Origin of the sequence: Streptosporangium lutulentum (genome assembly GCF_030811455.1) — a bacterium.
GTDB lineage: Bacteria > Actinomycetota > Actinomycetes > Streptosporangiales > Streptosporangiaceae > Streptosporangium > Streptosporangium lutulentum.
Map to the genome: position 1 here is coordinate 9,270,433 of NZ_JAUSQU010000001.1, position 115,343 is coordinate 9,385,775.

General features: G+C 67.8%; 93 protein-coding genes and 1 pseudogene (2 of these 94 only partly in view). 50 read left to right on the forward strand and 44 right to left on the reverse strand.

The features are described from left to right. The 3 genes from J2853_RS41830 to J2853_RS41840 all read left to right on the forward strand — a co-directional run. Positions 1-992, forward strand: the 3' portion of a protein-coding gene (locus J2853_RS41830; RefSeq protein ID WP_307567090.1) for a lipid-transfer protein. 181 nt of this gene lie to the left of the window's left edge; the window shows 992 of its 1,173 coding nt (coding positions 182-1,173); its start codon lies beyond the left edge, outside the window; it ends in the stop codon at positions 990-992. Between the two features lie 664 nt (positions 993-1,656). Then, positions 1,657-2,889 (forward strand): DUF6777 domain-containing protein, encoded by a 1,233-nt coding sequence (locus J2853_RS41835; RefSeq protein WP_307567091.1) that lies wholly within the window; start codon positions 1,657-1,659, stop codon positions 2,887-2,889. A 417-nt stretch (positions 2,890-3,306) separates the two neighbouring features. Continuing rightward, positions 3,307-4,212: a hypothetical protein gene (locus tag J2853_RS41840; RefSeq protein WP_307567092.1), complete on the forward strand. Its 906-nt coding sequence runs from the start codon at positions 3,307-3,309 to the stop codon at positions 4,210-4,212. 346 nt (positions 4,213-4,558) lie between these two features. Here J2853_RS41840 and J2853_RS41845 read toward each other — a convergent pair whose 3' ends face one another. The 3 genes from J2853_RS41845 to J2853_RS41855 form a co-directional block, all read right to left on the reverse strand. Continuing rightward, a complete protein-coding gene (locus tag J2853_RS41845; RefSeq protein WP_307569000.1) occupies positions 4,559-5,635 on the reverse strand; it encodes a glycoside hydrolase family 19 protein in 1,077 nt (358 codons plus the stop codon). A gap of 665 nt (positions 5,636-6,300) precedes the next feature. After that, positions 6,301-7,749, reverse strand: a complete 1,449-nt coding sequence (gene argG, locus J2853_RS41850) for an argininosuccinate synthase (RefSeq protein ID WP_307567093.1) — start codon at positions 7,747-7,749, stop codon at positions 6,301-6,303. A 288-nt stretch (positions 7,750-8,037) separates the two neighbouring features. Next, entirely contained in the window at positions 8,038-9,750 is a 1,713-nt protein-coding gene (locus J2853_RS41855; protein ID WP_307567094.1) for a sigma-70 RNA polymerase sigma factor region 4 domain-containing protein, read from the reverse strand. A 313-nt stretch (positions 9,751-10,063) separates the two neighbouring features. Between J2853_RS41855 and J2853_RS41860 the strand changes: the two genes are divergently transcribed. The 6 genes from J2853_RS41860 (at position 10,064) to J2853_RS41885 (ending at position 14,233) form a co-directional block, all read left to right on the forward strand. Continuing rightward, positions 10,064-11,167: an ABC transporter ATP-binding protein gene (locus tag J2853_RS41860; protein ID WP_307567095.1), complete on the forward strand. Its 1,104-nt coding sequence runs from the start codon at positions 10,064-10,066 to the stop codon at positions 11,165-11,167. After that, complete coding sequence (locus tag J2853_RS41865) at positions 11,160-11,822, forward strand: ABC transporter permease (RefSeq protein ID WP_307567096.1); 663 nt, start codon at positions 11,160-11,162, stop codon at positions 11,820-11,822. The genes J2853_RS41860 and J2853_RS41865 overlap by 8 nt, the downstream gene beginning before the upstream one ends. Next, positions 11,819-12,490 (forward strand): ABC transporter permease, encoded by a 672-nt coding sequence (locus J2853_RS41870; RefSeq protein WP_307567097.1) that lies wholly within the window; start codon positions 11,819-11,821, stop codon positions 12,488-12,490. The genes J2853_RS41865 and J2853_RS41870 overlap by 4 nt, the downstream gene beginning before the upstream one ends. Before the next feature lie 37 nt (positions 12,491-12,527). Further along, positions 12,528-13,445: an ABC transporter substrate-binding protein gene (locus tag J2853_RS41875; RefSeq protein ID WP_307567099.1), complete on the forward strand. Its 918-nt coding sequence runs from the start codon at positions 12,528-12,530 to the stop codon at positions 13,443-13,445. 88 nt (positions 13,446-13,533) lie between these two features. Then, a complete protein-coding gene (locus tag J2853_RS41880; RefSeq protein WP_307567101.1) occupies positions 13,534-13,761 on the forward strand; it encodes a hypothetical protein in 228 nt (75 codons plus the stop codon). Continuing rightward, a complete protein-coding gene (locus J2853_RS41885) occupies positions 13,754-14,233 on the forward strand; it encodes a flavin reductase family protein (protein WP_307567102.1) in 480 nt (159 codons plus the stop codon). Before J2853_RS41880 ends, J2853_RS41885 begins: the two co-directional genes overlap by 8 nt. Before the next feature lie 217 nt (positions 14,234-14,450). On the opposite strand, the gene sppA is transcribed toward J2853_RS41885, so the two are convergent. From sppA to J2853_RS41915, 6 genes are all read right to left on the reverse strand, one after another. Further along, a complete protein-coding gene (gene sppA / locus J2853_RS41890) occupies positions 14,451-16,151 on the reverse strand; it encodes a signal peptide peptidase SppA (protein ID WP_307567103.1) in 1,701 nt (566 codons plus the stop codon). Positions 16,152-16,181: 30 nt separating this feature from the next. After that, positions 16,182-18,167, reverse strand: a complete 1,986-nt coding sequence (locus J2853_RS41895; RefSeq protein WP_307567105.1) for a S8 family peptidase — start codon at positions 18,165-18,167, stop codon at positions 16,182-16,184. Positions 18,168-18,316: 149 nt separating this feature from the next. Beyond that, a complete protein-coding gene (locus J2853_RS41900; RefSeq protein ID WP_307567107.1) occupies positions 18,317-19,942 on the reverse strand; it encodes a glycosyl hydrolase family 18 protein in 1,626 nt (541 codons plus the stop codon). Positions 19,943-20,432: 490 nt separating this feature from the next. Further along, positions 20,433-22,745, reverse strand: a complete 2,313-nt coding sequence (gene glgB / locus J2853_RS41905; RefSeq protein ID WP_307567109.1) for a 1,4-alpha-glucan branching protein GlgB — start codon at positions 22,743-22,745, stop codon at positions 20,433-20,435. A gap of 443 nt (positions 22,746-23,188) precedes the next feature. Further along, positions 23,189-24,451 carry a copper amine oxidase gene (locus J2853_RS41910; RefSeq protein WP_307567111.1) on the reverse strand — a complete coding sequence of 421 codons (1,263 nt, stop codon included), beginning with the start codon at positions 24,449-24,451 and terminating at the stop codon, positions 23,189-23,191. Then, entirely contained in the window at positions 24,448-25,122 is a 675-nt protein-coding gene (locus J2853_RS41915) for a hypothetical protein (protein ID WP_307567112.1), read from the reverse strand. The genes J2853_RS41910 and J2853_RS41915 overlap by 4 nt, the downstream gene beginning before the upstream one ends. Before the next feature lie 298 nt (positions 25,123-25,420). Here J2853_RS41915 and J2853_RS41920 point away from each other — a divergent pair, with 298 nt between their 5' ends. Together J2853_RS41920 and J2853_RS41925 are read left to right on the forward strand one after the other, a co-directional pair. Then, positions 25,421-26,833 (forward strand): L-lactate MFS transporter, encoded by a 1,413-nt coding sequence (locus J2853_RS41920; protein ID WP_307567114.1) that lies wholly within the window; start codon positions 25,421-25,423, stop codon positions 26,831-26,833. Continuing rightward, on the forward strand, positions 26,833-26,964 hold the full coding sequence (locus tag J2853_RS41925; protein ID WP_307567115.1) for an MFS transporter small subunit: 132 nt from the start codon (positions 26,833-26,835) through the stop codon (positions 26,962-26,964). The genes J2853_RS41920 and J2853_RS41925 overlap by 1 nt, the downstream gene beginning before the upstream one ends. A gap of 48 nt (positions 26,965-27,012) precedes the next feature. On the opposite strand, the gene J2853_RS41930 is transcribed toward J2853_RS41925, so the two are convergent. The 3 genes from J2853_RS41930 to J2853_RS41940 all read right to left on the reverse strand — a co-directional run bounded on the left by J2853_RS41930 (position 27,013) and on the right by J2853_RS41940 (position 33,101). Beyond that, positions 27,013-27,396: a YbaB/EbfC family nucleoid-associated protein gene (locus tag J2853_RS41930; RefSeq protein WP_307567116.1), complete on the reverse strand. Its 384-nt coding sequence runs from the start codon at positions 27,394-27,396 to the stop codon at positions 27,013-27,015. A gap of 93 nt (positions 27,397-27,489) precedes the next feature. Then, entirely contained in the window at positions 27,490-32,787 is a 5,298-nt protein-coding gene (locus tag J2853_RS41935) for an FHA domain-containing protein (protein ID WP_307567117.1), read from the reverse strand. Beyond that, positions 32,787-33,101: a hypothetical protein gene (locus J2853_RS41940; RefSeq protein WP_307567118.1), complete on the reverse strand. Its 315-nt coding sequence runs from the start codon at positions 33,099-33,101 to the stop codon at positions 32,787-32,789. Before J2853_RS41940 ends, J2853_RS41935 begins: the two co-directional genes overlap by 1 nt. A gap of 303 nt (positions 33,102-33,404) precedes the next feature. On the opposite strand from J2853_RS41940, the gene J2853_RS41945 reads away from it, so the two are divergent. Beyond that, positions 33,405-36,707 (forward strand): hypothetical protein, encoded by a 3,303-nt coding sequence (locus J2853_RS41945; protein WP_307567119.1) that lies wholly within the window; start codon positions 33,405-33,407, stop codon positions 36,705-36,707. Positions 36,708-36,892: 185 nt separating this feature from the next. Continuing rightward, positions 36,893-37,195, forward strand: coding sequence for a DUF6247 family protein (locus J2853_RS41950; RefSeq protein WP_307567120.1), 303 nt, complete (start codon positions 36,893-36,895; stop codon positions 37,193-37,195). A 273-nt stretch (positions 37,196-37,468) separates the two neighbouring features. Here the strand turns inward: J2853_RS41950 and J2853_RS41955 are convergent, their stop codons facing one another. From J2853_RS41955 to J2853_RS41965, 3 genes are all read right to left on the reverse strand, one after another. Further along, a complete protein-coding gene (locus J2853_RS41955; RefSeq protein WP_307567121.1) occupies positions 37,469-38,419 on the reverse strand; it encodes an ADP-ribosylglycohydrolase family protein in 951 nt (316 codons plus the stop codon). A 67-nt stretch (positions 38,420-38,486) separates the two neighbouring features. Then, positions 38,487-39,878 carry an amino acid permease gene (locus J2853_RS41960; RefSeq protein ID WP_307567123.1) on the reverse strand — a complete coding sequence of 464 codons (1,392 nt, stop codon included), beginning with the start codon at positions 39,876-39,878 and terminating at the stop codon, positions 38,487-38,489. A gap of 24 nt (positions 39,879-39,902) precedes the next feature. After that, positions 39,903-41,036: an aminotransferase class V-fold PLP-dependent enzyme gene (locus J2853_RS41965; RefSeq protein ID WP_307567125.1), complete on the reverse strand. Its 1,134-nt coding sequence runs from the start codon at positions 41,034-41,036 to the stop codon at positions 39,903-39,905. A gap of 75 nt (positions 41,037-41,111) precedes the next feature. Here J2853_RS41965 and J2853_RS41970 point away from each other — a divergent pair, with 75 nt between their 5' ends. The 3 genes from J2853_RS41970 to J2853_RS41980 all read left to right on the forward strand — a co-directional run bounded on the left by J2853_RS41970 (position 41,112) and on the right by J2853_RS41980 (position 44,146). Continuing rightward, a complete protein-coding gene (locus tag J2853_RS41970) occupies positions 41,112-41,648 on the forward strand; it encodes a helix-turn-helix domain-containing protein (protein ID WP_307567127.1) in 537 nt (178 codons plus the stop codon). A gap of 614 nt (positions 41,649-42,262) precedes the next feature. Then, positions 42,263-43,624 carry a sensor histidine kinase gene (locus J2853_RS41975; protein ID WP_307567128.1) on the forward strand — a complete coding sequence of 454 codons (1,362 nt, stop codon included), beginning with the start codon at positions 42,263-42,265 and terminating at the stop codon, positions 43,622-43,624. A 63-nt stretch (positions 43,625-43,687) separates the two neighbouring features. After that, positions 43,688-44,146: an ester cyclase gene (locus J2853_RS41980; RefSeq protein WP_307567130.1), complete on the forward strand. Its 459-nt coding sequence runs from the start codon at positions 43,688-43,690 to the stop codon at positions 44,144-44,146. Positions 44,147-44,161: 15 nt separating this feature from the next. On the opposite strand, the gene J2853_RS41985 is transcribed toward J2853_RS41980, so the two are convergent. Both J2853_RS41985 and J2853_RS41990 read right to left on the reverse strand, forming a co-directional pair. Continuing rightward, complete coding sequence (locus J2853_RS41985; protein ID WP_307567131.1) at positions 44,162-45,016, reverse strand: TNT domain-containing protein; 855 nt, start codon at positions 45,014-45,016, stop codon at positions 44,162-44,164. A 17-nt stretch (positions 45,017-45,033) separates the two neighbouring features. Continuing rightward, positions 45,034-45,243: a hypothetical protein gene (locus J2853_RS41990; RefSeq protein WP_307567132.1), complete on the reverse strand. Its 210-nt coding sequence runs from the start codon at positions 45,241-45,243 to the stop codon at positions 45,034-45,036. Positions 45,244-45,695: 452 nt separating this feature from the next. Here J2853_RS41990 and J2853_RS41995 point away from each other — a divergent pair, with 452 nt between their 5' ends. Beyond that, positions 45,696-46,529, forward strand: a complete 834-nt coding sequence (locus tag J2853_RS41995) for an alpha/beta fold hydrolase (RefSeq protein WP_307567134.1) — start codon at positions 45,696-45,698, stop codon at positions 46,527-46,529. An 82-nt stretch (positions 46,530-46,611) separates the two neighbouring features. Here J2853_RS41995 and J2853_RS42000 read toward each other — a convergent pair whose 3' ends face one another. From J2853_RS42000 to J2853_RS42025, 6 genes are all read right to left on the reverse strand, one after another. Beyond that, positions 46,612-46,998: a YbaB/EbfC family nucleoid-associated protein gene (locus J2853_RS42000; RefSeq protein ID WP_307567135.1), complete on the reverse strand. Its 387-nt coding sequence runs from the start codon at positions 46,996-46,998 to the stop codon at positions 46,612-46,614. Positions 46,999-47,012: 14 nt separating this feature from the next. Then, the gene (locus tag J2853_RS42005) at positions 47,013-47,963 is read right to left on the reverse strand and encodes a hypothetical protein (protein WP_307567137.1); all 951 of its coding nucleotides are present in this window, start codon (positions 47,961-47,963) and stop codon (positions 47,013-47,015) included. Between the two features lie 5 nt (positions 47,964-47,968). After that, entirely contained in the window at positions 47,969-48,349 is a 381-nt protein-coding gene (locus J2853_RS42010) for a hypothetical protein (RefSeq protein ID WP_307567138.1), read from the reverse strand. Positions 48,350-48,514: 165 nt separating this feature from the next. Continuing rightward, entirely contained in the window at positions 48,515-49,624 is a 1,110-nt protein-coding gene (locus J2853_RS42015; protein ID WP_307567140.1) for a Gfo/Idh/MocA family protein, read from the reverse strand. Continuing rightward, positions 49,621-50,316: a ThuA domain-containing protein gene (locus J2853_RS42020; RefSeq protein WP_307567142.1), complete on the reverse strand. Its 696-nt coding sequence runs from the start codon at positions 50,314-50,316 to the stop codon at positions 49,621-49,623. The genes J2853_RS42015 and J2853_RS42020 overlap by 4 nt, the downstream gene beginning before the upstream one ends. Positions 50,317-50,411: 95 nt before the next feature. Further along, positions 50,412-51,251, reverse strand: coding sequence for a dienelactone hydrolase family protein (locus J2853_RS42025; RefSeq protein WP_307567143.1), 840 nt, complete (start codon positions 51,249-51,251; stop codon positions 50,412-50,414). Between the two features lie 98 nt (positions 51,252-51,349). Between J2853_RS42025 and J2853_RS42030 the strand changes: the two genes are divergently transcribed. The 5 genes from J2853_RS42030 (at position 51,350) to J2853_RS42050 (ending at position 55,842) form a co-directional block, all read left to right on the forward strand. Beyond that, complete coding sequence (locus J2853_RS42030) at positions 51,350-52,318, forward strand: GlxA family transcriptional regulator (RefSeq protein ID WP_307567145.1); 969 nt, start codon at positions 51,350-51,352, stop codon at positions 52,316-52,318. 445 nt (positions 52,319-52,763) lie between these two features. Continuing rightward, a complete protein-coding gene (locus tag J2853_RS42035) occupies positions 52,764-52,961 on the forward strand; it encodes a hypothetical protein (protein WP_307567146.1) in 198 nt (65 codons plus the stop codon). 430 nt (positions 52,962-53,391) lie between these two features. Continuing rightward, the gene (locus tag J2853_RS42040; RefSeq protein WP_307567147.1) at positions 53,392-54,696 is read left to right on the forward strand and encodes an AAA family ATPase; all 1,305 of its coding nucleotides are present in this window, start codon (positions 53,392-53,394) and stop codon (positions 54,694-54,696) included. Beyond that, the gene (locus J2853_RS42045; RefSeq protein ID WP_307567149.1) at positions 54,656-55,282 is read left to right on the forward strand and encodes an RloB family protein; all 627 of its coding nucleotides are present in this window, start codon (positions 54,656-54,658) and stop codon (positions 55,280-55,282) included. Before J2853_RS42040 ends, J2853_RS42045 begins: the two co-directional genes overlap by 41 nt. Positions 55,283-55,629: 347 nt before the next feature. Continuing rightward, positions 55,630-55,842 carry a DUF397 domain-containing protein gene (locus J2853_RS42050; RefSeq protein ID WP_307567150.1) on the forward strand — a complete coding sequence of 71 codons (213 nt, stop codon included), beginning with the start codon at positions 55,630-55,632 and terminating at the stop codon, positions 55,840-55,842. 287 nt (positions 55,843-56,129) lie between these two features. Here the strand turns inward: J2853_RS42050 and J2853_RS42055 are convergent, their stop codons facing one another. The 4 genes from J2853_RS42055 to J2853_RS42070 all read right to left on the reverse strand — a co-directional run bounded on the left by J2853_RS42055 (position 56,130) and on the right by J2853_RS42070 (position 63,443). After that, positions 56,130-57,962 carry a sugar transferase gene (locus J2853_RS42055; protein ID WP_307567152.1) on the reverse strand — a complete coding sequence of 611 codons (1,833 nt, stop codon included), beginning with the start codon at positions 57,960-57,962 and terminating at the stop codon, positions 56,130-56,132. 281 nt (positions 57,963-58,243) lie between these two features. Beyond that, positions 58,244-59,557 carry a maltokinase N-terminal cap-like domain-containing protein gene (locus J2853_RS42060; RefSeq protein ID WP_307567153.1) on the reverse strand — a complete coding sequence of 438 codons (1,314 nt, stop codon included), beginning with the start codon at positions 59,555-59,557 and terminating at the stop codon, positions 58,244-58,246. A 4-nt stretch (positions 59,558-59,561) separates the two neighbouring features. Then, positions 59,562-61,265 (reverse strand): maltose alpha-D-glucosyltransferase, encoded by a 1,704-nt coding sequence (treS, locus tag J2853_RS42065; protein WP_307567155.1) that lies wholly within the window; start codon positions 61,263-61,265, stop codon positions 59,562-59,564. A 45-nt stretch (positions 61,266-61,310) separates the two neighbouring features. Beyond that, on the reverse strand, positions 61,311-63,443 hold the full coding sequence (locus J2853_RS42070; protein WP_307567156.1) for an alpha-1,4-glucan--maltose-1-phosphate maltosyltransferase: 2,133 nt from the start codon (positions 63,441-63,443) through the stop codon (positions 61,311-61,313). 350 nt (positions 63,444-63,793) lie between these two features. On the opposite strand from J2853_RS42070, the gene glgP reads away from it, so the two are divergent. Continuing rightward, a complete protein-coding gene (glgP, locus tag J2853_RS42075) occupies positions 63,794-66,373 on the forward strand; it encodes an alpha-glucan family phosphorylase (protein WP_307567158.1) in 2,580 nt (859 codons plus the stop codon). Positions 66,374-66,537: 164 nt separating this feature from the next. On the opposite strand, the gene J2853_RS42080 is transcribed toward glgP, so the two are convergent. Next, entirely contained in the window at positions 66,538-68,526 is a 1,989-nt protein-coding gene (locus tag J2853_RS42080) for an N-acetylmuramoyl-L-alanine amidase (protein ID WP_307567160.1), read from the reverse strand. A 392-nt stretch (positions 68,527-68,918) separates the two neighbouring features. On the opposite strand from J2853_RS42080, the gene J2853_RS42085 reads away from it, so the two are divergent. The 13 genes from J2853_RS42085 (at position 68,919) to J2853_RS42140 (ending at position 85,002) form a co-directional block, all read left to right on the forward strand. Continuing rightward, positions 68,919-71,039, forward strand: coding sequence for an amylo-alpha-1,6-glucosidase (locus tag J2853_RS42085; RefSeq protein ID WP_307567162.1), 2,121 nt, complete (start codon positions 68,919-68,921; stop codon positions 71,037-71,039). Positions 71,040-71,110: 71 nt separating this feature from the next. Next, positions 71,111-72,223 carry a glycosyltransferase family 4 protein gene (locus tag J2853_RS42090; RefSeq protein ID WP_307567164.1) on the forward strand — a complete coding sequence of 371 codons (1,113 nt, stop codon included), beginning with the start codon at positions 71,111-71,113 and terminating at the stop codon, positions 72,221-72,223. 134 nt (positions 72,224-72,357) lie between these two features. Next, positions 72,358-73,128 (forward strand): enoyl-CoA hydratase/isomerase family protein, encoded by a 771-nt coding sequence (locus J2853_RS42095; RefSeq protein WP_307567165.1) that lies wholly within the window; start codon positions 72,358-72,360, stop codon positions 73,126-73,128. An 83-nt stretch (positions 73,129-73,211) separates the two neighbouring features. Next, positions 73,212-73,583: a hypothetical protein gene (locus J2853_RS42100; protein WP_307567166.1), complete on the forward strand. Its 372-nt coding sequence runs from the start codon at positions 73,212-73,214 to the stop codon at positions 73,581-73,583. An 18-nt stretch (positions 73,584-73,601) separates the two neighbouring features. Next, positions 73,602-73,697, forward strand: a complete 96-nt coding sequence (locus J2853_RS48060) for a DUF6395 domain-containing protein (RefSeq protein ID WP_370879492.1) — start codon at positions 73,602-73,604, stop codon at positions 73,695-73,697. Between the two features lie 2 nt (positions 73,698-73,699). Further along, positions 73,700-74,536, forward strand: a complete 837-nt coding sequence (locus J2853_RS42105; protein ID WP_307569002.1) for a M55 family metallopeptidase — start codon at positions 73,700-73,702, stop codon at positions 74,534-74,536. Between the two features lie 212 nt (positions 74,537-74,748). Next, positions 74,749-76,311 (forward strand): flavin monoamine oxidase family protein, encoded by a 1,563-nt coding sequence (locus J2853_RS42110; protein ID WP_307567168.1) that lies wholly within the window; start codon positions 74,749-74,751, stop codon positions 76,309-76,311. A gap of 61 nt (positions 76,312-76,372) precedes the next feature. Beyond that, on the forward strand, positions 76,373-76,894 hold the full coding sequence (locus J2853_RS42115) for a YbaK/EbsC family protein (protein WP_307567169.1): 522 nt from the start codon (positions 76,373-76,375) through the stop codon (positions 76,892-76,894). Positions 76,895-77,025: 131 nt separating this feature from the next. Continuing rightward, positions 77,026-79,173, forward strand: coding sequence for a serine/threonine-protein kinase (locus J2853_RS42120; RefSeq protein ID WP_307567171.1), 2,148 nt, complete (start codon positions 77,026-77,028; stop codon positions 79,171-79,173). Next, positions 79,173-81,185: a protein kinase domain-containing protein gene (locus J2853_RS42125; RefSeq protein ID WP_307567173.1), complete on the forward strand. Its 2,013-nt coding sequence runs from the start codon at positions 79,173-79,175 to the stop codon at positions 81,183-81,185. The genes J2853_RS42120 and J2853_RS42125 overlap by 1 nt, the downstream gene beginning before the upstream one ends. A 316-nt stretch (positions 81,186-81,501) precedes the next feature. Next, the gene (locus J2853_RS42130; protein ID WP_307567175.1) at positions 81,502-82,905 is read left to right on the forward strand and encodes a serine/threonine-protein kinase; all 1,404 of its coding nucleotides are present in this window, start codon (positions 81,502-81,504) and stop codon (positions 82,903-82,905) included. A gap of 345 nt (positions 82,906-83,250) precedes the next feature. Further along, entirely contained in the window at positions 83,251-84,030 is a 780-nt protein-coding gene (locus J2853_RS42135; protein WP_307567177.1) for an electron transfer flavoprotein subunit beta/FixA family protein, read from the forward strand. 18 nt (positions 84,031-84,048) lie between these two features. Then, on the forward strand, positions 84,049-85,002 hold the full coding sequence (locus J2853_RS42140; protein WP_307567179.1) for an electron transfer flavoprotein subunit alpha/FixB family protein: 954 nt from the start codon (positions 84,049-84,051) through the stop codon (positions 85,000-85,002). Between the two features lie 100 nt (positions 85,003-85,102). Here J2853_RS42140 and J2853_RS42145 read toward each other — a convergent pair whose 3' ends face one another. Both J2853_RS42145 and J2853_RS42150 read right to left on the reverse strand, forming a co-directional pair. Beyond that, positions 85,103-86,290: an MFS transporter gene (locus J2853_RS42145; RefSeq protein ID WP_307567180.1), complete on the reverse strand. Its 1,188-nt coding sequence runs from the start codon at positions 86,288-86,290 to the stop codon at positions 85,103-85,105. A 152-nt stretch (positions 86,291-86,442) separates the two neighbouring features. Beyond that, entirely contained in the window at positions 86,443-86,949 is a 507-nt protein-coding gene (locus J2853_RS42150) for a TetR/AcrR family transcriptional regulator (RefSeq protein ID WP_307567182.1), read from the reverse strand. A gap of 111 nt (positions 86,950-87,060) precedes the next feature. Here J2853_RS42150 and J2853_RS42155 point away from each other — a divergent pair, with 111 nt between their 5' ends. Further along, entirely contained in the window at positions 87,061-88,221 is a 1,161-nt protein-coding gene (locus J2853_RS42155; RefSeq protein WP_307567184.1) for a cysteine desulfurase family protein, read from the forward strand. A gap of 71 nt (positions 88,222-88,292) precedes the next feature. On the opposite strand, the gene J2853_RS42160 is transcribed toward J2853_RS42155, so the two are convergent. Next, positions 88,293-89,339: a DUF695 domain-containing protein gene (locus tag J2853_RS42160; RefSeq protein ID WP_307567186.1), complete on the reverse strand. Its 1,047-nt coding sequence runs from the start codon at positions 89,337-89,339 to the stop codon at positions 88,293-88,295. Between the two features lie 288 nt (positions 89,340-89,627). Between J2853_RS42160 and mnmA the strand changes: the two genes are divergently transcribed. Then, entirely contained in the window at positions 89,628-90,698 is a 1,071-nt protein-coding gene (mnmA, locus tag J2853_RS42165) for a tRNA 2-thiouridine(34) synthase MnmA (protein ID WP_307567188.1), read from the forward strand. Between the two features lie 78 nt (positions 90,699-90,776). Here the strand turns inward: mnmA and J2853_RS42170 are convergent, their stop codons facing one another. The 5 genes and pseudogenes from J2853_RS42170 to J2853_RS42190 form a co-directional block, all read right to left on the reverse strand. Next, positions 90,777-91,877 (reverse strand): bifunctional WXG100 family type VII secretion target/C40 family peptidase, encoded by a 1,101-nt coding sequence (locus J2853_RS42170; protein WP_307567189.1) that lies wholly within the window; start codon positions 91,875-91,877, stop codon positions 90,777-90,779. 321 nt (positions 91,878-92,198) lie between these two features. Further along, a pseudogene (locus J2853_RS42175) lies at positions 92,199-93,418 on the reverse strand (IS701 family transposase). Positions 93,419-93,477: 59 nt separating this feature from the next. Then, positions 93,478-94,119 (reverse strand): MBL fold metallo-hydrolase, encoded by a 642-nt coding sequence (locus J2853_RS42180; protein ID WP_307567191.1) that lies wholly within the window; start codon positions 94,117-94,119, stop codon positions 93,478-93,480. 198 nt (positions 94,120-94,317) lie between these two features. Beyond that, positions 94,318-95,424: a WXG100 family type VII secretion target gene (locus J2853_RS42185; protein ID WP_307567193.1), complete on the reverse strand. Its 1,107-nt coding sequence runs from the start codon at positions 95,422-95,424 to the stop codon at positions 94,318-94,320. Continuing rightward, the gene (locus J2853_RS42190) at positions 95,421-95,759 is read right to left on the reverse strand and encodes a hypothetical protein (RefSeq protein WP_307567194.1); all 339 of its coding nucleotides are present in this window, start codon (positions 95,757-95,759) and stop codon (positions 95,421-95,423) included. The genes J2853_RS42185 and J2853_RS42190 overlap by 4 nt, the downstream gene beginning before the upstream one ends. A 157-nt stretch (positions 95,760-95,916) precedes the next feature. Here J2853_RS42190 and J2853_RS42195 point away from each other — a divergent pair, with 157 nt between their 5' ends. Further along, positions 95,917-96,093 (forward strand): hypothetical protein, encoded by a 177-nt coding sequence (locus J2853_RS42195; protein WP_307567196.1) that lies wholly within the window; start codon positions 95,917-95,919, stop codon positions 96,091-96,093. Positions 96,094-96,173: 80 nt separating this feature from the next. On the opposite strand, the gene eccCa is transcribed toward J2853_RS42195, so the two are convergent. Then, complete coding sequence (gene eccCa, locus J2853_RS42200; RefSeq protein ID WP_307567198.1) at positions 96,174-100,166, reverse strand: type VII secretion protein EccCa; 3,993 nt, start codon at positions 100,164-100,166, stop codon at positions 96,174-96,176. A 150-nt stretch (positions 100,167-100,316) separates the two neighbouring features. Between eccCa and eccD the strand changes: the two genes are divergently transcribed. Beyond that, complete coding sequence (eccD, locus tag J2853_RS42205) at positions 100,317-101,765, forward strand: type VII secretion integral membrane protein EccD (RefSeq protein ID WP_307567200.1); 1,449 nt, start codon at positions 100,317-100,319, stop codon at positions 101,763-101,765. A gap of 85 nt (positions 101,766-101,850) precedes the next feature. Here eccD and J2853_RS42210 read toward each other — a convergent pair whose 3' ends face one another. Continuing rightward, the gene (locus J2853_RS42210; RefSeq protein ID WP_307567202.1) at positions 101,851-102,285 is read right to left on the reverse strand and encodes a YbaB/EbfC family nucleoid-associated protein; all 435 of its coding nucleotides are present in this window, start codon (positions 102,283-102,285) and stop codon (positions 101,851-101,853) included. A 124-nt stretch (positions 102,286-102,409) separates the two neighbouring features. Here J2853_RS42210 and J2853_RS42215 point away from each other — a divergent pair, with 124 nt between their 5' ends. Together J2853_RS42215 and J2853_RS42220 are read left to right on the forward strand one after the other, a co-directional pair. Further along, a complete protein-coding gene (locus J2853_RS42215; RefSeq protein WP_307567204.1) occupies positions 102,410-102,778 on the forward strand; it encodes a hypothetical protein in 369 nt (122 codons plus the stop codon). Positions 102,779-103,030: 252 nt separating this feature from the next. Then, a complete protein-coding gene (locus J2853_RS42220; RefSeq protein ID WP_307567206.1) occupies positions 103,031-103,942 on the forward strand; it encodes a hypothetical protein in 912 nt (303 codons plus the stop codon). 158 nt (positions 103,943-104,100) lie between these two features. Here the strand turns inward: J2853_RS42220 and J2853_RS42225 are convergent, their stop codons facing one another. The 4 genes from J2853_RS42225 to J2853_RS42240 are packed head-to-tail and all read right to left on the reverse strand — an operon-like array spanning position 104,101 to position 106,075. Then, entirely contained in the window at positions 104,101-104,472 is a 372-nt protein-coding gene (locus J2853_RS42225; RefSeq protein WP_307567208.1) for a YbaB/EbfC family nucleoid-associated protein, read from the reverse strand. Between the two features lie 2 nt (positions 104,473-104,474). Next, on the reverse strand, positions 104,475-104,885 hold the full coding sequence (locus tag J2853_RS42230; protein WP_307567210.1) for a YbaB/EbfC family nucleoid-associated protein: 411 nt from the start codon (positions 104,883-104,885) through the stop codon (positions 104,475-104,477). Between the two features lies 1 nt (position 104,886). Beyond that, positions 104,887-105,759 carry a hypothetical protein gene (locus J2853_RS42235; protein WP_307567212.1) on the reverse strand — a complete coding sequence of 291 codons (873 nt, stop codon included), beginning with the start codon at positions 105,757-105,759 and terminating at the stop codon, positions 104,887-104,889. A 49-nt stretch (positions 105,760-105,808) separates the two neighbouring features. Next, the gene (locus tag J2853_RS42240) at positions 105,809-106,075 is read right to left on the reverse strand and encodes a hypothetical protein (RefSeq protein ID WP_307567215.1); all 267 of its coding nucleotides are present in this window, start codon (positions 106,073-106,075) and stop codon (positions 105,809-105,811) included. A 626-nt stretch (positions 106,076-106,701) separates the two neighbouring features. On the opposite strand from J2853_RS42240, the gene J2853_RS42245 reads away from it, so the two are divergent. Beyond that, positions 106,702-107,145, forward strand: coding sequence for a YbaB/EbfC family nucleoid-associated protein (locus tag J2853_RS42245; RefSeq protein WP_307567216.1), 444 nt, complete (start codon positions 106,702-106,704; stop codon positions 107,143-107,145). Here the strand turns inward: J2853_RS42245 and J2853_RS42250 are convergent. Both J2853_RS42250 and J2853_RS42255 read right to left on the reverse strand, forming a co-directional pair. After that, positions 107,142-107,900: a hypothetical protein gene (locus J2853_RS42250; protein WP_307567218.1), complete on the reverse strand. Its 759-nt coding sequence runs from the start codon at positions 107,898-107,900 to the stop codon at positions 107,142-107,144. The two genes, J2853_RS42245 and J2853_RS42250, sit on opposite strands and share 4 nt — an antisense overlap. Before the next feature lie 3 nt (positions 107,901-107,903). Next, positions 107,904-109,385, reverse strand: a complete 1,482-nt coding sequence (locus J2853_RS42255; protein ID WP_307567220.1) for a prolipoprotein diacylglyceryl transferase — start codon at positions 109,383-109,385, stop codon at positions 107,904-107,906. A 349-nt stretch (positions 109,386-109,734) separates the two neighbouring features. Here J2853_RS42255 and J2853_RS42260 point away from each other — a divergent pair, with 349 nt between their 5' ends. The 7 genes from J2853_RS42260 to J2853_RS42290 all read left to right on the forward strand — a co-directional run. Continuing rightward, positions 109,735-110,094 (forward strand): WXG100 family type VII secretion target, encoded by a 360-nt coding sequence (locus tag J2853_RS42260; RefSeq protein ID WP_307567221.1) that lies wholly within the window; start codon positions 109,735-109,737, stop codon positions 110,092-110,094. Between the two features lie 54 nt (positions 110,095-110,148). Further along, the gene (locus J2853_RS42265; RefSeq protein WP_307567223.1) at positions 110,149-110,436 is read left to right on the forward strand and encodes a WXG100 family type VII secretion target; all 288 of its coding nucleotides are present in this window, start codon (positions 110,149-110,151) and stop codon (positions 110,434-110,436) included. Between the two features lie 109 nt (positions 110,437-110,545). Beyond that, a complete protein-coding gene (locus J2853_RS42270; protein WP_307567225.1) occupies positions 110,546-111,004 on the forward strand; it encodes a hypothetical protein in 459 nt (152 codons plus the stop codon). A 38-nt stretch (positions 111,005-111,042) separates the two neighbouring features. Then, entirely contained in the window at positions 111,043-112,527 is a 1,485-nt protein-coding gene (locus J2853_RS42275; RefSeq protein ID WP_307567226.1) for a hypothetical protein, read from the forward strand. 99 nt (positions 112,528-112,626) lie between these two features. Then, positions 112,627-113,019, forward strand: coding sequence for a hypothetical protein (locus tag J2853_RS42280; RefSeq protein WP_307567229.1), 393 nt, complete (start codon positions 112,627-112,629; stop codon positions 113,017-113,019). A 16-nt stretch (positions 113,020-113,035) separates the two neighbouring features. Then, positions 113,036-114,505, forward strand: a complete 1,470-nt coding sequence (locus tag J2853_RS42285) for a hypothetical protein (protein WP_307567231.1) — start codon at positions 113,036-113,038, stop codon at positions 114,503-114,505. A 271-nt stretch (positions 114,506-114,776) separates the two neighbouring features. Further along, a protein-coding gene (locus tag J2853_RS42290) for a type VII secretion target (RefSeq protein ID WP_307567232.1) crosses the window boundary here: on the forward strand, positions 114,777-115,343 show its 5' end (the start). It continues 573 nt past the right edge of the window; the window shows 567 of its 1,140 coding nt (coding positions 1-567); its start codon is at positions 114,777-114,779; the stop codon falls past the right edge of the window.

The following is a 115,343-nucleotide window of genomic DNA, read 5'->3' on the forward strand; positions in this document are numbered from 1 at the left end:
AGATCGCCGTGGCCCGTGAGGTGGGCATCGGCGACCTGTCGTTCTTCTCCCGCGTCCACTACGGCGGCGGCGCGGCCTGCGGCACGGTGCTGCACGCGGCGATGGCGGTCGCCACCGGAGTCGCCGAGACCGTGGTCTGCTACCGCGCGTTCAACGAGCGCTCGGGGCGCAGGTTCGGCCAGCCCGACGCCCGGATCGGAGGCGAGCCCTCGTCCCAGGGACTTGAGATGAGCTGGCACGTGCCGTACGGGCTGATGACCCCGGCGGCCTGGGTCGCCATGTTCGCCCAGCGGTACATGCACGCGTACGGCGCGAAATCCGAGGACTTCGGCAGGGTCGCGGTGGCCATGCGCCGGCATGCCGCCACCAATCCCGCCGCGTGGTTCCACCGGCGGCCGATCACCCTGGAGGAGCACCAGGCCTCCCGGTGGATCGTGGAGCCGCTGCACCTGCTCGACTGCTGCCAAGAAAGCGACGGCGCCGTCGCGCTGGTGGTCACCTCCGCCGAGCGGGCCAGGGACCTGCGCAGGTCACCCGCCCTGATCGCCGGGGCGGCCCAGGGCGCGGGCTCCGGTCAGATGATGATGACCAGCTACTACCGCGACGACATGACCGGCCTGTCCGAGATGGGGGTGGTCGGCCGCCGGCTCTGGGACCAGACCGGGCTCGGGCCTTCGGACGTCCAGACCGCGATCCTGTACGACCACTTCACGCCGTTCGTGCTCACCCAGCTGGAGGAGCTCGGCTTCTGCGGGAGAGGAGAGGCCCGTGACTTCTTGGCCGGGGGCGGCATCGAGATCGACGGCCACCTGCCGGTCAACCCGCACGGCGGGCAGCTCGGCGAGGCCTACATCCACGGGATGAACGGCATCGCCGAGGCGGTCAGGCAGATCAGGGGAACCTCGGTGAACCAGGTCGCCGACGTGCGCAACGTCCTGGTCACCGCGGGCACGGGCGTGCCGACCAGCGGACTGATCCTGTCGGCCGAATGACCTGGGAGCCGTCTGCGGAAACCGGGTGACCCGAGGATCGCCCACAGAATCGGGGCGGCCTGTTCCGGGGGACGAAAAGCGCATCGAGGTCAGTGGGGGCCGAGGCCGAGCGGATATGCAGCACCGGCCCTTCGTAGCGAGTCGGCCCTCGTTGAGGTGCGCAAACCAAGGCAAACCAGACAAAAGATAATTCGCGGGAATGACGATCGCGGGGCACTTTCGTCTCAGGCCTTAGCCGCCTTCTACGGCTCTCAAGGGAATGTCGCGACTCACCGGTCGGGTCTCGGGGAGGCCGCAGTCGCACGGGCACAGTGCCACTCCTGCACGAGCACCAAGAAGTCGGCGACCACGCCGAGATCCACGCGCGCCTGCGTGGCGAATGAGCCGGGCGACCGATCCAAGACGCCGAGTCAGGGATATCGGCTCAGCGGTCGCTGCTTTAAGCCTTCGGCGGCTGTCAAGACCTGATTCCTCATTGGAACGAGAGCGCGTCACGCTCCGCCGATGCGCGTAGAACAAAGCCACCGGTATGTCACTCCAGACCAGCCCGCGTGCAGGCCCGCTATGTTCGCAAGCTCCGGTCCCCGTACCCGAATCACTAAGGAGACATCGTGCCGAGACGACGAGCCTTAAATTTCGGGCTGTTATCTTCCGTCCTGAACATATGAAGCGTTTACTGGCGGCTGTCACCGCGGTGGTTGTAATGCTCGGGGTCGGCGCGGTGCGGTGTACCGCCTGGTTCGTCGCGACCGAAATAATTTCGGTCGCGGTCGATTTCCTGGGACCCGACCCCTTTTTCCCCGACTCGTGGGGCGTCGACGAAAATATTCCCGAACCGGGCCCCAACGGCGGCGTCCGCCCCGGAGACCTCGCCGGTCTGTACGGCGGCACCCTGAAGGAACGAAGCTGCGACAAGCCCAAGCTGGTCGATTTTCTCACCGATCCCAAGAACCGCGCGAAGGCCGCAGCCTGGGCCAAGGTCCGCGGCATCAAGGTCAAAAATATTGCGCAGTACGTGAAGAAGCTGACCCCGGTCCTGCTTCGCAACGACACCCTGGTCAAGAATCACGGCTTCCGGAAAGGCGCGGGGACCGTATTCGAAGCCCTTCTGGAGGCGGGCGTCGCGGTCCTGATCGACGAACGTGGCCAGCCCGTGGTCAAGTGCACCTGCGGAAACCCGCTCGCCGCGTCGACGATGAGCCCCCGGGACATCGATCCCGACATTATCAAGGACGCGGACTGGCGTGCCAGATTCACCCCGGAGAAGGTGACCGTGGTGAAGAAGAGTAAATCCCAGCGCATCAGCCGGTTTCACCTGTTCGACGTGCGGACTGGCAAGGGCATCGGACGGCCGGCGGGCACCGACGCAAAACAGGATGTGAAGCTCCCAGCCCCAGGATCGCCGCCGAAGCCGAAGCCGAAGCCGAAGCCGAAGCCGGAGCCGAAGCCGGAGCCGAAGCCGGAGCCGGAGCCCTCGCGGATAACTGGGTCCCCGCGGGTGACCCCGCCGCCGACTCCAGTCTCTCCGACTCCAGATCCTTCCCCGACTCCGTCGCCAGCGGACAAGACGATCGTCGGAACGTGGCGCTCCAACGGTCCGATCGCTTCTTCGGTGCGTGTGCTTGGGGATGTTTCCAGCGGTTTAACCGGTGTCCTGGCCGAGGATTGGGTGACCCCCGAACAATGTGTGGTGCCTACTGAGACGATCATATGGCGTATACGAGGGGGGACTAATCTCAGACACTCGGGCACCACTATTAATCCCTTCGACGTCGCGGCATGTGGTGATATCGGCAATACGAGGGCCAACTGGACACTCAAGGATGAGAACACCATGACCATGTGTCTATACACGCAGTCCACCCAATGCTCTGACTGGCTCAGAGTCGAGGACTGACCATCGAGGTCCGGGACTGGCGGGACGCGGTGCGAAAAAGTGCTGGGGGCATGCGGAAACCCGAAGAGAAGGCGGCTAGTGCTGGTTCCGTGAATGGGTTCTGGTACCAGGGGTGAACTAGGGTCCGGCCCACATAAGCAGAAAATCCATATTCGCCCGGTGTTCCTGCTGGTCAAAGGAATGCCGGTACTGCGGAGAGCGGGCAGAGCGATGTGCGGGATAAGGGGCTGTCATCCCGTACATGACAGCGACTGGAATGGCGCCGGCCTGCGGTTTCACCGAGAGAGCCGCCGTGTGACCCGGGCGCGTTATCCGGTATACCGACAGCCCACAAAGACCCAATGTGGGTTTTTGGTTTATGCGGGTCGAACCCCTACCTGATTATCCAGCAGCCGCTTCCAACGAAAGGTAAGTACCATGATGAAAAGGATCCGCAGAACCTTGGCTGTGGGCGCGACCATGAGTGCACTCACGCTGACCGCCGCCATCGCGCCGACGGCACCCGCACAGGCGGCACCCGCAGGGGCCACCCAGGCACGGAATGCGCGTGCGCAGACGGCACCGCTGATAGTCGCCTACCACGGACTCACCTCCGCCCAGCAGACCAAGCGGTTCAATACCCTGTCCGCTCAGGGCTACCAGCCCATCACGGTCAGCATCTCGATCGACAGCTCGGGCCACTCCCGCTACGCCGCGGTGTGGTCGACCTCCGGTGGCGCCATGGGCAAACTTCCCTTCGCCATGTACCAGGACATGTCCTCAGCGGGCTACCAGAAGCGCTTCGAGCAGTACACCGCCCAGGGTTACCTGCCCGCCGCGGTCAGTGCCACCGGCGTCGGCGCAAGCGCCCGCTTCGCCGCCATCTTTGTAAAAAAGCCAGGCGTTCGGTTCGTCGCCAAGCACAACATCACCGACGACGAGTTGCGCAGCACCACCGCCACCGCCCGCAAGAACGGCATGTGGCTGAGCGCGCTCGATGTGTACGGTGATGCCAGTGTGTACGGTTCAGCGCGCTATATTGCGGTCTGGTCGACGAACGGTTCGTCCTGGCTCAGCGGCCCCGAGAGTCGGGACCAATACGCTGAGGAGTTCAAAAACGCGACAGCGCTGGGCGCCTCCTACCCCACCATCGTCGCCGTGAACAACTACGGCCGCTACATCGGCGTTTGGCGCAAGGACGAGAAGCACGGCTCCTGGGCCTCCTACGTCGGCATGACCGCCGCCGGCTACCAGAGCCGGTTCGACGAACTCAAGGCCAAGGGCTTCTACCCCATTCACATCAGCGCAGAAAACGGCATCTACGCCGCTATCTGGACAAAGTGATACGCGGTTCAGCACCACCCGCCCGCGTCGGCCACGCTGGTGCGGGCATAACCATGCTCCGCGAACAGGCGGAGAACCTCCCGGATAATGCGCTCTCGCGTCGCCACCGTAGGCGAGAGAGCGCTCACTCACCGCGTTGACCGCCAGGGGCCCGGAAACCGCAGGGCTGAGATCCTCAAGCGGCCTTCTCGCGGGACTTCCGGCCATGATCCGTACGAGGACAGGAGAAAGGGCGCGGCCCCTGGGCAGCCGCGCCCTTCTTCGTCATACGGGTGTTCCCCTTCGCGGGGGTGAGCTCAGCAGGTCAGGTCTTCGTCATGCGGGTACGCCGCTTCGTGGGGATTGTTCAGCAGCTCAGGTTGCCACCGGGGGTGGTGCCCAGGATCTGCGTGAAGCTCTGGTAGGAGTTGATCCGGCTCTGCACCTGCGCCGGGTTCCTGCCGTTGCACTCCAGGCTGCCGTTGATGCTGCGGATCGTCTCGCCGAAGCCGCGCCCGTTGACCATCGCGTTGTGCGGCGTCATCGTGCCCGGGCCGTTCTGGGTGTTCCAGTACCAGAGCGCGGTCTTCCACGCCACGGCCGCGTCGTTCTGCACCAGGTTCGGGTTGCCGAGCAGGTTGATGCCGAGGGCGTCGCCCGCCGCCTTGTAGTTGAAGTTCCAGCTCAGCTGGATCGGGCCGCGACCGTAGTAGGCCGCCTGGCCGGCGGGACAGCCGTACGACTGGCTGGTGTCGCAGTAGTGGGGGTAGTTCGCGGTGTTCTGCTCCACCACGTGAACCAGGCCGCCGGTCTCATGGTTGACGTTGGCCAGGAACGCGGCCGCCTCCTGCCGCTTGACGGTGTCGCTGCCCGTGTTCGCGAAGCCGGGGTAGGCGCTCAGCGCCGCGGTCAGGCCGCTGTAGGTGTAGAAGGGGTTGCGGTTCGGGAACATCTGGTTGAACTGCGCCTGGCTCACGACGAAGCCCGTCGAGGGCGGGTTCGTGGGGGGATTCGTGGGCGGGGTCGTGCCGCAGGTGTACGGCTCCCAGTACCACGTGCTGATCACGGGGTCGTAGCCCGGGTTGTCGTGCTCGGCACGGTAGAACCTGCCGTCGGTGTACTTGACGATGCTGCCGGTGGCGTACCACGTACCGGCCGCCCAGTTCGGGTGGTTGCAGCCCGACGTGGGAGGAGGCGTCGTCGTGCCGCCGCACACGCCCTGGTCCGCCCAGACGGCGGCGGTGCCGGGGGTCTCGTTCTGGGTCCACCACTTCGCGGACCAGTTGCGCCCGGCGTAGGAGGCGTTCGTGCCGCCGACGTACACCGTCGAGGAGTTCCACGCCGCCGCGCAGGCCGCGGCGGAGGCGGAGGACATCGGCAGGACGACCGCGAGCACGCTCGCGACCGCCAGGGCGGAGAGGGAGGCCAGGATGCGCTGTCTCAACACGTGATCACTCCTTCGTGCGGTGGGGGCCGCACAGGTTCGGTGACAGGGCCGGTCCTTGCATGAGCCGGCGGCGACCTCCCCGGTTGTCTCATCCGGGGAGGTCGCCGCCGGATCGGGAGCGCGAAAGGCTTGCACGTCCAGTCAGGACGGGAGGGGAAGGAATGCGTCGCATGATCGCTCCCATGGGGAAACCGGGGGGTGTGGGGCGTCCGGACGGTCGGACTTCCATGCGATGACGGCTCGCGTCATCGAGTTCGCGCAGCTCATGGTCGGAGCGGACGGTGGCGGGCGAATTGCCTGAGCTCCCGCTCACCTTTTCTCTTAAGAAAGTTTCCTAAGAGTTGTCGTGATACTAGCCTTGACAGACTCTTGTCACAACCCCTGGGGGCGCGGGTTTCCTTCGTGCCGCCGGAGTGTGTTCCCGTCCGAGCGGGGCCTCACGTGCGGGACGCGCCGATCGCGCTCTTCGAGGGGTATGGGGACCGGGCGGCGCCGCCGCAGGTCGCCGAGGACGCGCGGAACCGCCCGCCGAACTCCGGCGACCCTTTATCCGGTCGCGGGAGCGGCGGACATGTCGATCGTCCCCCGGCGGGGATCGGCCGGCGGGCCGTGTGACGGCGCCGGGGAACGCCGGCTCTGACTCGGTGTCCTCCCTGAGATGGTCAGTCGGTGCCGAGCTCCATCGCGGCGCGGTCGAGCATCTCGTCGTCGTCGGAGACCTCGCCGCGTGAGGCGATGGCCTCGGCGCCGCCCTGCGGCATCGCGCCGATCAGTCCGGTCGAGGCCGCCTGGGCGGCACCGATGAGCTCGGGGTGGGTGGTGCCGACCATGCCGAGGCGGGCGTACTGTTCGAGCTTGGCGCGCGAGTCGGCGATGTCGAGGTTGCGCATGGTGAGCTGGCCGATCCGGTCCACCGGACCGAACGCCGAGTCCTCGGTGCGCTCCATCGACAGCTTGTCCGGGTGGTAGCTGAAGGCCGGGCCGGAGGTGTCCAGGATCGAGTAGTCCTCACCGCGCCGCAGCCGCAGCGTCACCTCGCCGATGACCGCCGTGCCGACCCAGCGCTGCAGCGACTCTCGCAGCATCAGCGCCTGCGGGTCGAGCCAACGGCCCTCGTACATCAGCCGGCCGAGCCGCCGTCCCTCGTTGTGGTAGCTCGCGAGGGTGTCCTCGTTGTGGATCGCGTTGACCAGTCGTTCGTACGCCGCGTGCAGCAGCGCCATCCCGGGAGCCTCGTAGATGCCGCGGCTCTTGGCCTCGATCACCCGGTTCTCGATCTGGTCCGACATGCCCATGCCGTGCCGTCCGCCGATCGTGTTCGCCTCCATCACCAGGTCGACCGGGGTGGCGAACTCCTTGCCGTTGATCGTCACCGGACGGCCCCGGTCGAAGCCGATGGTCACGTCCTCGGTGGCGATCTCGACCGCGGGATCCCAGAATCGCACGCCCATGATCGGGTTCACGGTCTCGATGCCGGTGTCGAGGTGCTCCAGGGTCTTGGCCTCGTGGGTGGCGCCCCAGATGTTGGCGTCGGTCGAGTACGCCTTCTCGGCGCTGTCGCGATAGGGCAGGCCGTGGGCGAGCAGCCACTCCGACATCTCCTTGCGGCCGCCGAGCTCGGACACGAAGTCCGCGTCGAGCCAGGGCTTGTAGATCCGCAGGTGGGGGTTGGCGAGCAGGCCGTACCGGTAGAACCGCTCGATGTCGTTGCCCTTGAACGTCGAGCCGTCGCCCCAGATCTGCACGCCGTCCTCGACCATCGCCCGGACCAGCAGGGTTCCCGTGACGGCACGACCGAGCGGCGTGGTGTTGAAGTAGGGGCGCCCGGCCGAGCGGATGTGGAACGCACCGCAGGTGAGCGCGGCCAAGCCCTCCTCGACCAGCGCCGCGCGGCAGTCGACCAGACGCGCGATCTCGGCACCGTACGTCGACGCGCGGCCGGGCACCGAGGCGATGTCGGGCTCGTCGTACTGGCCGATGTCGGCGGTGTAGGTGCACGGAACGGCACCCTTGTCGCGCATCCACGCGACGGCCACCGACGTGTCGAGGCCGCCCGAGAAGGCGATACCGACGCGCTCGCCGGTGGGCAGAGAGGTGAGAACCTTGGACATGAAACAAGAGTATGCACTGCGGCGCATGTTCATGCAAAGCTTTGCGGCCATCGCGGCGGGCCCGTCGGCTGCCGCTTCGGTGCTGGAGCGGCGTCCGGCCCGGCACCGTCGCCGTCCTGGCCGAAGGCGCGGTCCTCGCCCGCCCCGCCGCCTGATTCCCCCGCCACCGGTGACCAGGGGAGATCGGTCCTCGTCCGCGCCCCACGCAAAAAGCCCCATGCAAAAGGCCTCATGCAAAAGCCCCCGCCCGTCTGGTGAAGAGACGAACGGGGGCTTCGTGGGATCCGGCTAGGGGGTGCCGATCATCGGGACCGCGAAGAAGACGAGCATCGCGATCGCCAGGGCGATGACGAAGCCGATCAGCTCCCAGGCCCAGTCGTGGTGATGGCGCTCGCTGTATTTGATCATCTTGTGCCGGTGCCGGGTGCGCTTGCCCGCCGGTTCCGGAACGGAGGCCGCTGTCTCGGAAGCCGGGATCGCGGTCATCTCGCCGGTTTCGGCGAGCGCCGCCGCCCTTGCCTCCCGATCGAGGTCCGGGCCGTCCGCCCGCTCGTACGGTGCCGGGGCGTCCGGCCGGTGGTGCTGGGTGGACCAGGCGGGGAACGCCGGTTTCGCGTACGGCATCAGGTCGTGATCCGGTGCGCCCTGGTGACCCGGGTCCGTGAACCAGTCGGGGAGCGGCGGCTGCCGGCGTTCGAGGTCCGCCGGGGTGTCCAGGTGGCCCGTTCGGGTGAGCCAGGCGGGCGGTAAGGGCCGCGCGTGCTCGTGGCGTGCCAGGGCGTCCAGCTGGTCGGCTCGCATGGGCCAGTCGGGGAGCCGGCGCGGCGGGCTGGAGATCTCCTCCGCGGGCGCCTCGCCCGGATCCGCCCCATCGTGGAGCGTCTCGTCGCGGAGTGTCGAGGCGACCAGCTTGTCGGCGTGGGCCGGCGTCGCCCTCCCCCCGGGGGTGAACGGCCGGAACAGGTCGTCCGCCGGGACGTCGGCGGTGAGCGGAGGCGACGGGTTCTCCGCCCGGGCGTCGTCGAGCACGTCCGCCGGGATCGGCGCCGACAGCGGCATCGCCCGGCGGGGTTTCGGCCGCTGGAGTCTCAGGCGGGAGACCCGGGTCGCCGCGTCGCCGTCGAGCGAGGTCAGGACCGAGTCCCTGAGCTTGGGCATCGGCGCGGTGGCGGCCTCGTGGGCGGAGACCACGGCGGGGTCCGGAGGGGTGAACGGGTCCGGAGAGCGGTTCGTCGGGGAGAACGGGTCCGGGAAGCTGTCCGGCGGGGAGGCCTGGTCCGGGAGGCGGTCCAGCGAGGAGCGGGCGGAGCCGGTCGACGGGTCGGTCTCGGAGAGCGGCAACGGCCACGCGGGGGTCGTCGGCCAGAGCTGTTTGACCAGCGGGGACGAGGCGCGCCGGGCGGCCGCCGCGCTGACGGCACGCGGGCCCAGCAGGGCGGCCCGCAGGCCGGCGGGCGGGACGGCCCAGGGTGCGCGGGTGAGCACGTCGCGGATCGGGGCGACGCTCATGGCGCCGAACACGTCGGACAGGTGGTCCGGGATCCGGGTCGAGGCCAGGGCCAGGGTCAGCGACTGGGCGAAGCGACGGCAGGCGCTCAAGGTCAGCTCGTCGGCGGTGTCGGCGGCCACGTCGAGCACCCAGGAGAGCTCGTCGGTGCCCATCTCGCACATGCCGGACAGATACAGCACCTCACGCTGGTGCGGGCGCAGTTCGCGCAGGACCCGCTCGACGAGAGCGGCCGCCGGGTCGGCGCCGGCGGACAGCGGGGCGTAGACGACGTCGCGCTGATGGATCTCACGACGGGCCAGCGCGTACAGGGCGGCGCGCGGCGGGTTCTCGGCCGTGACGACGGCGAGGACGGACGCCAGCGCGTCGGCGGCGGAGCCGGCGTCGCCGAGCTGGTCGTGGCAGTACGCGAACAGCCCGGTGGCATGACGGTCGTAGAGTTCGGCGATCAGGTCGCCGCGCGAGCGCTGGGCAGCGAGGAGCGGTTGGGTCACGGGACCGGTTCCTCCGCAGGATGGTTCGGCGAGCATGGCGCGAAACAGGGGCTGTGAAATCTGTGAAACTTGTGATACGCGATGCCAGAGGGATCAACTTCGGCAATGGGGGTAATCATGTCAACTCATGGGCACCTCTCGCACTACTGAATGCCCATTTGGTGAGAAATACACAGATCCAGCGCGTCCTGGTCGGGGCAGGGCGACAGATCGGAAAGCACAACCGTAGGCTGGTCCGCGGGGAATCCCGGGGGATCATGAGGGCGTTCGGGGGCAGGGCGGCCGTGGCCCTGTCGAAAACAAGAGGTTGCGCATGATCACATTTAACGGTGTCACCAAGCGCTACGCCGATGGAACCGTCGCCGTGGACGATCTGAGTCTCGAGGTGCCCACAGGAGAGATAACCGTGTTCGTCGGCCCTTCGGGCTGCGGCAAGACCACCTCTCTCCGCATGATCAACAGAATGATCGACGCGACCGGGGGCCAGATCCTCCTCGACGGCGTGGACGTGAAGACGATCGACCCGCCGACCCTGCGCCGGGGCATCGGGTACGTCATCCAGCAGGCGGGGCTCTTCCCGCACCGCAAGATCGTCGACAATGTGGCGACGGTCCCCTACCTGCTCGGCTGGGACAAGGGCAAAGCCCGCGCCCGGGCGATGGAACTGCTCGAACGGGTCGGACTCGACTCCAAGATGGCGGACCGTTACCCCTTCCAGCTCTCCGGCGGTCAGCAGCAGCGCGTCGGTGTGGCCCGCGCCCTGGCGGCCGACCCGCCGGTGCTGCTGATGGACGAGCCGTTCAGCGCGGTGGACCCGATCGTGCGCGCGAGCCTGCAGGAGGAGCTCCTCCGATTGCAGGCCGAGCTCAACAAGACCATCGTGTTCGTCACCCATGACATCGACGAGGCCGTCAAGCTCGGCGACCGGGTGGCCGTGCTCCAGGTCGGGGGCAAGCTGGCGCAGCTCGCCGATCCCGCGACGCTGCTGGCCCGGCCCGCCGACGATTTCGTCCGCGAGTTCCTCGGACGCGACCGGGGCATCCGGCGGCTGTCGTTCGTCTCCGGCGACGAACTGCGACTGCGCACCGACCTGACCGTGCCCGCCTCCGCGGAGCTCTCCCCGCCGCGAGGCGCGAACGAGCCCTGGCTGGTCGTGGTGGACGAGGAGAACCGGCCGCTGGGCTGGATCGCCTCCAAGGACCTGCCGGAGTCCGGCACGCCGGCGGACGCCAGGCTCGCGCCGTACGGGACGTTCGTCAGGGGCCGCGACTCGCTGCGTGCCGCGCTGGACGCGACGTTGCTGTCCCCGTCCGGAAACGCGATCGCGGTGGACGAGTCGGGGCGCGTCGTGGGCGTCGCGACCCGCGAGGCGCTGGACGAGGCGCTGGCGCTGATCGCCGGGGGCGTCGGTGACTGAGGAACCGCTGGTCCGCTGGGACTGGATCGGGCGCAACTGGCCCACCATCCAGGGGCTGCTGGAGGACCACGTCGTCATGGCGCTGGTGCCGATCGTCCTCGGGCTGCTCATCGCGCTCCCGCTCGGGCTGGCCGGCGTCCGCTGGCGCTGGCTCTACCAGCCGACCGTCGGCGTCATGAACGTGATCTACTCGCTGCCCTCGCTGGCCGTCTTCATCGTGCTCATCCCGATCACCGGCCTCGCCACCCGGACGACCGTGATGGTCCCGCTCACGTTCTACGCCATGGCGGTCCTGATCCCGGCCGTCGTGGACGGGCTCACCTCGGTCCCCGACCACGTGCGCCAGTCCGCGGTGGCCATGGGCTTCACCCCGCTGCGCAGGCTGCTCCAGGTCGAGCTGCCGATCGCGGTGCCGGTCGTGCTGGCCGGGCTCCGGGTGGCCGCGGTCTCCAGCATCAGCCTGGTCAGCGTGGGCGCGCTGGTCGGCAGGGGAGGGCTGGGCTACCTGTTCATCGACGGCTGGCAGCGGCAGTTCTACACCCCGATCGTCGTCGGCATCGTGCTCATCGTGGTGCTGGCGGCGGTCGCCGACCTGCTGCTGGTCCTGGCGCAGCGACTGCTCACCCCGTGGTCGCGGGCAAGGAGGGCCGCGTGAACTGGCTGATCGAATTCTTCGGGAACCCGGACAACTGGTCCGGCCCGGACGGCATTCCCACCCGGTTGCTGGAGCATCTGGAGTTCTCGGGCCTCTCCCTCCTGCTCGCCATGCTGATCGCGTTGCCGCTGGGGCTGTGGATCGGGCACACGGGCAAGGGCGCGCTGTTCGCGATCCTGAGCGCCAACGCGGCCCGAGCCCTTCCCACCCTGGGCCTGCTCGTGCTCATCGTGCTGCTGATGGGCGTGGGCACCATCGTCCCGGTGCTGATCCCGTTGGTGGCACTCGCGGTGCCGCCTATCCTGGTCAACACCTACGAGGGCATCCGCGGGGTGGATCCCGACCTGCGGGACGCCGCCTACGGCATGGGTCTGCGCGGCGGTCAGGTCCTCGGCAAGGTGCTCGTGCCGACCGCGATGCCGCTCATCCTGCTCGGCCTGCGGGTCGCCGCGATCCAGGTCGTGTCGACCGCGACCGTGGCGGCCTACGTCGGGCTGGGGGGACTCGGCAGGTTCATCGTCGACGGTCTGGCGACCAAGGACTTCCCCAGCACGATCGGCGGGGCCGTCCTCGTGGCTCTGCTGGCTCTGGTCGTTCAACTGGGTTTCGGCCTGGTGCAGCGTGTCCTGGTCTCTCCGGGGGTGAGCCAGCGCCTGTCCATACGCTAATCTCCTAATTACCCCCCGTTTTGGAAGGGAAAGTGCGATGAAGCGCCTGTTCGGCACCGCGGCAGTCATCCTGACCGCGGCGCTCACTCTTACCGCGTGCGGTGGCGGCGACCCGCTCACCAGTGCCTCCGCGAGCCCCGCGGCCTCCGGATCCGCGCCCGCGGCCGGAGGGAAGGTCGTCGTCGGCTCGGCCAACTTCCCGGAGAACGTCCTTCTCGCCGAGATCTACGCCCAGGCCCTGGAGGCCAAGGGCGTGCAGGTCGAGAAGAAGCTCAACATCGGCAGCCGGGAGATCCTCTTCGACCAGGTCGAGAGCGGCGGTCTGACGATCCTGCCGGAATACATCGGCTCCCTGCTCGCCTTCGTCGACAAGACGACGACGGTGAAGAGCAAGGACGACATCGTCGCCGGGCTCAAGGAGAAGCTCCCGCCCGCGCTGGAGGTCCTGGAGCCCGCCGCGGCCGAGGACAACAACTCGCTGACCGTCACCAAGGAGACCGCCACCAAGGACGGTCTCACCACGATCGAGGACCTCGTCAAGGTCGCCAAGAACTACTCGGTCGGCGGCCCGCCGGAGTTCCAGTCCCGGCAGGAGAAGAACTTCAAGGACACCTACGGCCTTGAGTTCAAGGAGTGGAAGAAGACCGGCGACGCCACCGCCGACGCCATCAAGGACGGCACCGTCCAGGTCGGCAACGTCTTCACCACCGATCCGAAGATCGTGCTCAACGACCTGGTCTCGCTGCAGGACAACAAGAGCGCCTTCGCCGCCGACAACGTCGCGCCCCTGGTCAACAAGGCCGCGGTGAACGACACCGTGACGAGCACCCTGAACGCCGTCTCCGCCAAGCTCGACACCCCCGGTCTCCTCGCGCTGATGAAGCGGGTGGCGATCGACAAGGACGACGCCGCCGCGGTCGCCAAGGACTGGCTGACCCAGAACGGCCTGCTCTAGCCGTTCCTGATCGCCTCTTTCCTGTTTCGATCTGATCCACCCGTACGGCCCGCACCGCTCCGCCGGTGCGGGCCGTACGGTTTCCGCCGTGGACGCCGTGGACGCCGTGGACGCCGTGGACGCCGTGGACGCCGTGGACGCCGTGGACGCCGTGGACGCCGTGGACGCCGTGGACGCCGTGTGCCGCCGCGTACGTCGTGTACCGCGTTCGCGGTGCCCGTCCGGGCTCACGGGGTTCACCGGGCCTGCCGGAGTCCCGTTCACGGGCGATGCCAGGGGTGACACCGGTTTCCGGGATGATTGCCGGTATGAGTGAGTTCATCGAGGCAATGGCCCAGGTGCCGACCGCCGTGACGGTCATCACCGTCAAGGATGAGCGTGACGACGTGGGGACCACGGTCGCGACCTTCACCTCGGTCTCACTGGACCCGCGGCTCGTGATGGTGAGCATGGAGAACACCCGCTATCTCAACGAGCTTCTGCTCCGCCACGATCGCTGGGCCGCCAGTGTGCTGTCGACCGGGCAGAAGACGATCGCCAGCCGCTTCGCGACCGCCGGTCGCCCCGGCGCGCGGCTCCTGCTCGCGGGGACGCCGCACCACCGAGGTGAGCTGAGCGGGGCGCTCGTCGTGGACGGCGGCGTGACCGCCCTGGAGGCCGAGACGGTCCAGGTCGTCCCGGCGGGGGATCACACGCTTTTTGTCGCCCGCGTCCTCGCGGTCGACTACGTGGACTCGGCACTTCTCCCGCTCGTGCGCTTCCGCGGCCGCTACCGGCCTACCGCCTGATCGCCGGCACGACCCCGCCGGCACGACCCCGCCGGCACGATCTCGCCGCGCCGTCACTCTGAGCGCGTTCGCGGTGGTCTCTCACAGCGATCGGCATGGCCCGCCGACCCGCGAGGAACCCGGGCCGCTCGCGCTCCCAGGGGGTGTGACCGTTCGCCGAACACGGTTCCCCGTCCGCCGAACGCGGGACGGGGAACGCCGGTTCCGGCGGCACGCGTCAGCGGATCGTCCACCAGCCCGGGAGCATGAGCGGGCCGTACGAGGGCAGGCCGAGCTCGGTGGCGAGGTGGGCGATCGGGCCCCACGCCTCCAGGCGGACCTGGGCCAGGGCGGCGGACTTGTCCTCGCTGGACTCCGCCGGGCGCAGGCGCTCCAGCGGGCTCAGCCGGGGATAGGAGCGCACGGGGGCGTCCTCGGGGAGACCGGCCTTGACGCGGGCCAGCGCGAGGGCGTCCTCAAGGCCGCCGAGTTCGTCGACGAGCCCGCGCTCGCGCGCGTCGGCGCCGGTCCAGACCCGGCCCTTGGCCAGCTCGTGGGCGCGCTCGCGGGACAGGCCGCGGCCCTCGGCCACCTTGTTCACGAAGTCGTCGTAGACCCGGTCGAGCCAGGCGTTGACCCGGGCCCACTGCGTCTCGGAGAAGGCGTTCGTGGGGGAGAACATCCCGGCGTTGGCGCCTTCGCCGACGGTCTCCGAGGACACCCCGAGCTTCTCCAGCAGCCCGCCGATGACGGCCTTGCCGCCGAAGACGCCGATGGAGCCGGTGAGCGTGCCGGGCTGCGCCACGATCGCGTCGGCGGCCATCGAGACCATGTAGCCGCCGGAGGCCGCCAGGTCGCCCATCGAGACCACGATGGGCTTGCCCGCCTTGCGGGTGAGCACGACCTCGCGCCAGATGGCGTCGGAGGCCACGTAGGAACCGCCGGGGCTGTCCACCCGGAAGACGACGGCCTTCACGTTGTCGTCGCGGCGGGCCGCGCGAAGGGCGGCACAGACGGTGTCGGAGCCCATGGCGCCACCGCCGCCCAGCGGGCTGCGGCCACTGCGGCCGAGCCGGATCGCGCCGGTGCCGTGGACCAGGGCGACGGTCCGCTCCCCGGGGTGCGGGAGCTTCTTCGCGAGCGGGCCCTTGGCGTACCGGCCGACGTAGAGCAGGAGCGAGTCGGCGCCCACGGCCTGCTTGACCTCGTCGTAGACCTCGTCGCGGTAGGCCATCCGGTCCACCAGGCCGGCCTTGACGGCCTCGGCCCCGATGAAGGGTCCCTGGTCGATGAGCTCGCGGACCTTCGCGGGGTCGAGCCCGCGTCCCTCGGCGACGCCCGCGATGACCTGCTCGGTGACCGACTCGGTGATACGGCCCATCGACTCGCGGTGGGCGTCGGTCATGTGGTCCTGGGTGAAGGTGTTGGCGGCGGTCTTGTACTCGTGCCGCTGGCCGATCTGGTACTCGACGCCGAGCTTGCCCAGCGCGCCCCGCAGGAAGCGCTGCTCCATCGCGACGCCGGTCAGCCCGACGTCGCCCGACGGCTGCAGGTAGACCCGCTCGAAGGCGCTGGCCAGGTAGTACGGGACGGTACCGGCCCCGAACTCGCCGAAGGTCTCGGCGAACGCGACCGTCAGCTTGCCCCTCGCCCGGAAGTGGGTCACGGCCTGGCGCAGCTCCTGCACCACCGCGAGTCCCAGCGGCTGGGTGCCGATCTTGACGATCAGCGCCTTGACCTGGGGATCCTTCCTGGCGCGCTTCAACCCGGACAGCACGTCGGCCAGGCTCGTCCTGCGCATCGACAGGATGGCGCTCAGCGGATCCGCCGGAGGCCCCTGGGTCAGGCCCTCGGTGAGGTCGAGCTCTAGGACCAGTGGAGCGGTGCGCCGCTGCCGGTACCGGTCGACGGTGTCGATGATCACCTTCGTCGCATCCATGTTCTTCACCATAAGCGACACATCGCCGACTTATAGCGCACGACGGGCGTTCACCTGCTTTCTCAGGAGCGAGGTTGATGTGGGGGGAGGAGTGCCTTTAAGGCGTTTCTGCTCCGCCGCGGTGAGCGCGGCCTTGAGCGTGGTCGTCTTGTCGATCTTCGCGGTGAAGTTGACCCCGCCGTGGGCCCAGTTCAGCCAGGCGGCGAGCAGTTCGCTCTCGAACACGGCCTTGCCGGTCTTCTTGACGGGCTTGAGCACCCGGTAGGCCGTGCCCAGGGTGGAGACGCGCGTGAGTTCGGAGAAGACCTTGCTGGCCTTGGCCGTCATGCCGAGATAGCAGGCGAGCGTCGCGTCGGGCAGCGTTCCCTTGCCCCGGGTGATCTCCACCGCCCACTGCGCGGCGGTCAGCGTCTTCTTGGACGTGCCGCGCGTGCACATGACGGGCGCCGGGGCGGGGGTGGCGGTCACGGTGACGGTCACGGTCACCTGCGGCAGGGGGATCGGCTCGGGGGCGGGGGCCGCCGGCGGTTCACTGATCGGGGAGGGACCCGAGCTCGGCTCGGGGCGCGGGTCGCCCGCCAGGTCGTCGTCGGGGTCGCCCGGGGCGGCCCAGTCTTCCGGATCGGGGTTCTGGGTCACGGCGGGAGCGGGGGTGCCTCCGGAGATCGCGACGCCCAGGTCCAGGCGCGGGGTGCTCACCCCGGCGTAGACGATCGGGCGCCCGGCCGCCTTGAGCCGGTCGAGCCTCGCGTCAGGGGTGTCGCCGGGGAGTTTCTGCGCCATCAGCGCCATGGCCGCGGTGACGTGCGGGGTGGACATGGAGGTGCCGCTGTAGACCTGGCGGCCGCCGCCCGGCACCGCGGAGTCGATGTCGACGCCGGGGGCGAAGAGGTCGAGCACGGAACCGTAGTTGGACCAGTAGGGGACGCGGTCTCCGTCGTTCGTCGCGCCGACGGTCACCGCGCCGGACAGGCAGCCGGGAGCCCCGGCACCGGAGAAGCCCTCGTTCCCGGCGGCGGCGACGACGGCCACGCCCTTGGCGCGCAGGGCCTCCACCTGAGTCCGCATCGCCCCCAGTTCGGGCTCGTTGTCGCACGCCCCCTCGTAGAGGCCGCCGCCGAGACTGAGGTTCACCGCGACGAGGCCCGGGGTGGTGTTCTTGAGCTCCGCGACGCGTTCGAGGGCTAGGAGGAGCGAGGACTCGTAGGCGGTCAGGCAGGCTCCGCCCAGGCCGTCGCAGTCGTCGACCCGGCTGAAGACCTGGAACGCCATGATCTTGGCGGCGGGCGCGACGGCGTGGGCGATGCCCGCCACATGGGTGCCGTGGTCGCACAGGTTGACCTGGCCGTCGAGGCAGGCGGGGGTGTTGGCGTCGGCGGAGCCGGGATCGGATTCCCCTCCGTTGGGACACAGCGATTGTGCTTCGTCGTCCTTCACGGAGAAGCATTCCTGCTTTACGACGCTGCCCCCGAGATCGGGATGACCGGCGTCGATCCCGGTGTCGATGATCGCGATCGTCTGGCCCTCGCCCCTGTACCCGGAGTTGTGCGCCCTGTCCGCGCCGATCACCTGCAGGCCGGAGGCCAGCGAGGTGGGGACGTAAGTGCGGTCCCGGCGGATGGAGCGGACGCGAGGGTCCTCGGACAGGCGGGCCAGGGACTCACCGGTGCCCTCGACGACGATGAAGGAGGTGTCCGGCGGCTCCAGGACCACCTGCGCGTCGGGCAGCAGCCGTGCCTCCCCGGCCACGGGGGCGGCCTCGGCGGGGGCGGCCACCTCGACGATGACCCGCGCCCCGTCGGTGTCCTCGCCGAGGCCGGCCTCCAGCTTCGGCGGAGGGGGCGGATCCGCGGTCGCCGGGGGTGCCGGCGGATCCTCGGTCACCGCCGGGGCGGGTGTCGCGGGCGCCTCGGTCGTCGCGGCGGGGACGGGCGCCGGGGAGGTCCCGGCGAGGACAGGTACGGCGGGGGCGACGCTGAACACGATCACCAGGGCCACGAGGGCTCGAAATCGCACATGTCCTCCGGGGAGATCAAACAGGCGATTCGGAGTCTAAGCAGCGATTTGTCCTAGGTGAATACTTTGCCCCGGATTCAAAGGGTCTTCTGAGAAACGGCTCGGCCCTCCGCGGCGTGACGCACACGGAGGGCCGAGTGTTCGGAATATTACTTGAGGCCGTTGGAGATGGCGGTGATGAGCTCACCGTTGGCGGTGTCTCCGCTGGTCTCCCAGAAGAACGCGCCGCCCAGACCCTGGTTCTTGGCGTAGGTCATCTTGCCGGCGATGGTGCTCGGGGTGTCGTAGCTCCACCACTGGCCGTTGCAGAAGCCGTAGGCGGTGCCGCCGACGGTGCCGGTGGCCGGGCACTTGGTCTTGAGGACCTTGTAGTCCTCGTTGCCCGCCTCGTAGGTGCCGGGGGCGGCGCCGGTCGCGGTGCCGCCCGGAGCCGCCTGCGTCACGCCGGTCCAGCCTCGGCCGTAGAAGCCGATGCCGAGCAGGAGCTTGCTCGCGGGGATTCCCTTGGCCTTGAACTTCTGGATCGCGGCGTCGGAGTTGAAACCGGCCGTCGGGATGCCGGTGTAGGAGGTGAGGGGCGAGTGCGGAGCCGTCGGGCCCTGAGCGTTGAACGCGCCGAAGTAGTCGTAGGTCATCGGCATGAGCCAGTCCAGGTTGTTGATGGCACCGGCGTAGTCGGCGACGTCGATCTTGCCGCCGGTGGAGCCGTCGGCGGTGGTCGCCGCCGTGACCAGGGCGTTGGCGCCGAACCTGCTCCGCAGGGCGGAGATCACGTTCTTGAACGCGTTCGGGCCGCTGGCGTCACAGGTCAGACCGCAGGCGTTGGGGTACTCCCAGTCGACGTCGATGCCGTCGAACACGTCGGCCCAGCGCGGGTCCTCGACCAGGTTGTAGCAGGACTCGGCGAACGCGGCGGGGTTGGCCGCGGCCTGGGTGAAACCGCCGGACCAGGTCCAGCCGCCGAAGGACCAGATGACCTTGATGTGCGGGTAGGCCTTCTTCAGCTTGCGGAGCTGGTTGAAGTTGCCGCGCAGCGGCTGGTCCCACGTGTCGGCCACGCCGTCGACGCTCTGGTCGGCGGTGTAGGCCTTGTCGTAGTCCGCGTAGGAGTCACCGATGCTGCACCGGCCGCCCGCGGTGTTGCCGAAGGCGTACAGGATGTGCGTCAGCTTCGCCGCCGAACCGCTCGTGACCAGGTTCTTCACGTGGTAGTTGCGGGCGTAGACGCCCCACTCGGTGAAGTATCCGACGAGCTTCTTGCCCGAGGCCGGGGGAACGGTCGGGGGAACCGTGGGGGGAACGGTCGGAGGAACCGTGGGCGGGACGGTCGGGGGGACCGTGGGGGGAACGGTCGGGGGGACCGTGGGCGGAGTCGTGGGGCCGGTGCCGTTGCAGGCCGCGCCGTTGAGCTTGCAGTTCAGCACGCCGGTAAGTCCGCCGGGCGCGCCGTTGAACCCGAAGCTCACGGTGGCCCCGGCCGCCAGAGCCCCGTTCCACGGCTTGTTGACGAAGGTGTAGTGGTCGCCGCTCTTGGTGAGGTCGGCATCCCACGCCGAGGGGATCGACTTGCCGGCGGGAAGGTCGAACTCGACCTTCCAGCTCGTCAGGGCACTCGTCCCCGCTTTCACGGTGACCTTGCCCTCGAAGCCTGAGCCCCAGTCGGACACGGTGGAGTAGGTGGCCGTGGCCGGAGTGGCGGCCGTCGCGGCGTTCATCCCCAGGGGGGCGAGCAGCGCCGCTGCTGCGATGAAGGAGCCGATGGTAATTCGTCGCAAGGGTCGCTCCAGGTCAGATAGTGCCTAGTCCCCGTATTCATAGGAAAGTTTCCTATTAGTTCTCAGAGCGTAAGTTCTCGTTCGTGGCCGGTCAATGCCTTGCTCGCCGATATAAGGCCGATTTAAGGTTTTCTGTCCATGCGGTGTGCACACACCGGACGAGCGCGGTGAATGACGGGATGAACAGGAGAGACGCGGGCCGGATCGCGGACGGGAGCCGAATTCGGGCGGGCGGGTGAGCCGAGTTCCGGACGGCGTGCGAATGCGAAAAGGCCGGCCACGTATCGCGTGACCGGCCTCAAGGAGACCTGGAACGGGCCGGTCACCCGTCGTGTGACCGGCCCGGACGCGGGTCGGATCACCCGACCCGGTCGACGTGCCCGCTCAGGTGACCCTGATCCGGGCGGTGGCCGCCCCGCGGTTCGGGCGGCGTCCTTCCGCGACGGCGATCGCGCCCTTCCGCGTGGTGGTGCCGTGCACCTTTCTCCCTTTACGGGCGGACGAGGTCACCGCCCGTGACGCGCCTCTCGGCGGCCGGTTCCTCGACGCTCCGCTCGTCCGGACCGTTCTGCTCGCCCTGGACGCTCTGGGCGCTCTGGATGTCCCGGACCTCACGCTCCTCCTCGTCGACGGCCTGGGCCACGGAGGCCGGAGACGGAACCTGCCGGAGCCAGAGGGTGCCCAGGGGCGGCACGCGCAGGCGGGCGGAGTACGGCAGGCCGTGACGGGGCTCCTCGATCGTCTCCACCATGCCGAGGTTGCCCACCCCGCTGCCCGCGTAGTCGTAGGCGTCGGTGTTGAGCACCTCCTCCCACGGCCCGGGGAAGGGCAGGCCGAGGTGGTAGTCCTCGTGCGGCGAGCCGGAGAAGTTGGCCACGCAGGCCAGGGCGGAACCGTCCTTGGCATACCGGAGGAACGAGAACACATTGCCCGTCGCGTCGTCGGCGTCGATCCAGCGGAAGCCCTCCGGGGAGGTGTCCATGCTCCAGAGGGCGGGGGTCTCCTTGTAGATCCGGTTGAGGTCGCGGACCACCCGCTGCACGCCCTTGTGCCCGTCGAAGTCGAGCACCCACCAGTCGAGCCCGCGCTCCTCCGACCACTCCGAGCCCTGGCCGAACTCCCCGCCCATGAACAGCAGCTGCTTGCCGGGGTGGGCCCACATGAAGGCGAACAGCGCGCGCAGGTTCGCGAACCGCTGCCACTCGTCACCGGGCATCTTGCCGAGCAGCGATCCCTTGCCGTGCACCATCTCGTCATGCGAGAGCGGCAGCACGAAGTTCTCCGAGTAGGCGTACATCAGCGAGAACGTCATCTGGTGGTGGTGGTACCGCCGGAAGACCGGCTCGTGCTTGAGATAGGCGAGCGTGTCGTGCATCCAGCCCATGTTCCACTTGAACCCGAAGCCCAGCCCGCCCAGGTGCACCGGCCTGGAAACCCCCGGCCACGCCGTCGACTCCTCGGCGACGGTGGTGATGCCCGGCCCCTCGCGATAGGAGACCGCGTTCATCTCCTTGAGGAACGCCACCGCGTCGAGGTTCTCCCGCCCGCCGTACTCGTTGGGCGTCCATTCGCCCTCGCGCCGCGAGTAGTCGAGATAGAGCATCGAGGCGACCGCGTCGACCCGCAGCCCGTCGATGTGGAACTCACGCAGCCAGTAGACGGCGTTGGCGACCAGGAAGTTGCGGACCTCCCTGCGGCCGAAGTCGAAGATGTAGGTGCCCCATTCGGGGTGCTCGCCCCGCGCCGGGTCGGCGTGCTCGTACAGCGGCGTCCCGTCGAACCTGGCCAGCGCCCAGTCGTCCATCGGGAAGTGCGCGGGCACCCAGTCGACCAGCACCCCGATTCCCGCCTGGTGCAGGCGGTCCACCAGGTGGCGGAAGTCGTCGGGGGAGCCGAACCGGGCCGTCGGCGCGTAGTAGGACGTCACCTGGTAGCCCCAGGAGCCGCCGAACGGATGCTCGGCCACCGGCATGAACTCCACGTGGGTGAAGCCCATGTCCACCACGTAGTCGACCAGCTCGGTGGCCAGCTCCCGGTAGGACAGCCCCGGCCGCCACGAACCGAGGTGCACCTCGTAGGTGCTCATGGGTTCTTCCGCGGCCCTGCTGCCGGAGCGCCGCAGCATCCACTCCTCGTCCTGCCAGCCGTACTCCGACGTGTCGATCACCGACGCGGTCGCGGGCGGGCACTCGGTGCGCCTGGCCATCGGGTCGGCCTTGGCCCGCCAGACCCCGTCCGCGCCGAGGACGCCGAACTTGTAGCGGTCACCCGGGCCCAGCCCCGGGATGAAGAGCTCCCACACCCCCGAGCTGCCGAGCGAGCGCATGGGGCACGCGGTGCCGTCCCAGTGGTTGAAGTCTCCGAGAACCCGCACCCCGCGCGCGTTCGGCGCCCACACGGCGAAGGCCGTGCCCTGCACGTCCTCGTGCCGCATGACCCGCGCGCCGAGCACCTCCCAGAGCCGCTCGTGACGCCCCTCGCCGATCAGGTGGAGGTCCACCTCGCCCAGCGTGGGCCAGTGCCGGTAGGGGTCGGTGGTCTCGTACGGCTCGGCGCCGGCGTAGGTGATCCGGAACCGGTAGTCAGGGATCTTGTCGAGGCCGGGGAGCGTCACCGCGAACACGCCGTGGGCCACGTGTTTCATGTCGTGAGCCTTGCCGTCCACGATCGCGTGGACCTTCTGCGCCAGCGGCCGCAGGGTCCTGACGGTCACACCCTCGGGCCCCAGATGCGCGCCCAGGATCGAGTGCGGATCGTGGTGTGCCCCGCCCGCCAGCCGGTCCAGGTCCAAGTCCGCGTTCATGGCTCACTCCTGATAGATCGATAGCCCTAACCCTGCCCTACTCGGGTCCTACAACCCATGCCCTTGTCCGCTATCACCATGCGTGTCGTGAAAAGGTGCAGATTTTTGGGTGGAAAGATCCTGATTGTCGCACTTGAAGCTTGGGGAAACGCTGTCCGCGCACTGAGTTGATCACACGTGGACGCCGGCGCATCCGTGTGATCCCCTCCTGTCCGCGCACCCCCGGCTTCGCCGCGGCCCGAGCAGTCGCGTCGCCACAGCCTCCCGCACTTCACGGGAGTCGTGCGAGCCGTACGGGAGGATCATCGACGTTCGCGTCCCGGTTCCCTCACCGGCCCCGCCGACCGGGGTGGTCGGGCTGGCCGGGGCGCTCGGGGCGATCTCGCCGAGAGGGTGACCGGGGCGATCCCGGGAGGATCGCCGCGGCGGGGAACGCGGTCGGATCAGCGAGGGTTCTTGGCCGTGACGTCGCGGGCGGTGACGCGGAACCCCTGCCAGTGGGTCGGCATGAGGTCGCCGTCCTCGTCGCGGGGGACGTGGTGGTAGCCGACGTTGACCCACACGACGGGATCCTTGACCTTCTCGCCGTCGGTGTAGCGGTCGACGGACCTGGCGCATCCGGGAGAGGGGTTGACGGTCGCCAGGCGCTCGCACGAGCGGTAGGTGCTGACGTAGACGTCGGCGCGGGTGAAGGCCTCGTCGGCGGGGCCCCGGTATTCGGCGCTGTCCGAATTGTTGATCTCCCAGGAGACGCGGTGCCCGTCGGCGTTGCGCACCTTCCGGTCGACCACGCGCCACCAGCGCATCGGCCTGTTGACGGCCTTGGCCTCCTCGCCGAACGCGGTGCGCCCGAGCTTCCGCTTGGCCGTACCGGATCCCGTGAAGTCGTACTGCTCGACGAGGTCGTCGGCCTTGCCCGCGACGTCGAAGTCGAGGCGCCAGAAGATGTTGTGGTTGTGGCTCGTCTCGAAGGTTCGCGCGCCCACCCCGATCGGCCAGCCGTGCTCGGGTGTGGTGGTGAACCCGGCCAGCGAGCCCGTCGCGCCCACGCGCGGGGTGATCGAGCCGTCGTCGGAGAAGGCCCATTCGGCCAGGTAGGTGTACCAGCCGACCTGGAAGGCGGAGAACACCACCAGGTCGCGCCCCTGCGCCGAGACGCTCGGCCGGTCGTATTCGGACTTCAGGTAGGCGTGGCCACGGGCCCGCGTCGTCACGCAGACGAACTGCTCGCGGCGCTCACCCTCCGGGCAGTCGGCGGACTGCAGCGCGATGGCGGTGGACCCCAGTGCCCCGATGTCGTGGTAGCGAGGCTGACCGCTGTCGTAGGGGACGTGGATCTGGGCCAGCGCGGTGCTGCGCAGCACCGTGACCGGCCCGCTGCCCCTCGGCGTGTAGACGACCTTGGTGAGGGTCAGCCCCTCGATGTTGCGCATCTCCCAGCAGAGCTGCCAGCGCGCGCCGTTCGGCAGGGTCTTGTCGATCCGGTACGGAGCACTGCACGGAGGCGCGGGTGCCCGTACGGCATGCGCCGCCCACGCGGGAGCCCGTACGGCATGCGCGGCGGGTACGGAGGCGGGCCTGGCGTGCGGCGCGGCCTGGGCGGCGGGTGTGGCGGATGTGGTGGGTGCGGCGTGCGCGGCCCGTGCCGGGCCGAGGCCCCCGGCGAGCATGGCGCAGGAGAGGGCGAGGCGGAGGAACACGGTCACCACTCCAAGGTGTGGATCTTCTTGGCGGACAGGTCGACGACGATCCGGCTGGTGTCCAGCCAGGTGTTGTCGGGCAGCCGGACGAACAGTCGCAGGCACCGGTGGATCCCGCAGTGCCGGGCGGACCCGCGCTCGTGGGCCGGGGTGAAGATCAGCCCACGCAGGCCCAGGTCGGACGCGGACCTCAGCGGCCTGCCTCCCGTCTTGGCGTAGGACTCGCGAACGCTCCCGCCGTACGCCGGGTCGGCCAGAAGCAGTTCGGCCGCCGCCGTCTCCTCCGCCTTGGACGGCGGCGGCTGCACTCCGCGCGCCACGCTCTCCTCGACGACCGTGCCCCGGCCGAGGTCCACGGTCCGCATGATGAGCTGGTCGGCGCCGTAGTCGTACAGGTAGGCGTTGGCCAGCCGCCGCTCACCGGCGTCCTTGTCGTCGTCGCGCTCGACGTAGAGCAGCTTGGTCTGCCCGGCCGCCAGGTGCTCCCGGGAACCCGCCGACGCGATCGCGCTCGCCCGCGCGATCTCCTGACCGGTCAGCGGGTCGTCCTGCGCGGTCGCCCGGGGCGCCGATCTCGCCGCCTGCGACCCCTGCTCGCCCGGCAGGAACAACACCGCCCCGGCGACGGCCATCATCCCTACTCCCGCGACCGCCGTCACAATCAATCTTCGCCCCACGGACGCCCTCTTTACTCATTGTTGACAGTTGACTGCGAAGGGTAGTCGCAATGGGCTGTCTGGGCCGTTCAAACGGCGTATTGCACCATTGGTGGGCGGTGGGGTGGGTTCGTGAGATAAGCGAGGCGGCCGAGTCGCGCAGAACCATTCAAGGCGCGCCGCAGGGCGACCGTCGGGCACATGCCGCGGGGCGCCGACGTGCGAGGACTCCACTCCGGATCATTGCCTTGACTGATCCGACTTGACCGATTCCATGGTTACTGTCGACAGATAAGTGGAAGCGGCATACTGTATTCCAATGCACGGCAAAAATGGACAAAAGCAGACATTTCTTAACCCCTCTGGATTCTTTAGTCGTTCACGCACGGTCGCGCCTCCGACCTGGAGCCGCTGGCTGGTTCCTCCAGCGGCGCTTTCGGTACACCTGGCCATAGGCCAGGCCTACTCGTGGAGCGTGTTCAAACAGCCCCTCGAAGGGGCCTTCCAGCTTTCGGGCACGGCCAGTGCCCTGCCGTTCCAGCTGGGCATCGTCATGCTCGGCCTCTCGGCCGCCTTCGGGGGGACACTGGTCGAGCGCAACGGCCCGCGCTGGGCGATGTTCATCTCGATGGTCTGCTTCGCCTCGGGCTTCCTGATCTCCTCGCTCGGGGTGGCCGTCGGGCAGTACTGGCTGGTCGTCCTCGGATACGGGTTCGTGGGCGGGATCGGCCTCGGCATCGGCTACATCTCGCCGGTCTCCACCCTGATGAAGTGGTTCCCCGACCGGCCGGGCATGGCCACGGGCATTGCGATCATGGGATTCGGCGGAGGCGCGCTCATCGCCTCGCCGTGGTCCACCGAGATGCTGAGCGCCTTCGGCGCCGACGCGAGCGGGATATCGCGCGCGTTCCTGGTGCACGGCCTGGTCTACGCGGTCTTCATGTCGATGGGCGTGTTCCTGGTCCGGGTCCCGGCGGAAGGCTGGCGCCCTCCCGGCTGGGACCCGGCCAAGACCGCCGTGCGATCACTGGTCACCACCGCCAACGTCTCGGCGCGCAACGCGATCCGCACCCCGCAGTTCTGGTGCCTGTGGGTCGTCCTGTGCTTCAACGTCACCGCGGGCATCGGCATCCTGGAGAAGGCCGCCCCCATGATCGGTGACTTCTTCGAGAACACGTCCACGCCGATCGCGGCCGGCGCCGCGGCCGGGTTCGTGGCCCTGCTGTCGCTGGCGAACATGGCGGGGCGCATCGTGTGGTCCTCGACCTCGGACGTGATCGGCCGGAAGAACATGTACCGCGTCTACCTCGGCGTGGGCGCCCTGTTCTACCTGGTGATCGCGCTGGCCGGAGACTCCTCCACGCCCCTGTTCATCGTCTGCGCGATGGGCATCCTGTCCTTCTACGGCGGAGGGTTCGCCACCGTCCCGGCGTACCTGAAGGACCTGTTCGGCACCTACCAGGTGGGCGCCATCCACGGCCGGCTGCTGACCGCCTGGTCGACCGCGGGCGTCCTCGGCCCGTTGATCGTCAACGCGGTCGCCGACTCGCAGGAGGCCGCCGGCAGGTCCGGGCCCTCGCTGTACACGCTGTCCCTGTACATCATGATCGGATTGCTGGCGGTGGGCTTCCTGGCCAACGAGCTGATCCGTCCGGTGAAGTCCATCTATCACGAACCACCGGCCGAAGAGGTCGGTCAGCAGGGGCCGCTGGCCATGAGAGGAGAGGCGTGATGGCAGACGGCCAGAAGACGACCACCGGGTTCAACCCTTTGATGGTGCTGGTCTGGGCGTGGGTCGGGTTGCCCTTCGCCTACGGGGTCTACGAGCTCGTCCAGAAGGTCACCCAGCTGTTCGGCGGCTGACCACGGCAGGCGGCGACGGTGCGTCCGCCCGGCCGGCGAGCTGCGGCTTCACATCGTGTCCCTGTCGAGGGTGGGCAGGGACGACCCGAAGTCGGTCTCGGGGTTGAGCAACTGCTCGATGTCGACGCCTTCGGGTACGAATGGGGCCATCAGCTTGTGCGTCTGCGCGGTCACATCCGCCGTCGCCGCCTGGATCTGCTCCATGATCGACGCGGAGATCTCCGACGCGGACAGCTTCTTCGTGATGCGCACGTCCAGGTCTATGCGCGTGATGCGGCCCTGCGGTCCCGCTTTCACGGTCACCAGGCCGTCCTTCGAGGTCGCCGTGGCCTCCACCTCGCGGAGCACGGCGTAGGCCTCGCGCATCCGGACGGCCTGCTTGTTGTACTCCTCGATCATCGCATCGAGCTGTGAGTGCAGTTCCTCGTGCACGGCGTCTTCTCCTCGGCCAGCGGTTGATCTTAATGTCGACGCGCAGGACTTTTTCATCCCGGCCCGCGCGCCTGCTCACGGGTTCCTCTCCGGCTACGGGAGGCGCCGCAGCCCCTGCTCAAGCGCGGTTCGCGTCGGCCGCTCCGGGATGAGCGCCTCTTCGTTGCCGCGAGCGATCGCACCGAGCACCTGGTGAAAAAGGTCTGGACGATCTTGCAAGCCTCGTATTTCAGCGAGTCCCGCCATATGCCCTCGCAAATCGTCCATGCTCTGAATGCCGCCCCCGAACGCCTTCTGCACCCAGGCCAGTGCGCGCGCCTGACCCTGGTCGAGGCCGCTCAGGTTGAGTCCATCCGCGAGGGCCAGACCGAACCACGGATCCGGATCCTGTTTCAGCATGTCCTTCAAGACATCTCGAATGACTGCGTTCGCCGACCTACCCGACACCAGCCCCTGATCGTGGGCCTCCCGGAACAGCGCGTCCACCAAGTGGGGAGCCAGTGACAGCTCGGGAACGAGCCACCCCCTCGTGCGGTAATCCAACCGCACCCGGTTTTCCGCCGGCACTGCCCTGTTGATGATGTCCAGCGGATTGGCCTCGCCGCGCACTCCGTCATCGGCGGCCGGCCGATCCCGGTGTTCCGCGGCGGTGTTGAGCCGGTCGAGGAGTTCCTGTTCGCCGCGAGCCTCGTGTGGCGCGTGGCCGGCGTCCTCCGCCGCCTCATAGGCCTTCAGCACTTCGGCGACGGGGCTGCGGCCTTCCAGTCCCAGATCCGAGGCGATCGCGACGAGGTGGTGCCGCCATTCTGGCCCTACGAGGATCCGCTCCACGATGTGGTTCAGGTCTGCCACCTGCCTGTCCGTGGGGTTGCGGATCCCCTCCCGCTCGGCATATGACCTGCTTACTTCCAGGTCCGCCATGTGCAGGCCGCGGACGAGGCCGGCGGCGTCGCTCGCTTGGAGAACCGGCTCGTAGCCTTGCTCCACCAAACGCAGGTACTTGTTGATCAGATGCGTGGGATGGCCGCCCATACTGGCGCGCAGTTCGCCGATGGCTCCCGGCGCGGCGGGCTCCAGTCGCCCACCCGCCAGCTCCGGCCCGGCGAGTTCCGCCAACCGGCCTATGGCGGCGAAGTGCTCGGGCGGGTACAAGCCGATGCTCGTTCCTATCTTCTCGCCTATCCATAGTCGGCGATCCGGCGCGTCCATGTAGCTTCTGAGCCATTCTGCCGGATTCAACCTGACACGATCGATTGAGGCGTAGGCGCCTCCCTTGCGCTCCAGGTCCAGGAACGCCTCGATCGTGTCCTTGAAGCCTCGCTCCCGCACCAGTTGATGCATCTCCGAGGGAAGCGCCGTGCCTGTCAGCTCCTCGAATCCGACCATCATGCTCAGCCGGCCGACCGCCCGCACCTCGAGATTGGTCAGGTCACGCATCCCGGCTTCGGCCACGATCCGCCGGCCCTCGCTCAGGTGAAGGTTGGTCGACGCGGCGAAGTCCACCAGCGCGTCGCTCAGCCCGTGAGCGTCTCCGCGGGCCAGTGCCTCGGCCGACCAGTTATCGCCCCGATTCATCGCGCGCACCGCGGTGTCGAACACTCCTCGCCAACCGCCCAGCTCGAACTCGGCGTGGCTCCCAGCCAGGTCGGCGTGGTGCGAGCCTTGGTAGAAGACCTTCGAAACCTCGTGCACGTGCCTTGCCTGATCGCGCGACAGGTTGGACAGCCCGAGAGGATCGGCGATCCGTCTGCCAGACCAGTACCCCTGGTCCCGCGCCAGGTAGCTTTCCATCCCCTCGGCCAGGGCGGTGGGGTCCGTGGCGGTTGTGACGGGCTCGAACTCGTCAACGGTCGCACGTAGATATGCCTCGACACGGACATTGTGGGGCCAGTTGCGGACGAGCCGGCTCAGAGGCTCTTCGGCGAACCGGAAGTCGAACGGGGGGCCGGCCAGGGCGGAGAACCGCCCGACCAGCCGCGCCTGAGCGGCCGTCAGATCGGACACGCCGAACCGAGCGCCCAGCTCGGAGCCTTGCTGTTCCATCCTCAAGCTCAGGTAACGATCCAGTCCCGCGGTCAGATCCGCCGGGGTCCGTGCGGAGGAAACCGGCTCGAATCCCTCCCCCATCGCGTCCAGATAACCCCGCACGATCCTGTGGTCGTCCCACTGAGCGCGCAGCTCGGTCCTCACCTGCCCGCCTCGGGGGATCGACTCTGCCACGCTCCGCAGCTGACGGTCCGACAGCAACACCTCATTGGGAAACTCCGGAGAGGCGAGGGCCCGCGTCACGCTCGCCTTGCCGAGCCACCGCGGATCGGCATCCATGTACAAGGTCAGGTCGGTGATCAAACTCGAGTGGTCCCTGGCATAGGCGATCGGGTGTCCTTCGTTGGTCGCCCGCAGATACGCCTCTCCCACCGTCGTGCGGTTGTAACGCGCGATGAGCCTGTCCACCGGGGAATGCTGCGGATTCGGCCCCCTTACTACCCCTGGCGCCAGCTCGTCGAGCCGTTTGAGCGCCCGCGCCTCGGTATCCGTCAGATCATGCAGACCGAGCCACGCGCCCGCCTCCCGGCCCTTCGCGATCGGATCCTCCCCGCCGCGCGCGTCCGGGACCCGCGGGTCCCGGCTGAGTGCGTTACGGGGGTCGGACGGGCCTGCGGGTTCGTGATGGGACGCCACCACGCTGTCCGGCCGTCCCGCGGACCCGGCCCGCTCGGAGGGTGGAAGTCCGCCGGCCGCCGCCTCGTCTGATGACCGGACACCGTCGGGGTGGCGGAGCGGCTCTGGGGCGACCTTCGGGTGGCCGGTCTCAGCGGCTGGGCGCTCGCGGGCTGCCGTACCCGTAAGTGAGTCACCCGGAGCGTTTTCCGGGGTCCGCTGAGAAGGAATGCCTACAGCACTCTCCGTCTTGCTCTGTATGAATTCAAACGAAGGTTTCTTGAATATGTCATGCACCGCACTGGTGAAATCGCGCAGGTTCCCTGAACCGTCCCACGCGTCCCGGACTGATTCAGTGACATATCTGATGAAATGGTCGCCTTCGACCAAAGATGGAGGAGCGTCTTTGCGCCGCTCATATGAGAACCGACGCAATGCCTCTGCCTGTTCAAACGAAACATCGCGGCCGACGGTGTCCAGGATGCCGCGAATATCGGCAAGCGTGCGGGGGTTTCCCGTCAACTCGGGGTGCGTGTTGATGAGGTTGACAACTTGCTGGCGGCGGTAGACGTTCCGCAGCTCGGGAGCCACTTCTCGAAGCATTATCCCGGTAGACGAAATATCTACCCATCTCGTGAATTCGCGGCCCAACCGAAGGGTGTCACCGCTTTTCAGTGGCACTAGTTCACCCGGATTGATCCGCTCACCGTTGAGCCACGTACCGTTGCTCGAGGCATCACGTATCCACGGTTTTCCATCCGGGCCAAATTCGATCGTGGCGTGATTCCGGGAAATGTCGTTGAACGGATTCAGATGATCGCTCATCGGGGAGTCGAACCGGCGGCCGATCGGCACCGTCTCGCCCGGACCAACCCGGTAATTCGCGGTAGACGCGGTAGATCCAGCGAAGTCGAACGTGGTGCCGGTGAACGGCGGTGTAGTGCCTCGTCCCCCGTCGGGGGCAACGGGCCCGGGGCCGTACCCGTCAGGAGGCGGGAAGCGATATACCGTCGCCGCGGCCTCGGCGGGTCTCTGCTGCAGGACCGCCACCGGCGAACGCTCTCCGGACTGCGCTCGCGCCACAGGGTCACCAGGGGCGGCCGGTCCATCGGCGGCCTTCGGCGAGGTCCCGTCGGCGTGCACCGGGACTCGTTGATCTGGTACTGGGTGAGTGGTTTCGGTGGTGCGTGTTGTTGTTCCGCTGCCTTGGTCGGTGGTGCGGGCCGTTGGTTGGCCGTTGTGTTCGGTGGCGGCGGTGGTGCGTGCCGCCGCTTGGCTGGAGTCGGTGGTGCGGGCCGTTGGTTGGCCGTTGTGTTCGGTGGCGGCGGTGGTGCGTGCCGCCGCTTGGCTGGAGTCGGTGGTGCGTGTTGTTGTCCCGCCGCCCTGGTCGGTGGTGTGGGCCGCTGGCTGGCGGTTGTGCTCGGTGGCGGCGGCGAGTGATGCTGATTGGCCGTTGGAGTCGGCGGTGTGCGTTGTTGCCGGTTGGCCGTTGTGTTCGGTGGTGGTGGTGCGATGTATCGGTTGGCTGCCCTGGTCGGCGGCGGCGAGTGTCACTGTCTGGCTGCCCTGGTCGGCGGCTCTGCCCTCTGGCGTTATGCGACCGGGCAGGCCACCGTCGCCTGGTGACGTCGTGCGATCGATGGGCGTTCCGTCCACCGTGGCGTCGCCGGAGGCGGTCCTTCCCCCATCCGCGATGAAGGAAGGCCCGTCCGGCGATGGCGCTGAGCCGGGACCGTCGGGTGCGCCCTCGGGCCGGGTGGGATGGCCGAAACCGGCGTCAGGGATCCCGGTGATCGCATTCGGATGGACGGCGGTGGGTCCGAGGCCGCCGAGGACGCCGGAGACCACGGAGAGCATCAGGTGATCGCCGTCCAGCTGGCCGTTCATCGCCAGCATCGGCACGCCGGCGACGGTGGCCGCAACGCCGCCCATCGCGGCCTGGCCGATCACGGTGTTGGGGGCTCCGGCCAGGAGGGCGCGCAGACTCTTGGCCCCGTCCTTGGCGATCATGCCGACCATGTCGTGGGACACCAGTTTCACCGCGCCGACCGTCATCCCGCCGAACACCAGGCCGGTCAGCGCTCCGGTGGCGCCGGACGAGAACAGCGACGTGACGTTGAACTCCTCGCGGTGACCGGTGACTTTCTGTCCTAGCTGGACGCCGCCGTCCAGCGCTGCCATGATCCCGCCGAAGAGCAGTGTGTTCTTGATCAGAAGGGCTTTGATCGCCAGGTTTTCCATCTGGGCGAACGCCAGCCTGCTCCAGATCAGCGGGGTGACTCCGGGGTTCGCCATGGCGAACAGCCACAATTTCGCGATCATGGCGGCGGTGAGGATGGCCCCGACGATCATCATCCACTGGGTGTGCTCGATGTCGGTCGCGTGCTGCTGGGTGCTTGCCGCCTGCCGGCGGACCAGATTCTTCACGTATTCCATCGCCGTGACCGGATCTGCGGGAACCTTGCCGGGGTCACTGCCCATCGACTTCACGAGATTGCCGAACAGTCTCGCGAACTCCTCCTTGGCGGCCCCGTCCCATACTCCGCTCCGCAGTAGCTGGTCCACGGCGGCCCCTGACTCCAGCTGAAACCGGTTCAGCGCGTCCGCCAGCCTCACCAGCTCCTCCGCCTTGCCGGAGATCTGGGAATACTCCCCCTCGGGGAACGCCCCACCCGCGATATAGGGCCAGAACGGCTTGATCAGATCCGGAACGAAGGCGTTCGGGTCCATTAGATGTCTCCGCGGATCGTGGAGGCCTCGTCGGCGCTCCTGTAGACGGCCCTGGCCTGGCCGAGATTCTCTCCCTCGGAGTGGAATTTCCCGGACAGGAAGCGCAGGAGATCCCCGACCGCCGCGAACGTCCCACCCTGGGACGCCCAGAACGCCCGACCGTAGTCGTCGTCGGTCACCGCGGCGCGCGTCCCGTATGCGACCGTCTGATGTCCCGCGGCCACTCCTGCGACTCCACCCCCGAGCTCGCTCACCTCGTCGCTCAGAGCCAGCAACTGGCGCTCGGCGTACGCCATACCGTCGAAGGAGCCCATGAAGTAACCTTCCTCGCTTGCCCGCCGCAGCTTGGGCACGACTTGGAGGACGGCTAAGGGGCTGGCGGTTCGCTGTCTGAGGGAATCCGAAAACGTCAAATGATCATTTGATACCCGCCCAGGCCACGAACGCAAGCGGTAGGACCGTTCCAACGGTCATTCCCCTGAGACGGACCATGACGACGCACATCCGGCCTGCCTCCACCGGGACGGCCTGACCGGTCCGCCGCGGGCCGGGCGTCTCGCCTCCTGAGGCGTTAATGCGGGTGCGGTTCCTGTGATGCTTGGGGATAGTTGGGCGTCATGCGCTACGTGCCGAATTCGGTCGATGGTCTGCTGGATGACGTGGAACCCCTGTCCCACGGGGAGCGGTGCCGTCGCCTGTTCCTCCGTGGACGGGAGTGGGCGGGACGGCCCGAACTGCGCGGGATCCTGGACGGGCTCGCGGAGCGAGGCCAGTACGAGCGGTTCATCGGCGTGATCCTGGCCGGCGCGGCGGGGGAGATCCCCCACGTCATCCGGGCGATGCGTGACCCGGATCCGGATATCTCCAGCTACGCCATTGGCTTGGCCGGCAAGCTGGACATTCCAGATGAGGCGATTGTCCAGATCCTGCGGGACGGATCGATGGTGGCCCGGGCGATGGCCTACCGGGTGATCCGGCGGGATGCACGGAGTGCGCTGGCGGAGCAACTGATCAACGAGGTACGGCAGCGCTGGGGTGATCCCGAGGCGGCGGCGTTGCTCGCCTCGTGCCGATCCGAGGTGGTCGCGTCGATGCTGGACGACCTGGCGCACGCCGTACGGAACTGGTCCACCCTGGCGAAGCGGCACCCGCTCGTGGTCCTCGATCACGCCGAGGCCGTGCTGTCCCACCTTCCGCGTAACCTGCGGGACGCGTGGTGGGCCACGCGTTCCGCGGGGGTGGAGGCCGCCGCGTCCCCTGCGCCGGAGCGAGTGATCGCGCTGCTGGAGCGGTACTGGACCGTCCGGTTCTCAACGAGCTGCGTCGGATGGCTGCTGGAGGCCGACCCCCGTCGCACGCTCGACGTGTTCCTCCTCCCCGGACGCCAGGCTCTGCTCGGCAGGTTGCTCGGGCAGCGTGCCGTACGGCGACGCCTGGCCGGGCTGCCGGACGAGGAGCTGGGTGCGGTGGGACGCGCGGTGCGCGAGGACGAGGGCGCACTGGTCAACCTGCTGCGCGCGGTGGCGCCGAGCCGCCGGGTCGCCGTGTTCGACGCGGCGATGGCCGGAGTGGATCTTGGGCAGGTGGAGCTCTCGGGCCGGCTCCTGGAGGTCCTTCCTCGGGAGCGGCGGGCCGTTGAGGCGCGTCGCATGCTGGGGCTGCGGCAGGTCGCGCAGAATCCGTCCAGCGTGCTGGAGGTGACGGGATTCCTGCCGTACGGCGAGGCGGAACCGGTGCTGCGGGTGGCGAGTCGACGCCCGGACGCAGGCGAGCGTGCCCTCGGCTACCGCCACCTGATCGCCTGTGCGGGGCGCGGACGCGATCCGGAGATCATCACGAGCCTGCTGGAGTCCCTGGGACGGCTCCGCAACGAGCAGGACCCGGTGCGGCTGTCGGCGGTCGAAGCCCTGGCCGCCATCCCGCCAGGACTGTTCGAGGTCGTGCACCTTCCCGCGCTGGAGCAGTTGGCGGATGACGCTCTCGGCGCGCGTGACTGCTCCTACCGGAGCCGCTCCGAGCTCACCCGCCTGGCCACCCGGATCTTCGAACAGGGAGCCCTGCGGGACGACGCGGACCTGCTGGAATACGCTCTGCGCACCTTCGAGCGGCTGGTCGGGCACCAGGGGACGATTTATCTCGGTCAGCTCTCCCGCGTCCTGCGCCGCGGCCAGGAAACCGTGCTGGTCCGCAGGCTGGCGCCGTACCTGAGGGCGGAGGCCGACCGTGATCGGCACGAGTTCGCCTTCCTCCTGGCCGCACTCCTGGACCATCGCGGTCACGAGCTGCCGGAACTACAGGAGGCGCTGAAACGCGCCCTGACCTCCGTCCGCGAGGCGGACGTCCGGAGGGCGATCGACCACTGGCTCGCACCGCCGCGGACCAGAGGGGATCGGGTCGCCGGGCTGCTGAAGGCGGACCCGTCGACCGTCACGCTCGACAGCGTGTTCAGGGTGATCGCCTGGCAGCGTACCGATCTGCTGGACGTCGCACTCGGCAGGAAGGAACCCAGGGGACGCTTCACCAAGAGAGGCGTCCGGCAGATGCGGTATGCCGGGCGCGGAGCCGTACGCCGCTGGACGGCGCGGCAGCGCGAGGCCTACCTGCGGTTGGTGCGCCGGATCGCGGACAACGCCGAGTTGCCCAAACACGAGCGGGCGGAGGCGGTGCGGATGGTCGGCGAGATCCCGGCGGTCCCGGCCGGCGAGCTGGGCGTCTACCTGCGCTCCCCCGATGATCTGCTGCGCAGGATGGCGCTGACCGCACTGCCGTGGACGGCGCGGCCACAGGAGGTGCTCGCCGACCTGCTCACGCATGCCGGTGGGGACGATGCCCACGTGGCTGTCCACGCCGCGGCGCGGGCCGCGCGATTCGTCCGGCCCGCCGAGCTGGCGGCGGCAGTGGAGCCGATACTGACCGGAGGCAAGATCACCGTACGGAAGGAGGCCGCCCGCCTGATCGTCCGTCATCGGGTACCTGACACGACGCGGTTGCTGCTGAGCCTTTGGGATGAGGAAGGTCAGCACCCCGACGTGCGAGCCGCGATCGTGTCGGCGGCTCTGGGGCTGCTTGACGACCAGCGGATCTGGCGGCTGCTCGCGGACGCCGTGGCGGGAGCCCGCGATCTGGCCGTTTCGGTGCTGGGAACCCATCTCCTGCACGTTCCCCCGCGACAGCGGCAGCCGTACGCGGGACTGATCGTTGACGCCGCCCGATCGGCCGATCACGACACCCGGCGGACGGCGGTCGACGCGTTGCGAATGTGGGCGCCGTTCGCGCCGCGGGCTGTGGACCGGCTCGCCGAGATCGTGGGCGATCTCGGCGAAACCGCGGACTGGACGTCCGCAGCCCGGGGCCTGGTGTCGAACGCGTGTGGCGGTGTCGGCCTCGCGGAACTGCACGCGACCGTGCTGCGGCTGGCCGCGGCTCCGGACGAGCCCGACGCCCGGGCCGACCGCGATCGCCCGGCCGGCCAACGGCTGTCCGAGATCGTGACGGACCTGTGCCGGTGGCACCGGCTCGATCGGGACGGGGCCGCGCCGGTCATCCACCTGGTCGTGGATGTTCTTCCCACAGACCTCCAGGCCGAACTCATCGCCGCCACGACGAACTGGGAAGACCCCCGCGAGGCCCTGACCAGGCTGGTGGACAGGACTGCGGGAGGCGTGCTGGCGGCGGTCGAGGCCGGTCGCGTCCTGGGGGAATCGACCGAGGACGTCGACTGCGAGCAGATCCTGCCGCACGCCGTCTGGCTGGCCGGGCACCACGAGACGGGCGGTCTGCTGGCAGCCGCACTCGCCGCCGAGTGCGGCCCCAGAGCCGGCTGGTCGGCGCCCTGGCGTGAACTCGTACGGCACCTACGCGGCGGAGATTCCAGAGAGGTCACCTACCTGGCCCTGCGCATCCACACCGCGACCGAATGAGCCGGAGGGCCACCAAAGCTCCTGCGGGCATTCGGCGCTTGGAGCCGGGGCGGGGTGTGTCTTCCCGCATTCCCCGTCCCACTTGGCAGTCCTTTCCCACGCGGGTGTCATCCGCTGACTACCTGCTCCACGAAGCTGCGATACGTGGATTTGGCCGAGGACGACACGAACCCTGGGGAGCCACCGTGACCACAGCTTCAGCGCGACACATGGATCACAACCGGCTCGACCCTGAGGAGATTCCGCGTCGTTTGCCGGTCGGCGAGCGCGAGCGCTTCGTCCACGAATACCGCAGTGCCCTGGACGCGGCACATGAGGTGTGGCGATACCGCCGGCTGCAAGAGGTTCTCCACCTGTGGAACCTGCGTGCGGCGGCATACGGGCAAGCGGACTTTGAGCAGCGGGCGAGGGAGGCTTCTTCGGCGCAGCCGGGGGAGTTCGTTCCCGCCGAGCAGGTCTTCCCCGGGTGGACCGGAGGAGCTCGTTGAGCTCCCAAGGCCGCGCTCGCGCAGCTGCAGGGACTACCTGAGCGTGCGTTCGACGAGCTGATCCAGTGTATGGCCGATGTTTGTGAGAGGCCGTGGGACACCATGGGGTGCGTCCGTCCGAGCCTGAGTTTCGTCAGGCCATATTCGGAATTTACGGCCGGGTGTCTTTCTATGTAGACGATCTAGCTGACGTCATCCGCGTATACGACGTCACCTGAATCGGCTCACAGGCGACGGTCCGTCGCGAGGTTCAAAGAGCGAAGTGGTACTGGGTCAGTCGGCCCTGATCGTGGGCCGTCCGACGTCGCGGGTGGATGTGGCCGCCGTGTGTTCCGGATCAGGTACGGCCGCCCAACGGGGCATTGGTTCGCAGGCCCGTATCCAATCGCGGGGCAGCCCGCCGAAGCCGACGCGTGCGCCGACGATGCCACCGACGATCGCGCATGTGGTGTCGATGTCGCCGCCCGCCTGAGCGGTGGTCCAGAAGGCCTGCTCGAAGTCGTTGAGATTACGAGCGGCGGCCCACAGGGCAAAAGGGACGGTGTCGTGGGCACTGACGTTGCGTCCATTGCCGAGGGCTTCGGCTGCCAGGATCGGATCGCTGATGGTGAGCAGGTATCTGGCTTCCTTGATCCCGCTGTGAACCAGACCCGAGGGTACGTGGGCCAGCACCTGGTCGAGAAACCGGCCGGGAGGAAGGCGGAGCTGTGACACGGCGGTCGCGGTGGCCACAGCCACCGCGACCGCACCGGCGACGGCTTCGGGATGGGTGTGAGTGACCTGCGCGGACAGGGTCGCCTGCCGTACGACCTGGGTCAGATCGTCGGCGAACCAGGCGCCCAGCGGCGCGACGCGCATGGCGGCGCCGTTGCCCCACGAGCCGTTGCCGTCGAACAGGTCGGCGGACAGGGCCCGCCAGTCACCGCCCTCTCGGACCAGGCGCAGCATGCGGTTGGTGGCCGGGCCGTACCCGCGGTCGAAGTCATGGTGGGCGGCGAAGCTCGCGGCGAGCGTGTCCTGGTCGATGGTGCTGTGATCGGTCAGGATCCGGTAGACGGAGCAGGCCATCTCGGTGTCGTCGGTCCACTGCCACGGTTCGGGCGGCAGCATGCGGTCGGTGAGGGCCCGCCGGTTGGCGGGGACGAAGAACTGGGAGCCGAGGGCATCGCCCAGGGACAGTCCGTAGAGGGAGGCTGTGGCGCGGGCAAGATGATCTGATGGCATTGCCGCACATTGTTGCAGCACAGCCGTTCCCGAAGGACTTCCACGCCGAACTCGGTCGGCCGATGGATCAGATCGGTTTCTCGGCGGGCGCCGGGGTCTTCGAGCGGCGGGAGGTCATCCAGTAGGCGACGCTGAGGATCGCGAAGAACGGGACGCCCGCCCACCACGCGGGTCGCAACGGTGCGATGAACAGCGTCGAGACCAGCGTCCCGGCGAGGAACACCATGGCCAGCAGCGAGGTGACCGGGGCGCCCCAGAGCTGTACGGGCGACGGGGGGAGACCCTGGAGCTTGCGGGTGCGGCGGAAGGCCCGGTGCGTGGCGAGGATCAGCAGCCACACGACCAGCGCCCCGAAGACCGACACGCCGAACAGCGCGAGGTACGCCGAGCTCTCGCTCGCGGCCGACAGGGACGCGGCCAGGGCCAGGCCGAGCGCGGACAGCGCGAGGGCGTTGCGCGGCACGCCCGACCGGCTGAGGCGTCCCGTCCACGCGGGCGCGTACCTGTCGGCGGCCAGCGAGTGCATCATGCGGGTGGTCAGGTAGAGGTTGGTGTTCGCGCTGGACAGGGCGGCGGTCAGCACGACGAAGTTCATGACGGTCGCGGCGGCCGGAATCCCGGCGGCCGAGAACACGCTGACGAAGGGACTCTCCGTGACGGCCCCGCCCTGGGCGGTCGTGGTCCACGGCACCACGGTCAGCACGATCGTGATCGCCACGATGTAGAACAGCGCCAGGCGAGTGACCATTCGGCGGGCGGCGCGGGGGATGTCCCGTGCCGGGTTCTCCGATTCCGCGGCGGTGACCGAGACGACCTCGACGCCGACGTAGCTGAACAGCACGAACACGATGGCGAGGGAGAGCCCGCCGACCCCGTTGGGAAGGAAACCGCCGTGCGCGGTGAGGTTCTCCGTACCGGTGGCCTCGGCGCCGGGCAGGCCGACGGTGATCAGCAGGATGCCGAGCAGGATGAACACGACGATGGCCGCGACCTTGATCATCGCAAACCAGTACTCCACCTCACCGAAGACCTTCACCGCCACGGCGTTGGTGATCAGCACGGCCGCGGAGAACACCAGCACGGGCACCCAGAGCGGCAGTGACGGCCACCAGAACCGTACGTAGATCCCGCCCGCGATGACCTCGCCGCCGATGGCGATGACCTGCACGGTCCAGTAGGTCCAGCGGACCACGAACCCGGACCACGGGCCCAGGTAGCGGTGGGCGATCATGCCGAAGGCGCCCGCCTCGGGATGGACGACGACCATCTCGGCCAGCGCCCATCCGATCACCAGGGCGACGGCCGCGCAGGCGATGTAGGCGAGGATCGTCGCGGGTCCGGCCTGGGAGATCGCCAGGCTGGAGCCGAGGAACAGCCCCGTGCCGATCGCGCCGCCCAGGCCGATCATGGTGAGCTGCCGTCCACGGAGACCGCGGTGCAGGCCGGATTCGTTTTCCACAGCAGCACCTCTTGGGGGGTAGGTTCACGCCTTACGGCACGCGCTGATGGCTTCGACGACCGCGTTGATGTCGGAGCGGTCGTTGTAGTAGTGGAGGGACAGGCGCAGCAGGTTGCCGCGTGGCGCGGTGACGATGCGGCGTTCGGCCAGCCGTTCGGCCAGCGCGTTCGGGTCGGCGTCCTCGATCGCGACCTGCGGCCCGAGGAACCCGGCCGGGCTGGCCACGCGCTCGCCCGCCGCGGCCAGCCGTTCGGCCAGCTCCTCGACCAGGGCGGAGACGTGGGTCTGCACGGCGTTCAGGTCCACCCGCTCGATGAGGTCGAATCCGGCGTTGGCGGCGTAGGCCGACGGTATGGGCGGGGTTCCGGTCTCGAAACGGCGCGCGTCGTCGGGGAAGTCCAGCAGCCGCGGATCGAAGGCGAACGGATTGGTGCGGCCGAACCATCCGGTGAGTTCGGGGTCGCGCTGGTGCACGAGCCCGTCGCGCGCGTAGAGGAACGCGATGCCGGGCAGGCCGAGCAGATACTTCAACGAGCCCGACGTCAGGTAGTCGCAGCCCAGCTCGCGCACGTTGACCGGCATGACGCCGGTGGCCTGGTAGGCGTCCACGAACACCCGGGCGCCGCTCTCGTGTGCCAGCCGTACGACCTCCTCGACCGGAAGGCGGGCGCCGTTGCGGTAGGTGACCAGGGGGATGGACACCAGATTGACGCTCTCGTCGATGACGTTGGCGTAGGCCTCGGCCTCGACGTTCTCGCCGGTGTCGGCGGCGACCCGGACCCGGGCGCCGCGCCGTGCCTGGGCGAGCCAGACGTGCGCGATGGAGGGGAATTCCAGGTCGTTGGTGACGATTCCAGGGCGGTCGGACCAATCCAGCGACGACGCGGCCTGGAAGGCGGCCTCGGACGCGCACGACAGAATCGCGACCTCATGCGGGGAGGCGCCGATGAGCCGGGCGAATCGTTCGCGCGCCCATTCGACCTCGGCCATCCACAGGCTCCACGGCGCGCCTCTGTCCCTCATGGAGAACCCGATCTCCTGCATGGAGTAGGCGAGCCTGGACGACAGCGCGCCCTGACTGCAACTGGCCAGATGCACGGTGTCGGTGAGTGCCGGAAACTCCGCCCGGAACTGCGCGGCGTCCAAATATTGCGACATTTCGGGCACATTACAGGTGTTCTTTCAACCAGGTCAATCATCTTCAATGTGGCTGACGGCGACTAGGATCGTCTGGTGACTGGAGCCAGGATTCGGGAAATCCGTACGCAGCGAGGATTGACCGTCGCGCAACTGGCGGAGGCGGCCGGCGTGTCCACCGGGCTGATCAGCCAGGTCGAGCGTGACCGGACCGATCCGAGCCTGGAAACGCTCAGGAAAATCGCGAAAGTGCTCCAGCTGCCGCTGTTCAGCCTGTTCCAGGAGGAGGACGCGAAGACCGTCTCCGTGATCCGCGCGGACAGCCGGATGCTGGTCGCGTCGCCGGTCGGCGGGATCACGTACTCACGGATCTCACCCGGACACGGGCGGCTGGAGATGCTCAAGGGACACCTGCCGCCCGGCGGTTACTCGGCCGCCGAGCCCTGGTCGCACCCTTCGGAGGAGTGCATCCTCGTGATCGAGGGGCAGCTCGTCGTCGAGGTGTCCGGGGTCCGGCACCAGCTCGGCGTGGGCGACAGCTGCTATTTCCACTCCTCGCTGCCGCACCGCTACCTGAACCTCACCGAGGAGCCCGTCGACTTCGTCATCGCCGTCACACCGCCCAGCTACTGATCCGGCCTCCCGGCGCGAGACGAAGGTCAAGGCCCGTGACGAACCGGCCGACACCTGCGTATCCTCTGCTCACTTCCGCGCCCGGTCTCGCGATCCGCCGCCGGAGCGATTGACGCGTCCGCCGATATGGAGACGGTAACGGGGTGAAGCTCCGATTTCCCGGGGGCTGTCACACGGAAGACGGCGAGAAAGACGCCTTCATCGGTTGTGGACGTGTTCCCTGGGGTGAAAGGTATGCCACAGGGCAGGCCGTTGCCGCTGATATCGATGATGTGAATGAGTCGTGAGGTGTGCCGAAAACAAATCATCGGCGATCGGGTGCCACAAGATTTTTGAGTGTGACCGCGCCGTGCGCCCAGGTCGTCCATGTCGCGGCGCCTACGGGAAAGCGCTGTTCTGTCATCGGTAATGGACCGGCCTGCTTTTGGTGCGAGTGTGGCTCTCTATTTGCATGCCCACTCATCCGGCGACTACCTTTAATGATGGTCTGACCTGGACTTTTGCCAAGAGGGGAGGAAACCACCTTGGGAAGCAGACTGAGGACACTTCTGCCCGACTCGCTTCGGGCACGCACGACGCTGGCCGTCGCAGGACTGTCTTTGATCTTTCTTTCCATGATCGGTGCCAGCATCGACTTCCTGGTCCTCGACAGGGTTCAGATCCACGTTTCCCAGGAGGCTCAGCGAGTCGCCACCAACTGGATCGGATCCTTCAAGCCCGGCGTCACTCCACGGCCGACTCCGAAGACGCGCATCAACCTTCTCCAACTCGTCGACTCCCACGGCCGGGTGGTGGTGGCCAGCGCCGCGGCGGCGGGCCGTCCGGCCCTGAGCACGATGAGGCCCCCGGTCGACAATCAGATCCAGGACGGCACGGTGTGCTCCGCGGGGGGCGAATGCGTCATGCTCGTCGCCGTCCGGCCCGCTCCACTGGAGATCCGCGAGCTCTGGGGGGGTGAGCCCCACTTCGTCTACGCCGGAATGGTTCAGCCTTCCCTCCTGGCCACGGACGACCTGGAGATTTTCACCGCCGCCGGGGTCCTGCTGACCGCCGGCCTCATCGCGTGGGGGAACTGGTGGGTGGGAGGCCGTTCCATGCGCCCCGTGGCGGCGATCCGCGAGACCATGGCCGAGATCACGGTGAGCGACCTGAGTCTGCGGGTGCCCCAGCCGCCCGGTCGCAGCGAGTACGCGCTGCTCGCTCGCACCGCCAACCAGACGCTGGCCCGGCTGGAGGAGGCGGTGAAGCAGCAGCGCCGATTCGCCTCCACCACCTCTCACGAACTCAGGACCCCGCTCACCGGCCTGCGCGCCCGGTTGGAGGAGGCGGTGCTCTACCCCCACGACGTCGACCCCCGTGAGACCGTCCGGGAGGCGCTGGCGATCACCGATCGGCTGGAGACGATCGTCGACGACCTGCTGGTGCTGGCCCGCCTTCGCGCGGGCGGTCCCGTGGCGCATGAGCCGATCGACCTCGGCATCCTGGTCAAGGAGGAAGCGGCGGCCGGGATGGGGGGCGTGCCGGTGCACGTTCGCATCGGCCGCGATGTGAACGTGCAGGGCAACCGGATCCAGCTGATCCGGGTCGTGGACAACCTCCTGGCCAACGCCCGGCGGCATGCCGAGACCAGAGTCGAGGCCACCGCCGAGCGTGTGGGCGACCACGCCGTCGTCACCGTGACCGACGACGGCGACGGTATCGCCCCACAGGATCGGGAACGGGTCTTCGAACGCTTCGTCCGCCTGGACGACGGAAGGCGCCGCGAACCCGGAGGCAGTGGCCTCGGCCTGGCCATCTCCCGGGACATCGCGCACGCCCACAACGGAACCCTGCTGATCGAGGACTCCCCGCGAGGCGCGCGATTTGTGCTCCGGCTGCCGCTGATGGACGGGACCGGGAGCTCGCCGGTCCATGAGATCCGTTTAGGTGTGCTTCATTTCGCCGGTGAGGGCCAGGCATCCGCGTGGCGGACCTGACCGAGACCCGGTCCGTTCAGGGTGGTGGGACGGCGGCCGCCGGGCCGGCGGCGTCAGGGGAGCATGCTGGAGCAGGACCAATTTGGGGGCCTCGTGGTGTTTGATGATCAAGAAGTCGCGGACGGGCTGATAGCCGCGTTCAACGCGCATGACAGTGAGGCGGCGACGAGGTTCTTCGGCCCGCGCGCCAGTTACGTGTGTCCGGGTGGCGTCGCCGAGGGGCGTGAGGAGATCGCGTCCTACTTCGACCTTTACTTCGAGGGGCTTCCGGATATCAGGGTGGTGCCCCACGACAAGGTCGCGTGTGGAGACCTCGTGGTGTGCGAGTGGATAATCACCGGCACCCATACCGGACCGTTCCTGTTGCCCAGCGGGGGGATCATCCAGGCGACCGGGCGGCGCATCGCTGTTCGCGGCTGCGATGTCCGGACCATGGACAACGGGGCGATTGCCAGCCAACGCGTCTATTACGACCAGTTGGAGATGCTCAACCAGTTCAACATCCTCTGCATGCCCGAATGACTCGCGCGCTCCCGCTCAGTTCGTCGGCGTCAGGTATCCGTTGGCGATCAGCCATTCCACGGAGACCTCGGGAGAGGTTTGGGGCGCGGCGGGGATGTATTTGCTGACCAGGTGGTACTGCCGTCCCTCGCCTTCCTGCTGGAACGCCGCGACGGCGGGACCGCCGTCCACTGTGAACTCCTTTATCACCTTGTACGTGTGATAGCTGCACAGGTATTTCGGAGCCAGGTAGAAGGTGTTGAGATTGTTCGGCGGCAGGGCGCGCCCGACGTAGGACGAGCCTAGCGGTGAGACGAAGGCGCCTTTCTCACCGCCGAAACGGTCGAGGGGCGTGCCGACCGGCAGCCGCACGGGCCTGACCAACGGCCTGCCGTTGGAGTAGCCGCCGGAGTGGGCGAAACCGTAGTCCGGCGGGTAGCGCCACATGTTGGTGGTCTCATCCCAGTAGCGGTCGATGAAGTCCTGCGGCGCGACGCCGTTCAGCGGCTTGTAACCGCGCAGGATCTTGCCGAGCTGCCCCTCCTCGGGGAGATACCTCGGCCCGAGGTTCGGGTCGTCGTCCAGGTAGGGAGGCCCGCAGACCACCTTGACGGGTTTGTCGTCATCCTTCGCGACCGGCGCGGACATCGGCCGCGCGATCGTTCCCGGCGCGGACGGCGGCGGTGTGGTCGTGTCCGGTGGCGCGATCGTGTCCGTACACGTGACGGCCGTCCCCAGGGCCTCCCCGACGGGAACGGATCGGCAGTGTGCCCCGGGTGGGCCGAAGGCCGGATGGGAAGCGGTGCCGGCCTGGGCCGGGACGCCGCCGAAGGCGGCGGTGGCGATGCCGATGGCGACGGCCAGCGGTGCGTGTCGTCGAAAATGCCGCACGGATCCTCCTGATGAACTCATGCATGGCTGAATCGGGTATATAGCTGCAATTCACGAACCAGCAGAGACTGCGCCGTGGACGAATGTGTTTTTCCGCCCACCGCCTTTGCCTCGGAGCCCTTTCCTTCGAAGCCGGAGGGGTATTCGCCCACCATCGGTCGCACTGAATGAAAGGGGCGATCCGTGAGTACCCGGCCGTTCATCTGCGGCACCATGGGCAAGTTCATCGAATGACAAAAACGAAAAGACAAAAGGCGCAACAGAGCACATTATTAATTGCATGGATAAATCAGGTCGACTATGCCTCGTCGCCTGTTCGCAGCATTTATCCCATCGATGAGGCGTGAGGTCCGCCGGGCGGCCGGAGATCGTGTGGGGTGGGGGCGGCAAGGACGCCGGGAGGCGTCACGGGGATGAACCCGCGCTCGTCAAGGACGACGTCTTGGCACGGAGGGCCACTGCCGTGCAGGCGCGTCTCGATCGATCGGCTGACCACACACGACGTCCCGGCGCGGGGGCCGCTGAGAGCCGCCTCGCACGGTCGGGATTCCCGGACTCCGGCCGGAAAATCGGGTAGGAAGTGGGTCGTGACGTGGGCGCCGGGACCGGCCCGCCGATGTGTGTCAGCCCCCGATCAAGGAGACATCATGATCGACATTTTTGCGTCCGGAGCCGCGTGATGCGTATCGACGTCAACGGCATCGCGCTGGAGGTGCAGGTCAGCGGGGAGGGACCGGCCGTCCTGCTGGTGCACGGCTACCCCGACACCCACGCGTGCTGGCGGCACCAGGTGGCCGCGCTGAACGCGGCCGGATACCGGACGATCGCCCCTGACCTGCGTGGCTTCGGCGCGTCGGACAAGCCGGATGGGCTGGAGGGCTACGAGCTCGCCGCGTACGCCGGAGACCTGATCGGCATCCTCGACCGGCTCGACGTCGACCGGGCACACCTCGTCGGGCACGACTGGGGTTCCGCCCTCGCCCAGCGGGTCGCCATCACGACGCCCGGCAGGGTCACCGGCCTGGCGTGCCTGTCGGTCGGCCACGCCGCCGCGATGCTGTCGGCCGGTTGGGAGCAGCGGGAGAAGTCCTGGTACATGATGTTGTTCCAGTTCCCCGGCGTCGCCGAGCGCTGGCTGAGCGAGCACGACTTCGCGAACATGAGGGAGATGCTGGCCGAGCACCCCGGCCGGGACGAGGTCATCGAGCGCATGCGCGACCCCCGGGCGCTCAGCGCGGCTCTGGCGATCTACCGCAGGGGAGTGCCGCCCGAGTGGCTCCTCGCCGACCCCGCCGATCTCCCACCCATCCCGGTTCCGACCATGGGTGTGTGGAGCAGCGGCGACCGGTTCCTCACCGAGCAGTCGATGGCCGGCACCGGAAAGCACGTCGCCTCCACCTGGCGCTACGAGCGGCTCGACGGGGCCGGCCACTGGATGCAGCTGGAGGCGCCCGGCGAGGTCAACGACCTGCTGCTGGACTTCCTCGCCTCCGCCGGCGCCCAGGCGGGATGAGCCGTGGGCCGATCGGGATGATCGGTCCGGCCTCCCAGGCCCCGATCACCCCGGTGGGGAACGTGGCGGCCGGCTCGTGCCGCTAGCCCAGGTCCCGGAGCCGTCGCGCGACCTTCTCCTCCTGCTCATTCATCGACCGGTCGAAGGACTCCCGCATCTCCCGCAGCCCGTTCCAGAACCGCGTGTGATCGGGGAGCTCCTCCGGCGCCGATGAGCCGAGCGTGCCTCCGACCAGTTCTCGCGTCTTGCGCTCACCGGCCGCCTGCGCCCGCTGTACGGCCGCGCAGAGCTCCTTCGCCAGCTCCTCGCTGTCCATGCGCATGACGCGCGGGTTCAGCGTGAGCTTCAGGAGCCGCCCGGCCGAGTCGGTGACGGCCCGGATCATCTCGCCGGCGGCATGGCCCTCACCGGTGAGATCGCTCAGGCCGTCCTCCATGAGACGCAGGGTGGCGTCGTCCGGGTACCCCACGGCGTACTCCTTCGCTATCTGAATTTCCATCCGGGCGGGAAGATGGCCGCGCGCAGCCCGTGCCCGGTGATCTTGGACGCCCACTCCTCGTCCGTGGTCATGACCTGCCCGTCGTCGTCCAGCAGGCTGTAGGTGGGGGTGTAGGCGCCGGCCGAGCCGACGAGGCGTGCGCCCAGTTCGATACCGCGAGTGGTCGGCGCCCCGCGCAGGGGCAGCTTGGCCGCGTCATAACCGAGGACGTACGCGCCGTTCGCACCGACGATCTTGCCGAACTCGGCGGCGTTCTCCTTGAGCGAGCCGATCGGCTGACCGTGTGCGAGCTGGGTGGTCTTGGTCAGCGCCATCGACCCGGTGGCGTAGGCCGCGCCGTCCATGACCATGTAGAGGAGCGTCGTCATGGCGTACTTCGGGATGGTCATCTCCATGATCTTCGCCGCGTTCAGGGCGAAGGCGGACTTGAGGCCCTTCGCGACTTTGACCAAGGCGGCGATCCGCGCGACGGCGACCCCGTAGAGGGCGGTGGTCATCGGCTGGAACGCCACGAGCCACACGATCTGCAGGATCAGGTCCTCGCACTGGGCGAGGCTCTTGTTGACCTCCTCGATCTGCTCCGCGTACGCCTCGCAGCCGATGGCCACGACGCGGCAGTCCTTGGCGAGCTGCGGCGCGTAGCCGGACAGGATGCCCTGGTAGAGCCTCTGGAACGCATCGACGGCCGGGCCTTCGTTCTTCGGGTTGTTCCACACCGCGGAGGCCAGGTCGTCGCCCCGATCCGCGATGCCGTTCGGGGCGTTCTTCCCGGTTCCGCCGTCGATGTCGTCGGCGAGCCGGTAGAAGACCTTCGCGATCTCCCGCAGTTTGTCCGGTGGGATCTCGGGAGCCGTCACCCCGGCGTAGACCTTCAGCGCCACCATGGATCCGGCCCCGGTGAGGCCGAGGAGGGCGAGACCCTTCGTCGGAAGCATCGGCATTACGAATCGGCCCGCTTCACCGGACCGCCGACGGTGTAGTCCGGAAGCTTCTCCAGGTCCTTGACCACGCCCCAGTCGATCGTCGTGAGATTGTGGCTCATCGCGAGGAGCCCTTCTCCGACGTCGCCGTAGGCGCCGGCGAGATCGTCCGTCAGTTCCAGCATCTGGTCGCGTTTGGGGGCGAACCACTGGAGGAATCCCTGGTCCACCTCCTCGTCGCTCGGGAGATCGCCGATGGAGGTCAGGGCGTTCGTCGCATGCTTGACCACGTCGTGGAGATCGGAGCTGAGCGTGCCGAAACCGGATGTCGCCAGAAGCCTCAACTGCTCATGGTCGAGTGCCGTCGATGGCAGACCCTTCGGGGGAGGGGGCTCGGCCAACTGCGGAACTCCTCATCATGAACAGATCACGAAGTTTTGTGGGACGCATCGTAACGAGAGTGTCGTGTGTTCATGTTCCAGGAATGACAAATCGTGATTAATGCGACATTAACTCGCCGGCCGGTGCTCGGAGAACGGGAAACGGGATCCGCGACACCGCGTCGTTCAGCCGAGCGGCACCGGTGCGGGGCGTTGGCAGGTGCTCTCGATCGGGACGGAGCGGCCGGTCCGGGTCGAGAGCAGCAGCGACTCCATGACGTCCAGAACGTGGAAGGCCAGTGAGCCGCCGGCACGGGGCTCCCGGCCCTCGGGCGTTCCGGCCATGTCGGCCAGTCCGAAGCCGCGTGAGGAGTTCCGGTAGCCGGCCGACTCGGGCAGCGTCTCCCAGCCGGTGCCGTCCAGGCGGAAGAGTTTCACCTCACCGCTGAAACGGTTCGGGTCGGGGACGATGAGCGAGCCCCGCTCGCCGTGGACCTCGATGTTCGCCGACACGGTGGCGACCGCGTCGAAGCTCATCACCATCGTCGACAGCGCCCCGGACGCGTGGACCAGCACCCCCGTGACGTGTGTGTCCGTCGTGACCGGGATGAGCTCACCCTGGCGCGGCCCGGAGCCGATCACCCGCGAGTCGCGGGGACGGCCGGCCGCGCCGATCACCGAGACCACCGGTCCCAGCAGCGTGACCAGGGAGGTGACGTAGTAAGGGCCCATGTCCAGGAGCGGTCCCCCGCCGGGGACGTAGTAGAAGTCGGGGTTGGGGTGCCACCGCTCGTGACCGGGAGTCATCATGGTGGCCGTCGCCGAGACGGGCCGTCCGATCAGACCGTCGTCGATGGTCCGCCGCGCCGTCTGGATCCCGGTGCCGAGCACGGTGTCCGGGGCGCACCCGACCCGGACGCCGCGTTCGGCGGCGGCCGCCAGGACGGCCCCGGCCTCGTCGGTCGTCGCGGCCAGGGGTTTCTCCAGGTAGACGTCCTTGCCGGCGGCGATGGCCTGCAGCGCCACCTCGGCGTGGACCGCCGGCAACGTGAGGTTCAGCACGATGTCGACCGCCTCGTCGGCCAGCAGGGCGGGGACCGGCAGGGCGCGGACACCCTCGTGGGCGTCGGCCACGGCCTGGGCCCGCGCCGGATCGAGGTCGGCGACGGCGACCAGCCTCACGCCCTCCAGCGCGCGCAGCGTCGTGACGTACTGGCCGGAGATCGCACCGCAGCCCACGATGCCGACTCCGACGGGGGCGTTCGCGGGCCGGTCCGTTCCGGCGGGGACGCTCATCGGCCGGCCCACAGCAGGCCGCGCTCGACGATGGTCCGGACGCTGGGATCCTCCAGCACCTCCACCCGGTGTCCGGGGGTGCACACGAAGACCCTCCCCTCACCCCAGGACCGGGTCCAGATCGCCGGTGACGTGACAGGGCGATGCCACGGATCTCCGTCGCGGACCGCCTGGGTGGTGGTGGCGAGCACGTCGCAGTAGTCGTCGGCCAGCACCCAGTACTGCTCGGTCACCAGGTCGAAGTCCTCGATGCCCCGGGTGATCGGGTGATCGGCCGCGCCGGGCAGTATGTTCACCCGGTGGGGCACGTAGTTGTCGCTCTGCTCACCGGTCTGTTCGGCCTCGGGTTTTCCGGGGTGACAGGCGAACTGGCCGCCGACCAGATGCAGGTAGTCGGAACTGCCGCGGAAGGCGTCGACGATCCCCCCGTGCCAGCCGGCGAGACCCGCGCCCGCCTCGACGGCGGATCGAAGTCCCTTGAGCGCGTCCGGTTCGATCGAACCCATCGTGAAGCACTGCACGACGAGGTCGACGTCGCCCATGACGGAGGCGTCGGCGTAGATCTGTGGTGAGCCCTCGACGCGGACGGAGTAGCCGTTCTTCTCAAGGAACGGGATGAACAGGCCGGTCGCCTCGACGGGCTGGTGACCCTCCCAGCCGCCCCGAACGATGAGCGCCCTCTTTGACGGCATAACGCTGCACCCCAGTGAATCGCCCTGACTTCGATGGATTCCTGATGATATTTAAGGAGCATGAGATCCGCAGTAGTGGCCGCGGGACAGATCTCTCACCGGTCGGGGAGTTCGGCGAACGGGCTCAAGCGGTCGGTCAGGAAGGCGAGGATCTCGTCCCTGGCCTTCAGCGTGGGATGTCCGTCCTCGTCGACGAGGTGGGCGGTGACAACGCTGTGGGGGGACTCGACCACGTCGGCGAAGAACGGGGGCGGGCTGGTGTTCGCGGAACCGCCCGGAAGAACGCGGCCGTCGAAGGCGTCGCCGAGGAGTGCCTGGTAGGCGGCGAAGCGCTGGCCGGTGCACCAACGGTCGTTGTCGAAGCGGTAGGCGAGAACCTTCAGTCCGTCGCGCGTGATGCGGTCTCGGATCGCGTGCGCGTCCGCGTCGCTGATCTCGAGTCCGGCGGGGTCGTCCAGCGGCAGCGACGGGTGGTTGACCACCGGCGCGATGACAGCTGGTTCAAGCGCCATGGTGAGAGCGAAGTTGCCGGTGAAGCACAGTCCTATCGCGCCGACTCCCGGACCTCCGCATTCGGCATGGGCTTGGCGCGCGAGCCCACGTAGCCACGCCGCGACGGGGCTGGTCCCGCCCCCGGCGAACGCACGGAACTCGGCACTGACACACGCGCGGCGCATGACCTCCCTGCCACCCTCGACCGTGGGATAGGCACCGTCGATCCCGAAGAGCGAGGGGACATAAACGGTGAGACCCGCATCTCGCACCCACCGTGCTAGTCGAAGGACGTCAGGACTGATGCCGGGCATCTCCGGCATCAACACGACGGCCGGCCCGGAACCCGCGACGTACACCGTCTTCACCACCCCCTCCACGTCCACGAGTCGGCGGGAGAAGTCCGTGATCACGTCGTCAAGTCGTCCACTGGCAGCGCTCATACTGACAGGGTGGACCGATGCCCCCGCACAAGGTAAGAGGCCAGATCGTCATGTATGCGGGTAATCTCGCCAAAAGGCATGATTGAGAGAAGGTGAGCGTGAGCGCACTGCGGGTCGGTGTCCTGGCCTATCCGGGCTGCTTCGCGTCCGAGGTGTTCGGCATCCCCGATCTCTTGACGATGGCCACGCACGTTGCCGGACCGGACGGCTCCGGATACGAGGTGTCGATCGTTTCGCCCCGTCGTCGTGTAGCCGCATCGGGTGGTGCGGCACTGGCCGTCACTCCGCTGCGCGAGGTCGACGTCCTTGTCGTGCCAGGGTTCGAGCTCCTGCCGGGCCTGGACGTGGACGCCAAGCTCGCACCCCTCGCCCCTGAAATCGCGGCGATCCGCTCACACGCAGCCGCAGGCAACGTCGTCGTCTCGATCTGTGTCGGTGCGTTCCTGCTCGCCGAGGCTGGACTCCTCAACCGACGCCGGGCTACGACCGCATGGCTCCTCGCGGACGAACTGGCTCGACGTTATCCGGACGCTGACGTCCGACCCGAACATCTGGTCGTCACCGACACGGGGGTGACGACGACGGCGGCCTTCAGTGCCATGTACGACTTCGCGCTGGAACTGATCCGCCAGCACAGCGGTGCCGGCGTGGCACGGACAACCGCGCGGGTGGCGCTCATCGACGATGCGCGATCGTCCCAGACTCCATACGTTGACGGGCGGCTTCTTCCGCAGCCCGGAAACGAGTTCTCCCACAAGGTCATGCGACGGCTCGACCAGAACCTTGCCGCCCGATACGACCTCGCCGCGTTGTCCGACACGTTCAAGGTCAGCGCTCGGACGCTGCTGCGGCGCTTCGCAGACGAGACCGGCGAGAGCCCGCTCGCCTACCTGCAGTCGTCACGCGTCCGTCGCGCCCGCCATCTCCTTGAGACCACGAACCGAACCGTCGCCGGCATCTCCGCCGCAGTCGGGTACAGGGACCCCAGCACGTTCGCTGCCCTCTTCGCCAAGCACACCGGACGACGCCCGAGGGACTACCGCGCGGCCTTCCGTCGTGTTGACTGATTGTGTGACCCCGGAGTCCTTGCTGCCCGGTTTGACCATCATCGGGATCGCCAGTGGCGCCACCTTCGCACCACTGCGGCAGGCGACCACGGACGGCGTCGGCCCCCGACTAGCCAGGGCGGCCTCCGGCGTCTCCCCCATCACGGCTTGCTCATCCGAGAAGGTTTCATAAACGGCGATCGTGTTCCGTAGTGAGACGTTGTTTTCGGGCACGGCTTTTGAGAATGATCGACCTGAGGCGTCGCGGAAGCGACAAGATCGGCTGCTCGCGTCTCGATAACGTTGGCACCCTCAAAGGATCAATGCACCACCCGTAGGTGATCATGTTGCCGTGGAGGTGTGTGTGCGTGACTACGGGTTTTCACCCGCCCAGTAAGAGGAGATCTGGCGGCGCTGGCGCGATGGGGAGTCCTTCAACTCGATGGGCCGGGCGCTGGGTGCCCCGATGCATCACGTGCGGCGCTTTCTCTACCAGAGCGGCGGCGTGCGCCAGGTGCCGCAACGACGGTCGGTACGCCATCTGACAGCGGATCTACGCGCCTTCAGCCAAGATGACCTGGACGCCATCGCTGCCGAGCTCAACAACCGCCCCCGCAAGATCCACGGCTACCGCACTCCGGCGAGATCTACGCTGAGATCCTGAACAGCGGTGATGCATTGACCCTTTGAGCACGCCCTTTCCAAGATAGTCATGTGGGAACGTCATGGGGAAGATCTCGCGAGATCCCGCATCCACCGGACTCCGCGGAGCGGAAGCCTGTTTGATAAGTCCGCTGCCGCCCAACCAGCGTTTGAATCTCCATTGTGTTGCTTGGGTGTCAAATTAACTTAGTCTTTGTCATGCTATACGACTAAAAATCACGTTTGGGTGGTTTGTGGGAGTTGATGCCTCTTTTTAATTAAATGTGTAAAAAGGTGAGATGTTTGCTGTTAATTCACCTCCAGTGGATGTCGACTTGTTGATCTCTCCGGACAACCGGATGGTCGGTCCCGTACAGTTGCTCACGCTCATTCGTGCGGTTCTTCCGCAGGGCTGGGGGTAGATCCCCTGTAGAAAGGAGGTCAGCACGCTAATGTTGCTAAGTTTCCGTACGGCCAACCACCGATCGCTCCGTGATGAGCAGCAGTTGTTGCTGACTCTCAACTACAGTTCCGACAGTCCGGCCGACGTTGACTGGGACTGCGTCCCCGTAGTCGGGCTTTTCGGCGCCAACGCCTCCGGCAAGTCCAACGTCATCGATGCGCTGATCTACATGCGAAACCTGGTGTTGGGATCACTCAGGGAGAGCGAGCCGGGCACCGGTATCCAGCGATCTCCCTTCGCGCTGGATCCCGCCATGCGGGAAGAACCGTCCACCTACGTGGTCGATCTCCTCATTGAAAAAATTCGGTACACATACGGATTTTCGGTCGACGACACGCGGGTGACCGAGGAGTGGATGTACAGCTATCCGCGGGGGCGGAAGCGCAAAATTTTTCATCGAGATTTGGACACCTACGAGCCTGCAGAGCATTCTCCGGAGTCCATGAAGCAGGTGCAGGAGATCACAGAGTCGAATGTGCTCTTCCTGTCTGTCGCGGCGAGATCGAAACAAGATCTGGTCAGGCCGGTTTACGACTGGTTTGATGGTGTTTTGGACCGAAATCCCCTGATGATGCGCCTCCCTCGGAGCACTGAGTCCCTCAATCGTTTCGGCTATCTCGATCGGCTGACGTCTTTGTTGCGGGCTGCGGACACCGGAATCGAATCGGCTGAGATCGTCGATGAGACGGACGCGGAGTTCGCCGAGCGAACCGCTCGTCGGGGAGGAATCGCTCGTCAGGGAGGGACCGAAGGGTATCCACTGCGACGGCGCAAGGACGTGTTCTTCCAACACAGAGGAGAAAACGGTACGTTCCCCTTGGGATTGAGAGACCAGTCCTTCGGAACGAGGGCCCTCTATGAAATGGGGCTCCCGGTCTTCAGGTCGCTCGATCGAGGAACCCTTCTCATTGTGGATGAACTCGACGCAAGTCTGCATCCGTATCTTTCGGCTCAACTGGTCAAGCTCTTCAGGGAACCGTCGACCAACCCCCTGGGGGCCCAGCTCATCTTCACCAGCCACGACGCCACACTGCTCGGCCGGATCCAGGGCGAGGAAGTGCTTCATCGAGACCACGTCTGGTTCACGGAGAAGGACGAATGCGGTGCGACGGAGCTGTTCTCGCTCTCTGAGTTCAAGCCGCGCCGGGATGAGAACCGAGAACGCAGATATATGACCGGCCGCTATGGCGCCGTCCCCATCGTCAATGACGAGGTTTTCGCTACTGCGCTCTCAAGGCGCGGAGAGGCAGGCGATGTCCCCCCGGACACCCAGGTCTACGAAGATCAGCACTGAAACCCGCCTGGGCCGTAGTAGAAACGGAACAAGAGAAGAACGCTCTACCTTCCTGGTCCTGTGTGAAGGGAAAACCGAGAAAGATTACTTCGCGGGTATGCGCTCCCGGCGCGGCCCTCAAATCGAGGTAGACGTCCCCAAGGGGGATCATCTCGCTAAGGTACGTGAAGCGGTCGATCGTGTGTCGAGTGATTACGATGCCGTCTGGTGCATCCTGGACACAGAACTGGATGAGGAGCTCACCGCTGAGATGACGCGCGAGGCAGGGCAGAGCTCAGTCAAACTGGGCCTTTCCACACCGTGCTTTGAGCTCTGGCTGATCCTTCACCACGTCGACTGTACGAGGCCGTTCCAGTCGGCCGATGCCGCCAAGAAAAAACTGAAAAAGATCATCCCCTCCTGGAGTGAGAAAAACACCCGGTTCGCCGACTTCGCAGACGGGGTCGACACCGCATGTGACAGAGCCCGAAGGCTCGATCCTGACGGCAAAGAGCAGCTGAAGAACCCCTCGTCCAACGTCTGGCAGCTGATGGCAGCTCTCCAAGCCGATTCGAAACAGGCCGACCCCAACCCTTCGTGCGACTGAGGACAGGCAGACTCCTGCCATGACGGCGGGCCTGTCGGCACGCGGGCGCTCACCGGGCGCGCTTCCCAGCAGGCTGCGCGCAGGTTGTCCGGCTGCTGCGGGACCTCCGGAGCCTCGGGCATGGTCTCTCCTTGGTGTGGTGGTGGAGTGTGTTCGGCCTCGCGGATCAGGTCGCGCAGCTCGTCGGCAGTGCGTGCCTGCACGATGTATATCCAATCTGCGATCCATGGAAATGTGTCGAATCGTCCGGAAGATGTGGAAGCCATCCATGGCAGATACGACACTCTGCGAGCCGAGGCGCAACCTCGGCATGTGTCCATCGAGTTGATCAGAGAGGCGGAGAAACTGTGGATCTGAGCGATGAGTTGAAGACCGCGGCCTGGCGCAAGGCCACCAAAAGTGGGTCTGACCAGGGAAACTGTCTGGAAGTCGCCCCGTTGTCGGGCGGGCGGGTCGGCCTGCGTGACATCGAGGCTCCCGAACGGGCACCCTTCGTGGTGAGTGCCGGTGTCTGGGACGCCGTCGTCGACGGCGCCAAGAAGGGCGAGTTCGACTTCTGACTCCGATTCCGGAAACGAGAGAAGCCCCCAGCCACGTGACTGGGAGCTTCTGGCAGCACTCCCGCCGGCCTGCTCCGGAGTCCATGAAGCAGGTGCAGGAGATCACAGATTCGAATGCGCTGCCCCTGTCTGTCGCGGCGAGATCGAAACAGGATCCGGTCAGGCCGGTTTATGGCTGGTTTGATGGTTTCCTGGATCGAAATCCCCTGATGATGCGCCTCCCTCGTAGCGCTGAGTCCCTTATGAACAACGGGATCCATTTTTGCTGGGCACGCGAAAGATATAGGTTAGGAAATTCGACTTATGTAAGTGGAAATGAACTCCCAAAGGATACTCCGGTCCGAACGCAGGCTCGCGGTTTTGTCATGCCAGATGCCCGTGTGGCCTCGTTGAATGTCGAACGCATCTGTCTTCGGCTTGAGCCCGAGTTCGACGATCTTGTTGGGGAACGGGCCGAACAGTCCGGGCTTTCCAGCCAGATCCGCTTCGTTCCAACGCGGACCGAGAGTGGGGCCGAGGGCCGCTATTGTCTCCTGTCTGGTGGCGCCCAAGAGCGGTCGGTCATTTATGACCGACATGTCACTTTTATGGAGGACGTTGTAAGCCAGTTGGACAAACTCATCGAGACTGGTCCTCGCCCAAACTTCGCCGACCTTTGTACGCCGTGAATCCGATGCGCCGAGGCTGCTGTCCTTACCATCGGTTGCACTCATCGAACGGCCCTTGGCGATGTTGAACTCGCGGCCGAACTGGCCAACCCGTTTCTGCAAGAAGAAGGGATTCTTTCTGTCCTCGGCGAACTTCGCGAGCGCGAAGGCCGAGACCGCAGGAGCGGTGATCGTGAGAATCCCCAAGGCCCACTTGACGTCATGCCACCGCTTGGCCGGACTCTGCTTCCAGGCTCTGCCCTGCAGGCTCGCATAGCTTGGGGCAGGCCAGGCTCGGGAGCTGAGTGCCGCACCGGTGCTGAGAACGGCCATGCCGAATCCCATCTCGGCGGCGTGCTTCCAATTCCAGCCGGCACCGCTGGCCCATCCCGCGGTCGCCAGCACGGTTGTGCTCACCGCCCCGCCGACCAGGACCCGGGAGAATGCCCGCTCCCACGTAGCCGACTCCATGGCCTCGGCCAGGCCGGTGAGCGCGGGCCCGCCTCGGCGCAGGAGCGCGGGCAGCGCGACGTGCGCACCGGCCATCAACCCGCCGGCGAGCGCTCCGTGATATACATCCCGAACCAGCTTCGCCGCATCGATGTCGCCGGTGGTGAATAACTGATTGATCGCGCTCAGTCCGCCGGAGAACATCGCGCCCAGCGCGGCCTGCCGGATGACCAGCAAGGTGATCCGCAGTGCCAGGCCCTCCAGTCGGAGAAGCTTTCTCACCGCAACGTCGAGGAGCAGGCCGAGCTGGGGGGCCAGGAGCTTTGATAGGAGCATCAGTGCCAGTACGAACACCGCGGATGCCACGAATTGCCGTCTGGCCTTGACGATCGCGTCATAGGCGATCTGGCCGCAGTAGGCGAGATGCTCGCACTGCCGCCGCAGGTCCGCCAACTGCCCGCCCTCGCCGTGCACCACCCGAGCGGCCCGTTCGAACGCGGCCACGGCCGTGGCCGGCCCGAACCCGGCCCCGGCCACACGCCCGGCCTGCCCGGCGATCTGCTCCTGAACATCGCTGATCACGTATCCCAGCGCCGTCGCGGCATTGCGCAGCCGCGTCACACCGTCGAGATCGGCATCCGGCCACGCGGCGCCGAATCCCACAGACTCGAGGAACCAGATCGCCTGGCTCACGAAGTCAGGTGGTGGCGTGGTCGTCGGCAGGCCGCTCGGGCCCAGCTTAGGCTTGTACTCTTCCGGCTCCCTCAGCCATTCCGGGTACGGCCGCGCGTATGGAATCCCGGTGTTCGCCGCCTCGGCTGTGGCATACCTGTCCCCGGTGACGACCATCCCGGCAGCCATCCCGCGTAGCAGGTTCACCGCCATGACCAGGTCTTTCAGAAGGTCGTCACGGATCCGGGCGAACCCCGGAACACCTGTCTCGGGATGGCCCTCGAGCAACGCCCGGCCCAGATCGTCCTGACCGAAGGGCCGCTCATCCATCGCCCAGCAGAACGCGTCCACACCCTGGGCCAGATCGTCAGCGGCCTCCCGGACGCCTTTCCCCGAGTTGGTCCAGGTCTCCGGGTTGAATCGCAGTGTCCCTGCAGGGGACAGATCGTTGGTGACGACAGCTCCTCAACCCCATGATTCACGGCAAAGCTCGCGTAACTCTAATGGATCAGCTGGTCCGGCGGAATCTGGGGCATGTGCGCCGTGAGGTACTGATCGATCGAGTGGAGGCGTGGAACCCCGCTTCGGCCGGACATCAAAGAAGAACCATGACCGCGTCTTCGCCTTCCGCTCTAGCGGTCCGGCTGGAAGGCGGCCATCGGGATCGGGAGCCAGGTGGGGCGGTTGCGGGCCTCGTAGATCACTTCGTAGGCGGCCTTCGCCAGCTCCAGGGCGCGCAGCAGTACGGCGTCCTCGGGGCGCAGGTGCCCGCCTCCGGCGGAGTAGCCGGCCAGGAACGACGCGCGGTTGAGCTCGGCCCACTCCACGGCCCGGGGCCGTAACCCGTCGGCGTCGGGGTGGTCGGCCAGCAGGTGAAGGGCGGCGTAGTCGAACGAGCGGAGCATGCCGGCCACGTCTCTCAGCGGGGAGGCGAGGGCCCGGCGCTCGGCGATGGGCTGTCCGGGCTCGCCCTCGAAGTCGAGGATGACCCAGTCGGAGGTGGTGCGCATCACCTGACCGAGGTGGTAGTCGCCGTGGACGCGCTGGACGGGCATCTCCCGGGCCGCGTCCGTGACCCGCTGGTAGGCCTCCTCGGCGACCTGGGCGTACGCGCCGAGCGCCGGGACCTCGGCGACCGCGAGGGCCAGGCGGCGGCGGTGATCCTCGATCATCCGCTTGACCTCCTGCGCCTCGATCACCTCGGTGGGGAACGCGGCGGCCAGCTCGTGGTGGACCCGGGCGGTGGCCATGCCGAGGCGGCAGGCCTCGGCGCTGAAGTCGCCGCCCGCCTCGGCGGCCGAGGGGTTGAGCGAGGCGTAGAGGTCGCGGACGCTGGCCAGGGCCAGGGCCCAGCCGTCGTTGGCGTTGGACAGGAACTCCTGGGTCATCGCCAGTGTGGTCGGCTCGCCGTCGAGGTCGGTCTCGATCCAGCCGTACGGCTGCGCGATGTGCGTGCTGTGGCGGCGCGCCAGGGCGGTGACGATCTCCAGCTCGGGGTTGACGCCAGGGGTCAGGCGGCGAAACAGCTTGCAGATGTAGGTGCCGCCGTACACCAGGGAGGTGTTCGACTGCTCGGCGCCCAGCACCAGGCTGCGGAGCGAGGTGTCGATCTCCGTTCCCTCCAGGTGGCGGAAGCGGAGCGGTCCGAGGTCGCGGCCTGAGGCCATCGCCTGGAGCAGGGTGCCGGTGAGTTCGGCGTCGTAGGCGGCGTCGTAGTAGCCGTCGCCGATGTGGGCGGGCTTGAAGCGGGCGGACTCCTCCGCCCCGCTGCCGAGCAGGAGCTGGTAGCGGTCGTCCGCCCCGGCCTGGCGCACGGAGATGATCAGGTGGCGCAGGCCGGGGGAGAGTTCGACGTCCGATTCGACGGTGAGATCGTCTATCGGCCGCCCCTTACCGGCGAACCATCGTTGATGGGTGATCCAGCCGGTAAGGAGCTCCGTCAACACGGCTTTACGCCTCCTGGGATACGGGTGGCAGGGTGAACCAATAGAACCCATGCCCAGGAAGCGTCAAAAGATACGGAAGCTCGCCAATCGCTGGAAAAGGAACTCCGCCCATGGTCTCGACGGGGACCGATCCCTCGAACCGGCGAAGGTCGAGCTCCACCGGTTGCGGGAACCGGGAGAGGTTGTTGACGCAGAGAACCCTGTCGTCGCCGTACTCCCGCACGTAGGCGAGGACGCTCGGGTTGGAGGAGTTCAGCTCGGTGAAGGCGCCGAGACCGAAGACCGGATGGCGCTTGCGGATGTCGATCATGCGTTTGGTCCAGTGCAGGAGCGAGCCGGAGCTCTTCTGCTGCGCCTCGACGTTGATCGCCTGATAGCCGTAGATCGGGTCCATGATGACCGGGAGATACAGGCGCCCGGGGTCGCAGTCGGAGAATCCGGCATTGCGGTCGGGGCTCCACTGCATCGGGGTCCTGACGCCGTCGCGGTCGCCCAGCCAGATGTTGTCGCCCATCCCGATCTCATCCCCGTAATAGAGCACGGGAGAGCCGGGCAGGGAGAGCAGCAACGCCGTGAACAGCTCGATCTGGTTGCGGTCGTTCTCCAGCAACGGGGCCAGCCGCCGCCTGATACCGACGTTGGCACGCATCCGGGGGTCCTTCGCGTACTCCGAATACATGTAGTCGCGCTCGTCGTCGGTCACCATCTCAAGCGTGAGCTCGTCGTGGTTGCGCAGGAAGATGCCCCACTGGCAGTGCTCGGGGATCTTCGGCGTCTGGGCCATGATCTCCGAGATCGGGTACCGGGACTCCCGCCTGACCGCCATGAAGATGCGCGGCATCAGCGGGAAGTGGAACGCCATGTGGCACTCGTCGCCGCCGGTCGCCGGGTCGCCGAAGTACTCGACCACGTCCGCCGGCCACTGGTTGGCCTCGGCCAGCAGCACCCGGTCGGGGTAGAGCCGGTCGATCTCGGACCTGACCCGCTTCAGATACTGGTGGGTCTTGGGAAGGTTCTCGCAGTTCGTGCCGTCCTGCTCGAACAGGTAGGGGATGGCGTCCATCCGGAACCCGTCGATGCCGAGGTCCAGCCAGAACCGCAGCACCTCCAGCATCGCGTCCTGCACGTCCGGGTTCTCGTAGTTGAGGTCCGGCTGATGGGAGAAGAACCTGTGCCAGTAGTACTGGCCCCGGACCGGGTCGTGGGACCAGTTGGACGTCTCGGTGTCGACGAAGATGACCCGGGCGTCCTTGTAGAGCTCGTCGTCGTCGTGCCAGACGTAGAAGTCGCCGAACGGGCCCTCGGGATCGTGGCGGGAGGCCTGGAACCAGGGATGCTGGTCGCTGGTGTGGTTCATCACCAGGTCGGCGATGACCCGCATGCCTCGCTTGTGGGCCTCGTCCACCAATTTCACGAAGTCTCCGAGATCACCGAAGTCCGGGAGGATTTTCATGAAATCCGCGATGTCGTAACCGCCGTCGCGAAGCGGTGACTCGTAAAGGGGCAGCAGCCAGAGGCAGTCCACACCGAGCCACTGGAGGTAGTCCAGTTTCTGGATGAGACCGCGAATGTCTCCGGTGCCGTCCCCGTTGGAGTCGGAGAACCCTCGGATGAGCACCTCGTAGAAGACGGCACGCTTGAACCAGTAGGGGTCGCGTGGCTTTTCCTCGTCGAAGGTGTTCGGGATTGGCTCAGGTAGCTGACTCACCAGTGGACTCCCCGTTGTTCTGCCGGTATGGCGCACCCGGCCGGCTCACCGCTGGTTCGCCGCCGCGGAACGCAAAGTGAAGACGTGCGCTGGGTGGATGTGGGGATCGAGGCGCACGTAGTTGTTCTCCCGCCAGCGATACGACTCGCCCGACAGTTCGTCGTCCACGACGAACTCGGCATGCCAGTCGAGACCGAGGGCGGGCATGTCCAGCGACACCGTCGCCTCATGGGTGTTGTGCGGATCAAGATTCACAACCGCGAGGACCACATCGCCCACACCGTGCCGTCGTGTGGCCGTGTCGTAGGCGCCGGGCAGCCGCTTGGAAAAGCAGACCACATCCGGATGGTCGACGCTGTGGAATCGTAGGTTACGCAATTCCTGGAGTGCCGGGTGCGCTCTTCGAAACAAATTGAGTTGGGTGATGAATGGGGCGAGGCTGCGGCCTTCCCGCTCCGCCCCTATCCAATCGCGTGGTTTGTACTGATATTTCTCGCTATCTAGGTATTCTTCGCTACCCGGTCGAATCGGCGTATTCTCCGCAAGTTCGTATCCGGCGTAGACGCCCCAGGTCGGCATTGTCAGAGCTGCGAGGATAGCTCTGATATGAAATGCCGGGACACCACCATGCTGTAGATATTCATGAAGAATGTCCGGAGTGTTAACGAAGACATTCGGCCGCAGGAAGTGCGACGTCTTGTGCGAGAGCTCGCTCAGGTAGTCCTCGACGTCGCCGCGGGAGTTCTTCCACGTGAAGTAGGTGTAGGACTGGTGGAAGCCGACCTTGGCCAGCGCCTGCATCATCGCCGGCCGGGTGAACGCCTCCGCCAGGAACAGCACGTCCGGGTCGGTGGAGTTGACGTCGGCCAGCAGCCGCTCCCAGAACGCCACGGGCTTGGTGTGCGGGTTGTCCACCCGGAAGATCCGCACGCCGTGGTCCATCCAGAGCCGCACCACCCGCCTGATCTCGTGGTAGATGCCCTCCGGGTCCTTGTCGAAGTTCAGGGGGTAGATGTCCTGATACTTCTTCGGCGGGTTCTCCGCGTACGCGATCGAGCCGTCGGCGCGGATGTTGAACCACTCCGGATGATCCTTGACCCACGGATGGTCGGGCGCGCACTGCAGGGCGAGGTCGATGGCGATCTCCATGCCGAGCTCGCGCGTCTTGGCCACGAAGGCGTCGAAGTCGTCGAAGGTGCCGAGGTCGGGGTGGATGGCGTCGTGCCCGCCCTCCTCGGAGCCGATCGCCCAGGGCGAGCCCGGATCGTACGGCTCGGGCGTCAGGGTGTTGTTGCGGCCCTTGCGGAAGCTGTGCCCGATGGGGTGGATCGGCGGCAGGTAGACGACGTCGAAGCCCATCTTCGCGACGGCGGGCAGCCGCTTCGCAGCAGTCGCGAAATTTCCGGACTTGGGGGCGGTGTCCCGCTCGACGATCGCGCCCTCGGACCGCGGGAAGAACTCGTACCAGGATCCGAACAGCGCCCTGCGCCGGTCCACCCTGATCGTGCGCTTGGCCGACCTGGTCACCAGTTCCCTGAGCGGGTGGGCGCGCAGCAGGCCCATTGTCTCGGGAAGCTGGGCCATCGCGAAGCGGGCGCGCGGGTCGATGCTCGTGTCGCGGAGCCTGGACGCCACCGTCTGGAGCGCGGCCCGGTGCCCGCACACATGCTCCTGGGTGACCTTCTGCCGCTTGACCTGGGCGGCGGGCGTCCTGCCGTTCGCGGCCTTGCCGCCCGTGCCCTTGCCGCTCACGGTCTTGGTGTCGGAGGGTTTGCAGTCGGCGGGCCGTACGGCCCGCGCCGCACGTTCGAAGAGCCGGGCGCCCTCCTCGCACATCAGATCGGCGTCCATGCCGCGTGGGATCTTGATGCCCGCGTCGTGGAGCCAGGTGGCCATGGGATCGCCCCACGCCTCCACGCGGAAGTGCCACTCGCCCTCTGTGGGCAACGTCACCTCCACGCCCCAGCGATCCGTGCCCGGCGACAGCTCTCTCATGGGCAGCAGGGGGCCGCGCACGCCATCGGGGCCGGTGAGTGCGACTCCGGCGGCGACGGCGTCGTGTCCCTCGCGGAACACGATCGCGGAGATCTCGAAGGTCTCACCCGCGGCGGCCTTGGCGGGGCGGCGCCCGCTGTCGACCGTGGGGTGAATGTCTTGGATTGGGATTCGTCCGATCATCGCGTCTCAAGGTAGCGGCGGCACGCCCGGTGCCGCCGAAAAAAGTCGGCAAGGAAAGATCTTCGTTTTTCAAACATTCCCGTGACCGGCCTTGGGGGCGAGGCGCGGCCCCGCCTCCCCGTGGATGACCGACTCTCGGGGCAGAGCTTCTAAACTCATAGGTCGTTGCCCCAATAGTCCATCTTCATGCGCGTCCGTGGAAGAGTGCGGGATCTCTTACTCTTCGGCGAGTTGAGCTCACACCCATCAACCCGGCTTTGTTGTGTTTGGGGCTGATTGATAGCGGTGAGAGGGAGACGCGTGAGCATTCTGGCCGCCCTCGTGGCGCTGAGTAACTAAGGTCTGGCACCGTGAGAGCAATCCGTAGGTTCACCGTTCGTACCGTCCTGCCTCCTGAGTTGGCCCCCCTCAGTGAGCTTGTGCTTAATCTGCGCTGGTCGTGGCATCCCGAGACATTGGATCTGTTCGCCGAGGTGGACCCGGCCGTCTGGGAGAGGGTAGGCCAGGATCCGGTCGCCCTGCTCGGCGCCGTGGAGGCCGGTCGCCTGCGCGAGCTGGCCGCCGATCGCCGTTTCCTCAGACGGCTCGCCGACGCAGCCGACGATCTCCGTGAATACATGACCGCGCCCAGGTGGTACCAGACCATCTCGGACGCGCCCAAAGGCATCGCCTACTTCTCGCCCGAGTACGGCATCGCCTCCGCCCTCCCACAGTATTCGGGCGGCCTGGGCATCCTCGCCGGCGACCACCTCAAGGCGGCCAGCGACCTCGGCGTGCCGATCCTGGCGGTCGGCCTGCTGTACCGGCACGGTTACTTCACCCAGTCTCTCTCGCCCGAGGGCTGGCAGCTGGAGCACTATCCCTCGCTCGACCCCGGTGGCCTGCCGCTGACCCTCCTGAAGGGCGAGGACGGCGAGCCGGTGCGGGTCACGATCAGTCTGCCCGAGCAGCGCGCGCTGCACGCCCAGGTCTGGGTGGCCCAGGTCGGCCGGGTCCCGCTGCTGCTGCTCGACTCCGACGTGTCCGAGAACGACGTCGCGGCCCGCGACGTCACCGACCGTCTGTACGGCGGCGGCACCGATCACCGCCTGATGCAGGAACTGCTGCTCGGCGTCGGAGGCGTCCGCGCCATCCGGGCCTACTGCGAGGCCAGCGGGCACGCGGCCCCCGAGGTGTTCCACACCAACGAGGGGCACGCGGGTTTCCTCGGCCTGGAGCGCATCCGTGAGCTCACCGAGGCCCGGCTCTCCTTCGACGAGGCCCTGGAGGCGGTCCGCGCCGGGACCGTCTTCACCACCCACACCCCCGTCCCCGCCGGAATCGACCGCTTCCCCGCCGAGATGATCGGCCGTCAGTTCGGCGGCGACAACGCGTGGCCCACGGTCCCCGTGGACCGCATCCTGGCGCTCGGCGCCGAGGACGAGCCGGGCAAGTTCAACATGGCCGCGATGGGCATGCGGCTGGCCCAGCGGGTCAACGGGGTCTCCGAGCTGCACGGCGCGGTGAGCCGGGAGATGTTCCAGGGCCTGTGGCCGGGATTCGACCTCGACGAGATCCCGATCGGATCCATCACCAACGGCGTGCACGCGCCCACCTGGGTCGGCCGCGAGATCATGGAGCTGGCGGGAAGAGAGCTGCCCACGCTGGTCGAGCGGGCCCAGGGCTGGGAGAGCGTCAACAAGATCTCCGACGCCGATGTCTGGAGCATCCGCGGACGGCTGCGCAAGAGGCTGGTCGAGGCGGCCCGCCTGCGGCTCCGCCAGTCGTGGATCAACAGGGGGGCCTCGCCCGCCGAACTCGGCTGGATCGACGACGCGCTCGACCCCGACGTGCTGACCATCGGATTCGCCCGCCGGGTGCCCTCCTACAAGAGGCTCACCCTGATGCTGGCCCACCCCGACAGGCTCCGCTCGCTGCTGCTCGACCCCGACAGGCCGATCCAGATCGTGATCGCGGGCAAGGCCCACCCCGCCGACGAGGGCGGCAAGAAGCTCATCCAGCAGATCGTGAAGTTCGCCGACGCCGAGGACGTACGGCACCGCGTCATCTTCCTGCCCGACTACGACATGGCCCTCGGCCAGCTGCTCGTCCAGGGCTGCGACGTGTGGTTGAACAACCCCCTCCGCCCCCTGGAGGCGTGCGGCACGTCCGGCATGAAGGCCGCGCTCAACGGCGGGCTCAACCTGTCGATCCGCGACGGCTGGTGGGACGAGTGGTACGACGGCACCAACGGCTGGTCCATTCCCACCGCCGACGGCGTCACCGACCCCGACCGCCGCGACGAGCTGGAGGCCACCGCCCTCTACGACCTGATCGAGCACGAGGTGGCGGACCGGTTCTACGACCGCACCGACGGCCTGCCCAGGCGCTGGCTGGAGATGGTCCGGCACACCCTGACCACGCTCGGCCCCAAGGTGCTCGCCGGGCGGATGCTCCGCGACTACGTGGTCGACCTCTACGCTCCGGCCGCCAGGTCGGCGCGCGTCCTGTCGGGCGACGCCTACGAGCAGGCCAAGGGCTTCGCCGCGTGGAAGCTCCGGGTCGGCCGGGCATGGCCCGGGGTCCGGGTCGAGCACGTGGAGGCCTCGGGCCTGGGAGACACCCCCGAGCTCGGGGCGTCCCTGGAGCTGAAGGCCATCATCGCCCTCGGCGAGCTGGAGCCCGGCGACGTCCGCGTCCAGGCCGCCTACGGCAGGGTCGGGCTCCACGACGACCTGGTCACCCCCACCTACTCCGATCTGGCCGTGGAGGCGGACAGCGACGACGGCAGGGCGGTCTTCAGCGGCGCCGTCCCCCTGGATCGCACCGGATCGTTCGGCTACACCGTCCGGGTCGTCCCCAACCATCCCCTGGTGGCCTCTCCCTCCGAGCTCGGCCTGATCGCGGTGCCGGAGGAGCCCGCGGGAATGACCAACGGCACCCTGCGCTGACCCGAGGGCTCGTGGAGGTCCGCCGGGACCTCCACGAGCCCCGGCGGACTTTCGCGGACCTCCACGAGGTTCGCGGACCTCGTGGAGGCTTCACGAACCTCAGAGGACTTCGCGGACCTCGGGAGATCGGGGCGTCGGGAAGGCGGGGTGAGGGGAGTGGGGTGTCAGGAGAGCGACACCTTCACGTCGTCGGCCTTGACGAACATCACCCGGTGGCCGAACTGGATCTGGTAGTACCGCAGCTTGCCCCGGACCATCCGATGCTGTGAGGTGTCGAAGGTCACCGCCCGGTAGTACTCGCTCTCGGCGGCCTGCCCGAGGGTGTAGCGCTCGCCCGCCGAGAACGTGTACTGCAGCGGGGTGATCGCCTGCACCGGCACGTCCGCCGGGTAGGCCTCGGGCTCCGGATACGCCCTGCCGTACACCGGGACGCTCGTGAGTCCCGGCCGGGGCGTCACCACCAGGCCGGGAGAGGGGACCGCCGTGGGGTGGTCGGCGGGGTTGTGGAACCAGGCCTTCTGGCCGAGATACCAGATCGCCGTCCAGTCTCCCCGCCGGTCGGCCACCGCGTATCGCTGGCCGGTGGCGGCGCGGGCGCTGTGATCGTAGACGCTGTAGAGCGATTCGCCGGTCGGGTGCTTGCCGATGTCCTTGACCAGCGGGGCGTCCTCGCGCGGCTCGGTGCGCAGCCATACCGAGGAGGAGCCGTGCGGCGGGCAGGCGGCCGACGGGTTGGCGCTGTCGCAGCCGTAGTAGTAGGGCCGGTGGGTGTCGTAATCCGGCAGGATCATCACCGATCCCGACTTCTGGCCGCCCGTGGAGCGCAGCGGCTTGCCGAGCAGTTCGAAGTAGTGGGCCCAGTCCCAGAAGGGGCCTGGGTCCTCGTGCATGCCGGAGACGGTGCTCGGCAGGGTGCCCGGCACGTTGTCGTGGCCGAGGATGTGCGCGCGGTCCAGCGGGACGCGGTGGCGCTGGGCCAGGTAGCGCACCAGCTTGGCCGAGGTGCGGTACATCGCCTCGGTGTACCAGGCGCCGCCCTGGGCGAGGAAGCCCTCGTGCTCCAGGCCGATGGACTTGGAGTTGACGTACCAGTTGCCGGCGTGCCAGGCGACGTCCTTGGTCTTCACGTGCTGGGCGATGTGCCCGTCCTGGGAGCGCAGCGTGTAGTGCCAGCTCACGTAGGTGGGGTCCTGCACCAGCCTGAGCGTGGGTTCGTACAGCGTCTCCGTGTCGTGGATGACGATGTAGTCGATCTTCTGGTTCGACGGCCGGTCGGACAGGTCGTGGTTGCCGTAGTCGCCGGCGCCGAACTCCGCGTAGGGGGCGGGAATCCACTCGCAGGAGATCGTGGGCGGGCACTCGACGCCGTTTCCTCCGGCCTTCCGGAGGCCCAGCCGGTGCAGCCACCTCTCCAGCGGGCGCAGGTCCGGTACGGCCCGCAGCCGCACGTGGTGGCCGTCGCCGGTGACCCTGTCGGCGCCGGAGCGGATCGTGGCGTAGACCTCGTCCGCGAACGCCTTGGCCGCGCTCTCGTCGGACGCTCCGGAGTATCGCGCCACGGCTCCGTACCAGGCGGCGGGGTCGCCGCCGAGCGGGGCGCCCAGCTGCCTCTGGTAGTCGGCCAGCAGGGCGGCGCCCCCGCGGATGTTGGCCGCGTCGTCCTCGCGCAGCCTCTCCCTGCTCTCGCCGGTCAGCTCCGCCGCGCGCTCCAGCGTGCGCAGAGAGGCGGGGATCTTCGCGGGGGCGGCCGTCTCCACGGGATGTCTGGCCGCCCGCGCGTCGTCGCCGCGGGGATCCTCGTCGGGGCCGGTGTGGTGCTGAGGGGTACGCGGCAGGGCGGCGACGTCGGTCAGGTGCATCGGGCCGAAGCCCCCGGAGGTGCTGGGCAGGCCGGCGTTGGCGTCCCAGCGCGACTGCAGGTAGGAGACGCCGAGCAGGATGTCCTCGGGCACGTCGTAGGCCTCGGCCGCCTCGGCGAAGGCCGCCTGCCGGTCGCCGGGCGCGGTCCGGGCCTGGGAGCCGGCGGAGCCGGCCACGGGGGCGCCGGTCAGGGGGCCGGTCAAGGTGCCGGCGGAGGCGGGTTGTATCAGGGCGAGGCCGCCGACGGCCACGATGGCCGCGACCGCCGAGCGGAGCGAGATCGATCGTCGCATGGGGGCTCCTGGACTGGGGGATCCGGTGCAGTCAGACTGCGAAGTAAAGATCGCGCTGTCAATGTCTTTCTTCATATTCGCGGTCTCTGAAGAAGGATTTCTTCACCAATCGGATGGATCTCCCTCGTGGACGGCCGGGCGGACCCGCGATCGGGCCCACGGCGCCCGGCCCGGCCGGTCCGGCGAGCCCGCGACGGTGAACGCGGTGATCCGCGCCCTTTCCGCGAGGGGGTTCCGGCCGGTCGCCGGGGGTAGGCGGGAGTGGAGCGCCGAAGGATTCCCGCAGGTCAGGGGAGGGTGGGCGCTACGGCCAAAGGGCCGATTTTGTTCCTCTCTGTCCGTTTTGGGAAAGGTATGAGAGGCGGGGCAACTCACGAATTCTGGAGACGACGTTGACTGCCTGGACATTCGAAGGCCAGCCCGATCCGCTGGGCGACAGTACGGTCACCCTCGTGGAGGGTGGGTCGTTCTGCGTGTGCGCGCGCAACGGCGACATCCTGCAGGGGGGCGCGCAGGGGGTCTACTACGCCGACACCCGGTTGCTGTCGCGCTGGGAGCTGCGGGTGGACGACTGCCCCGTCGAGGCGCTTCGCGTGCTCACGGGCGAGCCGTACCACGCGACGTTCCTCGGCAGGGCCGGTCCTCGCCCGGGACGGGCGGACAGCACCCTGCTCGTGATCAGGGAACTCTACGTCGGCGGAGGTCTTCGCGAGGACCTGGTCCTGCGCAACCTGGCCAACGAACCGGCCGGATGCCTGGTCGACATGCACGTCGGCTCCGACGTGGCCGGTCTGTTCGAGGTGAAGACGGGCCGGGTACGGCACGTGGCCGACGTGGAGACGACCGCCGACAGGTCGGGGCTGCTGATCGTCTCCGCCACCCGGCGCCGCGGGACCAGGATCGTGGCCGACCCCCCGCCGTTCGCCATGCCGGGCAAGATCACCTTCCGGGTCGTCGTCCCCGCGCGAGGGGAGTGGACCGCCAGCCTGCAGGTCAACCCCATCCTGGAAGGGGAGGAGTCACCCGCCTGGTTCTCCACCCACCACCCGCTCGAACACGCCGAGCCCGCCAGGCGCCGTGCCGACTGGGAGCGGCTCAGCTCGACCATCGCCACCTCCAACCGCGCCTTCTCCCAGCTCCTGCACCGGTCCAGGGAGGATCTCGGAGCGCTGCGGATATTCGAGCCCGGCATGCCCGACGAGCCGCCGACGATCGCCGCGGGCGCGCCGTGGTTCATGACCCTGTTCGGCCGCGACTCGCTGCTGGCCTCGTGGATGGCGCTGCCGCTGGACCAGTCGCTGTCGGTCGGCACCCTGCGCCGCCTGGCCCGGCTGCAGGGCGCCGTCGACTCCCCGCTGACCGAGGAGGAGCCGGGCAAGATCTTGCACGAGCTCCGTTTCGGGCCGCAGTGCGCCGACTCGGCGTACGACGGCCGCGCCTACTACGGCTCGGTGGACTCCACCCCGCTGTTCGTGATGCTCCTGGGCGAGCTGCGCCGGTGGGGCGTGCACGAGGAGGTGGTCGAGGAGCTCATGCCGTACGCCGACGCCGCCCTCGGCTGGATCCGCAGATCCGCCGACCCGTTCCTGACCTATCGCCGCAAGACCGACCACGGCCTGGTCAACCAGGGATGGAAGGACTCCTTCGACGCCGTCAACTTCGCCGACGGCACCCTCGCCCGCGCGCCCATCGCCCTGGCCGAGGTCCAGGGTTACGTCTACGACGCCTACATCGCCCGCGCCTACATCGCCCACGACGCCGGTGACAGCGCGCTGGAGGAGCAGTGGACCGCCCACGCGACGCGGATCCGGGAGGAGTTCAACGAGCGGTTCTGGCTGCCCGACCGGGGCTACTACGCCATCGGCCTCGACAACACCGGACGCCCCATCGACAGCCTCGCCTCCAACATGGGGCACTGCCTGTGGACCGGCATCGTGGACGAGGACAAGGCCGTCTCCGTCGCCGAGTGCCTGCTCTCACCGGAGATGTTCACCGGATACGGCGTGCGCACCCTCGCCTCCGACATGGGGGCCTACAACCCGATGAGCTACCACAACGGCTCGGTCTGGCCGCACGACAACGCCCTGATCGCCGCGGGCCTGATGCGGTACGGCTTCGCGAAGGAGGCGCAGCGGATCGTGTACGGCCTGCTGGACGCGGCCGAGTCCTTCGGCTGGCGGCTGCCGGAGCTGTTCTGCGGGTTCGACCGGGCCGAGTTCGCCAAGCCGGTGCCGTATCCCACCTCGTCCTCTCCGCAGGCCTGGGCCTCCGCGAGCCCCATCCAGCTGGTCCGGACCCTTCTCCGCCTTGAGCCGTGCGTTCCCTACGGCCGGGTGCGCCTCGATCCTATCGGGCTGGAGAGCATGCGCATCGCGGGACTCCCGCTCGCGGGCTCCCGGGTCACGATCGACGTGGGCGACGAAGGCGTCTCCGTCACCGGGCTGCCGGAAGGGATCACGCTGCTCAAGGAACCACGTAGTCCCACACCGCTCGCTCCGTCACAGATCCGATAACCACAGATCCGACAACCCCTCGGCTATCCCCTCGATCGTCCCAATCCGAAGATTTTCGAGGCGAGGTTGACATGGCTTCTCCAGATGTTCACCGATGGGCCGAGGGGATGCGCATCGTGATGGTCGCACCGCCCTGGTACGACGTGCCTCCCCAGGGGTACGGGGGCATCGAGGCGATGGTGGCCGAGCTGATCGCCGGGCTGGCCCGGCGCGGGCACGACGTCACCCTGATCGGGGCGGGCGCGTCCGGCACCCCCGCGCGTTTCCTGCCCACCTACGCACAGGCGCCCTCGGAGCGGATCGGGGAGTCGATGCCCGAGGTCCTGCACGCGGCCAAGGCGTACAACATGATCCTGAAGCTCGACGCCGACATCATCCACGACCATTCGCTGGCCGGGCCGCTGACCGCCCCCGGGCAGATCGCGCCGACCGTGGTCACCTGTCACGGAGAGGTGGACGGCGAGCTCGGCCAGTACTACCGGGTGCTCAACGAGACCGTGTCACTCGTCGGCATCTCCGAGGCCCAGCGGCGGATCGCCCCCGACCTGAGCTGGGAGGGGGTGGTCTACAACGCCGTCGACGTCTCCTCCTTTCCCTTCAGGGGGCACAAGGAGGACTGGGTCCTGTGGCTCGGCAGGTTCAACGAGGACAAGGGCGCGCACCTGGCCATCGACGCCGCCCGAGCCGCCGGACGGCGAATCCTGCTCGCGGGCAAGCTCACCGAGCCGGTGGAGCACGAGTACTTCGAACGGTGCGTCAGACCCCGGCTCGGTCCCGACGCCGAGTACGTCGGCCAGGCCGACGCCGCCCGCAAGCGCGAACTGCTGGCCACGGCCCGCTGCCTGCTCTTCCCTATCCTGTGGGAGGAGCCGTTCGGCATGGTCATGATCGAGGCCATGGCCTGCGGAACCCCCGTGGTCGCCCTCGGCAGGGGGTCCGTGCCCGAGGTGGTCGTGGACGGGATCACCGGGTTCATCCGGAACGATCCGTCGGAGCTCCCCGAGGCCATCCACGCGGTCGGCGCGCTCGATCCCCGGCACAGCCGGGCCCATGTCGCGCGCTGCTTCGACGTCGAGGTGATGGCCCGCGGATACGAGGCGATCTACCGCAAGGTGATCGCAGGTCTGGCCACGCGCCCCGGGAGGGGCGAGGAAATCGGGGATCTGACGCTGCCCGTCAACTAGAACGAGCCCTATGTTGGACCACGGCATCCTCGCGTGACCGGGCGCCGGCGTGAGTGCGCGCGCCGGGCGGCTCGGCGCGGTGCGTCGACGGTGCCGGGCACGTTCGATAACGGAGTTTTGGCGGAAGGACTTTCATGGGTGAGTTCGTGCGGGTGGAGACGGCTGACGGGATCGCGACGATCAGGCTCGATCGGCCGAAGATGAACGCGCTCAACCGGCAGGTCCAGCTGGAGATCGCCGACTGCGCGCGGCAGGTGGACGCCGACCCTGACGTGTACGCCGTGGTCGTCTACGGAGGGAAGGTCTTCGCGGCGGGTGCCGACATCAAGGAGATGGCCGACATGTCCTATGCCGACATGGTGACCCACTCGGGGGTGCTGCAAGACTGCTTCACCGCGGTCGCGAAGATCGGGAAGCCGGTCGTCGCGGCCGTGACCGGCTACGCCCTCGGCGGCGGCTGCGAGCTCGCCCTGTGCGCCGACGTCCGGATCGCCGGTGAGTCGGCGAAGCTCGGCCAGCCGGAGATCCTGCTGGGCATCATCCCCGGCGCGGGAGGCACCCAGAGGCTGCCCCGGCTGGTCGGTCCCGCGAAGGCCAAGGACCTCATCTTCACCGGCCGTCACGTGTCCGCCGACGAGGCGCTGCGGATCGGCCTGGTGGACAAGGTCGTCCCCGACGACGACGTCTACGCCGAGGCCGTCGCCTACGCCGCCCGGTTCGCCGGTGGCCCCGCCCTGGCCCTGCGCGCCGCGAAGCAGGCCGTCGACCACGGACTCGAAGCCGATCTCGCCACCGGCCTTGAGATCGAGCGCCTGCAGTTCTCGGGCCTTTTCGCCACCGACGACGCCAGGATCGGAATGAAGGCGTTCGCGGAGAAGTCCAAGGCCACGTTCACCGGCCGCTGACCCGTTCGCGGAGCCCGGATGAGCTGCTGGATTTAGTCGGTTTTGTGCGTGACTTGCCGGTATTGTGCCGAATTATGGTGCGGATGGTGAAGCGTGCACTGATTCCCGCCCGACTGCGGCGGGTGGTGCGGGGATGGTTCGACGCCCGATACATCTCCCGGGCCGATCACCGGCAGGACATCAGGGACGCCCTCTGGGAGGTCCAGACGCTGAGCAGGGAGATCGTGTCACTGCGCGCCGAGGTCGGTGAGCTGCGGGCACAGGTGGGGAAGGTCCGGATCGACCCGGCTCGGGCACAACGCTGGGACGACGCCCACCGCCTCGCAGAGGAGACCGCGGCCGCCATGGAGCGGATGCTCCAGAACGAGGCGCTGCTCCGGCGGGCGGCGGGCCGTCCTCCCGCGGGCTCGGCGATCTCTGTGACCTCCGCGGGCTCCCCGGGGGGCGTCACATGACGGTGACCCGGGCGCGCCATGACGCGTGAGCGGGTCCGCGACTTCATGGAGGGCGAGGTCGGGTTCATGAGCGAGGATGAGGCACGTCGCGTCGAGACCTGGGGGATGTCGTGAAGGTGTACGTCTCGGTGGATATGGAAGGCGTCACCGGGCTGACCGACCCGGAGGAGATGCACGCCGGGGGCCGGGGGTACGAGCGCGGCTGCGAGCTGATGACCGCCGACGCCAACGCGGTCGTCCAGGGCGCCTTCGAGGCCGGAGCCCATGCCGTGCGCGTCAACGACGCCCACGGTTCGACCAAGAACCTCAGGATCGACCTGCTCGACGAGCGGGCGACCCTGATCAGGGGGCCGGGCAAGCCGCTGCGCATGGGCCAGGGACTCGACGCGAGCTACCGGGCGGCCTGTTTCGCCGGGTACCACGCGCGGGCCGGGGTCCAGCACGGAGTCCTGAACCACACCTGGATGGGCAAGGAGATCCAGAATCTCTACCTCAACGGCGAGGTCTGCGGCGAGACCCGCCTGGTCGCGTCGTTCGCCGGGTCGCTCGGCGTGCCGGTGGCCCTGGTGACCGGGGACGAGGCGGTCTGCGAGGAGGCCCGCGAGCTGCTCGGCGACGTCGAGACCGTCGCGGTCAAGGACGGGGTCGACAGGTTCTCCGCCGAGCTCCTCCCGCCCGCCGTCGCCCAGGCCCGCATCCGCGAGGCCGCCGCCCGCGCGCTCGGCCGGGTGGCCGACTTCCGCCCCTGCGTGCCGGAGCCCCCGTACACCATCGGCGTCGAATGGAACTCCACCGCCATCGCCGCCGGTTGCGCGATCATCCCCGGTGTGACGTCCGCCGGCCCCCGCCACACCGAGTTCACCACCGACGACTTCTCCCAGATCATGGCGCTGCTGGGCCTCTTCGCCATGATCGGTGGCCAGGTCGCCTGCGGCAGCGGCGTGTACGGCTGACCCCCTGGCCGCCGATCCTCCCCGACCGAACCGGCCTTCCCTGACCGAGGGCCGCCGATCCCCCCTTGACCGAACCGGCCTCCCCTGACCGGAGGCCGCCGATCCCCCTGAGCGAACCGGCCTTCCCTGACCGAGGGCGGGAGCTCGTCATGGGTGAGGACGAGTCATGACCGAAGACGAGAGCCCGTCACGGGCGAGGGCGAAGGTTTCCCATGGGTGAGGACAGGGTCCTGACGCGCAGGGCGCTGCTGGTCGGCGTGGGGGCCGCGGGAGGCGCCGGGGCCATGTTCGCGGCCATGGGCGCGCTGGGCCTCGCCCCCGACTCCCAGACGAAGGACTTCGTTCCCCCGCGGCCCTCCGACTTCTCCCTCAGCGGCAGGGCCGCGGCGAAGGTGGTGATCCTCGGCGGCGGGGTCGCCGGGCTGGCCTGTGCCTACGAGCTGGGCAAGGCGGGATACGACTGCACGGTCCTGGAGGCGGCCGACCGGGCGGGAGGCCGGAACCGCACGGTGCGCGGCGGGGACCGGCTGACCGAGCTGGACGGGGAGACGCAGACGGCGGAGTTCGAGGAGGGGACCTACTTCAACGCGGGCCCCGGGCGGATCGCCCCGTGGATGGTCACCTTGGACTACTGCCGCGAGCTGGGCGTCCCCATCGAGATGTTCGTCAACAACAACGCCTCGGCGTACGTCTACACGCAGGGGATGACGGCCCCGATCCGCTCCCGCACAGCTCGCGCTGATTTATATGGATATGTCGCGGAATTGCTGGCCAAGGCGACCGACGCCGGTGCCCTGAACCAGCGGCTCACCAAGGACGACCGCGAGCGGCTCTCGGAGTTCCTGCGGCACTTCGGCGACCTCGGCCCCGACCTGGGCTACAACGGCTCCACCCGCCGCGGCTTCGAGACCTACCCCGGCGTCGGCGACGGCATCCCGATCCCCGCGCCGTCCTCCCTCCAGGACGTGCTCGCCGCGGGCACGGGCCGGGCGATCACCATGGACTTCGGCTACGAACAGGCCACCCCCATGTTCCAGCCGGTGGGTGGGATGGACTCGATCGTGACCGCCCTGGTCAGGGCGGTCGGGCCGGACCGGATCAGGACGGGCACCCGGGTCACCGGGGTCAAGGACCTGCCCGACGGCGTCGAGGTCACCCATCGGGGCGGCGCGTTCCGGGCCGACTACTGCATCGCCACCCTGCCGCCCCACCTGCTCGCGCGCCTGCCGCACAACCTCGGCGGCCCGGTCACCGCCGCGCTCCGCACCCCCGTCCCGATCGCCGCGGGCAAGCTCGGCCTGGAGTACGGCAGGCGCTGGTGGGAGATCGACGACCGGATCTACGGCGGCATCACCGAGACCGACCTGGACATCACCCACATCTGGTATCCCTCCCACGGTTACCACTCCAGGAGCGGCCTGGTGGTCGGCTACTACAACTCCGAGGAGAACGCCGAGCTGTACGGCAGGCTCTCCCACGGCGAGCGCCGCGACCGCGCGCTCACCCAGGGCAAGAAGATCCACGGGGAGAAGTACCGGTCCGAGCTTCGCTCCAGTGTCTCGGTCGCCTGGCAGCGCCAGCCGTACATCGAGGGGGGCTGGGCCGTCTGGCCCTCCTACACCGGCGGGTTCACCGTGCTCCAGCACCCGGCGGGCCGGGTCTACTTCGCCGGAGACTGGCTCACCCGCCTGGTCGCCTGGCAGGCCGGGGCGCTGGAGTCCGCGAGGAAGGTCGTCACCGACCTCCACAGCCGGGTGCTCCAGGGAACCTCCTGAGGTCCCGTCCGGCGGTCGTACAGTCTCTAGAGCAGAGAATCCGAAGGAGACGACGATGGCGATGACGATAGGAACACTTGACTGGGTGAAGGCCGGCGAGCGGCTGGACCTGCTGGCGGACCCGGTGGCGCGGGCGATCGACGAGCTCGACGGGGTCGAGGTCGCGGAGATCGATCCCGCGCTGGCCGACACGGCGGCGTTCTGCGAGCGGTACGGAGTGGGCATGGCCGAGTCGGCCAACTGCGTGATCGTGGCGGCCAAGCGGGGCGGGGAGGTCCGCTACGCCGCGTGCATGGTGCTCGCGACCATGAAGGCGGATGTGAACGGGGTGCTCCGGCGGCACCTGGACGCGCGGAAGATCTCGTTCGCGCCGCAGGCGGACGCGGTCAGTCTCACCGGGATGGAGTACGGCGGGATCACCCCGCTGGGGCTGCCCGAGGGCTGGCCGGTGCTGGTGGACGAGGCGGTGGCGACCCATCCGGGAGTGGTGATCGGCAGCGGCGTCCGCCATTCCAAACTGGCACTTCCCGGGGCGGTCCTGGCCGGGCTGAAGACGGCGGAGGTGCTTCGCCTGGCGCTGTGAAGCCAAAATGATATTAAGTGGTGGAGGGAATCGGGAAACCGTCGGGTCCCGCCGGACGTTATTGAGTCGATGAATGTGGCCCGATGGTTCATCTCGTGGGCGGTGCCTAAGCCGATATGGTGCTTCATGCCATGAAACAGGACGACCGGTTGGGCCCCTACCAGTTGCTACGGCGGCTGGGCGAGGGGGGTATGGGCGTAGTTCACCTCGCTGTCGATCCTCAGGGGCGGCAGGTGGCGGTGAAGGTTCTCCGCAGCGAGGTGGCGGGCGACGACGTCGCGCGTCGCCGTCTTTCGCGCGAGGTGGAGACCATGCGGAGGGTGCGCAGCGAATACATCGCCGAGGTGCTCGATGCCGACGTGACCGGGCATCGGCCCTACATCGTGACCCGCTACATCGCGGGCCCGCCGCTGGACGAGGTCGTCAAGCGGGACGGCCCCATGGAGCTGCCCGCGTTGCTCAAGATCGCGCACGGGGTGGCGTCGGCGCTCGCCGCCGTGCACTCCGTCGGGGTGATCCACCGCGACCTCAAACCGGGCAACGTGCTCATCCTGGACGGCCAGCCCGTCCTCATCGACTTCGGCATCGCGCAGGCCGTGGACGCCACCCGCCTGACCCAGACCGGCATGTTCATCGGCACGCCCGGCTACCTCGCCCCCGAGATCATCGAGGGTCACGAGGCGGGTCCCGAGGTCGACGTGCACGCCTGGGCGGGCACGCTGGTCTTCGCGGCCACCGGCCAGCCGCCCTTCGGCAAGGGCACGCTGGAGATGATCTTCTACAACATCACCGCGGGCAAGGCGAACGTGGACGCCGTCCCGCGGGCGCTCCAGCCGGTGCTGCGCGCCGCGCTGCAGCGTGATCCGGCCAAGCGGCCCAAGGCCGCCGAGCTGGTCGCGCAGGTGGCGCGGCTGCTGCCCGGCACCGGCCGGGTCAAGATGCCCGACGAGATCTCCACGCTCCCGCATCTCGACGATTCGAGCCCCGACGCCAGGGGGGCCTCGGGGCGTCCCGAAGGTCAGGGGAACCGGGCCGGTTCACGCGCTCCGGGCGTTCCCGGCCTCCCGGCGGACGCCGGCGACGTCCCGACCCCGGTGGCCTCCCGCCCCGGGGTCCCCTCGTCCACGCCGTGGCCCCCGGCCCCGGTGGCCCAGCCGCGCGAATACGTCTCGCTGCTCGGTGAGGAGGATTCCGACCCGGCGGCCACCCGCCGGGTGACGCCCGAGGAGTTGCGGCAGCTCGCGGCGGCCCAGCAGGAGGCCTACGACCAGCCCACCGGGGTGCTCAGCCCGGAGGACATCCCCACGCGCGGCCCCGCCATCCACAACCAGCTCAAACCGGACGTCGCCGGCCGGCAGGGCGCCACCACGCCGGTGCCCGACGGGGACATCCCGACTCAGCGGGTCCGTCCCCAGGACCTGCAGGAGTACATCCGCAACCACCCCCCGCAGCCCGGTTACCCCGCGCAGCCGAACCACCCCTCGCCCACGCCCCCTCCACAGCCGTATCCGCAGCGTCAGGGCTCGTTCGAGCAGACGCCGCAGGTCCGGCAGCCCCCGCAGTCGCCGCCGCCGCCCTATCCGTACCCGCACCCCAAGCCGCCCCAGCAGCAGCCCCAACCTCAGCCCCAGCCGTCCGCGCCCTCGTTCCATCCCGGCCAGCGGCCGGGCCACGCGCTGCAGCGTTCGAAGGCGTACGGGGTGGCGAGCGCGCTGCTGCTGGTCGTCATGGCGGTCGCGGCCGTCATGGCGCCGGCCATCGTCGCCGTGGTGATGATCCCGGCCGCGATCCTGCTGCGCGCCGCCGACATCGCCCAGCCCAGGCTCAACGCCCAGCGGCCGGTGGGCGCGGCGGCGGCCGACGTCTTCCGGGTGATCGGCCAGCCGGCCGCGCTCCTGAAGTCGGTGGGCGTCACCGTCGCGCTCGTGCCGTACGCGCTGATCCTCGGCCTGCCGGTGACGCTGCTGCTCGCCGTCCTCGTCAGGAGCATGCCGGTCCCCAACGCGCTGAGCTGGGGCACGGCGGTCGCGCTGTGGACCATCTGCGCAGGTCCCGGAGTTGAGGGCCCCAGCCGCCAGATGCGACGTACGCTGGCATCATTGCTGCCGTCCCGCAGCGCGGCGATGCTCGTGGCCGCGGTGCTGGGTGCGGTAGCGGCGATCATGGTCTTTCTCGCGGTCGGGACGGTGAAGAAGGACGCCGGACCGGCCGTCTGGACACCGGTCGATGTCGGAACGGTGGTGGACGAGCTGAGACAACTACGAGAGAAGGCGGCGTGATGGCGGGGGACACGCAGGCGCCTGAGCGACTCGGCCCGTACCGGTTGCTCAGGAAGATCGGCGAAGGTGGTATGGGGGTCGTCCACCTGGGGCTCGACGAAGACGGGCGCGAGGTGGCCGTCAAGGTCCTGCACCCGCACGTGGCCGCCGATCTCAAGGCTCGCGACCGGCTCACCCGCGAGGTGGAGACCATGCGGCGGGTGCGGAGCCCGCATGTCGCGGAGGTGCTCGACGCCGAGCTGACGGCCAAGCAGCCCTACATCGTGACCCGGTTCGCCCCGGGGCGCACGCTGGAGGAGACCGTTCTCGAGGACGGCCCGCTCCCCGCCGACGAGGTCATCCGGCTGGCCGAGGGCATGTGCGCCGCCCTGGTGGCGATCCACGCCGCCGACGTCGTCCACCGTGACTTCAAACCCTCCAACGTGATGATCGTCAACGGTGACCCGCTGGTCATCGACTTCGGCATCGCGCACCTGGTCAACGCCACCCGGCTGACCCAGACCGGCATGTTCGTCGGCACCCCCGGCTACCTCGCCCCGGAGATCATCCGGGATTCCGAGATCACCCAGGCGGCCGACGTGCACGCGCTGGCCTCGACGGTCTTCTTCGGCGCGACGGGCAAGCCGCCGTTCGGCACGGGAAGCTTCGAGGTCGTCTGCTTCAACATCATGGAGGGCCGGGCCAACATCGACCAGGCGCCTGCCTGGCTGCGCCCCTGGCTCCGGCAGGCCCTGGCCGTCGACCCCACCGCCCGGCCGAGCGCGGTGGCGCTGCACCGGATGGCGCGGGCCCTCGACCCCACGGTGACGGCCTTCCACGACACGCCGCCCACCGCCGTTCACGACAGCGGCACGAGGGTCCTCAACACCGACGGCACCGCTGTCCTGGACGGCCAGGCCGCGTCACCCGCCTCCCCGGCCCCGCCTTCGCCCTCGCCGAACGGCACCCGCGCGCTGCCCGCCGACGGGACCTACTCCGACCTGCTTCCGCCGGTGGAGTACGCCAAGCCGGAACGGCGCGAGCGCAGGCCCAGGCCCGAGCCGACCCGTCCCTCCGCTCAGCAGGGCCAGACCGCCGGGCCTCCGTCCTCTCCCGCCCCGGCGACCCAGCCGCCGCCGTACGTCCCGGCTCCGCCCTCGGCGCAGCAGGTGAGGTTCGCGCCGCCACCGCCGCCGTATGCCGACCAGCGGGTCGCCGGATACCCGGCCCCGCCGCCGACCGGCCAGGCCAGGCCGTACGCGCCGCCGCCCCAGTCCCAGCTCCGGCCGCACAATCCGGAGCCCCAGCCCCGCACCCCTCCGGCGGACCGCCCGCCCTACCGCACGGGTCACCCGCTGGCCGCGGCGCTGCTGCTGGTGATCCCCGTCGCCCTGGCCTGCGCGTTCCCGGTCGTGGTGAGCGTGATCGCGCTGGTGGCGGCGCTCTGCCTGCGCGTGGGCGAATACCTCCTCGGTGACCTGGCCCAGCGCCGTTCGGTGCGCGGGAGCAGTGCCACCGACCCCCTGCTCGCGGTGCTCGGCACCCCGTGGGCGTTGATCAAGGCGGTCCTCGCGACGCTGGTCACGGCCCCGCTGGCGGCGATGTTCGGCATGTGCGTGTGGGGCGTGCTGGTCTACGTCGGCGGCATGGGCGTCAACGACGCCGGCAAGGACATGGCCGCCGCCTACGCGGCGGGCGCGTTCGTGGCCGGACTGTTCATCCTGCCCGGCGGGGGCAAGCCGCGCAGGGCGGTGTCCCGCGTGCTGACCGGGGCGATCCGCAGCCCCGGCGCGGCCATGGTGACCACGATCGTCCTGGGCACGCTGGCGTTCCTCGCGGTGATGACCGCGCTGAACGTCGACCAGGCCTCCTTCACACCGTGGCAGCGGCCGACCGATGCGATCAACGATCTGACGGACCGCTGGAAAGAGGCGGCGAACAGGGGCACGATGAGCGCGCTCGACCTCATCGGCGGCCTCGTCGACGACCTGATGAACAGCCTCGGCCTCGGGTTCCTGACCTTCTGGAGGTGAGCGTCGCCCACCGCCTCTCCGGGGGTGGGCGGCGCCTCCCGATTTCCCGGAGGTGAGCGTGGCTTCCTGGTTTTCCGGCGGTGAGTGTCGTCTTCTGGGAGGTGGCGTCTCCCGCCGGCCTCCCGGCGGGCGGGCGTCGCCTCGCAATCCTCCGGAGGTGAGCGTCGGACCGCCGGTTCAAGCCCGATTGCGACGCATGATCGATGGGAAACGTCTAGCTCGCGCCCCGTGTCCGTAGATGGGTGGTCCTCCTCGTCCCCCGTGCACGATCGCCGCCTCTGCGGCACCATGGAGGACACAGGCCGGAAGGAGTCGCATGATCGCGCCGGACGGTGAACGCCTCGGTCCGTACCGCCTCCTGTCGAGACTCGGGGCGGGGGGCTTCGGCGAGGTCCACCTCGCGCTGGATCCCGAGGGGCGCACGGTGGCGGTCAAGATCCTCCATCCGCACGTCGCGGCCGACGCGACCGCCCTCACCCGGCTGGCCCGCGAGGTGGAGACCATGCGGCGTGTCCAGGGTCCGCACATCGCCGAGGTCCTGGACGCCTCGATGGAGGGCGCCCGCCCCTACCTGGTCACCCGCTACGTGCAGGGCCGCCCGCTCAGCGCGGTGGTCTCCGGGGACGGGCCGATCGGAGACGACGATCTCGTACGGCTGGCGTGCGGCCTGGCCGAGGCCCTGACCGCCATGCACGCCATCGGGGTCGTTCATCGCGATCTGAAGCCCGCCAACGTGATCCTGACCGACGGCGAGCCGGTCGTCATCGACTTCGGCATCGCCTGCGCGCTCGACTCCCCATCGGTCACCGCGTCGGGGGCCGTCCTCGGCACGCCGGGCTACCTGGCGCCCGAAGTGCTGGAGGGCGCGGAGGTGGGGGCGGAGGCCGATCTCTTCTCCTTCGGGGCCACGCTGGCCTACGCGGCCACGGGGCGGCATCCGTACGGCACGGGCCCGGCCTCGGCGGTCGGTTATCGCGTCGTCCACCACTCTCCCGACCTGGAGGGCGTGCCCGGCTGGCTGGAGCCGATGCTCCGGGAGTGCCTGCTGCGCGATCCGGCCGCCCGGCCGTCCGCGAGCGTGCTCCTGGCCCGCCTGAACGCCGCCCCGGTCGTCCAGGCGGTGACTCCGCGCGCCCGCCCGGCCTTCTCCGCCGCGGCGTTCCAGGACGCCGCGGGGGTGCCGGACCCACGGGCCGCCGGACGGCGGGACGCCCGGGTCAAGGACGCCCCGATCCGGGGCGTTCACGGCCGGGAGGTCCAGGACCGGGAGGTCCGGGAGGCGCACATCCAGGACGCGGCCCTTCGCGCGGAGGTGGCAGGAACGCGCGGTCTCACCACCCGGGAGTGGCGTCCGGGCCGCCGCCCGCCGCCCGGCAGGCCCTCGGCGGAGGAGGCCCGCGAGCACCGCCGGGCCGTCCTGCACCGCCGCTGGGTCGTCGGCACCGGCCTGCTCGTGTCCTTGGCGGCGGCGGCGGCCGAGAGGCCGCTGCCGGAGGTGTCGCTGCTCCTCCTGACCGGGTACGGCCTGGCGATGCTCGCGGACGGGGGGATCGCCCTGTTCTCCCGCCGGAACCGTTCGCGCATGATCATTGATGTGGCCGGTGCCGCCGGCACCGTCGCGTTGTGGGCCGTCCTCGGAACGTTCTTCAGCACGTTCACCCTGGCGCTGGCCCTGGGGACCGTGGTCTTCGTCCTTGTCGCGATCCTGGTCGCCAGCTGAGCCGCGGGTCCGCGTGGCGTCGATGCCCGTGCGTGGCGCCGATCCCCGCGCGGATTCCGGAATATAGTTCGGTATGGTGGGGAGGATAGCTGACCGGCGGGTCATTCGGATATTCGGCGCAAGCCGTACAACCTGGTGATTTGCGCCTAAGCTACCGATGGGTAACATGGTGTCGGAGGAGCTGAGGCGGGTACGTCCCGACCGGGTCACCCAGTGTCACAGCGCTCTCGGGCACCTGGCAATCTAGGCATCGCGTGCACGTACCCCGCGTGCGCGTACCGCAAATCCGGCGCCTACCGCAGCGACGCGGTGGCGTACGCGTACACGGGAGGTCGGCCACCGGCCATGAACATCGTCGTCTGCGTGAAGCAGGTCCCCGACACGGCGACCGAGCGCAAGCTGAGGTCCGAAGACAATACGCTCGACCGCGATGCCGCCGACGGCGTCATCAACGAGCTGTGTGAATACGCGGTTGAGGAGGCGCTGCGCCTGAAGGAGGCTCACGGCGGTGAGGTGACCGTCCTCACCATGGGCCCCGACAAGGCCGGCGACACCATTCGCAAGGCCCTGGCCATGGGTGCGGACAAGGCCGTTCACCTGGTGGACGACGCGCTGCACGGCTCGGATGTGCTGGGCACCTCCTACGCCCTGGCGCAGACGCTCAAGAAGATCGGCTTTGACCTGGTCGTGCTGGGCTCGGAGTCGACCGACGCCCGCACCGGCGTGCTCGCCGCCATGCTGGCCGAGCGTCTGAGCGTGCCGCAGCTCACCTTCGCCAAAAAGGTGGAGGTCGACGGGAAGTCCATCTCGATCCAGCGCGTCACCGACTACGGCTACGACAGGGTCGAGGCCTCGCTGCCCGCCGTCGTCTCCGTGGTCGAGAAGATCAACGAGCCGCGTTACCCGTCCTTCAAGGGCATCATGGCCGCCAAGAAGAAGCCGGTCGAGAAGCTCGGCGTCGCCGACGCCGAGATCGACACCTCCCAGGTGGGTCTCGCCAGCTCCTGGAGCGAGGTCGTCGACTTCGCCGCCGCCCCGCCTCGCGCGGCCGGCACCGTGGTCAAGGACGAGGGTGACGGCGGCGTGAAGACCGCCGACTTCCTCGCGTCGAAGAAGTTCGTCTGAGAACGGGGGTTAGCTGACATGTCTGAGATTCTCGTTCTGGTCGAACACGTCGAGGGCCAGGTCAAGAAGGTCACGCTGGAGCTGCTGACGCTCGCCCGGAAGCTGGGCACGCCGTCGGCGGTCTGGACGGGAGAGGGCTACTCTCCCGACGCCAAGGCCAAGCTGGCCGAATACGGCGCGGAGAAGATCTACGTGGCCGACGCCGCCGAGATCGGCGACTACGTCGTCGCTCCCAAGGCGGAACTGCTGGCCCAGCTCGTCTCCGAGAAGTCCCCGGCCGCGGTGTTCGTCGCCGCGACGGCCGAGGCGAAGGAGATCGCCGGTCGCCTGGCCATCAAGATCGACTCCGGTGTGCTCACCGACGTCGTGGGCATGGAGGACGGCCTGCTCGCCGACCAGTCCATCTTCGGCGGCGGGGTCAACGTCCACTCGCGAGTGACCAAGGGAACCCCGATCGTCGCGATCCGCCCCAACTCGACTCCGGTCGAGGCGGCCGCGGGCGCGGGCGCCGAGGAGCAGGTCACCGTCGACGTCTCCGCCGCCGCCAAGGGCGCCAGGGTCGTGGAGCGGATCAAGGAAGAGAAGGGCGCCCGACCGGAGCTCACCGAGGCCGCGATCGTGGTCTCCGGTGGCCGTGGAGTGGGGTCGGCCGAGAACTTCTCGGTCATCGAGGCCCTGGCCGACTCGCTCGGCGCGGCCGTCGGCGCCTCCCGCGCCGTCACCGACGCCGGCTGGTACCCGCACCAGTTCCAGGTCGGCCAGACCGGCAAGACCGTGTCGCCGCAGCTCTACATCGCGGCGGGCATCTCCGGCGCCATCCAGCACCGGGCCGGCATGCAGACCGCCAAGACGATCATCGCGATCAACAAGGACGCCGAGGCGCCGATCTTCGAGCTCGCCGACTTCGGCGTCGTGGGCGACCTGCACCAGGTTGTCCCGCAGCTCACCGAAGAGATCGCCAAGCGCAAGTAGCCGCGAACGCGAGACGGCGCCGCACAGGTCGTGCGGCGCCGTCTCGCGTTTCCGAAGGCTGTGGTTCGTCAGGCTGTGGTCCGTCGTGGCCCGCCATGGCTCAGGCCGCCATGGAGAGCTCGGGCAGAGGGGCCTCGGCCGGGGCGGAGGCCGTACCGGGGCGGGGCAGGAACCGGGCGGTCAGCGCGATCAGGACGCCGAGCACGATGGCGAGGCCGAGCCCGACCCTGAGCGTGGCCAGATCGGACAGCAGGCCGATGATCACCGGGCCCAGCAGCAGTCCCGCGTAGCCCATCGCGCCGGTCTGGGCGATGGCCGGGCCGGGGTTGGCGACCGCGCCGCCTGCCAGGGACATCGCCATCGGAGAGACCGTCGCCACCGCGACGCCCACGAAGAACATGGCCGAAAGGGCGATCAGGGCCGTCGGGGCGGCGAGGACCACGGCGAAGGTGGCGGCGGAGGCGAGACCGGAGGAGATGATCATGCCGCGGGCGCCGAAGCGGGACTGGACACGGTCGCCGGTGAGGCGGCCGAGCAGCATGCCCGCCTCGAAGATCGGGTAGCCGAGGGCGGCGGCGGCCTCGGGGGCGCCAAGGACGTCACGCAGGTAGAGGCCGTTCCAGTCGGCGATCGTCCCCTCGACCATGAACGCGCAGAACGCGATCACGCCGAGCAGGTAGACCACCGGCGGCATCCGGCGGCGGGTCGTGGTCCGGGTGTTCACGACGACGGAGTCCGGCAGGTAGGTGCGGCTGACGAAGATCATCAGGGGGAACGTGAGCAGGGCGATCAGGGTCAGATGGACCGTGAGCGAGAGTCCTGCCGCGATCGCCGCGGTGCCGAGCAGGCCGGAGGCGATCGCGCCCACGCACCAGCCCGCGTGCATGCCGTTCATCAGCGGGCGGCCGTAGGCGCGCTCGACCGTCGAGCCCTGCGCGTTCATCGCGACGTCCACCGCGCCGAACGCCATGCCGAAGAGCCCGGTGGCGACCAGCAGCAGCGGGAACGTCGGCGCCAGCGCCAGCAGGGCCAGGGAGATCGCGCTGAGGGGGGCGCCGATCCGCAGGATGCTCCGGCTGCCGAAGCGCGCCATCACCTTGCGCATCGACTGCATGGTGATCAGCGCTCCCAGGCCCCAGACGAGCAGGGTGATGCCGATCGAGGACTCGGAGAGGTCGAGTTTGTCGGAAAGCGCGGGGATGCGCACGGTCATGGATCCGCACAGAAGTCCGGCGAGCATGAAAGTGACAACCGCGCCGGCGCGGGCCGTCCTCAGGACGCGGGTCATGATTCGATCCCTTCGATGGATGTCGATAGACGTTTCGAACACCGCCGGTCTGGGCACACCAAAGACGGTCGCTTTCGCGCGTGCGGAAGCGACCACCAATTTTGTGCGGTGAAAGGCCCCAGAGTGGGCGGTAAATCCAGGAATGATCCTGGTCAGGCGGGCAGCAGGCCCAGTAAACGCTGTTTCAGTTCGGCGTAGTGATCGTCGTCGTAGAGGTCGGGATCATGGCTGGCCACGTCCCACAACCCCTCGCAGGCAAGGCGCACGATCTGTGCCGCCGCCGGGTCGGGCTCGCTGTCGAGCCCCTCACGATGCCACCGGGCCATCGCCGTGCGCAGCGGTGTGAGCAGGTAGAGGTTGCCGGAGGCTCCGGTGACCACCGCCCAGCGGCGAAGCCTGCCCCCCTGCACGGCTGCGAACGTGGCCGCCAGGTAGTTTTTTGTATAGGTGTCCTGGCCCTGGGCGGCGACGAGGTCGTCGAACTCCTCGATCAGCCGCTCGACCATGCCCTTGATCAGGGCTTCCTTGGTGCTGAAGTGGTAGAGCAGCCCACCCTTGCTGCATCCGGCGCGCTCGGCGACGGCTGCCAGAGTGAGCGACTGGGAGCCCTGGTCGCAGAGCAGATCCTCTGCCGCGTCCAACAGCTCTTCCCGTCTCATGCCGTTTACTGTACCGTCTGGACGGTTCAGTGGTCAACTCGGGTGTAAGGCTCCGCGCGAGCGCGGATACGCTTGTACGGCTGAGAACAACCGGAGGGGAGTGCGGTCGTGATGTCCGCCTATCTAGATCACGCGGCGACCACGCCGATGCTTCCCGAGGCGATTGAGGCGATGACGGCCCAACTCGGCCAGGTCGGCAACGCGTCGTCCCTGCATGCCACGGGTCGTCGCGTCCGGCAGGTCGTGGAGGAGTCGCGGGAGACCATCGCGGCCGCGCTCGGAGCCCGGCCCAGCGAGGTCGTTTTCACCGCGGGCGGCACCGAGGCCGACAACCTGGCCGTCAAGGGCCTCTACTGGGCCCGCCGCGCCCGGGGCGCGAGCCGGATCCTGATCAGCTCGATCGAGCACCACGCGATGCTGGATCCCGCCCACTGGCTGAGTGACCGCCAGGGCGCGACCGTCGAACTGCTCGACGTCGACGAGTTCGGCCGGGTGCACCCGCAGACCCTCCGCGACGCCATCGAGCGCGACCCGGACGGCGTCGCCCTCGTGAGCGTCATGTGGGCCAACAACGAGGTCGGCACCATCCAGCCGATCCGGGTGCTCGCCGCGATCGCCCGTGACCACGGCATCCCGTTCCACACCGACGCGGTTCAGGCCGTCGGCCAGATCCCGGTGGTGTTCTCCGACTCCGGAGTCGACGCGCTGACGCTCTCCGGCCACAAGGTCGGCGGCCCGATGGGCGTCGGCGCACTGCTGCTCGCCCGGGGCGTGGATCCGGTGCCGGTGCTGCACGGAGGCGGCCAGGAGCGCGACGTGCGCTCGGGCACGCTCGACGCGCCCGCCGTCGCCGGTCTCGCCATGGCCGTGCAGACCGCGGTGGCCCGCCGGATCGAGACCTCGGCCCGGATGATCGAGCTCCGCGACGACCTGATCCGCAGGGTCCGCCAGGCGGTGCCCGACGTGATCCTCAACGGCGATCCGGTGAACCGTCTCCCCGGCAACGCGCACTTCTCCTTCCCCGGCTGCGAGGGCGACGCCCTGCTCATGCTCCTGGACGCCAAGGGCGTGGAGTGCTCCACGGGCTCGGCCTGCTCCGCCGGGGTGGCCCAGCCGTCCCACGTGCTGCTCGCCATGGGCGCTGACGCGGTCCGTGCGCGCGGCTCCCTGCGCTTCTCCCTCGGGCACACCTCCACGATGGCCGACGTGGACCGGCTGGCCGAGGTCATCGGCCAGGTCGTCGAGCGTGCCCGCCGCGCGGGCCTCAGCTGATCGCTCCCGGCCGGGGCGAGTGACGCCACGGCCGGCCGTCGACGGCCTCCAGGCGATCCGAGGAAAACGGCCTAGCTCAGGAAGGGCGAGATCACGATCCAGCCGGGGTCGGTGGCCACGTCCACTCTGGGGTGGCCGTCCTTCCAGCTCGTGATCAGCTTCTTGAGGGGGACGGCCGCGTCGCTCGCCGGATCCGCGTAGACGTGGAACACCCGCTGACCTTCGGCGCTCATGTGCGCGGCGAGGACGGCGCCGCCGGTCAGCCTGCCGATCTGCCCGGCAAGGCGCTTCTCGAAGTCGTTCAGCGCCTCCAGGGAGGGACCGATGGGCAGGCCGTCGGCGTCGCGGTGGGTGTAGGGCAGCGTGAGGGTGATGTGCTGGTCGAACAGCGGGTAGTCGACCGGGCGCAGCGGATGGCGGGCGGTCGCCGACAACCGGGCCCCGGTGGCGGTCTCGCCCTCCAGGAGCGCCCACTGCTCGTCCCGGTAGCCGGAGGCGAGGTCGGCGACCACACCGGGCAGGTGCACGGCGGACACCGCGTCGATCGGCTCGAACGCCGAGACGGAGATGTCGCCCACCCAGCGGGCCACGTCGTCCTCCCCGAGGATCCAGTCGAGGGCGAGCAGCGCCGCATCGGTCCTGGTGTCGTCGTCCATGATGGTGAAGCTCGGGTGGTAGGCGATCACGTCGACGCGCAGGCTGCCGTGCGGCGCGCGCAGCCCCAGCGTGAGCTCCTTCAGCGTGAGCTCGTAGCCGTCCACGTCGAGGGTGAGGTCCGTGGCGTTCGGGCTGGCCCACCTGGACGGGTGGAACTCCCACAGGGCGTCGGCGGCCGGAGCGGCGGCGGCCCAGCGGTGCGCGACGGCGCGCAACTCGGGATCACCCGCGGCGGTAACCACGAGGGCGCGGACGGCGTTCAGCCCCGCGGCGATCTCCCACACCAGTGAGGGATGGACGGCCCGCACGGCGGGTCCGATCGACTCGGCCAGCCGGTCGGTCTCACCGGCGGCGGCCATGGCGTCCAGCTCTGGCCTCGCCTCCGTCCACCAGGCCCAGAACTCGCCGATACCCTCGGCCGGACCGGCGTCGGATTCGCTCTTACGTCCGAACAGTCGCATGACCCCGGATTCTTCCAGTCTGAAGGGGTGCGCGCCAACGTGGGCGCACTCCCGGTTTCCTCCGGGGCCAGAAGGTGCACGCCGGCGCGGGTGTGTTCCTGATTTCTTCCGGTCGGGGGTGCCGACCGAGGTGGGTGTGTTCCTGATTTCTTCCGGTCGGGGGTGCCGACCGAGGTGGGTGTGTTCCTGATTTCTTCCCGGTCCGGGGGCGCGGGCCGAGGCGGGTGCGTTCCCGGGGCTCCTCCGGCCTGACGGGGTGCGCGCCAACGCGGGTACCCTCAAGGGGTTATGACTCTTCGTGTGCTTGCCGCCATGTCCGGCGGCGTCGACTCCGCCGTGGCGGCCGCCCGCATCGCCGAGGCGGGGCATGACGTCACCGGGGTCCATCTGGCCCTCTCCTCCAACCCGCAGTCCTATCGGACCGGCGCCCGCGGGTGCTGCACGATCGAGGACTCACGTGACGCCCGCAGGGCCGCCGACGTGATCGGCATCCCCTTCTACATCTGGGACATGGCCGAACGGTTCCACCGCGACGTGGTCGAGGACTTCGTCAGCGAGTACGCCGCCGGCCGCACGCCCAACCCCTGCCTGCGCTGCAACGAGAAGATCAAGTTCGAGGCGGTGCTCGACCGCGCCCTCGCGCTGGGCTTCGACGCGGTGGCCACCGGGCACCACGCGCGGATCGTCGACGGCGTGCTGAGCCGCAGCCCCGACCAGGGCAAGGACCAGTCCTACGTCCTGGGCGTGCTCACCAAGAACCAGCTCAAGCACGCGATCTTCCCGCTGGGCGACTCCACCAAGGCCCAGGTTCGGGAGGAGGCCGCGCGGCGCGGGCTCATGGTGGCCGACAAACCCGACAGCCACGACATCTGCTTCATCGCCGACGGCGACACCCGCGGCTTCCTTGAGAAGCGCCTCGGCGCGGCGCAGGGCCCGATCGTCGACGAGTCCGGAGAGGTCGTCGGCAAGCACGAGGGCTCCTACGGCTTCACCGTCGGCCAGCGCAAGGGTCTGCACATCGACCGCCCGACGGCGGACGGCCGCCCGCGCTACGTGCTGTCCATCGAGCCGGTCTCCAACACGGTCACGGTCGGTCCGCGCTCGGCCCTGGAGGTCACGACGATCGTGGCCACCCGGCCGGTCTGGAACGGGCCGGTGGCCGAGCCGCGCGAGCCGCTGGCCTGCACGGTCCAGCTCCGCGCCCACGGCGAGGTGTACGGCTGCCGTGCCCAGCTCTCCGGAGACGAGGTCCACATCACGCTGGACGCGCCCGCCACCGGGGTCGCGGCCGGTCAGGCCGCCGTGCTCTACCTGGGTGACACCGTGGTCGGGTCGGCCACGATCGCCGGCGCGGCCTGACCGCTCCACGGCGGTCACCCGCGTCAGCCCGTCCGCCCGCGTGGGCATCGGGCCGGAACCTCTCGCGCCCGAGGGGCCTTACGTGAAACGCCGGTAGGTGATGGGCTGCTGTCCCCCGGCGATCTCGTCGAACCTGACCACCGCTCCCGTGTGGGGCGCATTGATCATCTTGCCCTCGCCGACGTAGATCCCGCAGTGAACCGGGGGATTTCCGAAGAACACGATGTCCCCCACCTGCGGCGGGAGCGTGATCGGCTGCCCGCTCGCCTGGTATCCGGCGGCGGTGGTGTCGCCGATCTCGATTCCGGCCTTGTTGAGGGCGTCGAAAACGAGCCCGCTGCAGTCGAAGGCCGACGGCCCGTTGGCACCCCAGACATAGGGCTTCCCGAGGTTCGCCTGGGCGGCGGCCACGATGTCGGCTCCGGTCCCGGACCCCGCGTACGGCAGCGCGGACGGAGGGGTGCCCGTTGACGTGTCGCTTATCGGTGCGCCGCCGTTTCCGCCGCCGCCACTTCCGCCGGGGGTGTGTCCTTCGCCGTTCACTCCGGCGAGCTGTGTTCGCGCTGACTCGGGCAGGGGGGTTTTCTGCCAGTCGAGGGGGTGTTGCTTGGTGGGGGAGGTGAAGGGGTCTTTGTGGGGTGGGTTGATGTCGGCGAAGAGGATCGCTCTGTCGTTGAGGTGTCTGCGGAGGGTGCTTGCGGTGGTGTCCATCGCGGTGGCGGCGGCGGTGAGGTGGTCTTGGGCGTTGGTGCGGGCGGTGCTGACCGCTGTTTCGATGTTGGCGGTGGTGGCTTTGGGGTTTTTCTTGAGGTAGGTGGTTACTTGGGTGACGAGGGTGTCGTAGATGGTGGTGATCGAGGTTTTTGTTTCCTGGAGGGTGGTGGCCAGGGTGTCGAGGGTGGTGGCGCAGTTGGTGAGCGCGTCGTGGAGTTCTTGGCCGGCCCAGTTGTATTTCTGCATGTATTTGACGAAGTCGTTGGCGGAGGCGCCTTCCCAGACGTCGTCGACGTTTTTGACGGCGCCGTTGAGGGTGCCGGTGTCGGTGCCGATCTTGTTTGCGGTGTTTCGCCAGCGGGTGGCGATGGCGCGGATCTCCGCTGGGTCGCACGCGGCCTGGTCGCGGATCGCCAGGAGCGCGGGCCCGGCGGGGGTCTGAGCGATGAGGCCCTCAGCGGTCATACTTCGCCGGCCGTGACGGGGTACGGATCATCGTGCTCTTCGAACCGTGCGGCCGGTCTTTTCACGGCACTACGGCATTCGTCGAGCGTTGGGAAATGAAGATCATCATTCGCCACCCGGCCGATCCCTTCCGGCGCTGGTACAGAGCGGACGAACAGTGATCATAGTAGACACAGATCCACCACGGGTGGCTGCGACTAGTAGGGCTTGGTTAGGTGGGGACGGGCTGGGCGTGTCTGGGTAACGCTCGGCGGCAGGTGGGGCAGATTCCGGCCCAGCACGCCAGGAGTAGTTGCAACTCGGCGATGATCCGGTAGGTGCTCAAACCGCAGCCGGCACTTTTGGGTCGAGCCGCTCCAGGGTGCAGAAGGCGTGTGCGACCGAGGCCAGGGTCACGTGATGGTGCCAGCCACTCCAGGTGCGGCCCTCGAAGTGGTCCAGACCCAGGCCGGTCTTCAACTCCCGGTAGTCGTGTTCGATGCGCCAGCGGATTTTGGCCAGGCGCACCAGGCGCCGTAGCGGGATGTCTGCCGGGAGGGTGGACAGCCAGTATTTGGTCGGCTCGCTCTCACCAGGTGGCCATTCGGCCAGCAGCCAGCACACCGGCAGATCCTCGCCCATGTGCGCGCGGCGGATCCGTAGCCCCGCCGGCCGTACCCGCAGCGCGACAAACCGTGAGCGCAACGGCCCCTTGGACCCGGCCCGCCAGGTCACCGCGTGCAGCGCGCGCCGTCCGGCGGCGGTCACGATCTGCTGGGCTGAGCGCGGCTTGTCTCGATAACGCGGCACCGGCCGCCGCCCAGTCCCCGCATACGGCGCGACCGTCCGGCCGGCATCGATGCCCAGCAGCGCGGTATCGGAGCGCACCCCCACCACGTAGCCGATGCCACGCTCGGTCAAGCCCAGACGAAAGGCCCCGTCTTGGCCATAGCCCTCATCGGCGACCACCAGCGGCGCCTCCAGCCCCCAGCAATGTCCAAAGCCAGCTGCCACTTGGGCACATGAGTGATGTCCGCGGGGATCCGGGCCCGTTGCCTGCGCGCCGCCACCGCGGCCGAATCCTCCGTGCGCGGTGAGGCCGCATCCCACCCCTCGGGCACGAACAGCCGCCAGTTCACCGGACAGGACGCGACGTCGGTGACCAGGTGCACACTCGGGGCGACCTGGCAGTTAGCGGTCTTGCCCAGCGCCCCGCAGTACTGCGGGGCCACTCCCGGCGACTCCTCACCATCCTTGACAAAGGACACATCATCGACCACCCAGGCGGCCGGGTTGATCGCCGTGTCCATCCGCCAGGCCAGCTCGGCCAGCACCAGTTGATGTGACCAGGGGGCGTCGGTGAGAAACTGCTGCAGCCCCTGGCGGTCCACGCCCAGCCGGGCCGCCATCGGCTCCATCGATTTACGGGCCCCGTCGGTCAGCAGGCCGCGCACATATCGTTCGCCCCATCGCCGCTGATCAGCACGGGCGAAACAGGAGAACACCTCGGCGGCGAACGTCTCCAGTCGCGCCCGCACGGCCTCGAGTTCTTGAGGGGTCATCTTCCCTCACCCCCAACGCAGGTGACATACCGTCTCCTACCCGAGGTAACCAAGTCCTACTAGGGCAGCGTGACCGACTCGCCCGGCTTGAGGCGGCGCATGTCGGCCTTCTGCTTGTCCGACTCGAGCTTCAGCCACTGGTCGATGATTCCGAGGCCGATGTCGTTGAGCAGTCCGTCATGTGTGGAGAAAGCCCGTGCGGGCCGGACCTCGCGCAGATAGGCGATCATCTCCAGGCCCTTCATCCACGGCGCGTTGGTCGGCACCAGCAGCGTGGGCACCTCCACACCGGGAGGAGTGAACGCGTCACCCGGATAGAAGACCTCCTCGTCCACCAGGAAGCCGGTGTTGCGGATGATCGGGATATCCGGATGGACGGGGGCGTGCCGCTCGCCGATGACCTTCACCCCGAAGCCCGCCGTGTCGAAGGCGTCGCCGTGCCGTACGACCTGGATCTTCGCCGGGACGTCGGTCAGCAGGGCGGCCACGCTCTCGTTGGTCCAGATCTCCAGCGACGGGTTGGCCGCGGCCGCCGTGCGCAGCCGGTCGGAATCCACGTGGTCGAAGTGCTCGTGGGTGATGAGAACGACATCGGCGCCGTCCAGCGCGGCTTCCTCGCTGAAGGATCCCGGATCGATGACGAGGGTCGATTCGCCTTTCTCCAGGCGAACACACGCGTGTCTTAATTTCGTGAGCTTCATCACTACAGATTAATCGTGGGGCCGCGGGTCACGACGGTCGGCCCGGTCGCCGCCGCCGATCGATCTTCGTACCGGCCGGGGTGAGCCGTACGCGCCGGACCTGCGGGAACGGGGGAACGTACGCGCCGGATCGGGGAGGGGGTGAGCCGGCCGGTGGTGATCCTCATCCGGCGGGCTCCGCGCGGAGGGTGGCGCGTGTCAGTACGGTCTGTATCCGCCCCCGTTGTTGATGGACGCGATGCCGGGGTGGCCGTCCAGGGAGCCGTAACGACTGAGGGTGTAGCGGACGCCGGCCATGATGTTGTGCACGGGGTTCCAGATGTCGCCGTAGCCCGGCTGCTTGTGCGCCTGGAACGTGGGGTCGATCGTCTGCATGAGTCCCTTGGACGGGATGCCGGCGGCGGCGTTGGAGTCCCAGTTGTTGATCGCCTCCGGGTTGCCGCCCGACTCGTGGAAGATGATCGTCCAGATCTTGTCGATGGTCGCCGGGTCGTCAGGATTCACGGCCACGCCGTTCTTCCGCAGGATCGTGAGCGCTTCCTTGATCCACGCCACGACCTCGGGTTTGGCGGCGGGGGGAGTCAGACCGGGAGGAGCGCCGCTGGGCCCGTATCCACCTGAGCCCGCGCCTCCACCGTTCAGGACGGGGTCGTCGCCTCCGTTCTGAACGCCGGCGAGCTGTGTTTGCACCGACTCGGGCAGGGGGGTTTTCTGCCAGTCGAGGGGGTGTTGCTTGGTGGGGGAGGTGAAGGGGTCTTTGTGGGGTGGGTTGATGTCGGCGAAGAGGATCGCTCTGTCGTTGAGGTGTCTGCGGAGGGTGCTTGCGGTGGTGTCCATCGCGGTGGCGGCGGCGGTGAGGTGGTCTTGGGCGTTGGTGCGGGCGGTGTTGACCGCTGTTTCGATGTTGGCGGTGGTGGCTTTGGGGTTTTTCTTGAGGTAGGTGGTTACTTGGGTGACGAGGGTGTCGTAGATGGTGGTGATCGAGGTTTTTGTTTCCTGGAGGGTGGTGGCCAGGGTGTCGAGGGTGGTGGCGCAGTTGGTGAGCGCGTCGTGGAGTTCTTGGCCGGCCCAGTTGTATTTCTGCATGTATTTGACGAAGTCGTTGGCGGAGGCGCCTTCCCAGACGTCGTCGACGTTTTTGACGGCGCCGTTGAGGGTGCCGGTGTCGGTGCCGATCTTGTTTGCGGTGTTTCGCCAGCGGGTGGCGATGGCGCGGATCTCCGCTGGGTCGCACGCGGCCTGGTCGCGGATCGCCAGGAGCGCGGGCCCGGCGGGGGTCTGAGCGATGAGGCCCTCAGCGGTCATACTTCGCCGGCCTTGTCCGCCTTGCGAATGTTGGTCTCCACTTCGTCCAGGGCACGCTCGGTCTCAAGGAGTTTTTTCGCGGCTTTGTCGCCCTCGTCGGCGATGGAATTTTCGACGCTGTCGATGACTTTCGCCAGGGCGATGGAGGCTGCTGTCATGGCGGAGGGGCCGGCGGCCGCCCCGGAGCCGGTCGGCCCGGAGAGGATGAGAGAGTCGGTCGCTTTGGCGGGGTAGCGACCTTCCCCGCCGATGAGGGCTTCGAAGTCTTTGGCTCCGTCCCCTACGGCCGTACGGCACCGATCGAGTGTCGTGAAGTAAATATCAGCGTCCGGCATACCGCTCTACACCTCTTCTGACGTTGCCACAAAACCGACAAATTGAGCATAGTGGATGAAGATCTTCGGGGAGAGGGTGTCTCCAACGCCGGCGATTCTTGGTGAGACCTTCCCGTGGATTCCACCGTCGGTTCTTTCGCGGGCCGAAATCCCGCCGGTGCCGTCCGCCTGGACGTACGGTCTTCGCCCCGATGACGGCATCTGTCTCCACATCGCCGCCGGCGACCACCGCTGCCCGGAGGTGGGCGAGGCCGCCGCGGACCGGGCGCCGCGCGGGCTGGGACCCGCGACGACCGTGAAGGCGGGCACGTTTCCCCTACGGCCCGACCTGTGATTCTTCGTGAGGTTCGACGGTTTTCTCTTTTCGGCGGGCCAAGCCGTCGGTGGGCTGGACGGTTGGGATGGACGGGCCGGTCAGCCGGTCTCCGGGGGCGGGAGGAAGGCGGTCTGGCCGAGGCGGACGCCGGACTTCCTGTCGACGAAGTAGCCGCGGCCGGCGGGGAGCGGGTGAGGGCGTACGTTGCCGAACACGAAGCCCTCGTCCTTGTTGCCGGACAGGACGACGGCGGGGCTGGCCATTTCCTTGATCCGCTGGATGACCGGGTCGAACATCGCCCGGCCGATGCCGCCCATCGCGCGTGACAGGATCAGGTGCAGCCCGATGTCACGGGCCTGGGGCAGCAACTCGGCCAGTGGCAGCAGGGGGTTCGACGAGGTCGCCACGAGGTCGTAGTCGTCCACGACGATGTAGAGGTCCGAACCCTGCCACCAGTTCCTGGCGCGTAGCTGGTCGGGCGTGAGATCAGCCGGGGGCAGTCGCTTGAGCAGCGCGGCGCGCGCATCGTTGATCAGGCCGGCCGCCGCGGTGCCGGAGGCGGCGTAGCCGATGCGGTGCTCGGTGGCGGCGGAGTCCAGCAACGACCGCCGGTAGTCGACCACGATCATCATGGCCTCCTGCGGCGTGCGCCGGGCGACCAGCCCCTCGGTGATGAGCCGCAGCAGGTTGGACTTCCCGCTCTCGGTGTCGCCCACCACGACGAAGTGCGGGTCGATGTCGAAGTCGAGCATGATGGGCGAGAGGGTGGCCTCGTCGATGCCGATGGGAATCCGGCTCGGTCCGGTCTGCGCGACGTCGGGAAGGGTCTCGGCGGCCAGGACCGCCGGCAGCAGCCGTACGGCGGGGGCGGAGGGTCCGGTCCAGGCCTCCCTGACGGCCTGGACGAGCGCGCGCACGCCGACCTGGAGGTCCTCGGCGTCCCTGACCCCGTCGATCCGGGGGAGCGCGGACAGGAAGTGCAGGCCCTCCTTGGTGAGCCCTCGTCCGGGCGTCCCCTCGGGCACGGCCAGAGATGCCTTGCGGTTGATGTCGGACTCGTAGGCGTCACCGAGCTTGAGCTCCACCCGGGTGCCGAACAGATCACGGATGCCCGGACGGAACTCCGACCACTTGTTGGTGGCGGCCACGACGTGGATGCCGTATCCGAGGCCACGCGCGGCCAGGTCGGTGATCACGGGTTCGAGCGTCTCGAACTCCTGCCGGACGGTCAGCCAGCCGTCGACCACGAGGAAGACATCGCCCCAGCCGTCGCCCTCGATCGTCCCGTCGGCGAGCTGCCGCCGGTAGGTGGTGATCGAGTCGATGCCCTGCTCGGCGAAGAATCGTTCCCGCTGCTGGAGGAGGGTGGCGATCTCGGCGACCGTACGGCGGGCACGGTCACCGTCGAGGCGGCTGGCGACCCCGCCCACGTGGGGCAGGCCCTCCAGTGAGGCGAGCGCGCCGCCGCCGAAGTCCAGGCAGTAGAACTGCACCTCGCGAGGGGTGTGCATGAGCGCCATGCTGGTGATCAGCGTGCGCAGCACCGTGCTCTTGCCGCTCTGCGTTCCACCGGCGACGCCGACATGGCCGGCCGCGCCCGACACGTCCAGCCAGAACGGGTCACTGCGCTGCTCGAACGGCTTGTCGACGATTCCCACGATGGCGTGCAGCCGGCCCCTGCCCGCCCAGCCGGTCGTGGTGAGGCCGAGTTCCGGTGTCACCGACAGCGGCGGAAGGAGCTGGGAGAGAGCCGGGGACTTGCCGAGCGGGGGCAGCCAGATCCGGTGGGCGGGCGGCCCCTGCTCGTTCAGCCGTCCGACCACGACGTCCAGCAGGCTGGCCGAGTTCCGGTCCGCCGGGCCGCTCTCCGACGAGGCCAGCTCCTTCGAGGGTGTCTCGGCGACGGGTACGGGGACGAACGCCGGGCCGTACTCCATGACCTGCGGGGAAGCGCCCTCCCCGGTCGACGCGGTCGCGTGGCGCGGGTCCGCCTGGTAGGCCCCGGAGACGTAGGCGGCCTTGAACCGGGTCATTCCCGTGGTGTCGAACTTGAGGTAGCCGTTTCCCGGGGCGGACGGCAGCTCGTAGGCGTCGGCGACACCGAGCACGACCCGGCTCTCCATCGCGGAGAACGTGCGCAGGCCGACCCGATAGGACAGGTGGGTGTCCAGGCCGCGCAACCGTCCCTCCTCCAGGCGCTGGGAGGCCAGGAGCAGGTGAACGCCGAGGGAGCGGCCGAGTCGTCCGATCATCACGAACAACTCGATGAACTCCGGCTTGGCCGAGAGCAGCTCGCTGAACTCGTCGATGACGACGAACAGCGTGGGCATCGGCCGCAGGTCGGCACCCTGCTCGCGGGCGCGCTCGTAGTCGCGCAGGGAGGCGTAGTTGCCGGCGGCGCGCAGCAGCTCCTGGCGGCGGACCATCTCACCGTGCAGGGCGTCGTACATGCGGTCGACGAGAGGAAGCTCGTCCTCCAGGTTGGTGATGACCGCCGAGACGTGGGACAGGGTGTCGAGGCCGAGGAAGGTGGCGCCACCCTTGAAGTCGACCAGGACGAAGTTCAGGATCTCCGACGAGTGGGTGATCGCCAGGCCGAGCACCAGGGTCCGCAGCAGCTCGCTCTTGCCCGAGCCGGTGGCACCGATGACCAGGCCGTGCGGTCCCATCCCACCTTGCGCGGACTCCTTGATGTCGAGTTCGACCATGCGGCCGTCGGAGCCGAGCCCGATGGGCACCCGCAGCCGGTTGCGACCGGCCCTCGGTCGCCACGTCACCGCCGGGTCGAGCCGGGCGGGGTCGCCGACCCCGAGCAGGTCGGTCAGCGAGGTGTTCGCCGCGAGCGCGTCCTGCGCCTCCCCGCCGCCCCTGCCGGTGGAGGCACGCAGGGGAGCAAGCTGCCGGGCCAGGCCCTCGGCGCGGAGGAAGTCCAGCCGGTCGGGATCGCCGAGGCGGGTCGAGCTCTCCTTGCCCGTGTGGTCGATTTTGACCATGAAGAAGCCCTCCGGCCGGATGTCCAGCCGCAGGGTGTTCTTCTCCTCGACCCGTCCTGCCGATCCGGACAGGTCGATCACGGTCACGCCCGCGATGGCGTCGGCGCCGAGCTGGGAGTCGTGCGGCACGTGCCCGCGGTCGAGAATCAGCACGTAGTACGGCAGGGCGTCGGAGGAACCCGGCTTGAAACGCGCGCGTTCCTTCAGTTCCGGGCCGAGTAGCTGGTCGAGCTGGGCGAGGTTGTCGGTCATGAGCCGAACCTGGCCGGCGGCGTCGGTCTCCTCGGGATGCAGCGCGTGAGGCAGCCACTTGACCCAGTCCCACTGGGCCATCCACTCCTCGCCCGCGCACACCATGACCCGCATGTCGTCCGGGGAGTGGAACACCGCCATCTGGGCGACCATCGCCCGCACGAGGTCGCGTACGGCCATCGGATCGCCGGTCAGCTGGATCCGTGCGAAGGACTGCAGGGCCACGGCGACCGGCAGTTTGGAGACGGTCGAGTGCGCCCGGACGAACCTGCGCAGCGCGCCGGACGACAGGGCGTCGAGATCCTCGACCGGCTTGGAGTCGGGCGGGATCAGCTGGATGGCGAGTTTCTGCACACCGGTGCCGAGCCGTACGGTGCCGAAGTCGTCGTCGCGGCTCCGCCGCTCCCACAGGCGCTGGCTCATGGCGACCCACCACAGGGTGTCCGGGGCCGGAGCGCCCCATTCGAGGGCCGTCCGCTGCTGCACGGCCGCTCTCCGCACCCTTTTGCGGATCTGCGAGAGATAGCGGAAGTAGTCGCGGCGCAGGCTGTTGAGCTGGTTCCTGCGCTCTCCGGACTGGCGGCCCAGCTGGCCCAGGCTCATCCCCAGCATGGACAGGGCGAACATGCCGCTCGCCACGTACATGATCGGGTTGCTGTTGCCGCCGGCGGTGAACATCAGGCCCATCGAGGCGCCGCCCGCCAGCATCGGCAGGTAGGTGAGCACCGCGGTGAAGCCCTGAGGCTGGACCTCCGGAACCTCAGGGGGAGACTCGAGCAGGATCTCGCCGCGCGGGGGCTTGGGCGGGGGACGGCGTTCGGGGCGCCGTACGACGACGATGCTCACCCTGGAGCGTCCTCCTGATCGGTTGCGCGAACTCTTGCCGCAAACGTTTACCACGGCTCTCGCACGTGATCTGTACTGACCCCGATACCGTATCCGGCGTATCCGTAATATCTGCGGTGTTCCTGACGTTTTGTGATGAGAAAGGGGACGATGGTGAGGTCGCTGGCTCAGCCGCCCTCTCAGGGGCCGGGACCGCAGGGCGCGCTGGCCCAGGTCGCGTTGCCGCTGTCCCCGCTGTGTCACGTCACGATCGTGGGGCCTCGGAGGAAAGCCGACCTGACGGTGCCCGCGGACATCCCGCTGCCTCACGTGATGCCGAGCCTGTTGCGCGCGATGGGCGAGGTCGGAGGCGACTTCGCGTCGGGCCCCGGATGGGTGCTCCAGCGGATCGGTGGTCCTCCGCTCGATCTCGGCCAGAGCCTGGGATCGCTGGGCGTGCTCGACGGCGAGGTGCTCCACCTGCGGCCGAGCGAGGTCATGCTGCCCCCGGTCCTGTTCGACGACGTGGCCGACGTGGTCGCGACGGAGGTGGAGGAGGGCTCCAGCAAATGGACCCCGAAACACACCCGCCTGCTGGGGATGAACGCCGCGGTCATGCTGCTCGTCACCGGGGTGGTGATCCTGGCGACGGTGGGTCCGCCGTGGACGGTTCCCGCCGTGCTCTCGGGGGTGCTCGCCGTGCTGCTGCTCGTCGCGGGTGCCGCGCTGTCCCGGGCCGTGGGTGACTCCGGCGCGGGCACTCTGATCGGTTATGTGGCGCTGCCGTACGGCTTCCTCGCCGGGCTTCTCATCCCGGCGAGCGACGAGAGCGTGTTCGGGCTCGGCGCGCCGCACCTGCTCTCCGGGTTCGCCTTCACGGCCTTCGTGGCCACGGTCGGGGTGATAGCGATCGCCGACGGTGTGCCGGGTTTTCTCGGCACCGCCGTCGCCTCGACGGTCGGAGCGGTGTGCGCCGCCTCCGTGATGGTGTTCGAGGCTCCCCCCGCGGGAGTCGCCGCGCTGGCCGTCACGATCCTGCTGGCCTTCAGCCCGCTGATCCCGACGCTGTCGTTCCGGCTCGCCCGCGTGCCGATGCCCTCGATGCCCGTCAACGCCGAGGAACTGCGGGCCGACAACCAGCGGATCGACAGCTCGTCGATCCGGGAGCGCGCCGCCTACGCGCAGCGCTACGTGACCGGCCTGGTCGCGGGAATGGGAATGGTGACGCTGGGCACCCAGGCGTACCTCGTGCGGGACAGCGGCTGGGTCACCACGGCCATCCAGCTCACGCTGTCGCTGACGCTCATCCTGAGGGTCCGCGTCTTCCACGGGTTCGGCCAGCGGCTCTGGCTGATGATCGCGGGCATCGCCGGGATCGTCATGTTCGCGATCTCCCAGGCCGTGGACTCGGGCGGCGTCGTGGCGATCGCCGTGGTGGTAGGGCTGCTGTGGGTCGCGGCGATCCCGGTGGGCATGGGCCTGTGGTTGCCGAAGGGGAAACCGTCGCCGTTCTGGGGCCGGGCCGGGGACATCGTCGAGGCCCTGCTGATCGTCACACTGTTCCCGCTCGCCCTCGGCGTGCTGGGCGTCTACACCTGGATGCGCGGCCTGGCGGGGTGAGGTGAGGCGGTCGTGGATTCGCGACCCGGCAGACGAGATGGGGCGGTCGTGGATTCGCGGCCCGGAGGAGGAGATGGGGCGGTCGTCACCGCTCCCAGTGGTCGCGGTGCTTCATCCGCTCCAGCCTGGCGATCCGCTCGCCCATCTCCGCGGAGAAGGAATCCTGGATCTCCCCGAACCGACGCTGGACCGTCTTGATCACGTCCTCCCCGCCGAGCGGGAGGGCCACCAGCTCCCGCGCCTGACGTTCCTGGTCGTCCTGTGCGGCCTGGACCGCCTCCAGTACCTCCTCGGACAGTGAGTCGCTGTCCAGCCGCATCCCACGGGAGGCGATCTTCACACCGGTCACTCGGCCGTCGGCGCCGACCCGTGCCGAGACCAGACCGCTGCGGCTCTCGCCCGACCCGGTGATCTCACGGAGATCGGTCATCGCCGCGGTGAGGTCGCGCTGGGAGCGCTCGCTGTCCCGCACGATCTGGTCGAGGTCCTCTAGACGGAACTCTGGATCACTGGATTCCATAACACGTCAGACCACTTGCCGATGGTTAACCGGTAGCCATCATTGTCTGTCCTGACGATTAAATAATCATGAAGTTACCTTTGTCCGCTTCGGGGCTGAACAGGCTGTGGGCGAAGATCGGATCATGGACATGAAAGTTGCCGCAGCGCCCTCTGCGCCCTCTGCGCCCCCTGCGCCGCCCGGCTCTTCCAGCCAGGACCGCCACATCACGTCGGCGACGATCCTTCGCACGCGCAGCCGAGTCGAGCGCGAGCTCAAGGACGAGACGCTGGTCTTCCTCCGGAGCCTGATCGGCGAGGTTCATGTCGATTCCCCCGGATTCGGGGTCGTGGGTGAATTGATCCTGGGCAGTGCCTACAAGGACATGTGCCGGCAGGTGGACACGATTTTCGGCGATGCCATAAAAGCCGTCGAAGGCTGTTGCCAGGCGCTCACCATCGGTGAGCGCAACTGGGAGACGGCCGAGGACCACAACATCGTCAAGTATCGCTGATCTCCGCCTACGGGCATCTTCCTGACTTCGGTGTGCCGCCGCCCCGCACGGGGCCGAGTCCGTACGCGGCGCGGTTCGTTCCGCTGCCGCCGACGGGATTCGAACCGCACCTCCCTCCTTCCGGCACCTCAGGTTCCTGAGCCGGTTACGGGGGCGGTCTCGTGACGGGCCCGCGCCCGTACTACGTCGAAGCCATCTGAAAGGACGCCATCTCATGTCCACTCCGAGGGAAAAGGCCCGGACATCCCGGGCATGTACGTTCCCAGGCACCTGCGTATCGGGTGCCTCGACGGGATCGTGTATCACACGATGACGGTTGGTCCGGGTGATCCGTTTCCGGGGCTGATCCGTCCGACCGGCCCGCTTCCGCCGCCGACTGGTCCGTTCAGTCCGCTTCCAAAACCGGTCGTTCCGGCCGGTCCGCTTCCGGAACCGGTCGGTCCGAGGGTGTTGAACACGCTGAAGAGCGCCGGCAAGTTGTCGGTGTACCTCGCCCCAGCGATCCTCATGGCGGGTACGGCGATCGCCAACGAGCCCGATATGGCACGCGCGGCGAGCATCTGGAAGAGCGGTATCGCCGCCCGGCTGGATGGTGGGTCGAAGCAGCTCATCTCGCAGCTCGTCGCGACGTCGAAGGTCGGCTGGGTAGCGGGGGACCAGCAGGAGCTCGAGCGTTTCCTATGGCATTTTCAAAGGGAGCTCGAAGCCCTGCGCAGCGTCCTCGGTGATATCGCGGGCATGATCGACGAGGTGGCCGCCGGCTATCGGACCTACTGGCTGCATCTCGGCGAGCTGGCCATCACCACGATTGCCTTGCTGTCCTTCTCCAAAAAGCTACAGCTTCTGCCGCAGACCAAGTTCTGGGGCTGGTTGCTGGAGAAGTTCGTCGCGACCGCGGCCAACGGGGTGGTCGCCACACTGACCTGGGGACTGGGATCGGCCCTGAAAGATGCCGTCGTCATCATGTCGACCATGATTAAAAAGGGTCATCAGTTCAACTACATCATGCCGTCCGGCGAGGCGAAGGTGGACTTCACGCAGGTGGTCATCGACTCCGGTAAGTATCCGTCGTACCGGGAGCCTCCTCCCGGTACGAACAACCTCCCGCAGGGTTACCAGAACTTCGACTGGGTCGCTCCCAGGGTCGACAAGCCGACGCCGTAGAGGTGCGGCTTTCGCCCTTGATCACGAAGAAATCAGCGGTGCGATTGGGTTGCTCTGGAAGTGGCCGGTTGTTACTCATATCCAGCTCACGTTGTCGCTGACGCTCGTGCTGGGCGTCTGTGCCCGGGTCCGCGGCCTGGCCGGCTGAGCCGCCCGGTCTAGGCGGGGAAGCCCGCGCGGTCCTTGAACGTGCGCTCGGCGTCGCTGAGGAGCTCGCCGATGTTCGGACCGTCGCCCACGCGCAGCCCGTGCATCATCTCGTCCTTGGCGCTCGCGGCCGCGGCCTCGGCGGCGTGAACCGCCACGACGACGGCGTCACCGAGGGTGACGCCGTCGAGCCTCCGTTTGCTGAGCGCACCGATGTCCAGCCGGAGGAGTGAGCCGACCGCGTCGACCGTCGCGACGATCCTGCCCTCGTCGGCGCTGCCGGTGAACTCCCGGGTGCTCCACTCCTCGACGGCCGCTTCCATCTGTGCCGTCGCCTTGGTCAGCTGTTCCATATAGGCGAGCAGCTCATCGGTCTCTTCCACGGTCATTCCTTTCCGAGCAGTGCCTGGATGTACGGTGCCAGCGGATCGTCGGGCGTCCGCACGTCACTCGGATCCCCCGTCGGCTGGCCGGTCAGATCCGCGATCGTCTCCGTCATCGCCGTTGCCGCCGCCGCCCGTGCCTCCTGGATCGCCTGGCACACGGCCTCGCCCAGCGCCACATGGTCGAGAGCGTGCATCACCCGCGGGTCGACGGTGACGGCGAGAAGTCTCCCGGAACCCGTCACCTTCGCCAGGACCTGGCCGTCGGCGTCGCGCCCCTCCACCTCCTGCTCGTTCAGCTCGCGAAGCGCACCGGTGAAACCGTCGAGCCAGCCGTTGACCTCACGCAGCAACTCCGGCACGGCGCCCTCTTTGCCGGAGCCGAAGGCGGCGATCTGCCTGTTCGGATTCAACTCAGGTGTCCTTGCCTTCGAGGTGTGGGGCGGGCTTCCAGTTGTCGTTGATGTGCGCCGGGTCGTCGATCGGGGAGTTCAGATTGAGGTCACGTGGTCCACGTCCGGGGTCGCCGCTCTGATAGAAAGCGCCCTTGAGGTCGTTGAGTTTCAGTTCGAGCTTGTTGAGGTCGCCCTCGTAGGAGCTGTAGACGTCGGAGAACTGCTTGATGAGGTTCGCGAGCGCACCGAGGAAGGCTCCGGCCTGCGCCATGAGAGCGAGTCTGCCGGCGGGGTGTGTGCTCATCTTTGTCAGGACTTCGAACATTGGTTTCGAAGTGGCGAGCAAGCCCAGCAACGAGAGGTCGTATTCGATGACCTCCTTGTACTGGCCCTGCATGGTGCCGCTCATCTCGTCCGATATCTTGCCCAGCTGGCTGTAGAGACCGTTCACATTGAATCGGATGTACTGCTGGAGGACTGTGGGGGCGGCTCCCTGCCAGTTGGGCGAGATGTCGTCGAAGTAGGAACGCCAGACGTCCGATCTGTTCCCTTCGAGTAGCCCGGCCAACTCCTTCCAGGTATCCCGCCGGTCGGCGAAGAGAAAAGGATTTCCGGCGTTCATGACCGCGGCGGCGAGCAGTGCGAGGCCGACGACCCCCAGACCCGATACGGCGAGACCTGTACGTATGGGGGTGCTGCTCTTGTTGATTCCTTCGATCAGCTGTTTGAACCCGCCGGGATCGGTTCGGGTGCCGACCTTTCCGGTTGGTCGTGGTTTTACCGTTATTTCCTGTTGTACGGCTCCGCTGGCGTTGGTGACGTACAACTGCTTCGGATCAGTGGATGCCGTCTGACCAGGAACGATCAGCTTGGGCGGCGTTGGTTCGGTCACCGCTGTCCTTTCTTGTAAACCGTGGATCCGTTGTCTGTGCGGTTGCGGCTCAGGGCAGGATTTTCCCGATGGTCTTCTCGTTCACCTGATTGACCAGGGTGTAGTTGTCAGCCGACCTCACCAACTTTTCGCCGCTATGCGCGAGCAGGTTCTTGAGGATGCCCGCGCTGTCCGCCCAGGTGTCGGAGATGGTGTTGAACCGCCCGGCGTAAGGCAGCCCGATGATCGGAATTCCTGCCAGGGGAACCAGGTTCCAGCCCTCGAAACGAGGCGTGCTGTTCTTCAGTTCGTCGACCCCGACGGCGGCGCCGCTCATCGTCCCGGCGAATTTCCTGATGGTGCCGGCGTCGTGGATCGAGCCATCGGCGCCGGTGGTGCCGTCCGGTTCGCCGCTGTTTTTCGGAGTGCCGGTTCCATGCGGCCCGGCCGGTGGAGAGGTTCGGACGGCGGAGGGAAGGCATGGGCCCGGAGAGGGGCATTTCGGAGTGTGCGGGCACGGGCTGACAACCGGGTCGAGTGTGGGGGAGGGTATCGGGCTCGCGGTGGGTGATGGGGTGGGCGGTGCCGTAGGTGACGCGGAGGACGAGGGCGTCAGGCTCGCGGTCGGTGATTCGCCGGGTTCGGGCGCGCTGGGAGTGGACATGTCATCTCCCTATCATCGCGATCTTCGGGCGGCGCGCGCTCTTGTCCAATTTGTCCCGATGGAGAGCTTTGTTAAGAAACAATTCACGCTGGCGATGGCAATGAATCAAAAACAGGCTCGTACGAGCCTTCGTGAGGATGGTGCCCCCGGCTCGGATTTCGCCGCGCCTGGCAGGATCCGGCGGGGATTGCCGTAAACGAGTCCGGATTGTATGGATCTGGGTGGTGTACTAGGTTGCTCCGAAGGTGATCTGTTGTGGTGGGTGAGCCTGGTGGTGCCCCTGGGAAGAGGAGCGGTCGATGGACGGATTCGGGGACTTCGCGAACATAGATATTGACAAGCTCCTGAACGGGGCCGACGGGCAGTTCGCCCGCATGGAAGAGCTGCAGAAGAGCATGGCCGTGCTGGTCGGGCGCGCGGAGGACGAAGCCGGCCTGGTGAAGGCGGCGTACGGAAGCGAAGGGCTGAGCGAGCTCGAACTCCACCCCAAGGCACTGCGACTGAGCGCGGGAGAGCTGGCCGAGACGATCAAGGCGGTTGTCCACGACGCCACCCAGGACCTGCAGACGCAGATCAGCAAGACCATGGGTGAGGTGTTCGGGGAGGAGGACAACCCGATGAAGTACCTCGACGACCCGGACGCGGCGCTGAACCAGATCAAGGACGCGGAGGCCGCCTACAACCGGACGTTCGAAGATGTCATGGGCGAACTCGACCGTATTCGCCGTAGCCTGGACCTCTAGAGCTTGGGAATTTCGCTGGCCAGACCGCTCGTCCCCTCAAACTGATTCGATTCCGCAGTCGGCAGGTTCTTGATAACCGCATTTTCGAACTGCGGAATCGAATTCATGTCGGTTGGGCTGGCTGCCTTGGTGAGATCATCCTGCATGCTCATTGTAAAGAACTGCTGAATCATCATCACAAGGCCAATGCCAGCGCCCAGGATCCCCACGTTCTTCACCAGCATCTTTTTCGTGATATCCCTGAAAGCTTCCCCGTATAATAGTGCAACCCTATGAGCAAATGTCCCGACGAGGGGGTTGGCCTTGCTGACAAGTGCAAAACATGCCCAGGCGAAAAGGCCTGCAGCCCCCACCGAACAGACGATCGCTCCCGCGAAGAAAAGCCCTGCATAATTTTCCAGGGCGTCTCCCATGTTTATATTCAATTCTTGATTTTTTTTCTTTTGTTCGTTGAACGTGTCGACTACCGCTTGGAAATCTGGCCTCCCTAGTTTTTTCCATGCTTCTTCGGGAACGCTTTCCATTAGCTTGATGAGCTCGATGCTTATGTCATTGATCTTGCCGTTCAGTTCCTTCCATCTCTCGCCGATATCAGCAATGTCGCTCGGACTGCAGAACATGCTCCCGATTGTCACCGCCACAAAGCGGCTGACATAGGAAAGAAAGGGATTTCCAGGAACTGTGGCTGCGGCGACACAGGCTGCGATGGAACCGGTGTACATGGTTGTTCCTGCGCCGTACCCAGTAGATGCCATCGATCAAGCCTCCTTAATGGTGCTAGCGTCATCGGATGCTTTGATGACCTCTGCGCCCTTTTTCAGTTGACTGTTCCAGGTGCCGAGCTGTGCACGGGCTTTTCCGAGGTACTCTACGAGAGTTTCATGAGTTGATTCATATGCGGACGTGAACCCCATCATGCCCATCACGCCGAACCCGGGGTTGCCCATTTTGATCCCCTTGGCGCTGGCATGGGCATTGGCCGCGGCCCCTTCTTCGGCAATGACATTGATATCCCTCCCAAGTTTTGTCATCTCGACAGGATCTGCTTTACGCCAATCCCCGCCCACACCCTCGCTTGAAAGATTTTGCTCTCGCGCTCTGGCGGCTTCAACTTTGGCGGCTTTCTCTCGGGCGGCTTTCTCCTTGGCGGCTTTCTCTTTGGTAATCTTGTCCAGTTCTTCCTGGGATGGCGAACCGATGCCGCCGGACGGGTCCGGAATTCCTCCGCCTCCGGAGGGAGATCCTGGAAGGGACGGCATCCCCGGCCCTTCCTCTCCGACGCCCACGGGATCGGAGGGGCCGCCGCCCTGGGGCGGGACCGGGACATCGGGCGCGTCGGGGTTGGGGACGTCGGGGATGTCGGGGACGTCGGGGACGTCCGGGTTGGGGACGTCGGGGTTGGGCACGTCGGGGTCGGGGACGTCCGGGACGTCGGGGTTGGGCACGTCGGGGTTGGGGACGTCGGGCGCGTCGGGGTTGGGCACGTCGGGGTCGGGGACGTCGGGGACGTCGGGGTTGGGGACGTCGGGCACGTCGGGGTTGGGCACGTCGGGGTCGGGCACGTCCGGGTCGGGCACGTCCGGGGCAGGTGTTTCCGGGTCGGCAGGGTCCTCGGGTTGTTCCGGCTGGCCTTCGGGATCGGAGGGATTCTCGTTCTCGGCCGGGTCTTCCGGGTTTTCGGTTTCGGTGTCCTCTGGATCGGATGTGTCGGGTTGAGCGTCCGGTGGATTCGGATCTTCGGTCACATCGCCATCCGGGTCATCCGGATAGATCTCGTCCAGAGCGTCAGAGTCGGCGGACGGCTGGGAGCCTTCGATCTCACCCGGCTCTGAGTCGTCCGGTTTGGTGTCATCCGGCTCTGAGTCGCCGGTTGACACCGAGTTGAGCTCGGTTGTGGCGGTCTCGTCCGTAGGCGGGAGAGACAAGACAGAGTCTCCCCGGAGCGTTTCGGCTCCGGAAGGATCGACCGTCCGGAGTTGGGAGACGTAACTCTCGGGCTGCCGGTCAGGGTCTGAGGCGACGAGATCCGGCCGCCCGGTCGTCGCCCCGAAGGCGGAGGTCTCGTAAGCGTCGACGTGAGGCGACTCGGGTGCTCCCGCGGGAATGAGGAGTTCAGAAGTGCCGCTCTCAGGCTGATGAGTCTCCCGAGGGTCCACACCGGGACCGCTGGACGGGGGCGCACCCCAGTTGAGCAGGCTGTCTATGTCCCGCCGGCTGTCGATGCCCTGATGCTCACTCAATGCGGCCCTCATCCCCACGAATCCCAGTGATCGTCAACGCTAGCCCAGCGGGCACTTGATCGTATAGAACAGGAGCAAACCGGATATTTCTGTACAGCAGCCACAGTCGCAACCCCCGTCGACCATCGGCCGTCAAGCCATTCACCTGCACGTTTGGCCAAAGTTAGCAAAACGTTACATTTCCGTAATTTGCATTCGTGTTATCTACGATGCCCTAGATCGCTAATGTGGTGTCTGATACGCCTGAGGCTTTGGTCCCACTTCGTCCCTACGCGCCATCGTGACCGTAGGCCGGGGCGGGAGCGTAGTGCCACGGTGGGCAGGCAGACCTACGTCATGGAGGTAAACAATGGCAGAACCAACAAGTGGTGGCGCCGGCGGCGTTGATTACGACGGTGAAGTAATCGCCCGCGCGGCCGCGCGCGTCCTCGATGCCTCTCAGCAAATCGAAGGCATGCGTCAGAGGGTCGCAATCCATGCGGACGAACTGCTCGACAAGGGCCCAGAAGGTGGATGGAAGGGAGGCGCCGCCGGGAAGTACAGGATCGCGATGGAGCGCTGGAGTCAAAAGGCAGCATCCGTCCGGATGGACCTGGAAAGGATCGCTGACAATATGGACCTCAATGCCAAGAATTATAACAGTATGACTGCGGACGTCGATGCCGGTATGAACAGGGTCGACGCACTCATCAACAGCGCCATTAAGTAAAGCAATCACTTCTAGTCTTAAGGAAGGAAGGCAAGAATGGGTGATAATGTAGGAGTGAACTATGCGCTCATGGAGCAGCACCAGTTCAATCTTCTCAAGGTCGTCACGGAAATGGACAGGATCACCGACGAGCTTTACACCGATATCACTAATATGATGTCTGGGGTCTGGGCGGGTGACGCGCAGGCAGAGTTCGAGAGTCACCGAGTGATGTGGGACAAGACCGAGAAGGAGATGGGAGCCCTTCTTCATGCGGCTGCGGAGGCAGTCGGGATCGCCAATGCGAACTACCAGCAGGCCGAGAGGGACAACATGCGGATCTGGGCAGATCCCACGAGGTAGAGCCGACGTGCGATCGCGTCCTTCTCGGTCATCGTGAACATGGTGGTCGAGAAGACTTGTCCTCGGTAAATCCGAACGGCATGTAGTTCACTTTCCGCGAGGGGGAGAGATGACCAGCAGAGATGCCATGAGGGCTGATGAGGCGCTCCCTCTCGATCCGAGGTGGCCAGGGCTGGATGACGATTCAGAGACAACGTTCCTCGTCGATCCGAAGTGGCCGGGGCTGGGGAGCCAGCCGGCGGACAAGTTTTTCGAAACCAATGTGATGAGGGCGGTCGCGACCGACCTGGAGCTTTATCTGGGTTCGATGACCGGTGGGGCCAACGCGGAGGGATACACCACCGGATCGATCAACAGCATCCGGGAGAACTGCAACCTCACCGAGGCCCAGTTGGGCCGCTGGGATGCGGCGAGCGCGCTCACCCAGTCTGTCGGTTCCCCTGGTGGGAAGAAGCAGTTCGAAGAGGCATACGGGGAGTTCATCGCCGCTTACGAGGCGGCGATTCGAGCGATCAGAGAGCATGCCAAAGTGCTGGATGAAACAGAGCGTGCCAACGAAGGTCGCTAGGACACCCGGGGAAGGTCGTTGTGGCTAAGGTTAACAAGATGAAGACCCTGGTCATCATGTCCTTCGAGTCGGTGCCGGAGGCGGCGACAGGGCCCAGCGGAACCGTCGTGTATCCGCTTTCCTCGATAAAAAAGTGGTTGGCCGAGACCTCTCCTGCCGAGGTGGAGAACGCCGGATTCGCCTACGGGCATGCCGCGAGTTCCATCGAATACGCCTGTGACGCGATAACCAGAAACGCGGCCAAACTGGCCGAGGACAGGGTGTGGCACGGATTCGCCTCCGTCGAGGTGCAGGAGGCGCTGCGAAAGCTGCACGCCACCGGCACCGAACTGGCCTCCAAGATGGAGATGATGTCCACCACCCTCAGGCTGTACGGCGGGACCTACCTTCCCCAGGCTCGGGAACAGGTCGCCGGGCTCACCCCGCCGCCTGAGGGAATGAGCAACCAACTGGCCGGGACCGCGATGGAGTCGAAGGACACCAGAGCGGGCCGCGAGGCGATGACCGAGCTTAACAAGAAGATCGTCGAGCTCTACGACACGTATATGCCCCGCACCGTCTCGTACGACCTGGACATCCCGCAGCCGCCGGAAGGCTCCGCGTCCCCGGCCAAGAAGGTAAATCCGTACGCGGACACCACGCCGCCCTCGAACGGTTCCATCCACAGAGGTAGCGCGGTGGCGGGTGACTCGGGCGGTTCCAATGGGTTCGCGAGTTACCCTGGCGCCGATAGGAGTGGCTCGGGAGCCGGTGGTGCGGGCGGTGGCTCGAACCTGGAGGGTTCCGGTTCGAACGGTTCGGGTTCGAACGGTTCCGGTCCGAACGGTTCGGGTTCGGGCGGTTCGGGTTCGGGCGGTCCGGGATCGGGTTCTGATGGCCCGGGTGGTTCAGGCCCTGACGGTCCGGGGCCCGATGGTTCAGGGCCTGACGGTCCGGGGGCCGACGGTCCGGGTTCGGACGGTTCTGCTGGTTCGGGCTCCGACGGTTCGGACGGCACCGCCGAGGACGGCGTCGGAGACGGGAGCGACCAGGGCCCGGAGTCTCCTCCCACCGATGCGAACGGCACCGGCACCGATCAGGACATGGGGGACGACGAGACCGTTGACTCCGTGATCGGTGGAAACAACGACGCGCTTGCGGACGACCCTCGGAGTACCGAGGTGGAGAACTTCACCCCGCCGCCGGTGACCGGCGCACTCCCGCATCTCCCCACCCCGATCGCCGGCCCGCTGGGCGTTCCCTCGGCGCTGGGCACTCCCTCGGGCCTTGTCGTTCCCCCGGTCCTGGGCGGTCCGGGATTCGGAGCGGGCACCGCGGGGATGGGCGAGGCCGCCTCCGTGATGGCACGAGGAGCGACGGCGACGAGCGGCATGCCGATGATGCCGATGATGCCGATGGGTGGGGGTGGCGTCGGCGGCGAGGGTGGTCAGGTATCCGAAACCCCGTACGGGCTCTCGGAGGACCACGACGTCTGGAAGTGCGACGACGACGTCACCTCTTCAACCATCACTCAATCCGTATGAGCTTTCTGAAGGTACGGCGAGGCTACGAGCTGGAAAAGTCCGAGTCGTTCGATCCCGAGCATGCGCCGAACGCGGGCGATTCGACTGTGGAGGTGGAGCATGGCGGACGCTGACGTCGGTGGCGCATACGGTGGTTTCTTTCTTGACTCCGGCTGGCCGGGTCTCGACAGTGCCAAGGACGAGCTTTACGTCGACAAGGAAAAGATCGAAGTAGTCGTCAAAGCCCTCGAAGAGAACCTTGCCCGCCTCAAAGGAGCCGAGAAGGGGTCTCTCTCGAACCTGACAGAGTTCACCAATCTGACCGAGATGCAGCTGGGAACATGGAATACCGCCAAGGCGCTCAGTAAAACGGTAGGAAATGCGCATACCGCCTCCACCGGCGTCTACCAAGAGATCATTGAGAAATACGAAGCGGCTATCTCGCTGATCAAGTCCGCAGCCATGACTCACGGTATGACAGAAGTAAAGAACATCGAAGATATGCAGTTCTAGGGGCCGGGGCACCCGCATGGAGATTTCAAAGAAATATCACCGGATCAAGGAAGCGGGCGAGGAGAGGCCAAAAGGAGGAGAACTCGCCGCTTACGGAGGAATCGATGAGATCAAAACCCTTCTGCAGGGGACCGGCGGCTTCGGTGGGGTCGACCCCAAAGCGGTGGAGGCCGCGGGAGTCGCCTATGTGGACGCGGGGGGCCTCCTCGCGGAGAGCTATCTCGCCATCGAAGATCTGGCGGTGGAGCTTTCAAAACACTGGAAGGGCAAGGACGCGGTAGGGCCCCAGAAGGCACTCCAGCTCCTGCACGCGACGACGCGTGAACTGGCCAACCGGGCCAACCATATCGGACGGCCCCTGGAATGGTTCGGCAGGGACATCCTCTCCTGGTACAAGGAAAACGCGGTCGGCCATGGGGCGGTCTCCTGGGACGACGACATCAACTTGCTGGTCCCCGGCGTCGAATGGGACTGGAACACGCATCCTCACACGAAAAAGGCGAGGGAACATCTCGACGCGCTCAACGCGCGAATGGGCGAGTTGTACGACCTTCTTCCGGAGGGTGTGGAGAAGGAACTACCGAATATCAAGCCTGATGAGATCATCGCGAATGTTGGGCCCTCGCCCGTTAAGCCGTCTCCTACGAGTGATCTCCTGAAAGGACTCAAAGGAAACGGATTCGACGGGTTGGCCGGGAACAACGGGGACCTCGGGGGCGCGAACCTCACCGGGGGTGGGCCGCCCGTGAACAATCCGGACCTCACCGGCGGCGGGCCACCCGGAAGCGCCGGGCTCCCTGGTTATCCGGGTGGGCCGGCCGGCGCTGGGAATCAGGGCGCGACCCCCGGCTCACCGATCCCCTCGGGCGTCGATGGCGCCGATTTCCCCGGAGCGGCCACCCCCGGAGCGGACGCCCCCGGACCCAACGGTGCAGGGAGTGACCCCGGCATGGGGAAGATGCCCGACAACTCCTCACTCGACGCTCTGAATCGGGCCAACGGACCGAACATGGACGACATGGATTCCACCGATCTGGCCGCTTACCAGCCCCCCGGTGGTTATCAGCCCCCCGGTAACCTCCAACTCCCCGGTGGTGGCGTTCAGGATTTCGAAAGCACCAGGATGCCGAGCGGCAACGGCGCGGCGAACTCTCCCTCCACGAGCATGGGGCCCGGAGCTGTCGGCCCGTACACGGGCACCGGCGGCCCGTACACGGGCACCGGCGGCCCGTACACGAATGCCGGCGGCTCGTACACGAATGCCGGCGGCGCCGCATCCGCGGCCAACGTCTCCGCCGCTCGGGCGAGCGGCATGCCGGGCGGCATGCCGGGCGGCATGCCGTTTTTGCCCGGTGGCATGAGCCCCCCGGGGGGCGGAGAGAACGGGGAGGATGTCTCGGCGTCCAACTGGGTGAAGGAAGAGGACGACGTCTGGGGCGGTGGCGAAGGCTATGTCCAGGTTGACGGTCAAGGGCGTCTCGCGTAGGCCTTGCCGCCCGAGGGCCGATGAGATGCGGACGGGCGTCTCGCGAGAGGGCCCTCGTAGGGCTTCGGCTCGATGTGAAACGCGTGAGCTCGCGGATGGAGTCCCTGGTTCGCGGTACAGAAAGCGACACTCCGTGCGATTGACTATATCGAGTTATATGTCCCGTTTTAAGTGATCTGTACGGCATGGCTGAGATCCCAGTATCCTCGTGAACGATGTGATCACGAACCTTGGTGATCCAGGGAACGGATGACGGCCGGGAAGGATTGGGATGAGCTATCCGCACGGGTCTGAGGGCAGGGCGGCATCGACCCCGGATTTCATCGCCGCCGACGGCAAGGTGGAAAACCTGGGGGCACAGGTCGGAGGATACGCTCCGAGTGTGGGATCTCTCGCGAAAAAGACCGGTGCGATCCAGACAGAGTTTCCCCACTTTGGCGTTGTGGGTTTGAGGGCGAACCTGGCCCACAATGACGCTCGTGCCGATGCCGTAAGAGCGCTTAACGCGGGCAAGGCCGTGCTGGAGTCATGGAAGGACGCTCTCACCCAGACGGAGAAGAACTACCAGGCGGCTGATAAGAATGCCGCGGCAACGGTCGAGAAAAACACCGAATACGCCGATGGCAAGAACAACAAAAAGGACCTGGGCGGTGGTTCGGATCCGGCTGGGTCGAACGGCGCTGGGTCGCCGGGCATTCCACCGTTCCCCACCTCGAATCTAGAGAATTCCAAGTTCCCGGACCCGAATGTGGACACCTCCAAGTTCCCGGACCCGAATCTGGACACCTCCAAGTTCCCGGACTCGAATGTGGACGCTCCAAAGTTTCCGGACCCGGAT

What these genes read in the sequence shown, in the direction of transcription:
- J2853_RS41965 (WP_307567125.1), bottom strand. Translation starts at nt 41,036, where the DNA reads ATGTCGCAATATTTGGACGCCGCGCAGTTCCGGGCGGAGTTTCCGGCA.
- J2853_RS41990 (WP_307567132.1), bottom strand. Translation starts at nt 45,243, where the DNA reads ATGAACTTGCCCATGGTGCCGCAGATGAACGGCCGGGTACTCACGGAT.
- J2853_RS41975 (WP_307567128.1), top strand. Translation starts at nt 42,263, where the DNA reads ATGATCGGTGCCAGCATCGACTTCCTGGTCCTCGACAGGGTTCAGATC.
- J2853_RS42100 (WP_307567166.1), top strand. Translation starts at nt 73,212, where the DNA reads ATGGTGAAGCGTGCACTGATTCCCGCCCGACTGCGGCGGGTGGTGCGG.
- J2853_RS42190 (WP_307567194.1), bottom strand. Translation starts at nt 95,759, where the DNA reads ATGCCGGACGCTGATATTTACTTCACGACACTCGATCGGTGCCGTACG.
- J2853_RS42245 (WP_307567216.1), top strand. Translation starts at nt 106,702, where the DNA reads ATGGACGGATTCGGGGACTTCGCGAACATAGATATTGACAAGCTCCTG.
- J2853_RS41835 (WP_307567091.1), top strand. Translation starts at nt 1,657, where the DNA reads ATGAAGCGTTTACTGGCGGCTGTCACCGCGGTGGTTGTAATGCTCGGG.
- J2853_RS42115 (WP_307567169.1), top strand. Translation starts at nt 76,373, where the DNA reads ATGACGATAGGAACACTTGACTGGGTGAAGGCCGGCGAGCGGCTGGAC.
- J2853_RS42045 (WP_307567149.1), top strand. Translation starts at nt 54,656, where the DNA reads ATGTCCCCCCGGACACCCAGGTCTACGAAGATCAGCACTGAAACCCGC.
- J2853_RS41945 (WP_307567119.1), top strand. Translation starts at nt 33,405, where the DNA reads ATGCGCTACGTGCCGAATTCGGTCGATGGTCTGCTGGATGACGTGGAA.
- J2853_RS42120 (WP_307567171.1), top strand. Translation starts at nt 77,026, where the DNA reads ATGAAACAGGACGACCGGTTGGGCCCCTACCAGTTGCTACGGCGGCTG.
- J2853_RS42155 (WP_307567184.1), top strand. Translation starts at nt 87,061, where the DNA reads ATGTCCGCCTATCTAGATCACGCGGCGACCACGCCGATGCTTCCCGAG.
- J2853_RS42095 (WP_307567165.1), top strand. Translation starts at nt 72,358, where the DNA reads ATGGGTGAGTTCGTGCGGGTGGAGACGGCTGACGGGATCGCGACGATC.
- eccD (WP_307567200.1), top strand. Translation starts at nt 100,317, where the DNA reads ATGGTGAGGTCGCTGGCTCAGCCGCCCTCTCAGGGGCCGGGACCGCAG.
- mnmA (WP_307567188.1), top strand. Translation starts at nt 89,628, where the DNA reads ATGACTCTTCGTGTGCTTGCCGCCATGTCCGGCGGCGTCGACTCCGCC.
- J2853_RS42250 (WP_307567218.1), bottom strand. Translation starts at nt 107,900, where the DNA reads ATGGCATCTACTGGGTACGGCGCAGGAACAACCATGTACACCGGTTCC.
- glgB (WP_307567109.1), bottom strand. Translation starts at nt 22,745, where the DNA reads ATGAACGCGGACTTGGACCTGGACCGGCTGGCGGGCGGGGCACACCAC.
- J2853_RS42285 (WP_307567231.1), top strand. Translation starts at nt 113,036, where the DNA reads ATGGAGATTTCAAAGAAATATCACCGGATCAAGGAAGCGGGCGAGGAG.
- J2853_RS42130 (WP_307567175.1), top strand. Translation starts at nt 81,502, where the DNA reads ATGATCGCGCCGGACGGTGAACGCCTCGGTCCGTACCGCCTCCTGTCG.
- J2853_RS42280 (WP_307567229.1), top strand. Translation starts at nt 112,627, where the DNA reads ATGGCGGACGCTGACGTCGGTGGCGCATACGGTGGTTTCTTTCTTGAC.
- J2853_RS42125 (WP_307567173.1), top strand. Translation starts at nt 79,173, where the DNA reads ATGGCGGGGGACACGCAGGCGCCTGAGCGACTCGGCCCGTACCGGTTG.
- J2853_RS41885 (WP_307567102.1), top strand. Translation starts at nt 13,754, where the DNA reads ATGAGTGAGTTCATCGAGGCAATGGCCCAGGTGCCGACCGCCGTGACG.
- J2853_RS42090 (WP_307567164.1), top strand. Translation starts at nt 71,111, where the DNA reads ATGGCTTCTCCAGATGTTCACCGATGGGCCGAGGGGATGCGCATCGTG.
- J2853_RS41875 (WP_307567099.1), top strand. Translation starts at nt 12,528, where the DNA reads ATGAAGCGCCTGTTCGGCACCGCGGCAGTCATCCTGACCGCGGCGCTC.
- J2853_RS42140 (WP_307567179.1), top strand. Translation starts at nt 84,049, where the DNA reads ATGTCTGAGATTCTCGTTCTGGTCGAACACGTCGAGGGCCAGGTCAAG.
- J2853_RS41995 (WP_307567134.1), top strand. Translation starts at nt 45,696, where the DNA reads ATGCGTATCGACGTCAACGGCATCGCGCTGGAGGTGCAGGTCAGCGGG.
- J2853_RS42150 (WP_307567182.1), bottom strand. Translation starts at nt 86,949, where the DNA reads ATGAGACGGGAAGAGCTGTTGGACGCGGCAGAGGATCTGCTCTGCGAC.
- J2853_RS42260 (WP_307567221.1), top strand. Translation starts at nt 109,735, where the DNA reads ATGGCAGAACCAACAAGTGGTGGCGCCGGCGGCGTTGATTACGACGGT.
- J2853_RS42215 (WP_307567204.1), top strand. Translation starts at nt 102,410, where the DNA reads ATGGACATGAAAGTTGCCGCAGCGCCCTCTGCGCCCTCTGCGCCCCCT.
- J2853_RS42210 (WP_307567202.1), bottom strand. Translation starts at nt 102,285, where the DNA reads ATGGAATCCAGTGATCCAGAGTTCCGTCTAGAGGACCTCGACCAGATC.
- J2853_RS42035 (WP_307567146.1), top strand. Translation starts at nt 52,764, where the DNA reads ATGCATCACGTGCGGCGCTTTCTCTACCAGAGCGGCGGCGTGCGCCAG.
- J2853_RS42160 (WP_307567186.1), bottom strand. Translation starts at nt 89,339, where the DNA reads ATGCGACTGTTCGGACGTAAGAGCGAATCCGACGCCGGTCCGGCCGAG.
- J2853_RS42110 (WP_307567168.1), top strand. Translation starts at nt 74,749, where the DNA reads ATGGGTGAGGACAGGGTCCTGACGCGCAGGGCGCTGCTGGTCGGCGTG.
- J2853_RS42275 (WP_307567226.1), top strand. Translation starts at nt 111,043, where the DNA reads ATGAAGACCCTGGTCATCATGTCCTTCGAGTCGGTGCCGGAGGCGGCG.
- J2853_RS42025 (WP_307567143.1), bottom strand. Translation starts at nt 51,251, where the DNA reads ATGAGCGCTGCCAGTGGACGACTTGACGACGTGATCACGGACTTCTCC.
- J2853_RS42080 (WP_307567160.1), bottom strand. Translation starts at nt 68,526, where the DNA reads ATGCGACGATCGATCTCGCTCCGCTCGGCGGTCGCGGCCATCGTGGCC.
- J2853_RS41860 (WP_307567095.1), top strand. Translation starts at nt 10,064, where the DNA reads ATGATCACATTTAACGGTGTCACCAAGCGCTACGCCGATGGAACCGTC.
- J2853_RS42170 (WP_307567189.1), bottom strand. Translation starts at nt 91,877, where the DNA reads ATGACCGCTGAGGGCCTCATCGCTCAGACCCCCGCCGGGCCCGCGCTC.
- J2853_RS42220 (WP_307567206.1), top strand. Translation starts at nt 103,031, where the DNA reads ATGTACGTTCCCAGGCACCTGCGTATCGGGTGCCTCGACGGGATCGTG.
- J2853_RS42070 (WP_307567156.1), bottom strand. Translation starts at nt 63,443, where the DNA reads ATGATCGGACGAATCCCAATCCAAGACATTCACCCCACGGTCGACAGC.
- J2853_RS42270 (WP_307567225.1), top strand. Translation starts at nt 110,546, where the DNA reads ATGACCAGCAGAGATGCCATGAGGGCTGATGAGGCGCTCCCTCTCGAT.
- J2853_RS41925 (WP_307567115.1), top strand. Translation starts at nt 26,833, where the DNA reads ATGGCAGACGGCCAGAAGACGACCACCGGGTTCAACCCTTTGATGGTG.
- J2853_RS41840 (WP_307567092.1), top strand. Translation starts at nt 3,307, where the DNA reads ATGATGAAAAGGATCCGCAGAACCTTGGCTGTGGGCGCGACCATGAGT.
- J2853_RS42020 (WP_307567142.1), bottom strand. Translation starts at nt 50,316, where the DNA reads ATGCCGTCAAAGAGGGCGCTCATCGTTCGGGGCGGCTGGGAGGGTCAC.
- J2853_RS42185 (WP_307567193.1), bottom strand. Translation starts at nt 95,424, where the DNA reads ATGACCGCTGAGGGCCTCATCGCTCAGACCCCCGCCGGGCCCGCGCTC.
- J2853_RS42040 (WP_307567147.1), top strand. Translation starts at nt 53,392, where the DNA reads ATGTTGCTAAGTTTCCGTACGGCCAACCACCGATCGCTCCGTGATGAG.
- J2853_RS41940 (WP_307567118.1), bottom strand. Translation starts at nt 33,101, where the DNA reads ATGGGCTCCTTCGACGGTATGGCGTACGCCGAGCGCCAGTTGCTGGCT.
- argG (WP_307567093.1), bottom strand. Translation starts at nt 7,749, where the DNA reads ATGTCCAAGGTTCTCACCTCTCTGCCCACCGGCGAGCGCGTCGGTATC.
- J2853_RS41955 (WP_307567121.1), bottom strand. Translation starts at nt 38,419, where the DNA reads ATGCCATCAGATCATCTTGCCCGCGCCACAGCCTCCCTCTACGGACTG.
- J2853_RS41920 (WP_307567114.1), top strand. Translation starts at nt 25,421, where the DNA reads ATGCACGGCAAAAATGGACAAAAGCAGACATTTCTTAACCCCTCTGGA.
- J2853_RS41935 (WP_307567117.1), bottom strand. Translation starts at nt 32,787, where the DNA reads ATGGACCCGAACGCCTTCGTTCCGGATCTGATCAAGCCGTTCTGGCCC.
- sppA (WP_307567103.1), bottom strand. Translation starts at nt 16,151, where the DNA reads ATGGATGCGACGAAGGTGATCATCGACACCGTCGACCGGTACCGGCAG.
- J2853_RS41980 (WP_307567130.1), top strand. Translation starts at nt 43,688, where the DNA reads ATGCTGGAGCAGGACCAATTTGGGGGCCTCGTGGTGTTTGATGATCAA.
- J2853_RS42180 (WP_307567191.1), bottom strand. Translation starts at nt 94,119, where the DNA reads ATGAAGCTCACGAAATTAAGACACGCGTGTGTTCGCCTGGAGAAAGGC.
- J2853_RS42005 (WP_307567137.1), bottom strand. Translation starts at nt 47,963, where the DNA reads ATGCTTCCGACGAAGGGTCTCGCCCTCCTCGGCCTCACCGGGGCCGGA.
- J2853_RS48060 (WP_370879492.1), top strand. Translation starts at nt 73,602, where the DNA reads ATGACGCGTGAGCGGGTCCGCGACTTCATGGAGGGCGAGGTCGGGTTC.
- J2853_RS42135 (WP_307567177.1), top strand. Translation starts at nt 83,251, where the DNA reads ATGAACATCGTCGTCTGCGTGAAGCAGGTCCCCGACACGGCGACCGAG.
- J2853_RS42015 (WP_307567140.1), bottom strand. Translation starts at nt 49,624, where the DNA reads ATGAGCGTCCCCGCCGGAACGGACCGGCCCGCGAACGCCCCCGTCGGA.
- J2853_RS42145 (WP_307567180.1), bottom strand. Translation starts at nt 86,290, where the DNA reads ATGACCCGCGTCCTGAGGACGGCCCGCGCCGGCGCGGTTGTCACTTTC.
- J2853_RS42240 (WP_307567215.1), bottom strand. Translation starts at nt 106,075, where the DNA reads ATGAGCGGCGCCGCCGTCGGGGTCGACGAACTGAAGAACAGCACGCCT.